108 protein-coding genes and 2 other annotated features (1 of these 110 running past the window's edge) are annotated in these 115343 nt (G+C 39.4%); of the genes, 86 read left to right on the top strand and 22 right to left on the bottom strand.

The window, feature by feature from the left end; translation table 11 throughout:
• From dnaN to ACFSR0_RS11675, 16 genes are all read left to right on the top strand, one after another.
• Positions 1-976 carry the 3' portion of a DNA polymerase III subunit beta gene (gene dnaN / locus ACFSR0_RS11750; RefSeq protein WP_379982958.1) on the top strand. It extends 155 nt beyond the left edge of the window, so the window shows 976 of its 1131 coding nt (coding positions 156-1131); its start codon lies off the left edge, out of view; the stop codon is at positions 974-976.
• A gap of 218 nt (positions 977-1194) precedes the next feature.
• The gene (gene yaaA / locus ACFSR0_RS11745) at positions 1195-1434 is read left to right on the top strand and encodes a S4 domain-containing protein YaaA (protein WP_379982956.1); all 240 of its coding nucleotides are present in this window, start codon (positions 1195-1197) and stop codon (positions 1432-1434) included.
• Positions 1421-2545 (top strand): DNA replication/repair protein RecF, encoded by a 1125-nt coding sequence (gene recF / locus ACFSR0_RS11740; protein WP_379982954.1) that lies wholly within the window; start codon positions 1421-1423, stop codon positions 2543-2545. Before yaaA ends, recF begins: the two co-directional genes overlap by 14 nt.
• Positions 2542-4491 (top strand): DNA topoisomerase (ATP-hydrolyzing) subunit B, encoded by a 1950-nt coding sequence (gene gyrB / locus ACFSR0_RS11735; RefSeq protein WP_379982952.1) that lies wholly within the window; start codon positions 2542-2544, stop codon positions 4489-4491. The genes recF and gyrB overlap by 4 nt, the downstream gene beginning before the upstream one ends.
• Before the next feature lie 23 nt (positions 4492-4514).
• On the top strand, positions 4515-6998 hold the full coding sequence (gene gyrA, locus ACFSR0_RS11730) for a DNA gyrase subunit A (protein ID WP_379982950.1): 2484 nt from the start codon (positions 4515-4517) through the stop codon (positions 6996-6998).
• 208 nt (positions 6999-7206) lie between these two features.
• Complete coding sequence (gene rpsF, locus ACFSR0_RS11725; protein ID WP_379982948.1) at positions 7207-7506, top strand: 30S ribosomal protein S6; 300 nt, start codon at positions 7207-7209, stop codon at positions 7504-7506.
• Between the two features lie 41 nt (positions 7507-7547).
• Entirely contained in the window at positions 7548-8045 is a 498-nt protein-coding gene (ssb, locus tag ACFSR0_RS11720; protein WP_379982946.1) for a single-stranded DNA-binding protein, read from the top strand.
• A 26-nt stretch (positions 8046-8071) separates the two neighbouring features.
• Complete coding sequence (gene rpsR, locus ACFSR0_RS11715; protein ID WP_379982944.1) at positions 8072-8308, top strand: 30S ribosomal protein S18; 237 nt, start codon at positions 8072-8074, stop codon at positions 8306-8308.
• 231 nt (positions 8309-8539) lie between these two features.
• A complete protein-coding gene (locus ACFSR0_RS11710) occupies positions 8540-9997 on the top strand; it encodes a DHH family phosphoesterase (RefSeq protein ID WP_379982942.1) in 1458 nt (485 codons plus the stop codon).
• Positions 9998-10002: 5 nt separating this feature from the next.
• A complete protein-coding gene (gene rplI, locus ACFSR0_RS11705; RefSeq protein ID WP_379982940.1) occupies positions 10003-10458 on the top strand; it encodes a 50S ribosomal protein L9 in 456 nt (151 codons plus the stop codon).
• Positions 10459-10554: 96 nt separating this feature from the next.
• On the top strand, positions 10555-11925 hold the full coding sequence (gene dnaB / locus ACFSR0_RS11700) for a replicative DNA helicase (RefSeq protein WP_379982938.1): 1371 nt from the start codon (positions 10555-10557) through the stop codon (positions 11923-11925).
• 137 nt (positions 11926-12062) lie between these two features.
• Complete coding sequence (locus ACFSR0_RS11695; protein ID WP_379982936.1) at positions 12063-13787, top strand: aryl-sulfate sulfotransferase; 1725 nt, start codon at positions 12063-12065, stop codon at positions 13785-13787.
• A gap of 145 nt (positions 13788-13932) precedes the next feature.
• Positions 13933-15225 carry an adenylosuccinate synthase gene (locus ACFSR0_RS11690; RefSeq protein WP_379982934.1) on the top strand — a complete coding sequence of 431 codons (1293 nt, stop codon included), beginning with the start codon at positions 13933-13935 and terminating at the stop codon, positions 15223-15225.
• A gap of 100 nt (positions 15226-15325) precedes the next feature.
• Positions 15326-15712 (top strand): MmcQ/YjbR family DNA-binding protein, encoded by a 387-nt coding sequence (locus ACFSR0_RS11685; protein WP_379982932.1) that lies wholly within the window; start codon positions 15326-15328, stop codon positions 15710-15712.
• 72 nt (positions 15713-15784) lie between these two features.
• Positions 15785-16324: a GNAT family N-acetyltransferase gene (locus ACFSR0_RS11680; protein WP_379982930.1), complete on the top strand. Its 540-nt coding sequence runs from the start codon at positions 15785-15787 to the stop codon at positions 16322-16324.
• A gap of 281 nt (positions 16325-16605) precedes the next feature.
• The gene (locus tag ACFSR0_RS11675) at positions 16606-16848 is read left to right on the top strand and encodes a GlsB/YeaQ/YmgE family stress response membrane protein (protein WP_379982928.1); all 243 of its coding nucleotides are present in this window, start codon (positions 16606-16608) and stop codon (positions 16846-16848) included.
• A gap of 72 nt (positions 16849-16920) precedes the next feature.
• Here the strand turns inward: ACFSR0_RS11675 and ACFSR0_RS11670 are convergent, their stop codons facing one another.
• The 4 genes from ACFSR0_RS11670 to proB all read right to left on the bottom strand — a co-directional run bounded on the left by ACFSR0_RS11670 (position 16921) and on the right by proB (position 21082).
• Positions 16921-18543 (bottom strand): ABC-F family ATP-binding cassette domain-containing protein, encoded by a 1623-nt coding sequence (locus ACFSR0_RS11670; RefSeq protein WP_379982926.1) that lies wholly within the window; start codon positions 18541-18543, stop codon positions 16921-16923.
• A gap of 97 nt (positions 18544-18640) precedes the next feature.
• Complete coding sequence (locus tag ACFSR0_RS11665) at positions 18641-18877, bottom strand: hypothetical protein (RefSeq protein WP_379982924.1); 237 nt, start codon at positions 18875-18877, stop codon at positions 18641-18643.
• A gap of 154 nt (positions 18878-19031) precedes the next feature.
• Positions 19032-20279, bottom strand: coding sequence for a glutamate-5-semialdehyde dehydrogenase (locus ACFSR0_RS11660; RefSeq protein WP_379982922.1), 1248 nt, complete (start codon positions 20277-20279; stop codon positions 19032-19034).
• The gene (proB, locus tag ACFSR0_RS11655; protein WP_379982920.1) at positions 20276-21082 is read right to left on the bottom strand and encodes a glutamate 5-kinase; all 807 of its coding nucleotides are present in this window, start codon (positions 21080-21082) and stop codon (positions 20276-20278) included. Before proB ends, ACFSR0_RS11660 begins: the two co-directional genes overlap by 4 nt.
• A 236-nt stretch (positions 21083-21318) precedes the next feature.
• Between proB and ACFSR0_RS11650 the strand changes: the two genes are divergently transcribed.
• The 12 genes from ACFSR0_RS11650 (at position 21319) to ACFSR0_RS11595 (ending at position 31703) form a co-directional block, all read left to right on the top strand.
• Positions 21319-21819 carry a dUTP diphosphatase gene (locus tag ACFSR0_RS11650; protein ID WP_379982918.1) on the top strand — a complete coding sequence of 167 codons (501 nt, stop codon included), beginning with the start codon at positions 21319-21321 and terminating at the stop codon, positions 21817-21819.
• A 13-nt stretch (positions 21820-21832) separates the two neighbouring features.
• A complete protein-coding gene (radA, locus tag ACFSR0_RS11645; protein WP_379982916.1) occupies positions 21833-23203 on the top strand; it encodes a DNA repair protein RadA in 1371 nt (456 codons plus the stop codon).
• 26 nt (positions 23204-23229) lie between these two features.
• Positions 23230-24372, top strand: a complete 1143-nt coding sequence (locus ACFSR0_RS11640; protein WP_379982914.1) for a PIN/TRAM domain-containing protein — start codon at positions 23230-23232, stop codon at positions 24370-24372.
• Positions 24373-24511: 139 nt separating this feature from the next.
• A complete protein-coding gene (gene gltX, locus ACFSR0_RS11635) occupies positions 24512-25969 on the top strand; it encodes a glutamate--tRNA ligase (RefSeq protein WP_379982912.1) in 1458 nt (485 codons plus the stop codon).
• Positions 25970-26167 (top strand) — a binding site (T-box leader). It begins immediately after the preceding gene.
• 109 nt (positions 26168-26276) lie between these two features.
• Positions 26277-26819 carry a serine O-acetyltransferase EpsC gene (epsC, locus tag ACFSR0_RS11630; protein ID WP_379982910.1) on the top strand — a complete coding sequence of 181 codons (543 nt, stop codon included), beginning with the start codon at positions 26277-26279 and terminating at the stop codon, positions 26817-26819.
• A complete protein-coding gene (gene cysS, locus ACFSR0_RS11625; RefSeq protein ID WP_379982908.1) occupies positions 26803-28209 on the top strand; it encodes a cysteine--tRNA ligase in 1407 nt (468 codons plus the stop codon). The genes epsC and cysS overlap by 17 nt, the downstream gene beginning before the upstream one ends.
• Entirely contained in the window at positions 28209-28604 is a 396-nt protein-coding gene (locus tag ACFSR0_RS11620) for a Mini-ribonuclease 3 (protein WP_379982906.1), read from the top strand. Before cysS ends, ACFSR0_RS11620 begins: the two co-directional genes overlap by 1 nt.
• The gene (rlmB, locus tag ACFSR0_RS11615; RefSeq protein ID WP_379982904.1) at positions 28597-29481 is read left to right on the top strand and encodes a 23S rRNA (guanosine(2251)-2'-O)-methyltransferase RlmB; all 885 of its coding nucleotides are present in this window, start codon (positions 28597-28599) and stop codon (positions 29479-29481) included. The genes ACFSR0_RS11620 and rlmB overlap by 8 nt, the downstream gene beginning before the upstream one ends.
• Entirely contained in the window at positions 29478-30011 is a 534-nt protein-coding gene (locus ACFSR0_RS11610) for an NYN domain-containing protein (RefSeq protein ID WP_379982902.1), read from the top strand. Before rlmB ends, ACFSR0_RS11610 begins: the two co-directional genes overlap by 4 nt.
• Positions 30012-30081: 70 nt before the next feature.
• Entirely contained in the window at positions 30082-30633 is a 552-nt protein-coding gene (locus ACFSR0_RS11605) for a sigma-70 family RNA polymerase sigma factor (RefSeq protein WP_379982900.1), read from the top strand.
• Between the two features lie 102 nt (positions 30634-30735).
• A complete protein-coding gene (locus ACFSR0_RS11600; protein WP_379982898.1) occupies positions 30736-30981 on the top strand; it encodes a Veg family protein in 246 nt (81 codons plus the stop codon).
• A gap of 140 nt (positions 30982-31121) precedes the next feature.
• Entirely contained in the window at positions 31122-31703 is a 582-nt protein-coding gene (locus ACFSR0_RS11595) for an NADPH-dependent F420 reductase (protein ID WP_379982896.1), read from the top strand.
• Positions 31704-31850: 147 nt separating this feature from the next.
• Here ACFSR0_RS11595 and mscL read toward each other — a convergent pair whose 3' ends face one another.
• The gene (mscL, locus tag ACFSR0_RS11590) at positions 31851-32279 is read right to left on the bottom strand and encodes a large conductance mechanosensitive channel protein MscL (RefSeq protein ID WP_379982894.1); all 429 of its coding nucleotides are present in this window, start codon (positions 32277-32279) and stop codon (positions 31851-31853) included.
• Positions 32280-32425: 146 nt separating this feature from the next.
• On the opposite strand from mscL, the gene yfmF reads away from it, so the two are divergent.
• From yfmF to rny, 7 genes are all read left to right on the top strand, one after another.
• Positions 32426-33700, top strand: coding sequence for an EF-P 5-aminopentanol modification-associated protein YfmF (gene yfmF, locus ACFSR0_RS11585; protein WP_379982892.1), 1275 nt, complete (start codon positions 32426-32428; stop codon positions 33698-33700).
• Positions 33687-35012, top strand: coding sequence for an EF-P 5-aminopentanol modification-associated protein YfmH (gene yfmH, locus ACFSR0_RS11580; RefSeq protein ID WP_379982890.1), 1326 nt, complete (start codon positions 33687-33689; stop codon positions 35010-35012). Before yfmF ends, yfmH begins: the two co-directional genes overlap by 14 nt.
• 113 nt (positions 35013-35125) lie before the next feature.
• On the top strand, positions 35126-36010 hold the full coding sequence (locus ACFSR0_RS11575) for a helix-turn-helix domain-containing protein (protein WP_379982888.1): 885 nt from the start codon (positions 35126-35128) through the stop codon (positions 36008-36010).
• Between the two features lie 20 nt (positions 36011-36030).
• On the top strand, positions 36031-36609 hold the full coding sequence (gene pgsA, locus ACFSR0_RS11570) for a CDP-diacylglycerol--glycerol-3-phosphate 3-phosphatidyltransferase (protein WP_379982886.1): 579 nt from the start codon (positions 36031-36033) through the stop codon (positions 36607-36609).
• A 168-nt stretch (positions 36610-36777) separates the two neighbouring features.
• Positions 36778-38022, top strand: a complete 1245-nt coding sequence (locus tag ACFSR0_RS11565; protein WP_379982884.1) for a competence/damage-inducible protein A — start codon at positions 36778-36780, stop codon at positions 38020-38022.
• Between the two features lie 98 nt (positions 38023-38120).
• Positions 38121-39161, top strand: coding sequence for a recombinase RecA (gene recA, locus ACFSR0_RS11560; protein WP_379982882.1), 1041 nt, complete (start codon positions 38121-38123; stop codon positions 39159-39161).
• A 219-nt stretch (positions 39162-39380) separates the two neighbouring features.
• Positions 39381-40955: a ribonuclease Y gene (gene rny, locus ACFSR0_RS11555; protein ID WP_379982880.1), complete on the top strand. Its 1575-nt coding sequence runs from the start codon at positions 39381-39383 to the stop codon at positions 40953-40955.
• Positions 40956-40983: 28 nt separating this feature from the next.
• Here rny and treR read toward each other — a convergent pair whose 3' ends face one another.
• Entirely contained in the window at positions 40984-41712 is a 729-nt protein-coding gene (treR, locus tag ACFSR0_RS11550; protein ID WP_379982878.1) for a trehalose operon repressor, read from the bottom strand.
• Between the two features lie 225 nt (positions 41713-41937).
• Between treR and ispE the strand changes: the two genes are divergently transcribed.
• The 8 genes from ispE to ACFSR0_RS11510 all read left to right on the top strand — a co-directional run bounded on the left by ispE (position 41938) and on the right by ACFSR0_RS11510 (position 50244).
• Positions 41938-42789 (top strand): 4-(cytidine 5'-diphospho)-2-C-methyl-D-erythritol kinase, encoded by an 852-nt coding sequence (gene ispE, locus ACFSR0_RS11545; RefSeq protein WP_379982876.1) that lies wholly within the window; start codon positions 41938-41940, stop codon positions 42787-42789.
• Positions 42790-43097: 308 nt separating this feature from the next.
• Positions 43098-43778, top strand: coding sequence for a metal ABC transporter ATP-binding protein (locus ACFSR0_RS11540; protein ID WP_379982874.1), 681 nt, complete (start codon positions 43098-43100; stop codon positions 43776-43778).
• The gene (locus ACFSR0_RS11535; RefSeq protein WP_379982872.1) at positions 43751-44602 is read left to right on the top strand and encodes a metal ABC transporter permease; all 852 of its coding nucleotides are present in this window, start codon (positions 43751-43753) and stop codon (positions 44600-44602) included. The genes ACFSR0_RS11540 and ACFSR0_RS11535 overlap by 28 nt, the downstream gene beginning before the upstream one ends.
• Positions 44603-44749: 147 nt before the next feature.
• Positions 44750-45568: a pur operon repressor gene (purR, locus tag ACFSR0_RS11530; protein WP_379982870.1), complete on the top strand. Its 819-nt coding sequence runs from the start codon at positions 44750-44752 to the stop codon at positions 45566-45568.
• Positions 45569-45657: 89 nt separating this feature from the next.
• A complete protein-coding gene (gene glmU / locus ACFSR0_RS11525; protein WP_379982868.1) occupies positions 45658-47031 on the top strand; it encodes a bifunctional UDP-N-acetylglucosamine diphosphorylase/glucosamine-1-phosphate N-acetyltransferase GlmU in 1374 nt (457 codons plus the stop codon).
• Between the two features lie 109 nt (positions 47032-47140).
• A complete protein-coding gene (locus ACFSR0_RS11520) occupies positions 47141-48121 on the top strand; it encodes a ribose-phosphate diphosphokinase (RefSeq protein ID WP_379982866.1) in 981 nt (326 codons plus the stop codon).
• Positions 48122-48380: 259 nt separating this feature from the next.
• Positions 48381-48512: a methanol dehydrogenase gene (locus tag ACFSR0_RS11515; protein WP_379982864.1), complete on the top strand. Its 132-nt coding sequence runs from the start codon at positions 48381-48383 to the stop codon at positions 48510-48512.
• 37 nt (positions 48513-48549) lie between these two features.
• Positions 48550-50244 carry an oleate hydratase gene (locus ACFSR0_RS11510; protein WP_379982862.1) on the top strand — a complete coding sequence of 565 codons (1695 nt, stop codon included), beginning with the start codon at positions 48550-48552 and terminating at the stop codon, positions 50242-50244.
• A gap of 24 nt (positions 50245-50268) precedes the next feature.
• On the opposite strand, the gene ACFSR0_RS11505 is transcribed toward ACFSR0_RS11510, so the two are convergent.
• Positions 50269-50676 carry a hypothetical protein gene (locus ACFSR0_RS11505; RefSeq protein ID WP_379982860.1) on the bottom strand — a complete coding sequence of 136 codons (408 nt, stop codon included), beginning with the start codon at positions 50674-50676 and terminating at the stop codon, positions 50269-50271.
• A 195-nt stretch (positions 50677-50871) separates the two neighbouring features.
• Positions 50872-51119: a binding site (T-box leader), on the top strand.
• 63 nt (positions 51120-51182) lie between these two features.
• Here ACFSR0_RS11505 and ACFSR0_RS11500 point away from each other — a divergent pair.
• The 6 genes from ACFSR0_RS11500 (at position 51183) to ACFSR0_RS11475 (ending at position 56827) form a co-directional block, all read left to right on the top strand.
• Positions 51183-52037 carry a MetQ/NlpA family ABC transporter substrate-binding protein gene (locus ACFSR0_RS11500; protein ID WP_379982858.1) on the top strand — a complete coding sequence of 285 codons (855 nt, stop codon included), beginning with the start codon at positions 51183-51185 and terminating at the stop codon, positions 52035-52037.
• Between the two features lie 2 nt (positions 52038-52039).
• A complete protein-coding gene (locus ACFSR0_RS11495) occupies positions 52040-53071 on the top strand; it encodes a methionine ABC transporter ATP-binding protein (protein WP_379982856.1) in 1032 nt (343 codons plus the stop codon).
• 3 nt (positions 53072-53074) lie between these two features.
• Positions 53075-53734, top strand: a complete 660-nt coding sequence (locus tag ACFSR0_RS11490; protein ID WP_379982854.1) for a methionine ABC transporter permease — start codon at positions 53075-53077, stop codon at positions 53732-53734.
• A gap of 15 nt (positions 53735-53749) precedes the next feature.
• Complete coding sequence (locus tag ACFSR0_RS11485) at positions 53750-55075, top strand: FAD-binding oxidoreductase (protein ID WP_379982852.1); 1326 nt, start codon at positions 53750-53752, stop codon at positions 55073-55075.
• A gap of 143 nt (positions 55076-55218) precedes the next feature.
• Complete coding sequence (locus ACFSR0_RS11480; protein ID WP_379982850.1) at positions 55219-55776, top strand: DNA-3-methyladenine glycosylase I; 558 nt, start codon at positions 55219-55221, stop codon at positions 55774-55776.
• Positions 55777-55810: 34 nt separating this feature from the next.
• Positions 55811-56827 (top strand): serine hydrolase, encoded by a 1017-nt coding sequence (locus ACFSR0_RS11475; protein WP_379982848.1) that lies wholly within the window; start codon positions 55811-55813, stop codon positions 56825-56827.
• A 45-nt stretch (positions 56828-56872) separates the two neighbouring features.
• Here the strand turns inward: ACFSR0_RS11475 and ACFSR0_RS11470 are convergent, their stop codons facing one another.
• Positions 56873-57634, bottom strand: coding sequence for a hypothetical protein (locus ACFSR0_RS11470; protein ID WP_379982846.1), 762 nt, complete (start codon positions 57632-57634; stop codon positions 56873-56875).
• 167 nt (positions 57635-57801) lie between these two features.
• Between ACFSR0_RS11470 and ACFSR0_RS11465 the strand changes: the two genes are divergently transcribed.
• From ACFSR0_RS11465 to gor, 16 genes are all read left to right on the top strand, one after another.
• Positions 57802-58515 (top strand): class A sortase, encoded by a 714-nt coding sequence (locus tag ACFSR0_RS11465; protein WP_379982844.1) that lies wholly within the window; start codon positions 57802-57804, stop codon positions 58513-58515.
• 43 nt (positions 58516-58558) lie between these two features.
• Positions 58559-58777, top strand: coding sequence for a YdbC family protein (locus ACFSR0_RS11460; protein WP_379982842.1), 219 nt, complete (start codon positions 58559-58561; stop codon positions 58775-58777).
• Positions 58778-58790: 13 nt separating this feature from the next.
• The gene (locus ACFSR0_RS11455; protein ID WP_379982840.1) at positions 58791-59672 is read left to right on the top strand and encodes a YicC/YloC family endoribonuclease; all 882 of its coding nucleotides are present in this window, start codon (positions 58791-58793) and stop codon (positions 59670-59672) included.
• 137 nt (positions 59673-59809) lie between these two features.
• Complete coding sequence (gmk, locus tag ACFSR0_RS11450) at positions 59810-60424, top strand: guanylate kinase (protein ID WP_379982838.1); 615 nt, start codon at positions 59810-59812, stop codon at positions 60422-60424.
• Positions 60425-60428: 4 nt separating this feature from the next.
• Positions 60429-60734: a DNA-directed RNA polymerase subunit omega gene (gene rpoZ / locus ACFSR0_RS11445; protein WP_379982836.1), complete on the top strand. Its 306-nt coding sequence runs from the start codon at positions 60429-60431 to the stop codon at positions 60732-60734.
• 150 nt (positions 60735-60884) lie between these two features.
• Positions 60885-63290 carry a primosomal protein N' gene (gene priA / locus ACFSR0_RS11440; protein WP_379982834.1) on the top strand — a complete coding sequence of 802 codons (2406 nt, stop codon included), beginning with the start codon at positions 60885-60887 and terminating at the stop codon, positions 63288-63290.
• Between the two features lie 13 nt (positions 63291-63303).
• On the top strand, positions 63304-63795 hold the full coding sequence (def, locus tag ACFSR0_RS11435; RefSeq protein ID WP_379982832.1) for a peptide deformylase: 492 nt from the start codon (positions 63304-63306) through the stop codon (positions 63793-63795).
• Entirely contained in the window at positions 63788-64732 is a 945-nt protein-coding gene (fmt, locus tag ACFSR0_RS11430) for a methionyl-tRNA formyltransferase (protein ID WP_379982830.1), read from the top strand. The genes def and fmt overlap by 8 nt, the downstream gene beginning before the upstream one ends.
• Positions 64725-66083 (top strand): 16S rRNA (cytosine(967)-C(5))-methyltransferase RsmB, encoded by a 1359-nt coding sequence (rsmB, locus tag ACFSR0_RS11425; RefSeq protein ID WP_379982829.1) that lies wholly within the window; start codon positions 64725-64727, stop codon positions 66081-66083. The genes fmt and rsmB overlap by 8 nt, the downstream gene beginning before the upstream one ends.
• Positions 66084-66096: 13 nt before the next feature.
• Positions 66097-66840, top strand: coding sequence for a Stp1/IreP family PP2C-type Ser/Thr phosphatase (locus ACFSR0_RS11420; protein WP_379982828.1), 744 nt, complete (start codon positions 66097-66099; stop codon positions 66838-66840).
• The gene (gene pknB / locus ACFSR0_RS11415; protein WP_379982827.1) at positions 66833-69004 is read left to right on the top strand and encodes a Stk1 family PASTA domain-containing Ser/Thr kinase; all 2172 of its coding nucleotides are present in this window, start codon (positions 66833-66835) and stop codon (positions 69002-69004) included. Before ACFSR0_RS11420 ends, pknB begins: the two co-directional genes overlap by 8 nt.
• Positions 69005-69234: 230 nt before the next feature.
• Complete coding sequence (locus ACFSR0_RS11410; protein WP_379982825.1) at positions 69235-69702, top strand: CtsR family transcriptional regulator; 468 nt, start codon at positions 69235-69237, stop codon at positions 69700-69702.
• Positions 69703-69707: 5 nt separating this feature from the next.
• On the top strand, positions 69708-72188 hold the full coding sequence (locus tag ACFSR0_RS11405) for an ATP-dependent Clp protease ATP-binding subunit (RefSeq protein ID WP_379982823.1): 2481 nt from the start codon (positions 69708-69710) through the stop codon (positions 72186-72188).
• A gap of 200 nt (positions 72189-72388) precedes the next feature.
• The gene (locus ACFSR0_RS11400; protein WP_379982821.1) at positions 72389-73309 is read left to right on the top strand and encodes a peptidase U32 family protein; all 921 of its coding nucleotides are present in this window, start codon (positions 72389-72391) and stop codon (positions 73307-73309) included.
• Between the two features lie 21 nt (positions 73310-73330).
• Positions 73331-74572: a peptidase U32 family protein gene (locus ACFSR0_RS11395; RefSeq protein WP_379982819.1), complete on the top strand. Its 1242-nt coding sequence runs from the start codon at positions 73331-73333 to the stop codon at positions 74570-74572.
• Positions 74573-74720: 148 nt separating this feature from the next.
• Positions 74721-76070: a glutathione-disulfide reductase gene (gene gor, locus ACFSR0_RS11390; RefSeq protein WP_379983014.1), complete on the top strand. Its 1350-nt coding sequence runs from the start codon at positions 74721-74723 to the stop codon at positions 76068-76070.
• A gap of 127 nt (positions 76071-76197) precedes the next feature.
• Here gor and ACFSR0_RS11385 read toward each other — a convergent pair whose 3' ends face one another.
• The 4 genes from ACFSR0_RS11385 to ACFSR0_RS11370 all read right to left on the bottom strand — a co-directional run bounded on the left by ACFSR0_RS11385 (position 76198) and on the right by ACFSR0_RS11370 (position 80360).
• Entirely contained in the window at positions 76198-77184 is a 987-nt protein-coding gene (locus ACFSR0_RS11385) for a polyprenyl synthetase family protein (protein ID WP_379982817.1), read from the bottom strand.
• 18 nt (positions 77185-77202) lie between these two features.
• Positions 77203-77736, bottom strand: coding sequence for a Gx transporter family protein (locus ACFSR0_RS11380; RefSeq protein ID WP_379982815.1), 534 nt, complete (start codon positions 77734-77736; stop codon positions 77203-77205).
• Positions 77737-77777: 41 nt separating this feature from the next.
• Complete coding sequence (locus ACFSR0_RS11375; RefSeq protein ID WP_379982813.1) at positions 77778-78212, bottom strand: NusG domain II-containing protein; 435 nt, start codon at positions 78210-78212, stop codon at positions 77778-77780.
• A gap of 201 nt (positions 78213-78413) precedes the next feature.
• A complete protein-coding gene (locus ACFSR0_RS11370; RefSeq protein WP_379982811.1) occupies positions 78414-80360 on the bottom strand; it encodes an NAD(P)/FAD-dependent oxidoreductase in 1947 nt (648 codons plus the stop codon).
• A 263-nt stretch (positions 80361-80623) separates the two neighbouring features.
• Between ACFSR0_RS11370 and pplA the strand changes: the two genes are divergently transcribed.
• From pplA to menA, 3 genes are all read left to right on the top strand, one after another.
• Complete coding sequence (pplA, locus tag ACFSR0_RS11365) at positions 80624-81541, top strand: extracellular electron transfer flavoprotein PplA (protein WP_379982809.1); 918 nt, start codon at positions 80624-80626, stop codon at positions 81539-81541.
• 201 nt (positions 81542-81742) lie between these two features.
• Complete coding sequence (locus ACFSR0_RS11360) at positions 81743-82852, top strand: FAD:protein FMN transferase (RefSeq protein ID WP_379982807.1); 1110 nt, start codon at positions 81743-81745, stop codon at positions 82850-82852.
• 23 nt (positions 82853-82875) lie between these two features.
• Positions 82876-83823, top strand: a complete 948-nt coding sequence (gene menA, locus ACFSR0_RS11355; protein WP_379983012.1) for a 1,4-dihydroxy-2-naphthoate polyprenyltransferase — start codon at positions 82876-82878, stop codon at positions 83821-83823.
• Positions 83824-83882: 59 nt separating this feature from the next.
• Here menA and ACFSR0_RS11350 read toward each other — a convergent pair whose 3' ends face one another.
• Entirely contained in the window at positions 83883-84842 is a 960-nt protein-coding gene (locus ACFSR0_RS11350; protein WP_379982805.1) for a biotin--[acetyl-CoA-carboxylase] ligase, read from the bottom strand.
• Between the two features lie 351 nt (positions 84843-85193).
• Between ACFSR0_RS11350 and rpoB the strand changes: the two genes are divergently transcribed.
• Positions 85194-88793 (top strand): DNA-directed RNA polymerase subunit beta, encoded by a 3600-nt coding sequence (gene rpoB, locus ACFSR0_RS11345; RefSeq protein WP_379982803.1) that lies wholly within the window; start codon positions 85194-85196, stop codon positions 88791-88793.
• A 74-nt stretch (positions 88794-88867) separates the two neighbouring features.
• The gene (gene rpoC, locus ACFSR0_RS11340; RefSeq protein ID WP_379982801.1) at positions 88868-92521 is read left to right on the top strand and encodes a DNA-directed RNA polymerase subunit beta'; all 3654 of its coding nucleotides are present in this window, start codon (positions 88868-88870) and stop codon (positions 92519-92521) included.
• A gap of 88 nt (positions 92522-92609) precedes the next feature.
• Here the strand turns inward: rpoC and ACFSR0_RS11335 are convergent, their stop codons facing one another.
• Positions 92610-94103, bottom strand: coding sequence for a PH domain-containing protein (locus ACFSR0_RS11335; RefSeq protein WP_379982799.1), 1494 nt, complete (start codon positions 94101-94103; stop codon positions 92610-92612).
• Positions 94096-94587: a PH domain-containing protein gene (locus ACFSR0_RS11330; protein WP_379982797.1), complete on the bottom strand. Its 492-nt coding sequence runs from the start codon at positions 94585-94587 to the stop codon at positions 94096-94098. Before ACFSR0_RS11330 ends, ACFSR0_RS11335 begins: the two co-directional genes overlap by 8 nt.
• Before the next feature lie 201 nt (positions 94588-94788).
• On the opposite strand from ACFSR0_RS11330, the gene ACFSR0_RS11325 reads away from it, so the two are divergent.
• The 3 genes from ACFSR0_RS11325 to ACFSR0_RS11315 are packed head-to-tail and all read left to right on the top strand — an operon-like array spanning position 94789 to position 97186.
• A complete protein-coding gene (locus tag ACFSR0_RS11325) occupies positions 94789-96312 on the top strand; it encodes an ABC-F family ATP-binding cassette domain-containing protein (protein WP_379982795.1) in 1524 nt (507 codons plus the stop codon).
• Positions 96313-96321: 9 nt separating this feature from the next.
• Positions 96322-96648 carry a hypothetical protein gene (locus tag ACFSR0_RS11320; RefSeq protein ID WP_379982793.1) on the top strand — a complete coding sequence of 109 codons (327 nt, stop codon included), beginning with the start codon at positions 96322-96324 and terminating at the stop codon, positions 96646-96648.
• Positions 96649-96703: 55 nt separating this feature from the next.
• Positions 96704-97186, top strand: a complete 483-nt coding sequence (locus ACFSR0_RS11315) for an S-ribosylhomocysteine lyase (RefSeq protein WP_379982791.1) — start codon at positions 96704-96706, stop codon at positions 97184-97186.
• An 80-nt stretch (positions 97187-97266) separates the two neighbouring features.
• On the opposite strand, the gene ACFSR0_RS11310 is transcribed toward ACFSR0_RS11315, so the two are convergent.
• A complete protein-coding gene (locus ACFSR0_RS11310) occupies positions 97267-97653 on the bottom strand; it encodes a hypothetical protein (protein WP_379982789.1) in 387 nt (128 codons plus the stop codon).
• A 146-nt stretch (positions 97654-97799) separates the two neighbouring features.
• Between ACFSR0_RS11310 and ACFSR0_RS11305 the strand changes: the two genes are divergently transcribed.
• The 7 genes from ACFSR0_RS11305 to ACFSR0_RS11275 all read left to right on the top strand — a co-directional run bounded on the left by ACFSR0_RS11305 (position 97800) and on the right by ACFSR0_RS11275 (position 104485).
• Positions 97800-98210, top strand: coding sequence for a DUF4809 family protein (locus ACFSR0_RS11305; protein ID WP_379982787.1), 411 nt, complete (start codon positions 97800-97802; stop codon positions 98208-98210).
• A 693-nt stretch (positions 98211-98903) separates the two neighbouring features.
• Positions 98904-99584, top strand: coding sequence for a SipW-dependent-type signal peptide-containing protein (locus ACFSR0_RS11300; protein ID WP_379982785.1), 681 nt, complete (start codon positions 98904-98906; stop codon positions 99582-99584).
• A 49-nt stretch (positions 99585-99633) separates the two neighbouring features.
• Positions 99634-101520, top strand: a complete 1887-nt coding sequence (locus ACFSR0_RS11295) for a hypothetical protein (protein ID WP_379982783.1) — start codon at positions 99634-99636, stop codon at positions 101518-101520.
• Positions 101521-101528: 8 nt separating this feature from the next.
• On the top strand, positions 101529-102011 hold the full coding sequence (locus ACFSR0_RS11290) for a signal peptidase I (RefSeq protein WP_379982781.1): 483 nt from the start codon (positions 101529-101531) through the stop codon (positions 102009-102011).
• 41 nt (positions 102012-102052) lie between these two features.
• Positions 102053-102715 (top strand): hypothetical protein, encoded by a 663-nt coding sequence (locus tag ACFSR0_RS11285; protein WP_379982779.1) that lies wholly within the window; start codon positions 102053-102055, stop codon positions 102713-102715.
• Positions 102716-102727: 12 nt separating this feature from the next.
• Positions 102728-103207, top strand: a complete 480-nt coding sequence (locus tag ACFSR0_RS11280) for a signal peptidase I (RefSeq protein WP_379982777.1) — start codon at positions 102728-102730, stop codon at positions 103205-103207.
• 126 nt (positions 103208-103333) lie between these two features.
• Positions 103334-104485 carry an MFS transporter gene (locus ACFSR0_RS11275; protein ID WP_379983010.1) on the top strand — a complete coding sequence of 384 codons (1152 nt, stop codon included), beginning with the start codon at positions 103334-103336 and terminating at the stop codon, positions 104483-104485.
• Between the two features lie 19 nt (positions 104486-104504).
• Here ACFSR0_RS11275 and ACFSR0_RS11270 read toward each other — a convergent pair whose 3' ends face one another.
• The 3 genes from ACFSR0_RS11270 to ACFSR0_RS11260 are packed head-to-tail and all read right to left on the bottom strand — an operon-like array spanning position 104505 to position 106879.
• Positions 104505-104888 (bottom strand): hypothetical protein, encoded by a 384-nt coding sequence (locus ACFSR0_RS11270; RefSeq protein ID WP_379982775.1) that lies wholly within the window; start codon positions 104886-104888, stop codon positions 104505-104507.
• 13 nt (positions 104889-104901) lie between these two features.
• Positions 104902-105822 (bottom strand): phosphodiester glycosidase family protein, encoded by a 921-nt coding sequence (locus tag ACFSR0_RS11265; RefSeq protein WP_379982773.1) that lies wholly within the window; start codon positions 105820-105822, stop codon positions 104902-104904.
• Positions 105803-106879 carry a GtrA family protein gene (locus ACFSR0_RS11260; RefSeq protein WP_379982771.1) on the bottom strand — a complete coding sequence of 359 codons (1077 nt, stop codon included), beginning with the start codon at positions 106877-106879 and terminating at the stop codon, positions 105803-105805. The genes ACFSR0_RS11265 and ACFSR0_RS11260 overlap by 20 nt, the downstream gene beginning before the upstream one ends.
• Positions 106880-107087: 208 nt before the next feature.
• Here ACFSR0_RS11260 and ACFSR0_RS11255 point away from each other — a divergent pair, with 208 nt between their 5' ends.
• The 5 genes from ACFSR0_RS11255 (at position 107088) to ACFSR0_RS11235 (ending at position 112194) form a co-directional block, all read left to right on the top strand.
• Positions 107088-107810, top strand: coding sequence for a polyphosphate polymerase domain-containing protein (locus tag ACFSR0_RS11255; RefSeq protein ID WP_379982769.1), 723 nt, complete (start codon positions 107088-107090; stop codon positions 107808-107810).
• Entirely contained in the window at positions 107800-108477 is a 678-nt protein-coding gene (locus ACFSR0_RS11250) for a DUF4956 domain-containing protein (protein ID WP_379982767.1), read from the top strand. The genes ACFSR0_RS11255 and ACFSR0_RS11250 overlap by 11 nt, the downstream gene beginning before the upstream one ends.
• A gap of 18 nt (positions 108478-108495) precedes the next feature.
• A complete protein-coding gene (locus ACFSR0_RS11245) occupies positions 108496-110349 on the top strand; it encodes a carbohydrate-binding domain-containing protein (protein ID WP_379982765.1) in 1854 nt (617 codons plus the stop codon).
• 251 nt (positions 110350-110600) lie between these two features.
• Positions 110601-111818, top strand: coding sequence for an ammonium transporter (locus tag ACFSR0_RS11240; RefSeq protein ID WP_379982763.1), 1218 nt, complete (start codon positions 110601-110603; stop codon positions 111816-111818).
• A gap of 28 nt (positions 111819-111846) precedes the next feature.
• Complete coding sequence (locus tag ACFSR0_RS11235) at positions 111847-112194, top strand: P-II family nitrogen regulator (RefSeq protein ID WP_379982761.1); 348 nt, start codon at positions 111847-111849, stop codon at positions 112192-112194.
• A 92-nt stretch (positions 112195-112286) separates the two neighbouring features.
• On the opposite strand, the gene ACFSR0_RS11230 is transcribed toward ACFSR0_RS11235, so the two are convergent.
• Positions 112287-113330 (bottom strand): 2-hydroxyacid dehydrogenase, encoded by a 1044-nt coding sequence (locus tag ACFSR0_RS11230; protein ID WP_379982759.1) that lies wholly within the window; start codon positions 113328-113330, stop codon positions 112287-112289.
• Positions 113331-113417: 87 nt separating this feature from the next.
• Between ACFSR0_RS11230 and ACFSR0_RS11225 the strand changes: the two genes are divergently transcribed.
• A complete protein-coding gene (locus ACFSR0_RS11225) occupies positions 113418-113963 on the top strand; it encodes a glycerol-3-phosphate responsive antiterminator (RefSeq protein WP_379982757.1) in 546 nt (181 codons plus the stop codon).
• A gap of 1 nt (position 113964) precedes the next feature.
• Here ACFSR0_RS11225 and ACFSR0_RS11220 read toward each other — a convergent pair whose 3' ends face one another.
• Both ACFSR0_RS11220 and ACFSR0_RS11215 read right to left on the bottom strand, forming a co-directional pair.
• A complete protein-coding gene (locus tag ACFSR0_RS11220) occupies positions 113965-114309 on the bottom strand; it encodes a Lin0368 family putative glycerol transporter subunit (protein WP_379982755.1) in 345 nt (114 codons plus the stop codon).
• Positions 114306-114668, bottom strand: coding sequence for a Lin0368 family putative glycerol transporter subunit (locus tag ACFSR0_RS11215; protein WP_379982753.1), 363 nt, complete (start codon positions 114666-114668; stop codon positions 114306-114308). Before ACFSR0_RS11215 ends, ACFSR0_RS11220 begins: the two co-directional genes overlap by 4 nt.
• Positions 114669-115343: the final 675 nt, after the last annotated feature.

Genomic DNA, 115343 nt, shown 5'->3' with positions numbered 1-115343 from the left:
CATTGAAACGTTTCTAAGTGTTCATGATGAAAAAGCCAATATGCAAATTGAACAAACAGGCGCGATTGTTTTACAAGCACGGTTTTTTAGTGAAATTGTTCGTCGCTTACCAGAAGAAACCTTTACACTTGAAGTCATTGAAAATAATCAAGTCTTGATTACTTCTGGAAAAGCTAGTTTTACTGTTAATGGCTTAGATGCAGATAATTACCCTCATTTACCAGTTGTCGAAACCAATCAACAATTGACCATTCCTGTAGAAATCGTCAATCAATTGATCAATGAAACTGTGTTTGCTGTTTCACAACACGAGAGTCGCCCGATTTTAACTGGGGTTCATATGACTTTAAAGAATAATCAACTTGTGGCCGTTGCTACGGATTCACACCGTTTAAGTCAACGAACCATTCCTTTAGAAAGTCAATCTGATCAAATCAATATTGTTATTCCAGGAAAAAGTTTGACAGAATTGTCTCGTTCTCTAGGAGAGAACGAGGAGCAACTTGAGATGAGTATCATGGAAAATCAAGTTTTATTTGAAACTGAGACGATGAAATTTTATTCTCGATTACTTGAAGGAACTTATCCAGATACCAATCGTTTAATCCCAACTAGTTTTAATACCGAAATTGAGTTTTCTGTTCCTGCCCTTTTAGCGGCAATCGAACGTGCTTCTTTATTGTCACATGAAGGACGAAACAACATTGTCAAACTATCTATATCCGATGAGGATGTGGTGTTATATGGAAATTCACCAGAAGTAGGAAAAGTTGAGGAATCACTAAATTACGAAAAAGTTAGTGGGGATCCTTTAGAAATTTCCTTTAATCCTGATTATATGAAAGCTGCCTTGCGTGCTTTCGGAGATACAACGATTGCAATCAAATTTATTTCCGCTATTCGTCCATTTACGCTGGAACCAACCGAGGGAGAAGCGAATTTTATTCAATTAATCACACCTGTACGCACGAATTGATTTTCAACGAAATGAAACAACACATGAAAATGAAGAAAATGATAACAAATACAAAAACAGGGCTTAAATGAACGTTTAAGCCCTGTTTTTTATTTTTATTAAAATCTATCAAAAATAGTTAACAAGCCGTATAACGAAATTTATAGGTGAAAATTTGTTTTATCCCTATTTTAAGGGTATAATAAAAGCATATGTCTAGCGAAGAATAGAGGGGAAAAATGAAAGAGAAAATCTTTTTGACATCAGAGTACATGACCTTAGGACAAATGCTAAAAGAAGCATCTATTATCAGTAGTGGTGGACAAGCCAAATGGTTTTTAGCAGAAAATAGTGTCTTTGTAGATGGGGAATTGGAAAACCGTCGTGGTCGCAAACTATACGGGAGCATGATGATCGAAATCCCTTCTTATGGGACATATTTTATAGCAAAGCAGGCTCAAAACGATGAGGTTGAATAGTCTAAAATTACGACATTTTCGTAATTATGACGAGTTGGATCTGACATTTTCTAAAGACTTGGTTATTTTTCTGGGAGAGAATGCACAGGGAAAAACCAATTTACTTGAAAGTATATATGTACTTGCGATGACACGAAGTCATCGCACGACAAATGAACAAGAATTAATTGAGTGGAATTATCCTGATGCCTATTTAGGTGGAATCATCGAGAAAAAGCAACAACAAATTCCACTCGAATTAGGATTAACGAAAAAGGGACGAAAAACCAAGGTTAACCATATTGAGCAAAAAAAATTGAGCAGTTATATTGGTCAATTAAATGTTATTTTATTTGCACCAGAAGATTTGTCATTAGTGAAGGGAACGCCACAATTACGTCGCAAATTTCTTGATATGGAAATCGGTCAAATTGATTCTGTATATTTATACAATTTGGTTCAATACCAACAAGTTTTGAAACAACGAAACCATTATTTAAAGCAGTTAGCTGAAAAAAAACAAACGGATCCACTGTATCTAGATATCTTGACGGAACAGTTAGTGACGTTTGGCAGCAAAATATTATGGACACGAATCAATTTTGTGAAACAGCTTGAGTATTGGGCGAATGCCTTGCATCAAACGATTAGTCAAAAGAAAGAAGAACTAACACTGCAATATGAGGTAACCGTACCTTTTCAATCAGTTACAACGATTGAAGAAATTGAGAGTGCGTACAATCAAGCTTTTCAAGCTATTCGCTCCAAAGAATTGTTTCGCCAAATGACCCTTATAGGTCCCCATAGAGATGAATTGATCTTCTTCATTAACGGAAAGAATGTACAAACGTATGGTTCTCAGGGGCAACAACGAACAACTGCACTGAGTATAAAATTAGCAGAAATTGATTTAATGAAAGCTGAAACGGGAGAATACCCTATCTTACTGCTAGACGATGTGATGAGCGAACTTGATGATTCCCGTCAAGTGCATTTACTGGAGGCGATTGAAGGGAAGGTGCAAACCTTTTTAACAACGACCACTCTGGAACATGTACGAGACAAAATGACCGTCCAACCCGCTATTTATCATGTGAATCAAGGAAAATTAGAAGGAGAGAATACGGAATGACTGAAGAGGAAAAAAGTTTAGTCGAACGCGCAAGAGAATACGATGCCAGTCAAATTCAGGTATTAGAAGGATTAGAAGCTGTTCGAAAACGTCCAGGAATGTATATCGGATCAACAAGTTCAGAAGGTCTACATCACTTAGTTTGGGAAATCGTTGATAATTCAATTGACGAAGCATTGGCAGGATTTGCCACAAAAATCGAAGTTGTCGTCGAAAAAGACAACAGTATTACGGTAACTGACGATGGACGTGGTATCCCTGTCGATATTCAAGCCAAGACTGGTCGTCCAGCTGTCGAAACGGTCTTTACTGTCCTCCATGCTGGAGGAAAATTTGGTGGAGGCGGATACAAAGTTTCTGGCGGGCTCCACGGTGTAGGGTCTTCCGTTGTTAATGCTCTTTCAACAACGTTGGATGTCAAAGTTTACAAAGAAGGCAAGGTCTATTTTCAAGAGTATCATCGAGGTGCAGTCGTTGATGATTTAACGATTATCGGAGAAACAGATCGCCATGGTACGGAAGTCCATTTTGTACCAGATCCTGAAATTTTTCGTGAAACGATTGAATTTGAATTTGAAAAATTAGCCACGCGGATTCGGGAACTAGCATTCTTGAATCGTGGCTTGCATATCTCCATTGAAGACAAAAGAAAAGAAACACCTGAAATCCGTCACTATCATTTTGAGGGTGGAATTAAGAGCTATGTTGAACATTTGAATGCCAACAAAACCGTTCTTTTCCCAGAACCAATTTATTTAGAAGGCAATCAACAAGAAATTAGTGTGGAAGTATCTATGCAATACACAGATGGGTATCACACCAATTTGTTAAGCTTTGCCAATAATATTCATACATATGAAGGCGGGACTCACGAATCGGGGTTTAAAACAGCTTTGACGCGTGTCATTAATGACTATGCTCGTAAGCAAAAATTAATGAAAGAGTCGGATGAAAATCTTTCCGGAGAAGATGTTCGCGAAGGATTAACAGCAGTTATTTCCATCAAACACCCTGATCCACAGTTTGAGGGACAAACCAAAACGAAATTAGGAAATTCTGAAGTTCGAACAGTGACAGATCGTTTGTTTTCAGAGCATTTTGCAAAATTTCTGATGGAAAATCCAACAGTGGGTCGACAAATTGTTGAGAAAGGTTTGCTGGCATCAAAAGCGCGGTTGGCTGCAAAGCGCGCGCGTGAAGTTACACGACGCAAAGGTGCGCTAGAGATTAGCAGTCTACCAGGTAAATTAGCAGATTGTTCGAGTCGTGAAGCGGACAAATGCGAATTGTTTATTGTCGAAGGGGATTCAGCCGGTGGATCAGCGAAACAAGGTCGAGATCGGGAATTTCAAGCAATCTTACCTATTCGTGGGAAAATTTTAAATGTTGAAAAAGCAAGCATGGACAAAATCCTGGCTAATGAAGAAATTCGCTCTTTATTTACAGCGATGGGAACAGGATTTGGGGCCGATTTTGATGTCGCGAAAGCACGTTATCATAAATTGGTGATTATGACGGATGCTGATGTGGATGGTGCGCATATTCGTACGTTGTTATTGACGTTGTTTTATCGGTATATGCGTCCAATCGTCGAAGCAGGTTATGTTTATATTGCTCAACCACCATTGTATGGAGTAAAGCAAGGGAAAAATATTACGTATGTTCAACCGGGCAAAAAGGCAGAAGATGAATTAAAGCGAATTGTCGCATCACTGCCAGCTTCGCCAAAACCTAATGTGCAACGGTACAAAGGTCTTGGGGAAATGGACGATCATCAACTTTGGGAAACAACGATGGATCCTGAAAATCGATTGATGCTTCAAGTAAGCGTCGATGATGCAATTGAAGCAGATCAGATTTTTGAAATGTTAATGGGTGATCGTGTAGAGCCGCGTCGAGCATTCATTGAAGAGAATGCACATTACGTGAAAAACCTGGATATTTAACGATCATAAAGGAGGAAGTTTAGTTGAGTGAAGAAGCAAAACAAAATATTCACAGCGTCAATTTGACAAGTGAAATGAAAGAGTCCTTTATTGATTATGCCATGAGTGTTATTGTTGCTAGGGCCCTTCCAGATGTAAGAGATGGCTTAAAACCCGTTCATCGGCGTATCTTATATGGTATGAATGAATTAGGAGTAACACCAGATAAGCCCCATAAAAAATCTGCCCGGATTGTCGGCGATGTCATGGGGAAATATCATCCACATGGAGATAGTGCTATCTATGAATCAATGGTTCGGATGGCGCAACCATTTAGTTACCGTTATATGCTCGTAGACGGTCATGGGAACTTTGGTTCAGTCGATGGTGATGGTGCTGCGGCGATGCGGTATACGGAAGCCAGAATGAGTAAATTAGCGGTTGAAATGTTACGAGACATTAATAAAGATACCGTTGATTTTCAAAGCAACTATGATGATACAGAGCGAGAACCGGCTGTTTTACCAGCTCGTTTCCCCAACCTACTAGTCAATGGAACGACAGGGATAGCTGTTGGGATGGCAACCAATATTCCACCACATAACCTGAATGAAGTCATTGCGGCCATTGATTTAGTCATGGACAATCCAGAAGTCACCACAAGTGAGTTGATGGAGGTATTGCCTGGTCCCGATTTTCCAACTGGTGGCATAGTCATGGGAAAATCTGGTATCCGACGCGCCTATGAAACGGGAAAAGGATCAATCATAGTTCGTGGCCGAGTTGAAATTGATGAGATAGCCAATGGAAAGGAACGGATTCTCATCACAGAATTGCCATACATGGTTAATAAAGCAAAATTAATTGAACGTATTTCTGAATTGCATCGTGACAAACGAATTGAAGGCATCACTGCTTTGCGCGATGAATCGAATCGCCAAGGCATGCGAATTGTGATTGAAGTGCGAAGAGATGTTAGTGCATCCGTCATTTTAAATAATATTTATAAAATGACGGCGTTACAATCTTCTTTTGGCTTTAACATGCTTGCAATTGAAAAAGGTGTTCCCAAAATTTTAAGCTTGAAACGCATTTTGGAAAATTACATCGAGCACCAAAAAGAAGTCATTACTAGACGAACAATTTTCGATAAGAAAAAAGCGGAAGCGCGCGCCCATATCTTAGAAGGATTACGGATTGCCTTAGACCATATTGATGAAATCATTGCGATTATACGTGGATCAAAAAGTGATGATGAGGCCAAGACCACGTTAATTGAACGGTTTGAGTTCTCTGATCGTCAAGCACAAGCAATCTTGGATATGCGTCTTCGTCGTTTAACAGGATTGGAACGCGAAAAAATTGAAAATGAATACCAAGAATTGTTGAAATTTATCTCTGATTTGGAAGACATTCTTGCACGCCCAGAACGTGTCGTGCAAATCATCAAAGAAGAATTACAAGACTTAGGAAATCGGTTTGGTGACAAACGTCGAACAGAACTACTTGTTGGTGAAGTATTGTCTTTAGAAGATGAAGATTTAATTGAAGAAGAAGAAATTGTGATTACTTTGACCAATAATGGCTATATTAAGCGAGTAGCCAATACTGAATTCCGGGCACAACGTCGTGGAGGTCGTGGTGTTCAAGGAATGGGTGTCCATGATGAAGATTTCGTCAAAACATTGGTTTCATGCTCAACGCATGATGTTGTATTGTTCTTTACGAACGCTGGTAAAGTGTACAAGGCGAAGGGCTACGAAATTCCGGAATATGGTCGTACTGCGAAAGGAATTCCAGTTATCAATCTATTAGGAATTGATTCCTCTGAGCGAATCCAAGCAATCATTGCTGTCAAAGACCATGATTCATCAGAACAGTATCTCTTTTTCACTACGAAATTGGGAATCGTCAAACGAACGGCGGTGCAAGCCTTCTCCAATATCCGCAGTAATGGGTTGATTGCTATTGGCTTAAAAGATCAAGATGAGTTGGTCAATGTATTACAAACTACTGGCAATGATCCAATCATTATTGGCACACATGGTGGCTATTCAGTTACTTTCTCGGAAAGCGCAGTTCGAGACATGGGTCGGACCGCTGCAGGTGTCAGAGGCATTCGTTTACGTGAAGAAGACTATGTAGTTGGTACGGCTATCCTGTCTCCAGAAAACGAAGTACTCGTTATTACTGAAAATGGTTATGGAAAACGAACAGCCAGTAAAGAGTACCCAATCAAAGGCCGCGGTGGAAAAGGAATTAAGACCGCGAATATTACCACGAAAAATGGTCCTTTGGCTGGTTTGACAACCGTAACAGGAGATGAAGATATATTAGTAATCACTGATAAAGGGGTTATTATTCGCTTTAATGTGGCCGCTGTTTCGCAAACAGGACGCGCAACACTCGGTGTTCGGTTGATGAAAATGGAAGACGATGCAAAAGTTGTGACAATGGCTAGAGTTGAACCTGAAGAACAAGAAGAGATTGAACAAACAGAATCTACAGAGAATGAAACGAACGATTAAAACAATTAGGGGAATGTTTACACATTGGTAAACATTCCTTCTTTTTTTGCGTAATTATCTATTGAGAAGAGAAGAAGCGGATTGAAAAGAAAAACCTTGCGTTTTCGTTGATAATTATGTATAATTTTTGTTTGTGAGTAGTCAAAAGACAACTCTCTCTGCTCTTAGAGAATTTAAGAGCCAAAGTCCATAGGGAGGTGAAAAATCAATGAACAATACGAACTATGAAATTTTATACATTATTCGTCCTAACATTGATGAAGAAGCAAAATCAGCTTTAATCGAACGTTTCGATTCCATCTTGAAAGATAACGGAGCTGAAGTTATCGAATCAAAAGATTGGGAAAAACGCCGTCTAGCGTACGAAATGAACGGATTCCGTGAAGGTATCTATCACATCGTTAAAGTTTCTTCTCCATCATCAGCGAGTGCTGTTAGCGAATTTGATCGTCTTGCAAAAATCAACGACGATATCATTCGCCACATGATTGTGAAAGAAGAAAAATAATTGTTTCACGTGAAACAAAAACGATGAGGAGATGATGAACCTTGATTAACAACGTTGTATTAGTTGGAAGATTAACAAGAGACCCAGAATTACGTTATACCGCCAATGGTGCGGCTGTGGCAACTTTTTCATTAGCTGTCAATCGTAATTTTACAAACCAAAGTGGCGAGAGAGAAGCAGATTTCATCAACTGTGTTATTTGGCGTAAACCAGCGGAAACGCTAGCCAATTATGCTCGTAAGGGAACACTTCTAGGAGTAACTGGCAGAATTCAAACCAGAAACTATGAGAATCAACAAGGACAAAGAGTGTATGTAACGGAAGTCGTTGCAGAAAACTTCCAATTGTTAGAATCTCGGTCATCTTCAGAACGCCGTGGAACAGATACCGGTTTTAGTGGGAATCAATCGACAAACTTTAACAGTAATCAAAACCAAACATCTCAACAATCAAGCGGAATGCCAAATTTTGATCGCGACACTTCTGATCCATTCGGAAGTTCATCAATTGACATTTCAGACGATGACTTACCATTCTAGAAAATTTTTGATAGGAGGGAAACAGAATGGCACAACAAAGAAGAGGCGGACGTAAACGTCGTAAAGTAGACTATCTAGCAGCTAATCATATTGAATATGTTGACTACAAAGATATTGAATTACTAAAAAGATTCATTTCAGAACGTGGAAAAATTTTACCACGTCGTGTAACAGGTACTGGTGCTAGAAACCAACGTAAATTAACAATTGCTATCAAACGCGCACGTATCATGGGGTTATTACCTTTTGCTACTGAAGAATAATTAGTTTGTAAAAAAAGAATCTCACAATGTGAGGTTTTTTTTTTACAAATCAATCTCACAAGCGTTGCACATCTGTTGTTTATTGTTTCATGTGAAACATGTTCAAAACTAGGAGAGCAATCAAGTTTATGGTAGAATAGATTATGAGTTTCGCGGATATATACAGATAAAAATGGGTTCAATATGTTGATAGATTAGGGTATTGTATGGGTAAATATGAGGAGTAATAATATGACAGCGATAGGAATTATCTCATTAGATAATTACGATGATATCATTGATCGAATGGATGATAAGTATATTTCGTCTTTAAATACATTAGTTACGACAATGATTTCAGATTGGGCAAATGATAACCGTATTTTTTATAAACGGATCAATTCTGAACGATATTTTTTTGTAGCTAAAGAAGCTGATATTGAACGAATGAAGGAAAATCAATTTGTTTTATTAAAACAAGTGAAAGAGGCAGAAATTAATAGCGAATTTGTTTTAACATTAAGCATGGGGATTGCTTATGGTGAAATGGACATTGAAAAAGTTGGTGAAGTCGCACAAAACAATCTTGATTTAGCTCAAGCTCGTGGTGGTGATCAAGTCGTTGTGAAAGATGTAGATCCCAATGCCAAACCACAGTTTTTTGGAGGCAATACGGATGGAACTATCCGTCGAACCCGGACTCGATCTCGTGCCATGAGCCTTGCGCTAAAGAAAATTTTCCTAGAAAATCATAAAATTTTTGTCATGGGGCATCGGTTTCCTGATATGGATGCCATGGGTGCAGCCTTTGGTATTGCTAGTCTAGCTAAATTAGTTAAAAGAGAAGCATATGTTCTATTTAATCGGGATGAAATTAATCCAGATATGACACGCTGCTTAACAGAGTTGGATAAATATACCGAATTGGAAAACATGTTAATCACTGAAAAAGAAGCGCTAGCTAAAATTGACAATCGCAGTGTCCTGGTTATGGTGGATTATCATAAACCGTCATTATCAATCTCTCAGAATGTTTATGACGCATTTGAAAAAATCATTATCATTGATCATCATCGTCGTGGAGATGAATTTCCTAATAAACCATTGTTAACGTATATTGAAACATCCGCCTCTTCGGCATCTGAACTTGTATCTGAGTTCATACAATTTCAAACCAATCACAAAAATCGGTTACCTAAGTTTGTCCCTACGCTTTTATTGGCAGGAATTTATGTTGATACAAAAAGTTTTGCGGTTCGTACGACGGGAAAAACGTTTGATATGGCTAGTTTCTTAAAATCCCAAGGAGCAGATATCGCATTAGTGCAATATCTTTTAAGTTCGGATTTGGATTCTTACTTGTCAATTAGTCGTTTAGTCGCTAGAAGTGCGTATTATCGAAAAGATATTGTGGTCTCTGTAGCAGATGACCGGGAAATTTATGATGGAGTAACAGTTGCAAAAACGGCAGATACCCTACTTTCATTAAATGGCATTCATGCATCATTTGTAATTACTAAGCAGGCTGGTGGCGTAATAGGTATTAGTGCAAGAAGCTCTGGAAAAATTAATGTTCAAACAATTATGGAAGCTTTAGGGGGAGGCGGGCATTTCACCAATGCTGCAACCCAAATTAAAGGAAAAAATCTGGATGAAGTCCAGCAAGAATTGTTTCAAGAATTAGATAAACTAGAAAGTACCAAGGAGTGACAATGATGAAAGTAATTTTTTTAGCTGATGTAAAAGGAAAAGGAAAAAAAGGAGAAATAAAAGAGGTTTCGACAGGATACGCGCAAAACTATCTTTTAAAAAAACACTTGGCAAAAGAGGCAACCAAAGAAGCGATAGCTGAATTAAAAGGAAAACAAAACGCACAAGCAAAATATGAAGAGGAAATTTTTAGCGAAGCGCAAAAGTTGAAAAAGGTTTTAGAAGACGAAACAACTGTTGTAAGATTGCAGGCGAAAGCTGGTCAAGACGGACGTTTATTTGGATCAATTCCTTCAAAACAGATAACAGATGCACTCGAACAACAATATAAAATAAAGATTGATAAAAGAAAAGTTGATTTAAAACAACCGCTTAGAAGTTTAGGATATGCAGATATACCAGTGAAGTTACATCCCGAACTTGTTTCTTCTATTCGTGTCCATATTGACGAAATAAAGTAAAAATGGACTAAATAGTCAGACAGTAAGAAACAACTGTTGAATCACTTTTTCCTCTTTTTAACAAATCAGATTGAAAGAAATATAGGAGCGAAACGCATGAATGAAGTTTGGCAAGATCGCATTCCGCCTCAAGATATTGAAGCAGAACAAGCAGTCTTAGGTGCGATTTTTTTAGATAATGATGCAATCATTGATGCAATGGAAATTCTTGAGCCTAGAGCATTTTATCGCCGTGCCCATCAATTAATTTTTCAGGCAATGGTTCAATTAAATGATCGCAATGAAGCAATTGATGTGATTACTTTAAAAGCGGAACTTGAAAGCAGTCAATCATTAGAAGATATTGGTGGGATATTGTATTTGACAGAATTAAGTCAATCTTCCCCTTCTTCGGCTAGTATTAGTTATTATGCCAAAATTGTTGAGGATAAAGCAATTTTACGCAGTTTGATTCATACCGCAAATCAAATTGTTACAAAGGGATTTGAACAAGGTGATGATGTTCAAACAATCATAGATGATGCGGAAAGAAGTATTTTAGAAGTCACTGAGAAACGCAATAGTTCGGGATTTAAGTCCATTGCGGATGTGTTAAATACGGCTATTGAAAATATTGATCAGCTTGCCCAGCAGGGGGAAGCAATCACCGGTTTACCAACAGGATATCAAGCATTAGATAAGATGACTGCCGGATTGCATAAGGAAGAGCTAATTATTATTGCAGCAAGACCGGCAGTCGGGAAGACCGCTTTTGCGTTGAATATTGCACAAAATATTGGTACAAAAACCGATCAGGCAGTAGCCATCTTTAGCTTGGAAATGGGTGCAGAATCACTTGTGAATCGGATGCTTTGTGCAGAAGGGTCAATCCAGGCCGGTAATTTACGTACAGGGCAACTAACAGATGAGGAATGGCGAGCGCTAATTGTAGCTATGGGTAGTTTATCGCGAGCGAATATCTATATTGATGATACGCCGGGAATTAAAATTTCTGAAATACGGGCACGATGCCGAAAATTAGCCCAAGAAAAAGGAAATTTAGGATTAATAATGATTGATTATTTACAATTGATTGAAGGAACGGGACGTGAAAGTCGGCAACAAGAAGTTTCTGAAATTTCACGTCAATTAAAGAAGCTGGCTAAAGAGTTGAAAGTACCTGTTATTGCCTTGTCTCAGTTATCACGTGGTGTTGAACAAAGACAAGATAAGCGTCCTGTATTAAGTGACATTCGTGAATCTGGATCAATTGAACAAGATGCAGATATTGTCGCTTTTCTTTATCGTGATGACTATTATGAACGCGAGGGAAATCAAGAAGAGGATCATGAAGAAAAGGAAGTAAATAATAAAGTAGAAGTTATTATTGAAAAAAATCGAAGTGGTGCTCGAGGAACGGTCGAATTATTGTTTATAAAGGAATACAATAAATTTTCTTCTCTATCGCTAAGAGAGGATTTTGTATAAACAATTTTTTATCAGGAATAAAAAAACATCTGTCTCAGATGTTTTTTTTTGCGTTATAAGGAGAATGCTATCAAACTAAGATTCATTTAAGTTCCCCTTTCTATAGTTGTAGTAAAGAAAATGAAAGCGGGGATTTGATGAACAAAAAAAAGAGTTTAATTGGTAGCGTATTGCTACTATTTGGAATAAGTAGTTTATTTTTGTTTTATAGCTACAAGGTTGCCGGAGAGTCAGAAGGGGATTCAAGTGATACTCCATTAGCAGATCTCTTGACAAGTACGAATGGGGAAAATATCGAAGTTCTTGACTATACTGACTTAGCTATTACACAAGTCAGTGATATTTATAAAGAAAAAAACCAAAATAAAATTTCAGACAAATTAACAAAACTTGAGTCAGAACATGCATATACCTTAGAAAACCCATTAGTAGTCTCCAATCCGTATTTAACCAATACAACGGGTTTGTACGTCTATTTTACGACGGAAGAAGCAACAAAGATTACTTACACGATACAAACAAAAGGATACGCATCCTTTTCACAAGGCTTGGCAAATGATGACAATGAAGAATATACCAAAACACATGTTTATCAAATCATTGGAAGTATTGCGGGATTAGAAAATAACATATCGATTACAAGTACTTCTGAATCAGGTGAAAAGAAGACAACTACAATTACATATACACCACCTGCGTATTACACAACAGATAATAACGCCTATACGGTAGAGGATGGTACTAGTACGACAGAATTATCGAATGGGTTATATGCAATTATCGGAAATCGAGATGAAGAAAAAGGAAGAGCTACTTATTATGTGGACAATGACGGAATAGTTCGAGCAGAAATCCCTATAGTCGGTTACAATTCTCTCCGTCTTGTTCCTACCGATGATCAGCAAATGTATTACGCCATTTCATCATCAAAAATTGCCAAAATAAATCGTTTGGGCAAAGTGACACAAGTCTTATCATTAGCAAATACCGATTATGTGTTGCACCATGATTTTGTTTTATCAAGTGATGGAAAAACGATTCTCGCATTGGCTACTAGCAAAACTGCCGAGGAAGAAGAAAATATTGTTGAAGATCGAGTAGTGAAAATAAATTTGTTAGATGGCAGTGTATCTGAGGTTGTTAATTTTGAGACGTTGGTACCAAGCCTGTATGAACAAGCAACGGATTTGGAAGAGCACAGTAATAATATTGGCAAATTAGATCCCATTCATTTAAATACCATCCAAGTAGTCGATAATGGTTCAATTATTGTTAGTTCGAGAGAAACTTCGACAATTATGAAGTTATCCCTTGGTCAGTCAAGCGAAGATGCGGCGATTACGTATATGATGGCTGATGATTCTATTTGGGAAGGAATCGGCGAGTATCGTCATCTTTTACTTACTAAAACGAATAACTTTTTGTCACAAGCGGGGCAACATTCTGTGACTTATGAGACAGATGAAACCTTAAAAGATGGTCAGTATTATTTATCGATGTTTAGCAATAATTCGACGGTCATGGATTCTAGAAGTAGTAGCTATGATTGGGAAAACTTTGGTATGGATACAACGGCCAAAGAGCGTTCTTCTATGGGAGAAACTTCATATTATTATCGATATCTGGTAGATGAAACAGAAGGAACATATACATTGATTCAGTCATTCAAGGTTCCTTATTCTGCATATATTAGTAGTGTCGAACAGTATAATGACAATATTATAGTTGATTCCGGCGCACAGGCATCATTTGCTGAATACGATGAGAATGGTACATTGATTCGTCGTTTCTCGAAAAAAAGTGGCACAAAATTTATTTATCGAACCTATAAAATGAGTTTCAACGGTTTCTATTTTGCGTAATTCAAAAAAAAGAGCGACGATAATGTTCGTATTTAAGCCGTTTTTTTAAATTGTAAACTTCTAACATTCGATTTTTGGTTGAAATCTGTTGGGAAAATTGCTACAATGTTTTGGGAATACAACAAATACAGAAAGAGGTATTCATATGTCATCAGTAGTAGTAGTTGGAACGCAGTGGGGCGATGAAGGAAAAGGAAAAATCACCGATTTTCTCAGTGAAAATGCTGAAGTGATTGCTCGTTATCAAGGTGGAGACAATGCGGGACACACGATTCAATTCAACGGTGTAACCTACAAATTGCACTTAATTCCTTCTGGTATTTTTTACAAGGAAAAAATTAGTGTTATTGGGAATGGGGTTGTTGTCAATCCTAAGTCGCTTGTTAAAGAATTGGCTTACTTAGCAGAACATAAAATAAACACTGACAATTTACGTATTTCTGATCGAGCACATGTTATTTTGCCTTATCATATCAAATTAGATCAATTGCAAGAAGAAGCAAAGGGTGTCAATAAGATTGGGACTACTAATAAAGGCATTGGCCCAGCTTATATGGATAAAGCAGCGCGCGTAGGTATTCGCATTGCAGATTTATTGGACAAAGAAATTTTCGAAGAACGATTACGATTAAACTTAGAGGATAAAAATCGTCAATTTGTACGGATGTTTGATTCTGAACCACTAGCATTTGAGGATATTTTTGAAGAATATTACGAATATGGGCAACAAATTAAACAATATGTAACCGATACTTCGGTGATTCTTAATGATGCACTAGATGAAGGAAAACGGGTTTTATTTGAAGGTGCTCAAGGAGTTATGTTGGACATTGATCAAGGGACATACCCATTTGTTACTTCTTCAAATCCAGTGGCTGGTGGCGTTACAATTGGTAGTGGGGTTGGCCCATCCAAAATTAATAAAGTTGTTGGCGTATGTAAAGCATATACTTCACGTGTAGGGGATGGACCATTTCCTACCGAATTGTTTGATGAAACTGGTAGTCAAATTCGTGAAGTTGGTCGTGAGTATGGGACAACCACTGGACGACCACGAAGAATCGGTTGGTTTGATTCTGTTGTTATGCGTCACTCTCGTCGTGTTTCAGGAATTACAAATCTGTCGCTTAATTCGATTGATGTTTTAAGTGGTTTAGAAACAGTGAAAATTTGTACTGCGTATGAACTGGATGGTCAATTGATTTATCACTATCCAGCTAGCTTAAAAGAATTGCAACGATGCAAACCAGTCTATGAAGAACTACCGGGTTGGTCAGAAGATATTACCAGTTGCAAAACATTAGCTGATTTACCAGAAAATGCACGAAACTACGTGCGCCGCGTCTCAGAGTTGGTCGGCGTTCGAATTTCAACTTTCTCAGTTGGCCCGGATCGGACCCAAACAAACATTTTAGAAAGTGTCTGGTCTCAAATTTAAATACGATGAACACCGAAAGAAGTGCTTCTTTCGGTGTTTTTGCAATATGCTTAACTACTTTAGATAGTTAGAGAGTCGAAAGAGAAACGGATGTGAAGAAATGCAAGAATTTATTGAGAAGCGAATCAAAAAAATGACAGCTTATGGCCAATCTTTACCTGGAGCAGAGGTCTATTTCCGAGAGGACTGGGGGACTGTCTATTTTTCGCTTTTAGGAAAACAATTTGGGTTGATGAATCCTGCAGCAGACCCGCAAGCCAAGATTACTTTAAAAAATTTACCGAAAAAAAATGAAGAGTTACGAGAACTTTACTCTGGAGCAATCATTCCTGGGTATTATGCAAATAAAACACACTGGAATTCAGTGTTGCTTTCTTCAAAAGAAGTATCTGATGAACAAATCGAACAACTGATTTTTGAATCTTATCAATTAGTGAGAGCAAAATTAACGAAGAGTGAACGAAAAACACTATTAATGAATGACTAGAGATAACGTGATTTCTTTTGCATTGAGTTAGTAGCTGGATTCTGTGGAATTGATAAAGAGGAGGAAAAATAGATGCGGTTTACGATAGCAATTGATGAAGAATTATCTTTTATTTTTCCAATGCCAGAAATGGCAGAAGAAATTTTTGATGTCCTTAATCAAAATCGTCAACATTTAGGCGAATTTTTGGATTTTATACCGAAAACAAAGACAATTGATGATGAAAAAACATACCTCAAAATGAAGTTACAAGGCATGGTGAATGAAACGGATTGCTTATTTGTCATCGCTAAAAAAGAGACGTTGATTGGGATGATTGACTTGCATTTTATCGATAAAGAGATAAAAAAAGCAGAAATCGGGTATTGGTTAGCGAAGGACTATACCAAACAAGGAATCATGAAAAAAGCTGTTCGCGCGTTATGTACTTACGCGTTTGACACACTAGAATTAAAGAAATTGTCCATTCGAGCGGTGCAAGAAAATCAAGCAAGTAACCAAGTAGCTAGAGCGAGTGGATTTACGTTTGTTGGTACATTAAGACAAGATAGCTTATTGTACGGTGAACCAAGAAATTTATGTTTATATGAGCGATTGAGTACCGATTCATAAGAGATAAAGAAAAAATATCATCAATTTTTTTTGAACAAATTATTTTTTTGATAAAATTAGTCAAACTCTTCTAAATTATTTCTCTCACTAAAGGTTTTTCCTATTTCACTAGGAAAAAAATGAGCATTCTTTCTTGTTAAAAGTAAATAAAAGAGAATCGAATGGAAAAGAATTCTTTTAGATAAGCATGGCTGAAACACACTTATTATTTTTCATGTAAACTATATAGTATCAAACCAATCTGTTTGATAAAAATGATTATCAGAGAGGAAGTTGCTATTATGGGATTTATTTGGTCTTTAATTGTGGGTGCTATTATCGGTGTGGTTGCAGGTGCAATTACAAATAAAGGTGAATCAATGGGATGGATAGCGAATATTGCCGCTGGGTTAATTGGTTCAGCTGTCGGTCAAGCACTTTTTGGAAATTGGGGTTGGAAACTGGCTGGAATGGCTGTTTTTCCTTCAATTTTAGGAGCAGTCATTGTCGTAGCTGTTATTTCCTTCTTTTTAGGAAAAAAATAATTTGTCTAGTGAAAAGGAGACTCGCAATCTTGCGAGTCTCCTTTTTCTATTCCCTGAAATTTGGCTTTCCCCTTAAGCATAAAGTGTGGCTACACGTTTTTGCAGTTCGGGATTTTCCAAAAATTCGTCGTAGGTTGTTTCTGCGCGATCAACCACACCTTTATCAGAAACGGCAATTATTCGATTAGCCAGAGTTTGAATGAATTGGTGATCGTGCGAAGCAAATAGCAATGCGCCTGTAAAGGACATTAAGCCATCATTTAATGCTGTAATGGATTCCAAATCTAAATGATTTGTAGGATCATCTAACACCAATACATTGGCTTTAGAGAGCATCATTTTCGATAGCATGCAGCGGACTTTTTCCCCACCAGAAAGGACATTTACAGGTTTTAATACTTCATCTCCAGAGAATAGCATTCTTCCTAGGAAACTCCTCAAGAAAGTATTGTCGTCTTCTTCTTTGCTTGCGTATTGGCGTAGCCAGTCAAGAATGGTCATAGCACTCGCGAATTCATTGCTGGTATCTTTTGCTAAATAGGCTTGACTAGTGGTCACACCCCAACGAACGGTCCCAGTGTCTGGAGTTAAATCGCCCATGATAACTTTAAACAAAATGGTTGTTGTGATGTCATCTTTTGCAATAAAGGCGACTTTGTCTTCTTTGTTCAATGTAAAAGAAATGTTGTCTAATATTTTTTTTCCATCAATTGTTACGCTAACATTTTCAACTTGTAGTAAATCATTTCCAATTTCGCGTTCTGGCTTAAAGCCAACAAATGGATAACGACGAGAAGAGGGTTGAATATCATCTAGCGTAATTTTATCAAGCATTTTTTTCCGTGACGTTGCTTGCTTTGATTTCGAAGCATTGGCACTGAAACGAGCGATAAATTCTTGTAATTCTTTTATTTGTTCTTCTTTTTTGGCATTCGCATTGGCTTGTAACTTGGTAGCTAACTGGCTTGATTCCAGCCAAAAATCATAATTACCAACGTATAACTTGATTTTTCCAAAATCAAGATCCGCCATGTGGGTACAGACCTTATTTAAAAAATGTCGGTCATGGGATACAACAATCACAGTATTATCAAAATTAATCAAAAATTCTTCTAACCAATTAATTGATTGAATATCCAGTCCATTGGTTGGTTCATCAAGTAAAAGTACATCTGGTTTGCCAAATAAAGCCTGAGCAAGTAAAACTTTCACCTTTTGACCAGCTGTTAATTCTTTCATTTTGACATGATGCAGTGCTTCAGGAATATTTAATCCTTGTAAGAGAACGGCTGCTTCGGGCTCAGCTTCCCAACCATCCAATTCAGCAAATTCACCTTCTAGTTCTGCTGCACGAATGCCATCTTCATCACTGAAATCCTCTTTCATATAAATAGCATCTTTTTCTTTCATCACATCATAAAGACGTTTGTGTCCCATAATCACTGTTTCAATTACAGGATAGTCTTCAAAATCAAAGTGATTTTGACGCAATACGGCCAAACGTTCATCAGGTCCTAAAGAAACATTGCCTGTTGAAGGTTGAATATCACCTGCTAATATTTTCAAGAAGGTTGATTTCCCTGCACCATTTGCACCAATTAATCCATAACAATTTCCGGGCGTAAATTTAATATTTACATCATCAAAAAGTTTGCGATCTGAAAAGTGCAAACTCACATCACTTACTGTAATCAACGCATTTCCTCACTTTATCTATATTTGACCGCAGTCTTATAAGATTATAGCGGTCACAGTCGAAACTTTCAAGAAAATCAGATGATTTATCTAAGGATCAGTGCTTATCCGATGCCAAACTGTTCATCCAATAAGTTTGATTGATATTTTCAAGGTAAATGACAATCTTTGCGGTTTTTCCTTCTGTTTCATCAATATCTCGTGCAACACCACGAACAATATAGTGTTTGCCGCGACCAGTCAACTTTAACATATCCCCAGTTCGTGGAATTTCGTCAATTTCACTATCAACATAATGTTTTGTATATAAATCAATAAAACGTACTTGGTACATTTTTTTCTCCTACCTTTTCATTTTTTGCTATCCCCAACATTTTTAGTGTAAACGTTTTACATCGTTCTGTAAAGTTTCAGAGGGATAGAAAAGTAGGAAATAAAAAAACTGTTCGATTCACTTCGGTGAATCGAACAGCGATGGGAATGGTCCATTAGTGTCGAATTTGACCATTTCCGTATACAATGTACTTGATTGAAGTTAATTCATGCAAGCCCATTGGCCCGCGGGCATGAATCTTTTGGGTAGAGATACCAATTTCAGCACCAAATCCAAAGACGTAACCATCTGTAAACCGTGTAGAAGCATTGACATAAACAGCAGCGGCATCTACTTCTTTTAGAAATTTTTGAGAAGCCCCATAATTATCCGTAATGATAGCTTCAGAGTGTTTGGTATTGTATTTATTAATATGGACAATTGCTTCTTCTAAGGAATCCACCACTTTAATAGCTAAAATATAGTCCAGATATTCGGTGGACCAGTCTGCTTCTGTTGCTGGCAGTGCTGTTTTTAGGTAGTCCATTGCTCGTTCATCTGCATGAATTTCAATTTGATTGGCAATCAAAGCCTCTTCAATTTTCGGTAAAAAGAAGGGCGCAACTTCATGGTGAATTAACAAGGTCTCCATCGCGTTACAAACAGATGGTCGTTGAGCTTTTGCATTGATGATAATGGGGATGGCCATATCTAATTGTGCATGGCGGTCCACGTAAACATGATTATTGCCTGTTCCGGTTTCGATGACAGGAACGGTAGCTGTTTGCTTGACTCTGCGTATAAGACCGGCTCCACCACGAGGAATTAAGACGTCAAGGTAGTCAGTTAGTTGCATAAGTGCTTTAGCAGTTTCATGGGAAGTATCATCCACAAATTGAATGGCATAAGGTGCTAGTTGAGCTTCTAGCAAGGCATCCTGTAAAATTTGTACTAACTGTTGATTTGAATGAAATGCTTCTTTCCCGCCACGTAAAATCACTGCATTGCCTGATTTAAAACAGAGGCTTGCTGCATCCGTGGTCACGTTTGGTCGTGATTCATAAATAATACCAATGACTCCCAGGGGTACTCTTTGTTGGCCAATGAGCAGTCCATCGGTATTTTTCCACATCTTATCGACATTCCCGATTGGGTCAGGTAGCTGAGCCACTTGTCGCATGCCATTAGCCATTTCCTGAATGCGCTCTGGTGTCAAGCGCAGCCGGTCTTTCATGACATCACGAATTTTATTTTCCTCTGCTTGGTTGAGGTCTAGAGTGTTTGCGATTAAGATATCATCTGTTCGTTTTTCTAGGGCGTCAGCCATTTGGTTTAATAATTCATTCTTTTTGGCTGTTTCTAACAGACCTAATTGATAGGCACTGTCTTTGGCTTGTTTGCCCAAAGTTTGTAAATCGATCATTGCGCTTCCTCCTTAAATAATGTTCCCACGGGTTGTCCTGCTAAAATTGCAAAAATAATTTTCGGGTGTTTTCCGTTTGCTAGGACCATAGCATGTTTTGCTGCAAGGATCCGTTGAGCTGCTTTGAGTTTGCTCATCATGCCACCAGTACCATAACGACTGCCTTTTCCAGTTGCTTGTTCCATCAACTCTTTTGTAATTGCTGTAATATGAGGATAAAGGGTAGCATCAGTATTTGTTAACGGGTTGTCAGAATAAAACCCATCAATATCGGAGAGCATGATTAATAAGTCGGCTTGAATTAATTCCGCAACGATAGCGGATAATTGGTCATTGTCACCAAATTTTGTTTGATGATCTAGCTCTTCAACCGCTACAGTATCATTTTCGTTAATAATTGGGATAATATTCATATGAACAAGCTGTTCTAGTGTGTTAATAACATTTTGTCGACTCTTTGGGTACTCGACAATATCTCGCGTCAGTAATAATTGAGCGGTTTGTTGGCTGTAAGTTAAGAAACGTTGATTGTAAATATCCATCAACGCGGCTTGACCGACAGCTGCAACGGCTTGTTGTTCAGGGATAGCGGACGGACGTTTTTGCATATGCAATTTGTTCATACCTACGCCAATTGCACCTGACGATACTAATATGATTTCTTTTCCTTGATTTCGTAAATCACTCAAAACAAAAGCTAGTTCATCAATTCCAGCTAAATTAATGTTTCCATTTGGATACATCAAAGAACTTGTACCAATTTTAATGACGATTCGTTTGGCCTCTTTTAATGTTGCACGCATCGTTACACCTCAAATTTTCATTTTTCTCGTGTTTCTCTCATTTTACCTATAAAACGTGCATTCGTCATGTATATTTTCTTAAAAAAAAATGTAAGTTAAAGGAGAGATGTTTTTTTTTGGTTTTTTCGCCGTATTATGAGGATAGAGTGTACAATAAGATGAGAGTCATGAATAGAAAGTGATTCCTGTTTTTATGATAGAATAAGACAAGTCATTTATTAGGAGGGTCAGATAGATTGGAAAAAAAACGTGGATTTGAAGTACTTTCCACTTATAAAAATAAAGAAATCCATCTGCCAACTCGTGCAACCAAAAAAGCAGCTGGTTATGATTTTGAAGCATCTGAGGAAGTGGTAATTCCAAGTATCATCAAGAATTTTTTGAGTCAAAGAGGCGTGCCAAAGGAATTAAAAGGAATTAAGCCAACACTTGTACCTACTGGCGTTAAGGCGTATATGGGTGCAGATGAGTATTTGCAACTAGCCAACCGTTCTAGTAACCCGTTAAAACGCTTTTTACTGTTAGGGAATGGTATTGGTGTGATTGATGCAGATTATTATAATAATGCTGCGAATGAGGGGCATATCATGTTTCAGTTTTTGAATATTGGTTTGAGTGATGTCGTGATAAAAAAAGGAGAAAGAATTGGTCAAGGGATATTTCTTCCCTTTTTAAAAGCAGATGATGATCATGCCTATGAAGAACGCAAGGGCGGTTTTGGATCATCAGGTAAGTAAAGAGGGATAGTCGATGGCAAAAAAAGCAAAGACTCAATTTGAATGTCAACATTGTGGCTATATTTCACCTAGGTATTTAGGCAAGTGCCCACAATGCCATAGTTGGAATTCAATGGTTGAAGAAAAAGTACAAGATACAACTGATCGCCGTTCGCGAACCACAATCACTGGTCAAAAAATGAAACCGACACGTCTTGCAGATGTTGTCCCTAAAAAAGAACCGCGAGTAAAAACAGAACTGGATGAATTAAACCGAGTGCTGGGTGGAGGGGTTGTTCCAGGTTCGTTAATTCTGCTTGGCGGTGATCCAGGGATTGGCAAATCGACCTTATTGCTGCAAGTTTCTCAACAATTAGCTGCAACGGGTGGTACGGTCCTTTATGTATCAGGAGAAGAGAGCGCTGAACAAATTAAACTGCGCGCAACGCGTTTAGGTGTCGTTAATGACGAATTTTATCTTTATGCGGAGACGGATATGTCGGACATTCGCAAAGCAATCGAGGAATTGACACCGCAATATGTTATTATCGATTCAATTCAGACAATGACCCAACCCGATATTACGAGCGTTGCTGGTAGTGTTAGCCAAGTTCGAGAAACGACTGCTGAGCTTTTAAAGATTGCGAAAACCAATGGCATTGCCATCTTTATCGTTGGGCATGTGACCAAAGAAGGATCAATTGCAGGACCGAGAATGTTGGAACATATGGTGGATACTGTTTTATATTTTGAAGGAGAGCAGCATCAGAGTTTTCGTATTCTACGGGCAGTAAAGAACCGTTTTGGGTCAACGAATGAAATTGGTATTTTTGAAATGGTAGAAGGCGGGTTACGCGAAGTAGCCAATCCGTCACAAGTTTTTTTAGAAGAGCGCCTTGCTGGAGCTACAGGATCGGCTATCGTCGTGGCGATGGAGGGGAGTCGTCCCATCTTGGTTGAAATTCAGGCACTGATTACTCCCACCATGTTTGGTAATGCAAAACGCACAACAACGGGTTTGGATTTTAATCGGGTTTCATTGATTATGGCCGTATTAGAAAAACGAACGGGGTTATTGCTTCAAAATCAAGATGCGTATTTAAAAGCTGCTGGTGGGGTAAAATTAAATGAACCAGCAATTGATTTGGCAATCGCGATTAGCATTGCGTCTAGTTACAAAGAGAAAGGGACCAAGCCAACCGAATGTTTTATCGGAGAAATTGGTTTAACTGGCGAAATTCGGCGTGTGAATGCGATTGAGCAACGAGTCAAAGAAGTCCAAAAATTAGGCTTTACAAAGGTTTATTTGCCCAAAAATAACCTACAAAACTGGGAGCCACCTACCTCAATTGAAATTGTTGGGGTTGCAACGTTATCTGAAGCGTTAAAAAAAGTTTTTTCATAAATGAAAAATGAAATGGAGGGAAGCATGTGAAAAAACGAGTTATAAATGTGTTAATGGCTCTCGCTGGTATTAGCTTAGGCTTATCTATCTTACCGTTGGCTTGGAAGACAATTGGTCAAACACAGAATCATTGGTTAAATAACAATGTTACAAATAGTATCATTGGTGGACTTATTTTTTATTTATTTTCTTTATTAGTGGCTGACTATGTATTACGGGTTATTCGTAGGACGGAAGAAAAACTAAGCGAGTTTAGCTTGCCCTATATTCTATTTGGAGCAGCTGGCATTATTATTGGCTTATTAATTGGGGTTATTGTTTCGATTCCTTTTTTTAATTGGAATGTCCCTTTTGTGAGCAGTGTTGTTCCAGTGGTCTTGATGAGTGCGCTTGGTTATTTGGGTTTTCGTATGGGAACGACTCGGATTGACGAGTGGCGAAAAGTATTTATTACAAAGCCAAAGAAGACCGAAGAACCTGATGGGCAGTTATTGGATCGTAAGAGCACAGAACATTTCCGAAAGTACAAAATTTTAGATACGAGTGTCATTATTGACGGACGCATCTATGATATTGCGAAAACCGGTTTTATCGAAGGAACGTTACTTATTCCAAATTTTGTTCTGTATGAATTACAATACATTGCTGATTCAGGTGATAGTTTAAAGCGTGTACGTGGTCGCAGAGGCTTAGATATTTTAAACGCACTTCAAGAGGAGAATGGAATTGAAGTCGAAATGTATGAAGGAGACTTTGAGGAGATTGCGGAAGTTGATAGCAAATTGTTGAAGCTAGCCAAACAGCTTGATGGAATCGTCGTAACGAATGATTTTAATTTGAATAAAGTTGCTTCTTTCCAAAATGTGCCCGTTTTAAATATTAATGCTTTAGCAAATGCTGTCAAACCCGTCGTCATTCCTGGTGAAACCATGCAGGTTCTAGTCGTCAAGGCTGGGACAGAACGGCAACAAGGAGTGGCATACTTGGATGACGGTACGATGGTTGTGGTCGAAGATGGTCAGCATTTTATGAATGAACGCATTCAAGTCATCGTAACAAGTGCATTACAGACTGCGGCAGGACGGATGATTTTTGCTAAGCCGGATCATGCCACACGCGGTATTAGTAATTCTGAAGAAAAAAACAATCATAAGGGAAACAAAAAATAGAAAACGAAGGAAGGTTGTTCAGTTGACTTTACTATTCACGCCAATGAATGTACAATTCAATTGAACAGCTTTTTCAAAGCAATGGTTTTATTTATTGATTCGAATAAATAAAAAAATGAGTTAAAGGAAGAGGAACGACATGACAAAAGTACGCGTACGTTACGCACCAAGTCCAACCGGTCATTTGCATATTGGCAATGCTCGGACTGCATTATTCAACTATCTATTTGCTCGGCATAATGATGGAGAATTCATCATTCGTATTGAAGATACGGACCAAAAGCGCAACATTGCTGATGGGGAAAAAAGTCAATTAGAAAACTTGGAATGGTTGGGAATGGATTGGGATGAGTCACCGCAAAAGCCAGGGAACTATGGTCCGTACCGTCAATCAGAAAGAAAAGACATTTATCAGCCTTTAATTGATCAGCTCTTAGCAAGTAACTTAGCTTACAAATGTTATTGTACGGAGGAAGAATTAGAAGCTGAACGAGAAGCGCAACGTGCTCGAGGAGAAATGCCTCACTATGGTGGGACATGTGCAAATCTAACACCGGAACAACAAGCGGCTAAAGAAGCAGCCGGTTTTGAACCAGTTATCCGTTTCCGTGTACCAAGAGGGAATGAATACCGGTTTGATGATATGGTAAAAGGTGAAATTGTCTTTGAAGCTGAAAATGTCGGCGGCGATTTTGTTATCCAAAAACGCGATGGTATGCCAACCTACAATTTTGCTGTTGCTGTAGATGACCATATGATGAAAATCACTCATGTTTTGCGTGGAGATGATCATATTGCCAATACACCAAAACAATTGATGATTTATGAAGCTTTTGGTTGGACACCACCAAAATTTGGTCATATGACCTTGATTATCAATACCGAAACGGGCAAAAAACTAAGTAAACGTGATGAATCTATCTTACAATTTATTGAACAATATCGTGATTTAGGCTATCTACCTGAGGCGATGTTTAACTTTATCGCTCTGCTTGGTTGGTCGCCAGTGGGTGAAGAAGAAATTTTCTCTCAAGCAGAACTAATTAAATTATTTGATTACGAACGCTTAAGTAAATCACCAGCGGCATTTGATGCCAAGAAGCTTGAATGGGTAAATAACACGTATATGAAAACCATGGATGTTGAAACATTAACAGACATGTGTATTCCTTATTTGGTGCAAGCGAATGAATTGACGGAACCATTATCGGAAGAGAAAAAACAATGGCTTCAAAAAATTGTTGCTTTGTATCAACCTCAAATGAGCTACGCCGCAGAAATAGTTCCGTTATCCAAAATGTTTTTTGAGGAACATCCAGCATTAGATGAAGCGGCTCAAGAAGTTTTAGCAGGGGAGACAGTGCCGACTGTATTAGCCGCTTTCAAGGCCCAATTAGAACAAATGGACGTTGTTGATGCAGCAACGGTTAAAGCCGCGATTAAGAGTGTTCAGAAAGAAACAGGAGTGAAAGGGAAAAATCTCTTTATGCCAATTCGTGTAGCAGTATCTGGCCAAATGCATGGTCCGGAATTACCAAACACAGTTGAATTGTTAGGAAAAGAAAAAGCATTGGCTCATTTAAATCAAGTATTATAATGAAACACAAAGAACAGACGAAGTACGACTTCTTCTTTTGTAGAGAGATTGCGGTGGCTGAAAGCAATTAAAGAAGATGAGGAAATGCACCTGGGAGTGGTTTTGGCGTAAGTCAAAAACGGCGATAGACCGTTACCTATTTGAGGCAGAGTTACTCTGCAAAAAAAAGTGGAACCACGTGATAAAAGCGTCTTTTGCATAAGAATGTTTATGCAAAAGATGCTTTTTTGTATCACTTTGAATAAGGGAGCATGGTTCCTTAAATGAGTAGAAAGATAGTTTTAGTAAAAAAGAAGAAGGTGAATTGATGAATTGGTTGAAACGTGCAGTACAGTCTGCTAAGGCAAATGATCCAGCTGCGAGAACCACACTAGAAGTTCTCTTAACCTATCCAGGAGTGCATGCCTTATTTTGGCATCGATTTTCTCACTTTTTGTATCGTCATCATCTTTTTTTACTTGCTCGTATTCATTCACAATTTTGGCGCTTTATGACTGGAATTGAAATTCATCCTGGTGCTCAAATCGCTCCGGGAGTATTTATTGATCATGGGATGGGTGTCGTAATTGGTGAAACCGCAGAAATAGAAGAGGGTGTAGTGCTGTTTCATGGCGTAACTCTTGGTGGGACAGGTAAGCATACAGGAAAACGACATCCTACAGTAAAAAAGGATGCGGTGATTTCGTGTCATGTCCAAGTACTGGGGCCTGTTACGATTGGAGAAAGATCAAAAATAGGCGCAGGGTCTGTGGTGATTCATGATATCCCGGCCGATGCAACTGCGGTGGGGGTTGCAGCAAAAGTGGTACGATTGAAAGGAGAGAAAGTAACAAATGATTCAAATATATAATACCTTAACGCGAAAAAAAGAACGTTTCCAACCAATAGAGGAAGGCAAAGTCAAGATGTATGTGTGTGGACCAACCGTCTACAATTATATTCATATTGGTAATGGGCGTAGCACAGTGTCATTTGATACCATTCGTCGTTATTTGGAATATCGAGGGTATGAGGTTACATATGTATCCAATTTCACAGATGTGGATGACAAAATCATTCGTACGGCCAAGGAATTAGGTGAGTCCGCTTCAGAAGTAGCCGATCGATTTATTGCTGCTTTTTATGAAGATACAGAAGCGCTACATGTTCAAAAAGCGAGTTTGAATCCCCGAGTGATGGATCATATTCAAGACATCATCGCCTTTATAGAAGTATTGATAGAAAAAGAATACGCTTATGAAGTAGCAGGAGATGTTTATTATCGGACGCGTAAATTTAAAAATTATGGTCAATTGAGCGATCAATCCATTGATGAGCTGGAGATTGGTGCGAGTCAACGGACAGGTGAGGAGCAGCAAATCAAAGAAGACCCATTGGATTTTGCTTTATGGAAATCAGCCAAAACAGGTGAGGTATCGTGGACTTCTCCATGGGGGGAAGGTCGTCCTGGATGGCATATTGAATGCTCAGTCATGGCAACCAAACATTTAGGGGATACAATCGATATTCATGGGGGTGGCCAAGATTTAGAATTTCCCCATCATGAGAATGAAATTGCGCAAAGCGAGGCCAAAACGGGCAAACCTTTTGCCAATTATTGGATGCATAATGGCTATGTGACAATCGGTGAAGATGATCAGAAAATGAGCAAATCACTGGGAAATTTTGTGACGGTGCATGATCTTGTTCAAGTGGTTGATCCACAGGCACTGCGCTTCTTTCTAGCTACAACTCAATATCGTAGACCTATTCGTTATTCTCAAACAACATTGCAAGAAGCGACGACCAATTTGCAACGATTGAAAAATACCGTTGAGAACGTTATTTTCCGCCAAAAAAAGGCAGTGAGTCAACTAGCGAATGACCAAGAAAAACTTGCTGAATTGGCACAATTGGAAGAGCAATTTATTACCGAAATGGATGATGATTTTAATGCTGCTAATGGCATCACAGTTACGTATGAATTAGCCAAATGGATGAATATCTATTTGGAGCAAGCGAGTGTCTCGACCGTTGTTTTAGCACAAGGATACAGACAATTAACAAAGTGGTTGGCGGTATTTGGTATCGAATTTAGCAATGAATTGGTGGATGAAGCGATTGAACAGTTAATTTTGGAACGAAATCAAGCCAGAAAAGAACACAATTTTGCTCGTAGTGATGAAATTCGGGAACAATTAAAACAACAAGGAATCGTATTAGAAGACACAGCTCAAGGCACACGATGGAGAAGAGAGTAATGAAAGATTATCGTCAGTTAAATGGTTTAGCCCTTGCTTATGTAGGCGATGCGATCTATGAGGTATACGTTCGCGATTATTTGATTCAAAGCGGCTTGACTCGGCCAAACCAATTGCATAAAACAGCAACGCACTATGTTTCCGCTAAAGCTCAAGCGAGCCTCATCCAAAAAATGCAGAACCAACAATTATTATCAGAAGAAGAACAAGAAATTTTCCGTCGTGGAAGAAATAGCAAAAGCTATACAAGTGCGAAAAATGCCGATATTATTACCTATCGCATTTCGACTGGTTTTGAAGCGTTAATTGGTTACCTCCATTTAACCAAACAAACAGAAAGATTAGAGGAATTGGTGCAATGGTGCATTGAAAAGGTGGGTGAAGAAAATGGCTAAGAACAATTGGCAGAGAGATTCAAACGAGCATCGTGGAGGGTCTAATAAAAAAAGAGGGGCCCATAAAAATTATGCGAAGCAACAGAAAGAGTTAGCTGCAAATGCTGGACGAAAAGAAAAGGAAATGACAGCGGAAGAGCTAGCAGAGAATTTTGTTTTTGGTCACCATGCCGTAGTGGAAGCATTGAAAAAAGGGCGTGGCAATAAAGTATTTTTATTGGAAGATGCACACGGAGATCGAATTGATGAAATCAAAGAGCTCAGTCGCGAACAGGCGGTGCCAGTCAAGTGGGTACCGAAACAAAAACTAGATCAGTTGAGCCAACAAGGAGTTCATCAGGGGATAGTTTTAGCAATCACTCCCTATGAGTATTTGAGTCTAGAAGAGTTACTGGAAAAAAGTCCAACGAAACCGTTCTTTGTCTTATTAGATAATTTAGAAGATCCTCATAATTTTGGTTCAATTTTGCGGACAGCAGATGCAAGTGGAGTGGACGGCATCATTATTCCTAAGCATCGGGCGGTCGGCATTACACCAGTCGTGGTGAAAACATCGACTGGTGCGGTAGAACATGTGCCCATTGCACGTGTCACCAATCTTACCAATGCTGTCCAGACACTTAAGGACAGAGGTTTCTGGACATTCGGGACAGATATGACGGGCACAAATTATCGCTCATGGAATGCGCAAGGTGCAATTGCTCTCATTATTGGTAATGAAGGCCGTGGAATGAGCGAAGGCTTAAAGAAATCGGTGGACGAATTGTTAACAATCCCAATGGTCGGACATGTGCAAAGCTTAAATGCAAGTGTAGCTGCCGGCTTACTGATGTATGAAGCATTCATTCAACGAGTCGATCCTGGCAATAGCCTATGAAAAAAAACCTTTTGATTGTAGATGGCTATAATATGATTGGTGCTTGGCCAGAACTGGTTGCCTTAAAAAATCAAGACCGAATGGAAGAAGCACGGGAACAATTATTGCAACGACTATCCAATATGGCAAAATATGAAGGCCTCGAAATAATTGTCGTATTTGACGCACAATTTGTGCCCGGAGTTACTCAAAGTTATAAAAAATACCAGCTTGAAGTGGTGTTTACTGAAGAAGGTGAAACTGCGGATAGTTATATTGAACGAATAGCTGGTGAAATGAATACGCTGTTGACCCAAGTTACTGTGGCAACAAGTGATTTAGCAGAACAATGGGTGATTTTCTCGCAAGGTGCACTCAGAACTTCGGCTCGGGAACTTTATAAGACCGTGCAAAAAGCAGAAAAAGATATTCAACAACACCAAAAAGAGCTTCATTTTACTCATTATCGGCGCAACTCTCCTTGGAATGATCAACAGTTGTCATCTTTAAGTGAAAAACTTGAAGAATTAAGCAAGAAAAAGAAAGATTGACTGTCAAAATGAGAAACAACTAGCGAAAATTATGATAGGCTCTTCTCACTAATTGAGAGGAGTGAAAAAGATGCCGATAACGAATTCGTGTGTTGATGATGAGTTAGAAGTACTGTTTCAAAAGTATCAACCGGTTATATTAAACCTACAATCTCAGTATTATGTTCGGGACATGTTGGAAGATGATTGGATACAAGAAGGAAGAATTATTTTGTACAAATGTTGGTCTTCTTATGATGAAACTTTAGGTAGTACCTTTGGCGCTTTTTTTAAACAATCTTTTCAAAATCATATTTTTAGCAAATTGAGGAAGCAGCGAGCCGTCAAACGTCAGGCAGAAATGAATGCAAGTTCCTATGAGATGATTACGCAAGAATATGGCGCGGAATTTTTTGATGTTGTCTTGGGGTATGCGAAAGATGATCCGGTGAGTCGGTTGATTGTGAAAGAGGCATTGACGGCCTACCCTACGTATTGTGCTCCGATGGAACGTCGTGTCTTAAATTTGTTTTTACAAGGCAAAGAAATGATGGAGATTTCCGATATCATGGAAGTCAGTCAACGTGCCGTTGGAAGTGCATTTAATCGAGCAATGAACAAAATAAGAAAAGAAATTCGTTAAAAAATTATGGATTATGAAAAAAATAATTGAAACCTTTGGAAATTTATGATAAAGTTGAAATTTTCAGCATTATATGATACAATTGAGTTCGAGGTGAATGCGATGCCAACAACGTTAGCGACGATAAAAAAGGACTTGGAATGCAAAATTGGGTGTGAATTGATGCTAGTTGCACAAACTGGCCGTAAACGTCAAACGGAACGAAAGGGAATTTTAGCAGAAACCTATCCATCGGTATTTGTCGTGGATTTGGATCCAGAAGAAAATTCATTCGAACGTGTGTCGTATAGTTACTCTGATATTTTAACGAAAACAGTGGAAATTGAATTTTTAAGCGAAGCAATTTAGATGCCTGATCAAGAGCCAAGATGGTTCTTGATTTTTTTTAGCTAAAAAAACTTACAAAAAGTAAGTCATTTTATTTGGCTTTCTTTACTCCAAGGTATAGGATGAGCTTATGGTAGATAACTACGAAGGAGGATTATACAATGATGAATGTAACAATTTTTGGAAAAGGAAATATGGGACAAGCAATTGGAAAAAATTTTGAAGATGCGGGGAATACTGTTCATTATGTCGGCTCAGCAACACCAAAAAATGAAGTGACGATAGGTGAAATTGTTGTGTTGGCTGTACCCTATCCTGCTGTATCAAGTATTTTAGCTAATTTTGCTGAGGAATTAAAAGGCAAAATAATTGTTGATATAACCAATCCGGTGAATTTTGATACCTTTGATGATTTGGTTGTGCCGGCAGATAGCTCAGCAGCAGCGGAAATTGCGAAACAAGCAACGGATTCAAAACTAGTTAAAGGGTTCAATACAACATTTGCAGCAACATTGGCAACAAAAAAAGTCGCAGGGCAACACCAAACAACTGTCTTACTAGCATCTGATGATCAAGAAGCGAAAAAAATTGTGACCGAAGCATTAGCTGGAAGTGATTTGGCTGTATTGGACGCTGGAAGTCTAAAACGAGCACGTGAGCTAGAAGCAATGGGCTTTTTGCAAATTAGTTTAGCGGCTGCAGAAAAAATCAGTTGGACTGGTGGTTTTGGTGTTTTTCATTAATACGCTCAAGCCTTGCAAACGAAATACCTTAACAAATATGGAGCCAATAATTTTAACCAAAGAAGAATGAAACAAAAAAATGAGAAAGACGTCTTTCTCATTTTTTTGTTTCATTCAAATGTGAGAAAAAAGTAATCATCCAAAAGGCTACTTTTTATCTGTGGATTGTGCTTTTAGTAAGTCACGAATTTCAGCTAAATAATCTTCAGAAGTTGGTGCTGCTTCCACAATGACAGCTGGTTTTTCGTGTATTTTTTTGGCACGGTTCGCAGTACGAACAACTAAAAATAGGACAAAACCGGTAATCAGGAATGTAATAATTGCACTAATAACATCGCCAAATTGGAAAGTAACACCATTTACTTTTACATCCAAAATATTTAATGAATCTTCCAGATTGCCATTTTTTGTTCCTGGAATAAATGAAATCACCAATCCAACAAGTGGTGTAATTAAGCCTTCAACAACTTTTCCAACAATCGCAGTAAAAGCACTACCAATAACAACACCGACAGCTAAGTCAAGCACGTCACCTTTCATGATGAATTCTTTGAATTCTCCAAGCATTTTTTTCATCTTGTTTCACCTCCCCCATCTCTTCCAAATCAGTATAGCGAATATTCTTTCATTTTAAAAATAAAATACTCGGGTTCTCTTCATTTTCCGTATAGTTGGGGTATGTTATAATTTCCGATAGGACAAGTAATGAAGGAGTCGAACAAATGACAAAACAAATTCAACCAGGTGTAACGGTAACGACGATTTCAACAAAAAAATTTAAAACGATTCGTATTTTGGTTCGTTTTACCACCCGTCATTCTGCTAAGACAGCAGCAGCACGGACGCTTTTAACCAGTTTACTCGAAACCAATAGTCTTCATTTTCCAACACAAACGGCTCTTAGCAAAGAATTAGCAGCTTTGTATGGTGCAAGTTTTGGTATTAATGTTGCCAAAAAAGGCAACTTGCATCAAGTAAATGTTTCAATGAATGTAGTGAACGGTAACTACGTAGGGGACGAAAACTTATTTACCCAGGTCCTTTCTTTTTTGAAAGAGATTTTGTTCTCGCCCAATATCACCAATGAACGATTTGATGAACAAACCTTTCAGTTAGAGCAAGAAAATTTGATGGCCTATCTAGGTAGTTTAGAAGAAGACAAACAGACTTGGGCGTCGCTTCAAGTGCAAGAACTCTATTTTGCAGATGATGTCGATCAGAAAATACCTAGTTTCGGAACGATGGCGGGGGTTCGTGAGTGTACAGCTACTTCATTGGTGGCGACGTACCAATCCATGCTTCAAGAGGATCAAGTTGATATTTTTGTGGTTGGAGACATTTCGGCCAATGAAGTGGAACAGGCATTTGAAAGTTGGGATTGGCCGAAAACGGAGCGAGTCCATCCAGAGATTTTTTCGGAGTTTGACGTGACGAATGTCATTCGGGAAAAAACGGTCATCGAACCTGTTGTTCAAGCAAAACTAAATTTGGCCTACCACTTAGATGTATATTATGATGATGTCTTTCGTTTTCCAGCGATGGTGTTTAACGGACTTTTTGGTGGATTTTCGCATTCGAAGCTCTTTTTAAATGTACGGGAAAAAGAAAGTTTAGCCTACTATGCATCTAGCAATTTAGATTTATTTCGCGGAATGGTGACGGTTCAGACAGGGATTGATAGTAAGAATCGCAATCGAGTTTTGAAATTGATTCATGAACAACTTGATGCCTTGAAACGAGGGGAGATAACGCCATTAGAGTTGCAACAAACCAAGGAACGAATCAAGACTCAGTATTATTTGGGGAAAGATTACGCTCAAAATTTAATGGAAAAAGTTTATTATGAAGCTTGGTTACCAAAAGCCAAAAAATCAGAAGAGCAATGGCTGGAAGAGTTAGCAGCAGTCACGAAAGAAGATGTTCAACAACTTGCAAATCGACTTTCCTTGCAAGCAATTTTCTTTTTAGAAGGGGAGGATGAGCATGGAGAAGCTTGAATACAAACAAATTCATGAGGTACTTTATCGAGAAGTATTACCCAACGGCTTAAAAGTTTTTTTATTACCGAAAGCAGGGTATCACAAAACGTACGGACTATTCAGTACAAACTATGGGTCAATTGATAATAAATTTGGCTATGAAGGAGAATCGTTGGATCAGGTTCCAGATGGCATTGCCCATTTTTTGGAGCACAAACTCTTTGAAAAAGAAGAAGGCGATATTTTTCAAACATTTAGTAAGTTTGGCGCATCAGCAAATGCTTTTACCAGTTTTACTCGTACGAGTTATCTATTTTCAACAAGTGACTATGTTTTTGAGAGTCTAGCAACCTTATTAGATTTTGTGCAAGAGCCTTATTTTACGAAAGAGACTGTCGAAAAAGAGAAGGGAATCATTGGCCAAGAAATTCAAATGTATAATGATGATGCTGGTTGGCGACAGTTTTTTGGTATTTTAGGGAATATGTATCCTAATCATCCACTGCATGTCGATATTGCGGGTTCAATCGAGAGTATTGCTGAAATCACGGCAGAGGATTTGTATCATTGTTATCAGACTTTCTATCATCCGAGCAACATGACCTTATTTATTGTAGGTGATTTTGATCCTTTACAAATGATTACCTTTATAAAGGAAAACCAGGCGAAAAAATCTTTCCCTGCTCATCGGAAAATTGTGCGTTATTTTCCAGAACAAACCTATGAAGAAGTACAACCATTTGCTACAATTCAATTGCCAGTTACACGGAAGAAAGCGGTTCTTGGTGTAAAAGGGCTGGAACAGAACTTGCCAGTGGATGCTCGTGAACGCGTGGTATTCCGAACGGCTATTCAGCTGTTGCTTCAGTTATTAGTAGGATCGACCTCTAAAGCGTATTTAGATTTGTACAATCGTGGCATTTTGGATGATACCTTTGGCTTTGAATTTACAATGGATCGAGGGTTTCATTTGGCTGATTTTTCAACAGATACAGATCAACCGACTGCATTTTGTGAAGCCATGACGGCGCTTCTGTTAGGTTTTGAAGAAAATGATGATCTAAACGAAGAGAATCTGGTGTTAGTAAAGAAAAAAATGTTAGGGAAGTACTTTCAATCGCTTAACTCGCTAGAATACATCGCCAATCAATTTACGCAAGAGTTGTATGAAGACGTGACATTATTTGATTTACCAGAAGTGATTCAAGCGATTCAATTAAAAGATATCTTTGCGGCGGGTAAGGTGTTTCTTAAACCAAAGGCATTTAGTCGCTTTTACGTTGAGCCACTAGACAAGAACGGACACGAATCTTCCTCAAAAATCGTTTAAAAAAAGTGTAAACTAGTTCGTTTATCCACCAGACCGGTTCAATTTGTGGTATCTTTAAACAGGAAGCAAACAAAAGAGAAAAGTAAGCAAGTTAGACTGGAGTAGATGAACGAGTGAGCAATGAGATTTTAATTGGCGCACAATTGCGGGAAGCCCGTTTAAATAAAAAAATTACAATTGATGAATTGCAGCAAAAAACCAAAATTCAGAAACGCTATCTAGAAGCATTGGAGGAGGGGACCTTTGATCGTCTTCCAGGAACGTATTATGTCCGATCCTTTATTCGTCAATATGCAACAGTTGTTGGTCTTGATGGGGATTATTTGGTTGCTGTCTTCGATGGAAAAGCTGAATTCGGTCCGGCTCTTCCGCAAAGGCCACAACCAGAGCACATTCAAGGTTCAAGAAAAGCGCAGCATGTAGCTGAGAAGCAAAAGAAGGTCTGGATTGACTATCTACCAGTTATTTTATTGGCTTTGATTGCCATGACGGTGTTGGTTGTCGTATTTTATATGTCATGGAGCAACCGTACGTCTAAACCGATGATTGCACAAAATGATTCTTCGATTTCTGTCAATAATCAAGTTCGTTCTGAATCTGAATCTAGCAAGGAAAACACGAGCCAATCATCTACCACACCTTCTTCTTCCGAAAAGAAGGAAAAAGAAATGAAAATTGAGCGGACACAATCAACGCAAGATCAAGCAACGTTGACCGTTACAGATGCTAAAAATCCAATTGAATTATCTTTTACCGGCAAAAATGGTCGTTGCTGGGTGGGTGTATTAGTAAATAATGCGTATGTTTACCAAAATACTTTTGAAACTGGCGAAACACAAAGCTATACGTTACCAGAAGGAACGACGAATGCGACAATTGTGTTGGGAGCAAGTGCCTATATAGACATTAAGGCAAACAATCAAGCACTTGATTTCAATGATCCGCAGTATTCATTGCTAAAAAAGAATGTGACTTTAGCAATCTCTTACCGTGAATAAGAAACCGAAGGAGAAAAAAAGTGAATTTACCAAATAAATTAACAGTATTACGTATTATTATGATTCCAATTTTTATTTTGTTACTAGCCTTACCCCTAGATTGGGGAGTATTAGGACCAGATTCGTTCCAACTTCCGATTACTCATTTGGTCGCTGCTGTCGTTTTCGCAGTGGCAAGTTTTACTGACTGGTTAGATGGGCATATTGCACGTGCACAAGGCTTGGTTACCAACTTTGGTAAATTTGCTGATCCCCTTGCTGATAAAATGCTAGTGATGACGGCATTTATTTTATTAGTAGAACTAGGGAAAGCACCGGGTTGGGTCGTAGCAATTATTGTTTGTCGCGAATTAGCGGTGACGGGACTGCGTTTGTTACTTGTAGAAGGTGGCGAAGTCATGGCAGCTGCTTGGCCAGGAAAAATAAAAACAGCGACGCAAATGGTCGCGATTATTTTCTTATTTTTGAACAATGTTCCTTTTTATTGGTTAGGTATACCATTTGCTCAAATAATGTTGTATGTTTGTTTAATTTTCACGATTTATTCAGGCGCTGATTATTTTGCAAAAAATACAGCTGTTTTTAAAGATTCTATGTAATTAAGCACGATTTCCGAACTGCAAAAAGACCGTAGTTGTACCTTGTTGCACACTTGTGTAGCAATCAACCTAACTACTTCTTCGTTTTGTGGTTCGGTTCTTTTTTAAAATTTTTTTGTTATAGAATGATTACGGCTGAAATGCGTATTTATAGTTAGGAGTGGAAAAATGAGAGCGGAAATTATTGCAGTAGGAACAGAGTTGCTATTAGGGCAAGTCGTGAATACAAATGCAACATTTTTATCAGAAGAACTAGCAAGTCTAGGATTTGAAGTGTATTACCATACAGTTGTAGGAGACAATTCAGACCGACTAGAGACTGTACTAAAATTAGCAGATACACGAAGCGACTTGGTCGTTTTGTGTGGAGGATTAGGGCCAACCGAAGATGATTTGACCAAACAAGTGGTTGCTAAACATGTAGGAAAAACATTGGTTCGTGATGAAGCAGGGTACCAAAAATTGCAACGCTTCTTTGAAAAACGTGAACAACCTATGACCGAAAATAATTTACTTCAAGCGCTAATTATTGAAGGCGGGACGGGATTGGCCAATCGAACGGGGTTGGCGGTAGGTATTTTCTATCAAGCACCAACTGTTAATTACTTGCTTTTGCCTGGTCCACCAAATGAATTGAAGCCAATGGTATATGAGCAAGCAATTCCATTATTGAAAAAGCAATTTATTCAAGAAGAGCAACTCATCTCCCGAGTTTTACGGTTTTATGGTATTGGTGAATCACGATTAGTCACGGAATTAAAGGATTTAATTGACAAACAAACCAATCCAACAGTAGCACCTTATGCAAAACCTAATGAAGTGACTTTGCGTTTAACTGTTAAATGCACAACAGCATCTGAAGGACAACAACTTTTAGATGAGTTAGAACAGGTCATTATGAACCGTGTGGGTGAGTTTTTCTATGGATACGGTGAGACGAATTCTTTAGCGAATGTGGTGGTTGATTTACTAAAAGACCAACAAAAAACGGTGACGGCTGCTGAAAGTTTAACTGCTGGTTTGTTTCAAGCCACGCTTGGATCAATAGCAGGAGTATCTGCTGTATTTCCAGGGGGATTTGTTACCTATACAGCTGCAACGAAACACGCGTTCTTGGGTATCGATGAAGCATTATTACAATCAAAAGGAACCGTTTCTAGGGAATGTGTGGAAGCGATGGCGCAACATGCTCGTAATCTTGCACAGACCGATTATGCTTTGGCTTTTAGTGGTGTTGCTGGTCCAGATACAATTGAAGGACAAGAAGTGGGCACGGTGTGGATTGCTTTGGCAAGCGAGGAAGGCACACAAACAATCCGACAATTTATTCCTCGTAATCGACAATCGATTCGAGAAAATGCAGTGATGACTGGGTTGGATCTATTAAGAAAACAACTTCTAAAAAAGCAATAAAAGAAAAAAGGCGAATGTTTGTTCGTTTTTTTCTTGCAATTTTTAAATAGAACCGCTATGATAAAAGTAGCTAAGTAGTAGATAAGGAGGATTGTCTAGTGGCAGATGATCGAAAAGCAGCGCTAGATGCTGCATTAAAAAGAATTGAGAAGAATTTTGGTAAAGGGGCTGTCATGAAACTTGGAGAAAAAGTGGATCAAAAGATCTCCACTATTCCTAGTGGATCGTTGGCATTAGATGTTGCCTTGGGTGTAGGTGGGTATCCACGCGGACGGATTGTTGAAGTATATGGGCCTGAAAGTTCAGGGAAAACAACCGTTGCACTCCATGCGATTGCTGAAGTCCAAAAAAATGGTGGAACAGCCGCCTTTATCGATGCAGAACATGCACTAGACCCTCAATATGCTCAAAACCTAGGGGTGAATATTGATGAACTGTTGCTTTCTCAGCCAGATACAGGTGAACAAGGGCTGGAAATCGCGGACGCACTTGTCTCAAGTGGTGCTGTTGATATCGTGGTCATTGACTCAGTTGCTGCATTAGTACCGCGAGCAGAAATTGATGGTGAAATGGGTGACACGCATGTTGGGCTACAAGCACGCTTGATGTCGCAAGCCTTGCGTAAGTTGTCAGGTTCTATCAACAAAACAAAGACAATCGCTATTTTTATTAACCAAATTCGTGAAAAAGTCGGTGTCATGTTTGGTAACCCCGAAACGACTCCAGGAGGAAGAGCGTTAAAATTTTACGCCACGATTCGTTTGGAAGTACGACGAGCAGAACAATTGAAATCGGGTACGGATATTATCGGAAATCGCACGAAAATTAAAGTTGTCAAAAATAAAGTAGCCCCACCATTTCGTATTGCAGAGGTAGATATCATGTATGGTGAAGGAATTTCTCAAGTTGGCGAGTTATTGGATATGGCAGCAGAAATGGATATCATTGATAAAAGTGGTGCTTGGTACTCTTATAAGGGTGATCGCATCGGTCAAGGTCGTGAAAATGTGAAAGCATACATGAAAGAACATCCTGAGATGGTAGCCGAAGTTTCAACACGTGTGCGAGATGCATATGGTATTGGTTCAGGCGAAACGGTAACGGAAGAGGGTCAAGAAGAGCTTCCTTTAGATGAATAAAAAGACAAAAACCATTGACTGTGAGATTGCATAGCCAATGGTTTTTTTATGCAGAACAAACAAAACTTCGTTGACTTTAAGTTGACACTCTCTCATGTAAACATTAGAATGAAATTGTGTGATAGACACATATGCAAGTAGGCATATTGATAAGAATTGAGACGAATGGTTTATCAAAAAAACTACAAAATAAAAAAATGATAGTATGGAGGTGATTCAATGCCCAGTGGAGCACTGTTAATTCTTTCCATCGCTATCAGTTTATTTGTCGGTCTTGGTATAGGGTTATTGGTTATGCGCAGTTCAAATGCACGTAGAGAAAAGGAATTGGAAGAAGCAAAGCAATCCGCTTCTGGAATTCTCTCAACTGCCAAAAAAGAAGCAGAAACCATAAAAAAAGAAGCACTTTTAGAAGCTAAAGAAGAAAGTCAGCAACATCGATCAGAAGTTGAAAGAGAGTTGAAGGAAAGCAAACTTGAATTAAAATCACAAGAAAATCGCTTACTACAAAGAGAACAATTGCTTGATCGAAAAGACGATTCTTTGGAAAAACGAGAGCATTCACTTGAAACGAAAGAACAACGAGTGAGTGAAAGACAATCCAAAATTGATGAGCGAGAAAAAGAAGTTGAACAATTAGTTACACAACAACAAACAGAGTTGGAACGAATTGCGGCGTTATCGAAAGAAGATGCCAAAGCAATCATCATGAAGTCAACTGAAGAAGAATTGAATCATGATTTAGCTGTTATGGTAAAAGATGCGGAACAACGAGCGAAAGAAGAAGCTGACCGTAAAGCGAAGAATATCCTTTCATTAGCTTTACAAAGATGTGCAGCGGATCAAGTTTCGGAGACGACTGTTTCAGTTGTTACTTTGCCAAATGACGAAATGAAAGGGCGAATTATTGGTCGAGAAGGACGCAATATCCGCACCTTAGAAACGTTGACAGGGATTGATTTAATTATTGATGATACACCTGAAGCGGTTGTTTTATCAGGGTTTGATCCAATCCGCCGTGAAATTGCTCGCATGACTTTAGAAAAATTAATTCAAGATGGTCGTATCCATCCGGCGCGAATTGAGGAAATGGTTGAGAAGTCCCGGAAAGAAATGGATGAACGCATTCGCGATTATGGTGAGCAAGCTGCCTTTGAGGTAGGCGCCCATACATTACATCCTGATTTAATAAAAATCATGGGTCGTCTGCATTTCCGTACAAGTTATGGCCAAAATGTATTGGACCATTCCATTGAGGTTGCTAGATTGACTGGAGTCATGGCAGCTGAGCTAGGTGAGGACATTCAATTAGCAAAAAGAGCAGGCTTCTTACACGATATAGGTAAGGCGCTTGATCATGAAATTGAGGGTTCCCATGTAGAAATTGGTGCTGAGTTAGCAGCCAAATATAAAGAAAATGCGGTAGTCATAAATGCAATTGCTTCCCATCATGGCGATGTTGAAGCAACGTCTGTGATATCGGTATTAGTTGCAGCAGCAGATGCATTATCAGCTGCGCGTCCAGGCGCTCGAAGCGAGTCATTAGAAAATTACATCCGGCGATTAGAAAATCTAGAAAATATTTCAAATAGTTTTTCTGGTGTTGCTTCAAGTTTTGCTGTTCAAGCAGGACGTGAAGTTCGAGTAATGGTAAAACCAGAAGAAATTTCTGATTTGGATGCCGTACGATTGGTAAGGGAAATTCGTAAAAAAATCGAAGATGAACTGGATTATCCAGGTCATATTAAAGTGACCGTTATACGAGAAACTCGTGCAACAGATTATGCGAAATAAAAAAAGAAGGACTTTTTAAGTCCTTCTTTTATTTTTTTGGTTGCTCTTTTTTTCGATAAACATAATTAATAAATTTGAAACGGTCTAAGCGATGGATCGATTCAGTGTATTCAAAACAACGATTGTCATCAAGGTATACTAGACTACGAATTGTAATAACATTTTGATCTTCAGGACGTAAACTCATCAACTCCCGACATTCTTTACTAACGGGATCGACAGTGATTTCCCTTCTGGCAAAAGCAATTGATAAATCCAAATCATTTTCAAAGTAATCATAAATTGAATGCTCTGCTTGATCTTCGGGTAAATCAGGAATAATGGTGTGTAATAAATAGTCTTTGTCTAAAATGACCACTTCATTGTTGATTCGTCGTTGGCGAACCAACTTCCAAACATAAGAGTCCAAAGGCCAATTGGTTGCTTCGTGAATTCGTTGGGAAATTGGTTTAAGTGAGATTTCAATGACTGAAGTTTCACTAGGAATATTCTGAGTGTCTTGTAATTCTTTATAACTTGCTAAACCTGAGATAGGAAAATCAACTCGATTAATATCAAGCACAATGGAGCCTTTGCCTTGTTTTTTTTGAATATAACCAGCATTTTGCAACAACTGCAAAGCTTTGCGTACGGTCTCTCTGGAAACGTCATAGATAATGATTAACTGATTTTCACTCGGTAATAATGTATGAGGAGGGTATTCATTTGATAGAATTTTTTGTTCTAAATCTAAAAAAATTTCACGAAATTTGTTCATAGGAACCTCCTTAAGTCAAAAATTTATAGGTTATTTTTTTTCCGGCAACAGTGAAAAAAACTTGTCTAGACAGGTAAGCCTATTATACTGTGACTAATAGAAGATTTCAACTTGGCAAACTGACCAAAAAATGGAGAAGAAACAGCTGTTTTCATGGTGAAGGTGTTCAACTTCAGGTGAAATCTGATATGATAGGGGAAATAGAAGAATTTTTAGGGTGAGGATATGGAAATTTTCGAGAAAGCACCAGCAAAGATTAATCTTGGTCTGGATGTATTATACAAGCGAGAAGACGGCTACCATGAATTAGAAATGGTGATGGCTAGCGTGGACTTGGCCGATCGATTGACGTTTGAGCGTTTGGATGAGAATAAAATTATTATCGAGTCCAATAAAGCTTTTTTGCCTTTAGATAAACGAAACAATGTCTATCAAGCAGCGGAAAAACTGAAGAGACGCTACAATATTAAAGAGGGAGTAAAGATTACTCTCGACAAAGCAATCCCTGTATCTGCTGGATTGGGTGGAGGTAGTTCAGATTGTGCTGCGACACTACGGGGATTAAATCGACTATGGTCGTTAGATTTAGCGATAGAGGAACTAACCCAAATTGGCATAGAAGTGGGTACAGATGTCCCGTTTTGTTTGTATGGTACGACTGCCCATATTTTAGGGAAGGGCGAAATTGTTCATCAATTGCCGACAATGCCTGCCTGCTGGGTGGTGTTGGTGAAGCCCAAGATTAGTGTCTCCACACGAAAAATTTTTCAACAAGTGGAGCTTGATCAATTGCATCATCCGGACATGGAAGCGTTAAAACAGGCGATTGTCATGAATGATTATCAAAAAATGATTCAAGCAATGGGGAATAGCTTGGAAAGTACCACGATTCCCCGCTATCCAATCGTTCAACAGATTAAAGATCGTATGATGAAATATGGAGCGGATATTGCCTTGATGAGTGGAAGTGGGCCAACTGTATTTGCACTCTGTCAAAAGCATTCGCGAGCTCAGCGGATTGTAAATGGATTGAAAGGTTTTTGCGAAGAGGTTTATCTGGTACGAACATTACATTAATAAATAATCTAGTGATTAGTATGATCACTAGATTTTTTTTTATAAAATGTAAGAGTGGTTTCCGATTTATCCGTTTTTTTGAAACGTAAATCGGAAAATAGTCGTTTTTGATTGACGAAAGAAACGCACTTTGATAAAGTATCTAAGGCGATAAATCGTAAAAATTCCGATTTATTTAATTATAGAAATGAAGTCAACCCAGTAGAAAGTCTAATCCAAAGGCAACAAAACGGTGGTGAATCATACCTCACCATAATGGAAAAAAAGTTACAAGTATTAAAGAAAATGAGTCATTAGGAGGGCTGAAATTGCAATACATAGGTGTAAAACATCTTACTTTTTTTTACGATGAAGAACCCGTATTATCTGATATCAATTATGAGGTAAATAGCGGCGAATTTATTATTTTAACTGGAGAAAATGGTGCTGCCAAGACAACGTTGGTTCGTGCAACGTTGGGTCTATTAAAACCTGCTAAAGGCGAAGTAACCATCGCCAAAACCAATATTGAGGGCAGTCCATTAAGTATCGGTTATATTCCGCAACAAATTGCTTCTTACAATGCGGGTTTTCCTAGTACAGTTTTGGAATTGGTGCAGTCTGGTCGTTATCCAAGACAACGTTGGTTTAAGCGCTTGACACCTAGGGACCATGAACATGTGCAGAAAGCTTTGGAGGCTGTTGGCATGTGGGGAATGCGTAACAAGCGAATCGGAGAACTTTCTGGCGGTCAAAAACAACGAATTAGCTTGGCAAGAATGTTTGCGACAGATCCGGACTTGTTCATTTTGGATGAACCGACGACTGGAATGGATGATCAATCACGGATGGATTTTTATAAGTTATTAAGGCATAGTGCACATGAACATCAAAAAGCGATATTGATGATTACACATGATCATGAGGACATTCAAGCATTTGCGGATCGTCATATTCACTTAGTTCGAAAGGAGGGTACACCATGGCGCTGTTTTCACTTGAATTCATGAGAAGGGCTTTTTTAGCTGCTCTATTTATTGCGGGAATTGCTCCGATGTTAGGAGTATTTTTAGTTTTAAGAAGGCAATCATTAATGGCGGATACGCTGTCCCATGTTTCGTTGGCAGGAGTTGCTTTAGGGTTCGTCTTAAATATTAATCCCAATTTGACAACTATGTTTATCGTTGTGCTGGCAGCGATTATATTAGAATATTTGCGGACGGTCTATCGAACGTATTCTGAAATATCCATTGCTATTTTAATGGCAGGTGGACTGGCATTAGCATTGGTTCTAATGAATTTGAATGGTGGTAATTCTGCGATTAGTGTTCAATCGTATTTATTTGGATCAATAGTGACCATTACGACGGAGCAACTCTACTTTCTAGGTGGATTATTTGTCGTGATTTTACTGTTGTTTTTCTTTTTTAGAAGACCCATGTACGTGCTCACATTTGATGAAGACACCGCGGAAGTGGATGGATTGCCTGTTCGTTGGATGTCGATGTGTTTCAATATACTGACCGGTATAGCAATTGCTGTTATGATTCCCATTGCGGGAGCCTTACTCATTTCAGCCATTATGGTTTTGCCGGCTGCAATTAGTATGCGCTTAGGGAAAAGCTTCACGGCAGTCATTGGTATTAGTGTGATTGTTGGCTTGATCGGTATGACTAGTGGGTTATTAGGTTCATTTTATTTAAGCACACCACCAGGAGCAATGATTACGTTGGTGTTTATTGCTATCTTTTTAGTCGTACAGCTTACCCGAACATTCGCCATTCAGTGGCAAAGAAGAAAACGGCAACAAAAAACGTTAAAAGATGTTGAATAATAAAGACAGCGAGAGGCGAAAGTTTCTCGCTATTTTTTTAGGATACTCTCATAAATGACGAACGATTTTTTGATAGAATAAGAATAAAACTCGAAAAAACCGTAAAAAAGCTTTATAATAAATAAAACATTTAAAGGAGTGAATTGTGTGAAAACTCGTCGAAGTGAGCGATTGATTGATATGACGCACTATTTATTAGAACATCCTCATGAACTAATTTCTTTGACCTTCTTTGCCAAACGTTATGCGTCTGCTAAATCATCGATTAGTGAAGATTTAGCAATTGTGAAAAAAACATTTCATCAACGTGGGACAGGGATTTTAGATACCTTACCTGGTGCAGCGGGAGGAGTTATCTTTGTACCAACAATTAGTGAGGAAGAAGCCAAGGCTTATATTCAAGCTCTAGCTGAGCGCCTATCTGAACAAGATCGATTACTACCTGGTGGGTACGTATACTTGTCTGATTTACTAGGAGAACCTGAACTATTGAAACAAGTCGGTCGCATTATTGCCGCAAAATATCTTGGAAAAGAGATTGATGCTGTAATGACGGTCGCGACGAAAGGAGTTCCCATAGCTCAGGCGGTTTCCTATTATCTGAATGTTCCTTTTGTGATTGTCCGACGAGATTCAAAAATTACGGAAGGTTCAACGGTAAGCGTGAACTATGTTTCAGGATCTTCTGAACGAATTGAAAAGATGGAATTATCAAAACGTAGTCTAAAACGAGGTTCACGAGTTTTAGTAGTGGACGACTTTATGAAAGGCGGCGGGACTATTAACGGGATGGAAGGCCTCATTGAAGAATTTGAAGCGGAATTGGTTGGAGTGACTGTTTTTGCTGAAGCCAAATTCAAAGGAAAACGAGCAGTGAAGAACTATACATCCTTATTATTTGTTGAAGATGTGAATACCCAGACAAAAACAATTTCGGTTGTTCCAGGCAACTACTTTGAAGAATAAAAAGCTGAATGCTTGAAATCAAGTATTCAAGCAAAAAATGGATACAGAATACGAAGCGAAAAAAGATGATTGGAATAGGAGTGAAAAGGTTGGAAACACGATTTGCCATTATTTTGGCTGCTGGAAAAGGCACACGCATGAAGTCAGCTTTATATAAAGTATTGCATCCTGTTTGTGGGAAACCAATGGTGGAACACATCATGAACCGTGTGCAAGAAATTCAGCCAAGTGAAATTGTTACAATTGTGGGTCATGGTGCCGAACGAGTGAAAGAACAATTGGGGAGCCGCACGAACTATGCGCTACAAGCAGAGCAACTAGGAACGGGTCATGCTGTTTTGCAAGCTGCATCCTTTTTAAAGGGAAAAAAAGGAACTACCTTGGTTATTAGTGGGGATACACCATTGTTGACAAGTGAAACCTTGCGCGCGTTGTTTGATTATCACGAAAATCAACAGGCGGCGGCAACCATCTTAACTGCCCATGCAACAGACCCGACTGGTTACGGGCGAATCATTCGCGACCAAACGGGAAGTGTCGCAAAAATCGTGGAACAAAAAGATGCCTCACCAAGTGAAGAGCAAGTCGGTGAAATCAATACAGGAACCTATTGTTTTGATAATGAGTTACTGTTTGATGCTTTGGAGAATATTGATACCAACAATGCACAAGGAGAATACTATCTAACCGATATTGTAGAAATATTAAAAAATGAAGGAAAAACCGTTGCTGCTTTCCAAACGAATGATTTTAATGAGTCATTAGGCGTCAATGATCGGGTGGCGTTAGCTGAAGCCAATCGAATCATGCGTGAACGAATCAATCTAGCGCACATGAAAAATGGTGTAACGTTGGTCGATCCTCAAGCAACTTATATTGACGCAGATGTTCTTATTGGTGCCGAAACAGTGATTGAACCTGGTGTTTACTTAAAAGGAAAGACGGTTATTGGCGAACGTTGCCAACTTTTGGGTCAAACGCAGATTATAGATAGCATTATTGGGGAGCAAGTAACGATTACTTCTTCCATTATTGAGGAAAGTCGAGTGCACGATCAAGTGGATATCGGCCCCTTCGCGCACTTGCGTCCTCAAGCTGAAATCAAGGAACAAGCGCATATTGGCAATTTTGTTGAGATAAAGAAAGCGACAATCGGCGAACGAACGAAGGTTGGTCATTTGACCTATGTTGGGGACGCCACTTTAGGCAAAGAGATCAATGTTGGTTGTGGGGTAGTCTTTGTGAATTATGATGGCAAACAGAAACATCATACAACCGTCGCTGATCATGCCTTTATTGGCTCAGCATCTAACTTGATTGGCCCTGTTCATTTAGGAAAAAATGCTGTGATCGCAGCTGGATCGACAATCACAGCCGATATCCCAGAGGAAGCGATGGGAATTGCTAGGGCTCGTCAAGTAAACAAGGACAACTTTGCATCAAAATTGCCTTTTAACCAATAAGATTCATGAAAGCACTTGATTTATGCACAAAAAATGTCTACTATTTGTTAGTAGGATATTCCTAGAAAATGTGTCGTTCTAGTGGAAGAGATAGAAAGTGGAGGTTCTCATGTCAAATCATTATTTTGATCCAAGGTTAAAGATTTTTGCCCTGAATTCCAATCGGCCGTTAGCTGAAAAAATTGCCGCAGCTGTTGGTGTTGAATTAGGAAAATGTTCTGTGAAACAGTTCAGCGATGGCGAAATCCAAGTGAATATTGAAGAAAGTATTCGCGGTGCCCATGTTTACATTATTCAATCAACAAGCAGTCCGGTCAATGATAACCTGATGGAACTATTGATTATGATTGATGCTTTGAAACGCGCAAGTGCCAAAACGATTAATGTGGTCATGCCTTATTATGGTTACGCACGTCAAGACCGTAAAGCCCGTTCACGGGAACCAATTACAGCTAAGTTAGTTGCTAATATGATTCAAAAAGCTGGGGCAACTCGGATGGTGACATTGGATCTTCATGCCGCACAAATTCAAGGCTTTTTCGATATTCCAGTGGATCATTTGATGGGTGCACCATTAATTGCCAATTACTTTTTAGAACATCACATCCAAGGAGACGATGTAGTTGTTGTTTCGCCTGACCATGGTGGTGTGACACGTGCACGTAAATTAGCCGAATTTTTAAAAGCACCAATTGCGATTATTGACAAACGTCGACCAAAAGCAAATGTTGCGGAAGTGATGAATATCATTGGACACGTAGATGGCAAAGTTTGTGTCATCATTGATGATATTATTGATACGGCGGGTACAATCACACTGGCTGCGAATGCGTTAAAAGAAGCAGGAGCCAAAACTGTTTATGCTTCATGTACGCATCCAGTTTTATCAGGACCAGCCTTACAACGTATTTCGGATTCTGCGATTGAACGACTTGTTGTTACGGATTCAATCAACTTACCAGAAGACCGTAAAATTGCCAAAATTGATGAAGTCAGTGTTGGTGAATTGGTGGCCGAAGCGATTAAGAGAATTCATGAGAACAAACCAGTGAGTCCACTGTTTGAATCAAAAACACCTTTAAAAGGATAAGCTTAATTCACAGTCAAACCAACGATATAGAAAGAAAGTACTAAGAAACTGAGAGTAACTGCAAAGTGTTGCTCTTGATTTCTTAGTGTTTTTTTTACCTTTTCTTAGTACTTTTTTTACCCTTTCTCCCCTTTTTTTAGACACTTTATATAAAGTGTCTAAAAAAAGGGGAGGTAGTAAGAAAAATAATTGAAGAAAAATGAGGGAATGGTTACTATGGTGGTAGCAAAGATGTCTAGAAAAAAAGGAGTGGAAACAGATGAAGAAACAAGCAGCATGTCTCACAGTTGGGCTAGGAGTCGTCCTTTTTGGTGCGTTGTATTTGGCTAAAAAAACCGGCTTATTAGAAGATGATTCCCATCTGTATGATGCATTTGATTCAACGTTGTAAAAAAAGTTGAGTACTATTTCCTAAAGGAGGAAAAAAGATGCAAAAGAAGAAAGCGATTATGATTGGTGCAGGTTTGGCGAATATGGCTGCCGCAGTTTATTTGATTCAAGAAGGTCACTGGCAAGGAAAAGATATCACTTTTTATTCGTTAGATGATCATGGCTCAAATGATGGTGCACCTACGGAAAGCGTGACGGATGAATACTGGAACAAAAATCATCCTATGGAAAACCAAAAGGGCTACATTGCTCGGGGCGGAAGAATGTTAAACTTCCGTACCTACGTAGATTTAATGGATTTACTTGACCGCATTCCTTCCACAACAGAACCCGGAATGACTGCTGCAGAAGATACACGTGATTTTGATAGCAAACACCGTACCTTTGATAAAGCACGTTTAATGGAAGGTGGCAGAGGAATCATTGATGGTGGTCACTTAGGTTTGAACAATAAGAGCCGCATCCTTTTGACCAAATTAATATTAATGCCCGATTCTGAAGAAGAAAAATTGGATAATGTCACCATTGCCGAATATTTTTCTGATAATCCTGCCTTTTTTGAATCCAATTTTTGGTTTATGTGGGAAACAACCTTCGCCTTTCGGACAAAAAGCTCCGCTCAAGAATTACGCAGATACATGCATCAAATGATTTATGAGTTTACTCAAATTGAACATTTGGTTGGTGTCAATCGTACACGCTATAACCAATATGAAAGCATTATGTTGCCACTTATCGAGTATTTAAAACAACAAGGCTGTAACATCGTGTTGAACCGTCGTGTCACTGATTGGGCATTTAAAGATACTGCGATGCAAGATGAAATTACTGTCACTGGTTTACACATGATTCATACGGATACCAATGAAGAGGAATTTGTTCCTGTTGATCAAGACACTGCGGTTATTTTCACGAACGGTTCCATTACTGACTCTGCTACTTTGGGTGATTTTGACACACCAGCTGCAGAAAATATGGATTATGGTGCGGCATCAGGGCTTTGGAAAAAAGCGACAGAACGCTTTTATAATTTGGGTAACCCAGATAAATTCTTTGATGATCGTGATGCGAGTGAGTGGGTAAGTTTTACACTAACGACGAAAAATCATCTTTTACTAAATGAAATTTCACGTATTACAACTCAAGCACCCGGCAATGCGTTAAATTCATTTGTTTCGACTGTACCAATTACACCACTAAATCAAAAAGATGTTACCATGTCCATTGTTGTGCACCATCAACCACATTTTACAACCCAAAAACCGAATGAAGCTGTGATATGGGGGTATTTCTTATATCCACGTCGTAGAGGCGAATTCGTTGACAAGACGTATATCGAAATGACTGGACGTGAAATGTTGGAAGAATTGCTTGGTCAATTGGCAAAAGTTGATCCTGGTCCGGTTAATATTCGTGAAAAAACGGCCGAAATCATGGACAGCGTGATTAACAATATTCCTGTATATATGCCATATGCTTCCGCGTTGTTTAACAATCGAGCAAAAGCAGATCGACCATTAGTCATCCCCGAACATTCGACCAATTTGGCGTTTACAGGCGAATTTGTGGAACAACCCTATCAAATGGTCTTCACAGAACAAAGTGCTGTGCGATCAGGAGAAATAGCAGCGTTCCACTTTGCAGGAATTCCAATGAGCAAATTAGTGGAAAATCCACGTTACGATAAAGACTTAAAGACATTGGCTCGGGCAACGAAAAAAATGTTTCAATAACAAAAAGGACCAATCTACTATTCGTTAGGATAGTAGATTGGCCTTTTTGTTAGTGTCTTTTTGAAAAAAATAAAGTGCAACGATTGTTAAGAGGGTGGCGATGCAACCAATACCAATGCCCATAATTGCTAGTGATGGTGTTTGGTGAAAAGAAAAATAAATGCCAATGCCAGTCAAATAGCTAAATGTCCCTAATTGCATAAATAAGTAAGTACGATAGATTTTTGTGTAAGTTGGTTTTTGGCGAACGCGTAACCAGCGGGATGCGGCATAAAAGGCTAACGTCCAAGCTAATAATAAGAAAAAAATGGGCAAAAAGAGTTTTACCCAAGCGTGTTGTTGAGAATAGTGAATCAAAAGTATTGTAGATGATAAACATAAAAAGCAAGCAAAGAAAAGATAAACAATTCCTTCTAGTTTTTCAAAACGCATGTATAAGACTCCCTTAAAAAATTTACTAGTTGAAGTGTAGCATAGGTCAAGCTAAATGACCATCTTTTCACAAAATATGGGTTGGGGAAAGTATGTGTTCGCTTGAAAACAATGATTCCATAATTATCTGAAGATTTTTTCTTTTTTTCTTGACAAATAATTGAAATGTCGCTATATTAACAGACAATCAATAAAAAAAATGCAGTGAAAAGAAGAGTACAATTTGATTCTGTTTTAAGAGAGTCTTTGTTTGGTGAAAGAGGACAACAGAAAGAATTGGAAGATGGTCTTGAAGCATTTGAATGTGAGCCCAAGTAGATGCAAGCATTCAACGGCAGTTGCTCGTTAGCGCAACACAGTATGTTGGTACTGGTAGAGGTTAAATTTGCAAGAGTTTAACGAACAAAGGTGGTCACACGAAGCATGATGCTCTCGTCCTTTTCTTCAGATGAATGAAGAAAAGGACGAGGGCTTTTTTTATTGAAAAAAAGAGAGGGGTTTTTGGAATGAAACGGTTTAAAAAATTGGGAGCAATTGCCTTGGGGCTTGTTGCAACGGTTAGTTTGGCAGCTTGTGGAGGAAATAAGCAAGCAGATAGTTCAAGTAAAAATGATTCAGGAGACAAAGTGGTCACCAAAGTTGTGGGTGTGGCGCCTGGACCTTATGGGGATATGGCAACGAAAGTAATTAGTCCGTTATTAGAGAAAAAAGGTTTCAAGCTAACAACCAAATTATTTAATGATTATGTTCAACCCAATAAGGCTTTAGCTAGTGGCACAATTGATGCTGATTTGTTCCAACATACAGCTTATTTAGAAAAATTTGCTTCTGACAATCACTTAAAATTGTCGGTGGTTGAAAAAGTACCAACTTTAGGGATGGGAATTTATTCAAAAAAACTGAAGAGTTTAGATGAATTACAAGATGGTGCAACTGTCGCAATTGCCAATGATGCATCAAACTTAGCGCGAACGTTACAATTGTTGGCAGCGAATGGTTTGATTACATTGAAAGGCGACATTGATGAAACAAAAGCGACCGTCGATGATATTGCAACCAATCCTAAAAACTTAACGTTTAAGACACTGGATGCAGCGCAATTGGTTCGCTCAATGGATAATGTAGCGATTGCGTTAGTTCCGGGAAACTTCTCATGGGCGGCAAAATTAAATCCGGCAGATGCATTAGCTTTGGAAAAACTAAAAGAGAATTATAAGAATGTTTTCGTTGTGCAAACGGCTGAAAAAAATTCAGATTTTGCAAAAGCTGTTAAGGAAGTATTAGAGAGTCAAGAATTTAAAGATGCGATTGCAAAATCAGATTTTAAGGATTTTGATAAACCAGCATTTTGGAGTGAATAAAGATGAGAAATCAAGCAAAAATTGAACTACAAAAGGTATCTGTCACGTTTAAAAAACAAAACCAAGCGATTGCAGCCGTTCAAGAAGTTCAGTTAACCATTGAAGCGGGCGAAATATATGGCATTGTTGGCTTGAGTGGAGCAGGCAAAAGTACACTTATTCGAACGTTGAATTTATTGCAACGTCCGACAGAAGGGCGTGTACTGATTGATGGGGAAGATATCACTGATCTAAAAGGGGCGGCTATTCGAGAGGTTCGCAAGAAAGTGGGAATGATTTTCCAACATTTCAATTTGATTAGTAATCGGACGATTGCCCAGAACCTTATGTTTGCATTAAAAGCGGCCAACTATCCAAAAGAGCAACGCGAAGCACGTGTGAAGGAAGTCTTGCAACTGGTTGATTTGGAAGAGAAGTACCATGATTACCCAAATAACTTATCAGGTGGTCAAAAACAACGGGTGGGTATTGCTAGAGCAATCATTAATAATCCTGAAATCTTGCTTTGTGACGAAGCTACAAGTGCGCTAGATGTTGAAACAACAGAGGAAATCTTAAAATTATTGGCTAAAATAAATCGCGAATTAGGAATTACGATTGTTTTTATCACGCATGAACTAGAAGTGGCGCGGCGCTTGTTTGATCGGATGGCAGTCATGGAAAATGGACGAATAGTGGAAGAAGGGACAACCTATGAGTTGTTTGCGAATCCCAAAGAGTCCGTTACAAAACGGTTGGTTGGGCGCTATTTTGATTTAGCAATTCCTGCTGAATTGACAGCTTCTCTTTCGAAAGGGACGCTTGTGGAACTAAGGTACCAAGGAACTAACACTTTAGACCCACTGATCTCAACCATTTCCAAAAAGTATCCAGTATCGATTGGGATTATTCATGGCAAAATTGAATACATTAAGGAACAAGCAATTGGCATTTTACTGGTCTATATGACAGGTGAGCCGGGGGCCGTTCAAGAAGCCATTCACTCTATGCAAGAAAAAGTTGCCTCATTGCGCATCGTGAAGGAGGAATCATAGATAATGGAATCAACAACTGAAATTTTGCAGCAATACTTACCACAAGCACTCTGGGATACAGTGAAAATGGTTGGTATTTCAACGATTATCGGAGTCATATTGGGTGGACTTGTTGGACTAATTCTTTTTTTGGCAAACAATTCTTTATTTTATAAGCACGAATGGTTACATAAAACGGTGGGTTTTTTAGTCAACGCCCTGCGTTCATTGCCATTCTTGATATTGTTGGTGACGTTAATACCCCTGTTAACGTTCCTTTTAGGAGATCCTTATACACCCGCGGGGGGAGCAGTGGCACTCTCGATTGCTGCCATTCCTTTTTTTGCTCGGGTGGCTGAAAGTTCTTTTGCTGAAATTGATCATGGGGTTTTGGAAGCAAGCGTGGCGCAAGGAGCATCCACATGGTTAATCATTACCAATGTGATTATTCCTGAAAGCTTGCCTTCGTTAGTTCGTGGTGTAGTGTTAACCATCGTTAGTTTACTTGGTTATTCCGCGATGGTTGGAACGATTGGTGCTGGAGGAATTGGTGATTTGGCCATCCAGTATGGGTACAATCGCTATGAGACCATGGTGCTGGTTGTTATCATTGTCATCTTAATTGTCATTGTTCAAATTATTCAATGGTTAGGCGATTGGGTTGCCCGCTATTTTACGAAATAAGGAGATGGATTTGGTATGGAGGTTACACAGACTGTACCTGAAAAATATACTACACACCGGGTTACAGGTGAGAAAGGAAAAGCGGATAGAATTGCTTTTCCAGAAACAGAGACAGAAATTGCTGAGTATTTGTTACAAGCGGCAGAGGCCCAACAACCTATTATTACAGTGGGAGCTTCTACGGGTTTAACTGGCGCAACGTTTCCTCAAAATGGGGAGTGGCTCCTCTCACTTGCAAACTATCGTAAAATTTTAGCATTGGATGAAGAAACTCTGACGTTGCAAGTGCAAGCAGGTGTAACATTGGCGGAAATTCAAGCATACCTAGCCTCTACCGCTTACTTCTATGCGCCTGATCCTGGGTCTAAGCAAGCCACAATTGGTGGGACTGCTGCTACGAATGCAGGTGGCATGCGTGCTGTTAAGTATGGAGTTACGCGTGAAAATATTCGGAGTATGGTCGTTTTTTTGGCAGATGGCCGGAAATTAACCGTTGGGAGTTTAAACAATAAAGATAGTTCTGGTTATGATTTGAAAGATTTATTTATTGGTTCGGAAGGAACGCTTGGTGTGATTACCGAGCTAGGCTTGAAACTTCGACCAAAGCCAGCTGTGACTGTCAGTGTGTTAATTGGTTTTGAACATTTGGATGATTTGGCCCCCGTTGTCTATCAAATTTTAGGGTCGTCCTTGCAACCCGCTGCGTTGGAATTTTTTGATCGAGAAGCCATACAATATGCTGAAAAATTTCTCAAAGAAGCGTTTTTGGCTATTAAAGGTGAGTGTTTTTTATTGATAACCCTTGATGGACCGGATGAAGAAAGTCTGACACAGCAATTGGAACAAATGAGCGAAGCAAGTGAATCGTGGAAGAAGCAGTCGTTCCGTTCGTTAACGAATGAGGAAAGCCTACGTATTTGGCGCTTGAGAGGAGCGATTGGCGCGGGAATTGAAGATGTGACACAACAGGAACCACTGGATATCGTTGTCCCAATTAACAAAATAACAGCAACGATTAAGCGTTTAAGGGTGGTGTGTCTACAATCCAATTTGCGAGCTGTCTTTTTCGGTCATGCCGGCGATGGCAATATCCACATTTGCTTATTGAGAGAAGGACTCGTTCAAGCCGAGTGGGAGAAACGATTGGACGTGGTTTTGCATCAAATTTATCAAGAAGTTGCGAAACGAGGAGGGCTTCCTTCCGCTGAACATGGGATTGGATTATTGAAGAAGCCATATTTTCGTGAGGCGATTGATCCAGTGAAATTACAAGTGATGCAACAGATCAAGCAGACATTGGATCCGCAAAATCGTTTGAATCCAGGCAAAATTTTTGATTAATCGCAAAAAAATACAACTTTTCGAAGGACTAGTTTCATTAGTCCTTCTTTTTTATGGTTTATTTAAGGAAAAAAGCATTTCATTAAACTTATAAGGGATTGTTTGGTATCCTTTCAATGATAAAAAAAAGAAGGAGCATGAAAATGGAATGCTGTGAATGGGCAAAAGTCTCAGAGACAATGCAAAGTTACCACAATCTTGAATGGGGACGACCAGTACACGAAGATCAAAAATTGTTTGAGGCTTTGTCGCTTGAAATTTTTCAAGCTGGCTTGAGTTGGGCAATTGTCCTCAAAAAACGGGCAGCGTTGACGAGTGGCTTTTTTGATTGGTCTATTCAAAAAGTTGCTGACATGCAACCTACAGATGTGGAAGAACTCATGCAAAATCCAGCGGTGATTCGCTATCGTAAAAAAATTGAGGCTATTATTCATAATGCCCAATGTTTGTTAGTCATTCAAGCGGAGTATGGAACGTTTGATCAATACATTTGGTCTTTTGTGGACCAACAGCCCATTGTACATGCTATTGTCACGCCTGCAGATGTTCCAAGTGAAACGGCACTATCACAAGAGATTAGTCGTAATCTAAAAGCACGCGGGTTTCAATTTGTAGGTTCTAAGACGGTCTATGCTTTTATGCAAGCAATTGGATTAGTGAACGATCATGAGGATAACTGTCACTTGAAACAACGAACCTAACAACAATTTATCAAAGAAAAGGAGGGATTCAGTGTTGAGTAGGATAGGAAGCATAGTACGAACTGCTCTTTTTACAAACGGGGATACAAACCTTTGGCTGATTCCCATCATACTAGTTATAGTGGTTGGCAGCTTTATTTTTTGGAAAAAGAAAACGAACAAAAAACGGATACGCTGGCTCTGGTTGTTTGTGCTTGTTCTTGTGTCTATCGGGATTGTAGTGAAAGATACGACCGTCTTTTCGACAACACTATCCGGGTTAATCACCAATAAAGAAACCGTGTCAAATAAGACCAATGCGACCAATGACAAGAAGAACGTTCATACGAACCATTCAGAAATAAAGCGCGAATTACGAACTGCTTGGCAATCAGTCGACCAAAAAGATAGCGGTGAATTTGCCATTGCTATTTTGCAAAATGATGGTCAAGTAGTTTCCTACACAACTACGCAATCGACTTTTGCTACTGCTAGCATTGTGAAAGTAAGCATTGCTGCAGAACTCTTACATAACAATGCAATGGCTCAAGTTACACTCTCTAGCACACAAGCTGATCTTCTAACAGCCATGATTGAAGAAAGTGATAATGATGCGGCAACGACCCTCTTGACTAATGATTTGGGTGGATACAGTAGTCTTTCCGCAATTTATCAAGCGTTAGCAATGACAAATACAACTGTAGATACTGATGCTTGGGGGTATACTCAGACAACTGCCGAGGATCAATTAAAGTTACTATCCGCAATATTTGAGCCATCTGATTATTTAACAACCAATAGCCAGACTTATTTGCAAACATTAATGAATACTGTCACAGACAGTCAAGTCTGGGGGATTAGTCAAGGTGCAGCGAATGTGTATTTGAAAAATGGTTGGTTACAAGATGAAGATGGTTGGATTGTGAATAGTATTGGAAAATTTGATTTAGATAAAGCGGGGAAGGAATCCTATCTTATTGCTGTGCTAACGAAAAACAATCCCACATTTGCCGATGGACAAGCGTTGATTGAAAAATTAACTGCCAAAACCAATGCGGTTCTATCGAAATAAAAAAACGAGCATGCTTCACTATTATTAGTAGAGGATACTCGTTTTTTAAATGAATAATAAATTCTTTTCTTCTAATTCTAATGACCATGTGCGGCTAGTCAATTGGTAACATAGATTGCCGATAACCATCTCACTTGAAACGTTATTCGAAGAGGCAAGTTCTTCTTCTGCAAAATAAAGAGGGATACGTATTCGTGTGTTATCTTGCAAAATTTGCTGAAAACAAAAAATCATGCCCTCTTTCATAGGTTCTCTCAAGTCTTTTAGTATTTCTACTGGTAAATTCTCAATGGGAGCCGGTCGTTTGAAGAAGGAACGCTTTTCATTTATCTTTTCTAGCGCTAGGCGTTTAATGCGTCCTGAGAGAATGTGATAAAATTCATCCAAATAACGATAGTAGACACGAGACACATCATGCGGTAGATCGAAATAGACAAAATTATTTTGTAATTTATAAAAAAAAGGGGAATGAAGATGGTTACGCATATGTCCAAAATAGAGCAACTCTGAAATCTCCAAAGGTGAAAGTTCCTTAAGCATGGAGACATCGGTGAAATCAATCCATTTATTCTCTTCATTCATGCGACCCTTTGTGACCAATTGGGCGTAACGATCAACGGCATTCGAACCCCGAATGATTTTCAAGCCAGTATGAGTTTCATAGTCACCATATTCTGTTGCAGGATTAAGCAACAACAAATTTTTAGGAGGATGAACGACACCCAAATGAAAATCTTTGGCTTGAATCCCGCGCGTTACCACGACATTACTTGTTGTATCAATGTGGACATACACCGATTGATTCATGCGTCTCCTCCCTTTCATCGCAAACGATCCTTAGTATATTTTACAACAAAATATGAATTTTTTCCGTTAAAATTAGATTACAACCATTCCAAAATTTCAGCAATCTTTGTAATCTTACTTTTTTTTCATAAGCATGGTATCATAAAGAAACGAAAGGATGACAATGAATGAAACGACCTGGACGTTTTCGGCATTGGTTGGTCAATATATTGTTACTACTAGTATTTGTTGTTGGCCTCGCTTTGATTTTCAATAATCAAATTCGTTCGTGGGCAATGGCACAACGAACCGCACAATATGAATTATCGAAAATTTCAAGAAAAACCATAGAACAGAATGAAAAAAAAGCAGCGTCATTTGATTTTGATGCTGTTGAACCAATTAGTACACAAGCGGTGCTAGAAGCACAATTAACAAACAAAACGCTACCTGTTATTGGAGGAATAGCGATTCCTAGTGTTTCAATTAATTTACCCATTTTTAAGGGAGTCTCCAATGAAGCACTTTTATATGGTGCTGGGACATTCAGCCCTACTCAAAAAATGGGCATTGGGAACTATGCTTTGGCGAGTCATCGCACCGATCGACAAGATTTGCTTTTTACCCCCTTGGATAAGGTAGAGACAGGTGCCGTGGTTTATTTAACGGATTTGCAATCAATTTATACCTACCAAGTTTATAGAAAAGATCGCATTCAGCCAACGCAAGTGGAAGTATTGGATGAAATACCAACTAAGAAAATAGTAACCTTAATCACTTGTGGAGAAATGAGCGGCGAAACGCGGATTGTTGTCCAGGGTGAACTGACAGCTGTTACTCCTGTAAAAGAAGCAAACAAAGAAATGCTACAAGCGTTTGAGATGACCCAAAAAACATTTTGATTTGCTTGCGTATCTAATAGTAAAGAAGTGAGGAGTGAGCAAAATGGCAAATGAGTTTCATTACGAAATCGTTGAAGAGATTGGCGTGTTATCAACCAATGCGCAAGGCTGGCAAAAAGAATTGAATTTGGTTAGTTGGAATGGCCGACCACCTAAATTTGATTTACGGGATTGGGCGCCAAATCATGAAAAAATGGGCAAGGGCCTGACACTAACGAATGAAGAATTAGCGGAATTAAAAAAAATACTAACCAGTATGTAATGGAGTTTTGATCATGAGAAGTATGACAGGTTTTGGGAAAGCTCAAGCACAAACGAATCAGGTGACCATCGATATTGAAATAAAAACAGTAAATCAACGGTTTCTGGATATCCAATTTCGGATGCCGCGTATTCTCAATGAAGCAGAACACAGGCTGAGAAACGCAACGAAAAACCATCTGGCAAGAGGTCGAGTGGATGTGTTTATCACGGTTACGGAGCGAGCACAGCATGCCAAGGAAGTGATGATTGACTGGGAAACCATCACTGCTATCGTGGAAGAAGCCGAGCAGGAAAGTGAACGGCGCTTTGGTGTGCCCATTGCAAAGCAAGCACTGGTTCAATCATTAATCATGCAAGACCAATTCTTCGTGCTGCATGAACAGCCGATAGAAGAAGACCAATTTTTGCCAGTTGTTTTAGCCACTTTTGACGAAGCTTTGCTGGCAGTTGCGGCTAGTCGTCAGCAAGAGGGATTGCTTTTGAAAAAAATCATGCAAGAGCAAAAAGCTGCATTAGCAAGCACTCTCGAACAGTTGCGTGGTTTTTATCAAACGTATGAGCAAGAATATCAAGAACGCTTGACCAAAAAAATCATTGAGCGCTTAGACCAAGAAGCAGATGAAGCGAGATTGTTAACAGAAATTGCCTTACTCATTGAACGAGGCGATATTCATGAAGAGCTCGATCGTCTGACCGTACATTTGTTAAAGTTGGATCAATTGTTAGCAAAAACAGAGCCTGTTGGACGAGAGTTGGATTTTCTCATTCAAGAAATGAATCGTGAAGTAAATACAATTGGATCAAAATCAGCTGTGATTGAAATCAAAAATGAAGTCGTTCAACTAAAAACCATCCTTGAAAAGATGCGCGAACAAGTTCAGAATGTAGAATAGAAGCTTACCTATTAATCTGATTGTTTAGGACAGTTTGTGTTATTTTTATTTGCTATTTCCAAGTTAGTCTTGAAACTTGCGAGAAAAAAGTGCAAAATAGACGTTAAGTAGATTTTTTTGGATGAGAGGACGTCGTTATGACTGAACGAGGATTATTAATTGTTTTGTCTGGACCATCAGGAGTGGGAAAAGGTACGGTTAGAAAAGCCATTTTTGATAGTGCAGACAATGATTTTCACTATTCGATTTCGATGACAACTCGCAAGATGCGTGTGGGCGAAACAGAAGGCATTGATTATTATTTTCGAACACGGGAAGAATTTGAAGCATTGATTGCGGCTGGTGAAATGCTAGAGTATGCCGAATATGTTGGAAACTACTATGGCACGCCATTGTCTTATGTCCAACAAACATTGGATCAAGGGAAGGATGTTTTTCTTGAAATTGAAGTGCAAGGTGCACGTCAAGTGAAAGAAAAAGTGCCCGATGGGGTGTTTATTTTTCTCACGCCACCAGATTTAAGTGAGTTGCGCTCAAGGATTGTTGGTCGTGGAACAGATGCGATTGACGTGATTGACGAGCGAATGCGAGTAGCGCGCGAAGAAATTGAAATGATGGCACTGTATGATTATGCGGTAGTGAATGATGAAGTCCCTAAAGCAGTCAAGCGTGTGAAAGAAATTATTGAAGCGGAACATTTCCGTGTGGAGCGAGTAATTGGAAAGTATCGAAAAATGTTAGAGGAGTTGTAGTACAATGATGTTAAAACCTTCAATTGATTCACTTTTAAACCAAGTGAACTCAAAATATTCATTAGTCATCCTAGCTAGTAAACGGGCCCATGAGTTAGATGCTGGTGCACAGCCAACTTTGGAAAAGTTTGATTCTGTAAAAAGTGTTGGGAAAGCATTAGAAGAAATTGATGCAGAAACGGTCGTGATTGATCCCCATCCAGAAGTCAAGCGCGCACGTTTGAAGTTAGAAGCTGAAGAGAAAAAAGCACAAATGGAACAAGAGCAAAAAGATTTAGAGAAACGAATCAAGCAAGAACAAAAACTATAATATTGGGGGCAGAGTGCAGGAATGATACTCTGTCCATTCTTTTTTTTGAGAAGAACACTAGCTGAACAAGCCATTATTGGAATGGTACAGACAAATCAATGATTTTTTAGTAAAATGAAGCTGCGAGTAAACGCGAAGGAGGATAAGAAAATGACTATTGCACAAGTTATTGTCGATGTACCAACGATGCAAACCGATCAACCATTTTCTTATCTGATTCCAGAGGAGATGCTGTCAGTAATCAAGCCGGGAATGCGGGTAGAGGTTCCTTTTGGTAAAGGAAATCGCCATATTCAAGGATTTGTGATTGCTGTCACTGATGAACAAGAGCAATTCCCTCAGCAGGAATTGAAGTACTTGATTCACCCTCTTGATTTAGCTCCTGTTTTAAATCAGGAATTATTGGCGTTGGCGGATTATATGAAGGAAGAAACCTATTCTTTTAAAATTACTTGTTTACAAACTATGTTACCAAGCGTTTTAAAGGCAAAGTATGCCAAGCAAATACAACTATTACTTCCGGAGTCCTTGCCAAAAGAGTGGCAGTCTTTTTTCGGTAGCGATACGGTGGTTCCCTACGAAGAAGCAGTCAACGTTATGGGCGTAGCTTTGATTCAACAATTGCGGATGGCAGGAACGATTGATATCCGCTATTTGGTTAAAAAGCAAAACCGAGTGCAGACAGTAAAAATGATCTATTCCTGTGTTACGAGTGAAAATTATCCGATGTTTGCACAAATGATTCGTAAGGGAGCAAAGCGGAAAGTTCAATTGCTTGAACGATTAACACAATTTCCTAAGAGAACCCTTCAAGAATATTTGGATGAAGGATTATCGCGAACAGTCATCAATCAAGCAGCAATGGATGGCTGGTTGCGGCTGGAGGCAGAAGAAGTTTATCGAGATCCCTATGCGGCACAGACATTTGCAAAAACAACACCCTTACAGTTAAATGACGAACAAGCTGCTGCAGTACAAGCACTTGCTGACGCGAATCAGAGCCAAACGTTCTTACTTGAAGGAATAACTGGGAGTGGAAAAACCGAAGTCTATTTGCAAGCCATTGCCAATGTTCTTGAACATGGCAAAACGGCAATGATGCTCGTGCCAGAAATCGCATTGACCCCTCAAATGGTAGAACGATTTAAGGGACGATTTGGGGAAGCTGTTGCTGTTTTGCATAGTGGTCTATCCCAAGGAGAAAAATATGATGAATGGCGCAAAATTGAGCGAAACGAAGCACAGGTTGTAGTAGGTGCCCGCTCAGCCGTATTTGCTCCTTTAGAAAATATCGGATTAATTGTGGTTGATGAAGAACATGAGTCCAGTTATAAGCAAGAAGAAACCCCCCGCTATCATGCAAGAGATTTGGCAATCTGGCGAAGCAACTATCACCAGTGTCCTGTCGTTTTAGGAAGTGCGACACCGTCTCTTGAATCGAGGGCTCGCGCCCAAAAAGGGGTGTATCAATTTTTACATTTAACCAAGCGTGGAAATCCAGATGCACTCTTACCTAGTGTCGAAATTATTGATATGAAACAAGAAATTGTTCGCAAAGAGACAACGACTTTTTCACGGATTCTTCAAGAAAAGATTCAAGATCGCTTGAATAAAGAAGAGCAGGTAGTATTGATGCTCAATCGTAGAGGATATTCTTCCTTCGTAATGTGCCGGGATTGTGGCTTTGTTCTTCCTTGTCCGAATTGCGACATTTCTTTGACGCTACATATGGATACTAAAACCATGCGTTGTCACTATTGTGGTCATGAGGAACGGATTCCTCATCACTGTCCTAGTTGTGGTAGCGAAAAGATTCGCTATTACGGCACAGGAACCCAAAAAGTTGAAGAAGAGCTGACTCAGTTATTTCCTGAGGCGAATGTCTTGCGGATGGATGTGGATACCACTCGTAAAAAAGGTGCCCACGAACGAATTTTGCGGGCCTTTTCGGAAAAAAAAGCCTCAATTCTATTAGGAACCCAAATGATTGCCAAGGGACTTGATTTTCCAGATATTACGTTAGTTGGTGTATTAAATGCGGACACTTCTTTGAATTTACCTGATTTTCGAGCAAGTGAGCGAACCTTCCAATTACTCACGCAGGTAAGTGGGCGAGCAGGAAGAGCACAGAAGCACGGGGAAGTGATTATCCAGACATTTAACCCTGAGCATCATGCGATTGTGTTAGCCAAACAACAGAATTATGAAGCATTCTATCAAGAGGAAATGCAGATTCGCCACCAAAGTGATTACCCACCGTATTATTTCACTGTAAAAATAATAGCCAGTCATGAACAAGAAGAGCCAGCTGCACGCAAAATGTTTCAAGTTTACCGAGAAATTGAACACGTGTTGAGCTCGCAGGCCAAAATCTTGGGACCAACACCGCATGCTATTATGCGCATAAAAAATCGGTATTATTATCAAATTATTATCAAATACAAGCGAGAGCCTCAATTGGCGAACTATTTGACAGAGTTACTCGAACGTAGCCAAATGGACCAAAGAAACGGTCTGTTTCTTTCGATTGATAAAGAACCACTCTCGTTCATTTAAAAAGGAGTATACCATGCTTTATCCAATTATTATTCAACCAAATGAACAATTAAGAAGAACCAATCAGGTGGTTCAGGAACTGACAGATGAGCTTGTTGAGTTATTAGATGATATGTATGAAACGATGCTTGCACATGATGGTGTGGGAATTGCGGCACCCCAGATTGGCAAAAACTTACAGATAGCTGTGGTAGAAGTTGATGAAAATGATCGCTTTGATCTGATTAATCCGCAAATCATCGAAAGCAAAGGAAAAACTATTTTTGTTGAAGGGTGCTTAAGCATTCCCCATGTATTTGGCACGGTGGAGCGGGCAGAGGAAATCACTGTTCGCTATTTTGATCGTGAAGGGGATGAAATGGAAGTAACAGCCTATGGATATTTGGCGCGAGCCATCCAACATGAAATAGATCACTTAAATGGCATACTTTTTACAGATAAAGTAATCGAATGGATACCTGAAGAAGCGTTAGCAAACTATTACGAGGAGCATGAAAATGACTAAATTAGTATTTATGGGCACACCACAATTTTCGGTGCCGATTCTCGAAGGACTCATTGACAGTGGGTATGATGTACTTGCTGTGGTGACACAACCCGACCGTCCTGTGGGCCGAAAAAAAGTCGTTCAACCGACACCAGTCAAAGAGGCGGCCGTGAGATTGGGGCTGCCAATTTTCCAACCTGAAAAACTTTCTGGATCAGAGGAACTAACAAAAATCATCGACCTAAAACCGGATTTACTAGTGACAGCAGCGTATGGTCAGTTTTTACCGGAAAGTTTGTTGAAAGTTCCGACGAAGGGTGCCATTAATGTCCATGCCTCCTTATTACCGAAATATCGGGGAGGAGCGCCTGTTCACTATGCAATCATTGATGGAGAGCAAGAAACAGGTGTGACGATTATGGAAATGATTAAAAAGATGGACGCTGGTGGCATCTATGCCCAAGAAAGCTTACCAATTACTTCTACGGATGACGTTGGGACAATGTTTGACAAATTAAGTCTGCTTGGAAGAGAATTGTTGTTACGTACCTTGCCAACGTTATTATCTGGTGCCCTGAAGCCTGTTCCACAGGATGAGGAAGCAGTGACCTTTTCACCCAATATTACACGTGAACAAGAAGCGATTGATTGGCAAAAAACGGCTCATCAGATTGATTGTCAAGTGAGGGGGATGCGCCCTTGGCCAGTTGCTTTTACGACGTATAAAGGAACACGATGGAAAATGCTTGCAGTTCAGCCACAAGTTATGAGAACCCAAGCTTTGCCTGGAACCATTATTGAGAAAACAAAAACGATTTTGGCCATTGCTTGTGGGGAAGGAACCGTTCTACAGATCTTACGTTTGAAGCCGGCAGGTAAGGGCGAACAAACCATTGAAAATTTTCTGAATGGTAATGGTCAACAATTACAGGTAGGTGAACGACTCGGTGAGTAAAAAAGCCAATGGACTGACAAAAACCGTGCGCTTTGTCGCATTTACATTACTGGAGCGTATTGATAAAGGGGGAGCCTATTCGAATTTGGCAATTAAAGAGGCCATTGAAACCACCCACTTGAACGAGAAGGATGCGCGTCTATTGACAGAGCTTGTCTATGGAGCCGTGGGCAATCAATTGCGTTTGGACTACTATTTGGCGCCATTTTTAAAAAAAACCAAAAAAGTTGATAGATGGGTCCAGTGTTTGTTGCGAATGTCCGTCTACCAATTCACATTTTTAGATAAAGTGCCAAACCATGCAATTGTAAATGAAGCGGTTGAAATTGCCAAATACCGTGGAAATATAGGTATTGGTCAGTTTGTTAATGGTGTATTAAGGCAAATCCAACGAGTGGGTGTACCCGATGTGCAGGCAATCGATGATCATTTGGAACGAGTCGCCATTTCCTATAGCTTACCAATCTGGTTGGTCCAAGCTTTGGTCCAACAAATTGGGATGGAAGCGACGGAAAAGCTGGGCGAGTCGCTCATGAAACCTAGCCATGTTAGCGCTCGAGTCGATACCCGATGGTGCACCATCCAACAAGCTATTGCGGAATTGGCAAATGAAGGGATAGTTGCCAAGCCAAGCTTGCTTTCATCTGTGGGAATCGTTGCTGAAAAAGGTTTTTTAGCGGGGAGTACGCTCTTTCAACAGGGACGAATGACCATTCAAGATGAAAGCTCTATGCTTGTCGCACCTATTTTGGATGTACAGCCAGGTGACAAAGTCTTAGATGCTTGTGCTGCTCCAGGAGGAAAGACGACGCATATCGCTACGTATCTGGATGCCAAAAAAGGTGGCGAGGTACTTGCATTAGATATTCATTCTCATAAAGTAGCTTTAATTCAGGAAAATGCTGAACGGCTACAGGTTGAAGATGTTGTGAGGGCCAGACAATTAGATGCACGGGACGTTGCCAAGGTTGTCCCGAACGAAACCTTTGATCGTATCTTAGTTGACGCACCTTGTTCAGGGATTGGCTTAATCCGCCGTAAACCGGATATTAAATATCAAAAAACGCCTCAGGATTTTCAAAATTTACCGAAGATTCAGTTAAGTATCCTCGAAAGCGTTGCACCAAGTTTGAAATCAGGTGGACGATTGGTCTATAGTACGTGTACAATCATGGAAGAAGAGAACGAACAAGTGGTGAATGCTTTTTTAGCAAACCACCCAGAATTTGAATTAGTGACGCCTAATGTAAATGAGCATGTGCGTCCAGCGTTAGCCAATCAAATGTTGACAATCTACCCACAAATGTACCATACAGATGGCTTTTTTATTAGTTGTTTGCAGAAGAAGTAATGAGGTGACGAGAATGGAAGTCTGTTTTTTAAGTGATGTTGGAAAGAAGCGCCATACCAATCAAGATTATGCACAAGTGTATTACAATTCCCAAGGCTATCTCTTAGCATTATTGGCAGATGGCATGGGCGGGCACCAAGCTGGAGACGTTGCGAGTATGCAAGCGGTCGAGGACATTGGGAAAAAATGGCAAGAATCTGAGGTGTCTGATAGTGAAGCTGCAACCAAATGGCTCATCCAAACGATTCAAGATGAAAATCAGGTAATCAGAGAAATGGGACAATCAAAGGCCGAATTAAATGGCATGGGAACAACGATTGTTGCGGTAGTGAGCATTGGTGATCAATTTACGATTGCTTACGTAGGAGATAGCCGCATTTATTTGTTGCGCCAAGAAGAACTCATTCAATTGACGGAAGATCATTCATTGGTTAACGCTTTGGTGAAATCAGGGGAAATTACGCCTGAAATGGCCGTTAACCATCCAAGAAAGAATGTTCTAACTCGCTCCATTGGCATGCCTAATGGCTTAGAAGTGGATGTTGCCAATCATTTTTATCGACCTGGCGATTATTTATTGTTGTGTTCAGATGGATTAACGAATATGGTGACAGACGGAGAGATGGCACAAATCATTGAAGAAAGCCCATCAATGCCGACCGCCTTGCAATCACTGATTGATTGTGCGAACGAGCACGGAGGATTCGATAATATTACGGCCCTCTTGCTGCATTATGGAGGTGACGAACTTGCTTGATATTGGGAAAAAAATAAATGAGCGGTACCTGATCATCGGGAATATTGGCAGTGGCGGGATGGCAAATGTTTTTTTAGCCCGTGATTTGATTCTAGATCGTGAAGTAGCAGTGAAAGTGTTGCGGTACGATTTTCAAAATGATCAATCCGCTATTCGTCGTTTTCAGCGGGAAGCTTTAGCTGCTACAGAATTGGTGCATCCTAATATTGTATCTGTTTATGATGTTGGGGAAGAAGATGGTCAACAGTACTTGGTGATGGAATATGTCAAAGGAATGGACTTGAAACGGTACATTCAAACACATTATCCAATTCCTTACGATAAAGTTGTCGACATCATGGACCAAATCTTATCAGCGATGTCATTGGCGCATCAACATCGCATCATTCATCGTGACTTAAAGCCACAAAATATCTTGATGAATGAAGAGGGTGTCGTAAAAATTACTGATTTTGGGATTGCCATTGCTCTATCCGAAACATCGATTACCCAAACAAATTCGATGTTAGGTTCTGTGCACTATCTTTCACCTGAACAAGCACGAGGAAGCATGGCAACCAATCAATCAGATATCTATGCAATGGGCATCATTTTGTACGAAATGCTGACCGGCCGCGTGCCATTTGATGGAGAATCAGCTGTAACCATCGCTTTGAAGCATTTTCAAGATGCGTTACCAGATATTCATTTATATAATCAACAAGTTCCACAAGCTCTAGAGAACGTCGTGTTAAAGGCAACTGCGAAAGATCCTATTGATCGCTACAAAACAACAGAGGAAATGCAAGGAGATTTGTATACTTCATTGGATGCAGCTCGTGCCAATGAGCCAAAATGGCAGCCAATACCGCCAATTGATGAGACGAGAGTCATTGAACCCGTCAGTGGAGAGTCCGCGAGTGAGCCACACGGAAAACCAGCAGAGATACCAGAAACGGAAGCCTCCTTACCCGAGGAAGCAAAGAAAAAAAAGAACCATCGACGTTGGTGGATTTTACCAATCATTGTACTGGCTATTTTTATGCTAGCTGGTACCTATTGGGTATATGCGGGTGGTCGACATGAAGTGACAGTGCCGGACGTTAGCAATCTTAGTCAGACGGAAGCTGTTGAAAAGTTAACAACTGCTGGCTTAAAAGTGAACGATACACCGAAAAAAGTGGCAAGTGACAAAATTGAAAAAGGCAATATTGTCCGTACAGATCCACAAGCAGGGACGGAAGTGAAGAAAAATAGACAGGTGACATTGTACATATCAACCGGAAAAGATAAAGTTGCCATGCAAGATTATACCGATCAGTCCATCGACGATGCAAAACGGTCGCTAACAGATCTTGGTTTTAAAGAAGAAAATATTACCGTTACTGAAAAATATGACGATGAGGTTGCGAGTGGCAAAATTATTTCTCAAACGCCGAAAGCAGATGAGAAAGTAGTGCCCAGTGAGGCAAAAGTGAAATTTGTTGTCAGTGAAGGGAAAAAACCTGTTTCCGTACCAAGTGTTGTAGGGATGAGCCAATCAGATGCAGTCAATATGCTAGTAACGGCAGGTTTTTCTACTCCGACGATTGTTCAAGAATTTAGTGACCAAGCGAAAGATGTTGTTATTTCTCAAAATCCAGGTGGCGGGACACAAGCCGTTCCAGGAGATACAACGATTACACTTGTTGTTAGTAAGGGCAAAGAACAAGTAACCGTCCCTGATTTAAAAGGCAAAACGCAAGCAGAGGCAGCCAAAGCGCTAAGTGATGCCGGATTAAAAATGACCACCAGTGAAGAATACAGTGATACTATTAAAGAAGGTTCGGTTATCAGTAATGATCAGGCGGGTAGCACGGTCGACAAAGGAACCTCCATTGCAGTAGTCTTGTCTAAAGGAAAAGAACCGGAGGAACCTGAGGACAAAACCTTTACCATCAATTTTAGTGCCACTTATGATGCAAATGGTCCGGCAGAGCAAAAGGTAGTGGTTTCAATTAATGGTGCCGAAGCCCCTCATGGTCAAGTTAATGAAGTAGTGTTGACAAAAGATAATCCAACTTATAACCAAGCAGTTTCTATCACGGTTAGTGGCAATAACAAAGCAACCATTACAGTGACTAGAAATGGTTCGCAAGTTGTCAATCAACAAGCCAGTCAAGCTGGCCAAATCACAATCCCATAAACCCAAATCATTCTCGTTTAACGGATAGCTTCGTTAGATGAGAATGATTTTGTTTTATCCAAATTTAAAAAAGATTAATTGAAGCATAGTGAACATTTGTTTCTTCTGAAAAATCGTTGTATAGTGAAAAGCAAAGCAGCCCCTTACCTAAGTTGCGAGCCTTCTTCTTTTCATTGTGAAAAAAATTGGGTATAATTAAGGTCAGTATTAGTCAAGGGAGGAACGGATTTATGGCACAACAAAATACCTCTGATTTAATCGAAGCTTACATTAAGCAGATTTTAGAAGAGAGTGAAATCATTGAAATCCGGCGTGCCGAGATGGCTGATTTGTTTCATTGCGTTCCCTCACAAATTAATTATGTCATTAATACGCGCTTTACAGTTACTCGTGGCTATAGTGTCGAGAGTAAGCGAGGTGGCGGCGGGTACATTCGAATTGAAAAAGTTCGTATGAGTAATTGCCATCAGTTTTTAGAACATATCAAAAGATTGTTTGACGGCGAATTGACAGAAAAAGATGCAGTCGCTATTATCCAAAAGTTGTATGAAGAAGGCATTGTGACAAAACGGGAAGGCCATTTGTTATTAACGGCAATTGCCAAAAATGTGTTAAGTGTTTCCAAAGAGGAAGATCAAATTCGTGCGTCTCTCATGCGTGCCCTACTGGAACGTCTGAGTTATGAAGATAGGAAGTGACTAGTATGGATGAATTATTCACCCCAAGAGCAAAGGCCGTCTTAGCCATTGCTCAAGAAGAAGCAAAATATTTTAAACACCAATCGGTCGGTTCTGAGCACCTATTGTTGGCACTCATAATCGAACAAGAAGGCATAGCCGGTAAAGTATTACGCGAAATGAATGTTCAGGAAAATGATGTTCGCGAAGAAATTGAACATTTAACCGGATATGGTATGGTTAAAGTTTATCCAGAAGGGAGTTTTCTACCCTATTCGCCAAGAGCCAGACAAATTTTTGCCTATGCAGGGGATGAAGCCAAACGATTTGGTTCACCTCAAATCGGAACGGAGCATTTGCTGTTAGGATTGTTGCGTGATGAAGAAATTTTGGCTTCGCGTATCGTCTTAAATTTAGGATTTAGTCTCGCAAAAGTACGACAATTACTGAAAAAAACCATGGGCGTAACAGAAAACAAATCCGCAGGGAATCGTCGTCGGCAAACGCGTTCTTCTAATCAAACAGAGGGGACCCCGACATTAGACGCACTTGCACGCGATTTGACCAAACTTGCCAGAGAAAATCGTTTGGATCCCGTTGTTGGACGGACCAAAGAAGTGAAACGGCTGATTCAAATTCTTAGCCGTCGTACGAAGAACAACCCAGTATTAGTTGGCGAACCAGGTGTAGGAAAAACGGCGATTGCAGAAGGGTTAGCCCAAAAAATTGTCAACGGGGAAGTGCCAGATGATATGCAACAAAAGCGCCTGATGATGTTGGATATGGGGGCTTTAGTGGCAGGTACGAAATACCGTGGAGAATTTGAAGACCGGATGAAAAAAATTATTGATGAAATTTATCAAGACGGTCAAATCATTTTATTTATTGATGAACTACACACGCTAATTGGGGCAGGTGGTGCGGAAGGCGCAATTGATGCTTCCAATATCTTGAAGCCAGCTTTGGCACGTGGGGAGTTACAAACAATTGGTGCAACGACTTTGGATGAATACCAAAAATATATCGAAAAAGACTCTGCTTTAGAAAGACGGTTTGCTCGGGTACAAATTGATGAACCTACCGCCGAAGAAGCAGAAGAAATCTTAAAAGGATTACGACCACGTTATGAAGAGCACCATGGTGTAGAAATCACGGATGAAGCACTACATGCGGCTGTTCAGTTATCCATTCGCTATATTAATTCTCGTCAATTGCCAGATAAAGCCATTGATTTGATGGACGAAAGTGCGGCAAAGGTGCGTTTAGATAAAGCAGATGAAGCGACCCGTTCGACCGTGCTACAAAATCAATTGGTGCATTTAATGGAGCAAAAGGAGTTGGCGATTCGCGAACAGGCCTTTGACGAAGCAGCAAGCATTCGTCAAAAGGAAAAGGCTGTGAGTCAAGAATTAGCTGCCCTTACACTAAAAGAAGCTAGTGAAGTAGCAAGTTATCAAGATGAGGTCACTGCCGAAGATGTAGCGGGTGTCGTTTCGCAATGGACCGGAATACCATTAAATCAATTGGAGAAAAAAGAAAGCGATCGGCTGTTACAACTCGAAACGATTTTGCATCAGAGGGTTGTGGGGCAAGATGAAGCTGTAAAAGCAGTTGCACGGGCTATTCGACGGGCGCGTAGTGGGTTGAAAGATCCCAATCGACCAATTGGTTCCTTTATGTTCTTAGGCCCAACTGGTGTAGGAAAAACAGAATTAGCAAAAGCTTTAGCCGAAGCAATGTTTGGTAGTGAAGATGCGCTCATCCGAGTAGACATGTCTGAATACATGGAGAAATACAGTACTTCTCGCTTGATTGGCTCCCCTCCCGGTTATGTAGGTTACGATGAAGGAGGACAGCTAACAGAGAAAGTTCGTTCAAAACCATATTCCGTTATCTTGTTAGATGAAGTCGAAAAAGCTCATCCGGATGTATTCAATATTTTACTACAAGTCCTAGACGATGGACGTCTGACTGATTCAAAAGGGCGCAATGTTGATTTCAAAAATACGATTCTGATTATGACCTCCAATATTGGCGCAACACAAATTCGTGAAGAAAAAAATGTCGGCTTTAATGTTGTTGATGTCAGCAAAGATTATCAAGCCATGCAAAAACGTATCATGCAGGAATTGAAAAAAGCTTATCGACCAGAATTCTTAAATCGTATTGACGAAACGGTCGTTTTCCGCGCATTAAACAAAGACGAAATTCATGAAATTGTCAAAATTATGAGTCAATCCATTGTGCGTCGATTACAAGAACAAGAAATCCAATTAAAAATTACACCGGCTGCCTTGGATGTGATTGGCAAAGTCGGTTTCGATCCAGAATATGGTGCCCGACCAATTCGCCGTGCGTTGCAAAAAGAAGTAGAAGATCGTCTGAGTGAAGCCTTACTTGCTGGTCAAGTTCATCTAGGAGATCGTGTCACGATTGGTGCGAAGAAGGGGACGATTACCTTATCTGTTCGCGAATCAAAAGATAAGAAGGTATTACAAGAAGCCTAGCGTATTATGCTACTGCTTAACCAAGTTCACTGCTACTGAGCAACTGCCAAAACCATTTGGTCGATTTGCTCAGTAGCAAGTGAACTTTTTTGTGTTATCAGTATGGATATTTTGATGTATTCTTCGTGAAAAAAACAAAAGAATCTTCATTTCACAATAACTTTGTGATAACATGAATAAGTTGAGAAGGAGGAAAGACGATGATTGAATTGATTGCAACAGTTGAATCACTTTCGCAAGCAGAAGCGTTACTTTCTTATGTAGATACTCTCTATTTTGGAGAAGAGCAGTTTGGGTTGCGTTTGCCGCATTCTTTTTCCAGAGAGCAACAGGCCAATTTGGTTGCTTTGGCACATCAAAAAGGAAAGAAAGTCACAGTAGCGGTAAATGGCATCATGCATCCAGAAAAAATGGCCTTGATTCCGGCGTATTTAAAATTTTTACGCCAAATCGAAGTAGACCAGATTGCAATTGGTGATCCGGGTATCATTTATGTAATGAACCATCAGCCAGAATTAGCCATACCCTTTATTTATGATGGAGAGACATTGGTGACAAGCGCGCGACAAATTAATTTCTGGCAAAAAAAAGGAGCAATTGGTGCGGTTCTAGCACGTGAAGTTCCTTTTGAAGAGATGCAAATTCTTGCGAGAGAAGTCACAATACCCGTCGAAGTGTTGGTATATGGAGCGACTTGTATCCATCAATCCAAACGGCCATTACTACAAAATTATTATCATTTTACTAAACAAGAGGGACAGATTAGCAAAGAAAGAGGGTTATTTTTGGCAGAGCCGAAAAAACCAGAAACCCACTATTCAATTTTTGAGGACAGTCACGGTACACATATTTTTGCCGATAATGATCTCTGTTTGACTAAAGAGTTAGCAGAGCTTGCAGCCAATGGGTTTGATACTTGGAAATTAGATGGTATTTTTACCCCAGGGGTGACGCTAGTGGAAGTCGCTAAACAATACGATCAGGCACGTCAAGCGGTGGAAAAAGGTACTTGGAATGACGAGCAAGCAGGGAAGCTGTTTGAGAAGATCGCAACACTTCATCCGAAAGAGCGACAACTTGATACAGGCTTCTATCATCTTGATCCAGCAAAAATAAAATAAATCAAGGAGGGTTCTTTTACCATGCAAGTAAAAAAACCACTAAAACGGCCAGAAATTTTGGCACCAGCGGGGACCTTGGAAAAGCTGAAAACAGCCATTCATTATGGGGCGGATGCCGTCTATATTGGAGGGAATGCTTACGGTTTACGTAGTCGGGCTGGCAACTTTTCCTATGAAGAAATGGCAGAGGGGGTTGCTTATGCTAAGGCACATCAAGCGAAGGTGTATGTCGCAGCAAATATGGTGACACATGAAGGCAATCAGGAAGGTGCGGGCGAGTTCTTTCGACAATTACGAGATGTGGGAATTTCAGCGGTGATTGTCTCCGACCCAGCATTGATTGAGATATGTATCACGGAAGCACCTGGTTTGGCAGTGCATTTATCAACCCAAGCATCCGCTACCAATGTTGAAACATTGGAATTTTGGCGAGAAGAAGGACTGGAGCGGGTGGTATTGGCCCGTGAAGTTTCAATGGCTGAAGTGGCCGCAATTCGAGCCAAAACCGATATTGAAATTGAGGCCTTTATTCATGGTGCAATGTGCATCTCCTATTCAGGGCGCTGTACATTGTCCAACCATATGTCGATGCGTGATGCGAACCGCGGGGGTTGTTCACAATCTTGTCGTTGGAAATATGATTTGTATGATCTACCATTTGGTTCCGAGCGACGTAGCTTAACGAATCAAGGTGCAGTAACAGAGGAATTTTCGATGAGCGCAGTCGATATGTCAATGATTGAGCATATTCCAGATTTGATTCAAAATGGTGTAGACAGTTTCAAAATTGAAGGGCGGATGAAGTCGATTCATTATGTCTCGACCGTGGCGAATGTCTATAAAGCGGCTGTTGACAGCTATATGGCCGATCCTGAGAATTATGTCTGCAAGCAGGAATGGATTGATGAATTATGGAAAGTGGCTCAACGAGAATTGGCAACGGGGTTTTATTATCAAATACCCACAGAAAACGAGCAGCTTTTCGGAGAACGACGCAAGATTCCTGAGTACAAATTTATTGGTGAAGTGATGGCCTATGATGAACAAACAAAAATTGCTACAATTCGTCAACGCAATCATTTTTCTATTGGCGATGAAGTTGAGTTTTATGGGCCTCATTTTCATCACTTTGAACAAACCGTTGAGGAAATGAAAAATGAAGAAGGGGAAGCAATTGATCGGGCACCTAATCCCATGATGCTTTTGACTATGCCCGTTCTGCAACCCGTTCAAGTGGGTGACATGATTCGCAAAAAGAAATAACAAAGGGAAAATGATGCGACGAGTTGGCTTCTGCGAACTTGAAGCATCATTTTCATTTTTCCACAGGTTGAGTAGCTTGACCCAATCTCAGTGAAATGGTAGCGTAGGAAGGAAAGATGTTAGTCGAAGGAGTGGGACTATGAGCCAAATTGAGACATATGATTATATTGTAATAGGTGGTGGTAGCGGAGGCATTGCCTCTGCCAACCGTGCTGGCATGCATGGAGCAAAGGTGTTACTAGTCGAAGGCAATGAACTGGGTGGTACCTGTGTGAACGTGGGTTGTGTTCCGAAAAAAGTAATGTGGCAGGCAAGTGATTTAGTAGAAAGTTTGCGACGTGATGCAGCAGGCTATGGCATTTATGCACCTGTGGATAAAATTGATTTTTCAAAACTTGTGGATAACCGTGAGAACTACATTACCTTCCTTCATGGCGCATATCAAAAAGGTTTGGACGGAAACCACGTCACTGTTTGCAAAGGTTATGCACATTTTGTGGATAACTCGACTATTTCTGTGGATAACCATCTCTATCAAGCCAAACATATTTTAATTGCTACAGGTGGCAGACCAAAGCAATTGACCATTCCAGGAGGCGAGTATGCCATTGATTCAAATGGGTTCTTTGAATTGAAAGCATTACCCCCAAAAATGCTGATTATTGGAGGCGGATATATTGCGGCGGAATTAAGTGGCGTGGTTCATGGTCTAGGTGGCCAAGTCACTTGGGCTTATCGAAGAGAGTATCCATTAAGAACTTTTGATCAAATGCTCTCAGCCAATTTAGTTGAGATGTATCAAGAAATGGGCATCCAAATGTGGAAAGATGCGGTAGTCAGTAAAATCGAAAAAGTGGGCGATGGCTATCAAACGTTCTTTGAGGATGGACGAATCATTTCTAGTGATTGCGTGCTCTTTGCAGGAGGGAGAAAGCCCAATACCGAAAAATTAGGTTTAGAAAAGACGGCTGTTTCTCTAGATGAAAAAGGGTTTGTTCAAGTGGATAAATATCAAACAACAACCAGTGAGGGAATTTACGCAGTGGGCGATGTGACAGGAGCGGTGGAACTTACCCCGGTTGCGATTGCGGCGGGCCGACGTTTATCAGAACGCCTATTCAATCAACAAAAAGAGTTGTATCTTGATTACAACCTGATTCCAACTGTCGTATTTACCCATCCACCGATTGCGACAATTGGTCTAACTGAGCAAACAGCTAGAGAAATGTATGAAGAAAGCGAACTAACCATTTATCATAGTCGCTTTACGCCCATGTATTTTGCCTTAAATGATGAGTATCGTCAAAAATGTGAAATCAAATTAATCTGTTTAGGCAAGGAAGAAAAAATTATTGGGTTGCATGCCATTGGTCGAGGAGTGGATGAAATGTTACAAGGGTTTGCCGTGGCGATTAAAATGGGAGCAACAAAAGCTGATTTCGATAATACAGTTGCGATTCATCCGACCGGTGCGGAAGAATTTGTCACCATGCGTTGAGTGAGAGAAGAACCTTCTAAACGACAGCAATTAAGCGAAGTGTGGAGACGAAGAAGATAGGTTCATAAAAAAAACAACCCTAGCTGAAAGTCTTCTTCACGTTTTGACTTTCAACTAAGGTTGTTTTTTATGATTGACGGAACAGAATGGTTTTTGTTAGCGTCGCCAATTGCTCCCGTTCATTCCCAGGTGTGGTGGGTAATTTTTGGATAAGGGTCAAAGCTTCATCTGTGTATTTTTGGGCATAATGGTGGGCACGCGTGACCCCACCTAATTCATGGACGAGGTCAAAAATAAACTTTTGATCTTTGTCAGAGAGTTGCGCACGCTTTTCAAGTAAAGGTCGTAATTGCGTTGCATCGGTTTCCAACGCCAAAATCAAAGGCAAAGAATAGACGCCTTGTTTCACATCCTCTAGAACAGGCTTTCCCAGATTGGTTTGATCTTGGGTGTAGTCCAGGATATCATCCATAATTTGAAAGGCCATGCCAATCGCTAAGCCAATTTTGCCTGCCTGCTCTGCAAATTTTCGACTCGTACCACTCTCGTAGGCACCAATTGCGCAACTCAATGCAAACAGCTCGGCGGTCTTTCCAGAAATCGCCTCGAGATAGGCGTCTACAGAAAGATCAATCTTGTAACGATTATTCATTTGGCCCAGTTCACCATTTAAAATGGATTCCATGCTACGCGAATGAATTTGTAGACTTTTCATTGAAGATGCATAATTGGACATCAGCTTAAAACAAGAAACAAATAAATAATCTCCTGCATAGACTGCTACACTGTTGCCGAATTGTGAACGGACACTCGGCAATCCACGACGAAGATCTGCTTCATCAACAATATCGTCATGGATCAACGTTGCCGTATGTAGCATTTCGATGGCCGCAGCAATTGCTGTGGCTTTTTTTCGATCCCTTTCAGGCCCAAAACCGGAGAACAGCAATTGATAAGCTGGGCGTAGCATCTTTCCCCCGGCATGAATCATTTGTAAAACAGCTTGTTCAACCGGTTTGTTTTTTAAGCGGACCGCATTTTCCATTAAAGATAACGTTTCGCCTAATTCATTTTGTAAAGTTGGATAAGCATTCCACATTGGGTGAAGTTCCATAGTCGATTCCTCTCTCGATTAGTCTGTGAACCATATTTGTTTTGTTTGTCGTTCGTATTCACGACGGAATTTTTTTAACGTTTCGACACGCTGCAAAAGGTAATTTGCAGCAATCCCAATTGCAAGTCCGGAAAGAATACCTAAAAAAGATAAGACGGGAAGGTACAACATCACCGTCCACGACTGTGCGATAAATGAGGCAGTCACTAGTTGACCAACATTATGCATGAAGCCCCCTGTTGCACTGATTCCAATAATGCTGACACGTTTTGGTCCCAACTGTTTGACTAGCAACATACCAAAATAACTAAGCAGGGCACCGCTCATACTATATAAGAAAGTGGAGATGGTTCCACCTAACAAGGTGGTCAATAATAACCTGAGCCAGATTAACAAGAAACTATCCTTTTTGGGCATGGTAAATAAAGCAATAATTGTAATTAAATTGGCTAAACCTAGTTTGGCTCCAGGAGCAAAACCAAAGGGATAGGGAATCATATTTTCAATTAAACCTATGATGACACCTTGGGCAACTAGTAAAGAGATGAACATAATCTTTCTTAAGTGAGTTGAGGTCATAAGAAGGGCGAAAATCAATAAATTAATTCGCCATCGTCACCTCCCGCAGAAGTTTGAATTTCAATAACTAATTTGTGAGGTAAACAGACAATGCTTTCGCCTTTTTTAGAAATCCATCCTCTTTGAACACAAATTAAATCGCCACAATTTGCATCACTAATCCGTATTTTGTTACCAGATACTTCGATGATGTTATAGTCCCCATCGTCAGCTTCGTATTTATATGTATAGGTTTTTCCTTTTTGTGCTAGTGAAAAAGTACGAATTTCTTTTCCATCTACTCGCAGGACAGCGGTGGTTGCTTTTTTTTGATCCTTTATAGGTGTAGCAGCAGTTTGCTGATAGCTAAAAATAACGAGCGGAAGAAAAGAAAACAAGATTAAGAGTAAGATGATGACACCGTCCCATGGCTTCATGCGGCTATTACGAAAAAATTGTTTGAATTGCATGAACGGTCTCCTTTATTTTTGATAGTAGTGTACCATATTTGATGGATAGATGATATTGTCATTTGTCCCCTGTCACAATAAATTATCCGAACTGATGAACGATTTTTTTCGCTTTTCAATCAATCACAGCGATGTGAGATAAAAAAGGAAGGCAATCAAGCACAGTTCGGATAAGTTCGTTTTTTTTAAATTAAATCAACTTTATTTTTGTCCGTAAATCGACTTCGGTGTACCATACCACCATTTACCAAGCGTGCGTTGCAACCAAGGAATAACCCAACGATCTAACCCAACTGCTCGACCGGAACCATTCATCAATGCAAAAGCAACAGGGATAAACCAAATATTTACCCAGTAGAACATGCCAGACATACAGAAAGTTAAAACTAAAACAATCGTAGAAGCACTAAATAACCAAGTAAATAAGCCAGCCATAATTGCTAGGGCAATACCAATTTCAACAAAAACCATCATTTTTTGGAAGAACATGGCCACATCCATATTCGGCATAATGAATTTCATGATATTTGAAAACCAGTCTGGTGATTTTTCAATCACGGTCATTGGTTGTTCACCATATGCGTAACTAAAGCCAAAATGTGCTGCTTGCGTAGCGGCATTGGTGGCTGAATCGGTTGCTGCACCACTTGCTGCAGTAGTAGCTTCAGCAGCTTGCGAAGCACCGCTTGCTACATCCGCAGCGGCTTTTTGATAATCCCAAGTCCATGGGAAAACACTTGAGCCTGTGAACCAAGAACCTTCACCAAACCAAGTATGAGGTTGTAGCCATTTGCCATCACCAACAATTTTCTTAAAGGCTTCAATAAACCAAGCCAAACCATAGAAGATACGAAGAGGAACACTCCACAGAACATTTCCATAACGAGAAGAATGCCCACGCGCAACATTGCGATCGTCTTTAATGTGGAAGAATTCATGCATCAAATATTGGAACATATAATAGCCAGAGCGAATATCAAAGAAATATTTTAAGTTGACTACGTGCTTCATAATAATTGCTAAGAAACCACTTAAATGAATTTTATCAAATAAATTAGCGACACCCCATTTTGAACCAACAGAGACCATAAAGCCTTGATAGTTTCCTTTAAAGGCATGTTTTTCGCCACCTTTAATTGCGGCAACAATGTTTGTAGCTGCAGTGTGGCCCGTTTGTTCCGCAGCTTGAACAATTTGTGGCGTTGGTTTATTTGCTGTTTCTTCGTAGTAAACCAAATCACCAATAACATAAATATTTTGAGCTTCGTAACCTTTTGCTTGCATATACTCATTTGCTACTAAACGGTTCCCACGTGCTTTTTCTAAGCCAAAATCCGCAGCATCCGAAGTCGCTTTGACACCCGCTGTCCAGATTAAGGTATGTGTTGGAATCGTTGAACCATCTTTTAATTTGATATGGTCTGCTTCAACGGCCACGATGGGTGCGTTGAGAACAAGCTCTACATTTTTCTTATGTAAATACCGTTCTGCTTTCGCTGCATCATTGCGATCCAACATGTTTAAAATGGTAGGCATTGCTTCAACCACTTTTAGCGTAAATTCACTTGGATCCAATTTGTAGTCTTTTGCTAAACGATCTTTCCAATCGATTAATTCACCGACCATTTCAATTCCTGTGAAACCAGATCCACACACAACAAAGGTCAGCATGGCCCGTCGCACGGCTGCATCAGGTTCAATCGCGGCTTTGGCAACTGTTTGTTCGATATGTTCACGAATGCGCAAGGCATCTTGGAATGACCATAGCGTAAATCCATTTTCTTTTACCCCAGGCGTACCAAAATCATTTGGTTCGCCCCCCATACCTAAAATGAGGTGATCAAATGGGTAGTTGCCACGTAAAGTTTTGACCGATTTTTGTTCTTTGTCAATGCCCGTCACCGTATCGGTAATTAATGTGACATTTTTTTGATGAGCAAACAAACGTTGCAAATCATATTGAATTGCCGTTGGTTCTACTCTTCCACCAGCTACTTCATGTAACTCTGTCATCATTGTATGGTAAGAATGACGATCAATCAGTGTAATTGCTACATCTGAATCTTTTTTGAACTTCTTCGCCATAAATTTGGTAGCAGCTACACCTGCATAGCCGGCCCCAACTACGACAATGTTCGTCTTAGCCATGAAAATCTCTCCTTATAATAAAATAGTCGATAGATTACGATATAATCCATTATAGTATAAAGTTTTTTTTAAGATTTGTCTAATGAGTTTTCCCGATATTTCACAAATTAAAGAGTAAAATGAAATTTCACTTAAAAAAGATAAAAAGCTTCACATTATAGAAAATCACTTGTGGAAACGATTGACAATACTATGTAAACGGATTACAATGTTAATATAATCACAAATAGATTTGTGAGAAAAGAAAAAAGGTGGGGGAACAAATGAAAAAGAAGAAAATTGTTACAGGAATCACAATGTTGGTACTTTCGGGACTTGTCTTAGCAGGTTGCTCTTCTGACAACGAAAAATCAACAACATCATCAAGTTCAACAACAACTAGCTCAACAAGCAAAACAACGGAATCAAGTGCAAGTGCAGGAATGACTCTGAAAGATGGTACATATAAATTGAAAGAATTAAACGATAACAATGGTTATCATGCTAATTTTTCAATTGTAGTCAAAGATGGAAAAATCAGTGAATCAAACTTCGATTACCTGAATGCAGATGGTAAATCAAAGAAAGATGATGCTGATTATAACAAAAATATGAAAGCAAAATCAGGTATTTCACCAAAAGAATACATTGAAAAATTCAATGAAGAATTAGTGTCTACACAAAATCCAAGCAATATTGAAGTAGTGACTGGGGCAACGCATAGCTTCCATTCGTTCCAAAATTATGCGCAACAACTTATTCAAGCAGCTCAAAGTGGTGATACAAAAGAAATTGAGATTGACAACGGAGCAACATTAAAAGATGGTACGTATACATTAAAAGAATTAAATGATAACAATGGTTACCATGCTGTTTTCTCAATTGTAGTTAAAGATGGAAAGATTACTGAATCGAATTTTGATTACCTAAATGCAGATGGAAAATCGAAAAAAGACGATGCGGATTACAATAAAAACATGAAGGCAAAATCAGGTATTTCACCAAAAGAATACATTGAAAAATTCAATGAAGAACTAGTATCTGAAATGGCTAAAAAAGATGGTACTCCAGGAAACATTGATGTCGTAACGGGTGCAACACACAGCTTCCATTCATTCGTTTTGTATGCTGATCAATTAATCAATGCAGCAGAAAAAGGCGATACAAAAACAATTGAAGTTGATAACTACGTTGAAAAATAAAATCAAACAACTTTATTAACATGGCGAAAAAACTTGACGTAAAAACAACGTCAGGTTTTTTCTTTTGAACAACTGATTTCAGAGCGAATACGAAGAGAAGATGGAAAAGAAAAACACCACCATTCATCAAAAGAGCATTGCTTATCGTAAGGGAAATACGCTATGATAGATGAGAAATCACCATGAGGTTAGGAGAACAAAATGAAAAAAAAACATAGCATCTTTTTATTTATGATAGCCATTACAATCGTGTTATCCGGCTGTGGTTCATCCGCAGCACAATCAAAAACTACGAGCACTTCCTCAAATGCAGCAACCACCATTCGTAAAGAACCGTATGCACAAGAAAAATTTTTATTAGGAACGTATACTAGAATTCGAATTTATGATGAAGGCAAAGAAGCTGCTTTAAAGCCAGCCTTTGCACGAATTGAAAAATTGGGCGATGAAATTACCATCAATCAAGGCGGTTCCGAAATAGACAAAATTAATGAAGAGGCGGGAATCAAACCAGTTAAAGTTACTGATGACATGTATTACCTACTAAAAGAAGCCTATATGTACAGCGAAAAATCCAATGGTGGTTTTAACATGGCAATCGGTGCGATTACACAATTGTGGCGAATTGGTTTCGATGATGCAAGGAAGCCGGCACAATCAGAGATTGATGAAGCATTGAAACACATTGATTACAAAAAAGTCCAGTTTAATGATCAAGAGAAGACCGTGTATTTAGAAGAAAAAGGCATGATTATTGACTTAGGTGCGATTGCGAAAGGGTATATTACCGATGAAGTTGTAAAAGTTTTGAAAAAAAATAAGGTTACAACAGCAATCGTCGATTTAGGGGGCAATGTTTTTGTGATGGGGCATAGTCCAAGAGGTGCAGATGAACCTTGGACGATTGGCATTCAAGATCCAAATAGTGCGCGAGGCAATGTTTTGGGTACAATCAAAGAAGCCAATAAAACGATTGTGACATCGGGTATTTATGAGCGGTATCTGGAAGTTGATGGAAAAAAATACCACCATATTTTTGATTCGAAGACAGGGTATCCTTACGAAAATGATCTTGCCAGTGTGTCGGTGGTGACCGATAAATCCATTGATGGGGATGGTCTGACGACCGTTGCTTTTGATAAGGGTGTTAAGGCGGGACTGGAATACATTGAGAATGAGACTCCTAAAGGAACGGATGCTATTTTTGTGACCAGGGAAGGTGTCGTCTATGTCACAAATGGAATAAAAGATAACTTTGAACTTGGTGGAGACTCAGGTTTTACAATGGGTAATCGCGATGATTTGAAATGATAGGAGAGCATGAGATGCAACCGATGACCGTACGTACTTTTTTAGAAGTTGTTGAAATTCGAACCAAAATTGCGAGCGTATATCCTTTTTTAATAGGATCTTTATTTTCGCTTAGTTATTTTCATCAGTTTCAATTTGGGTATACTATTCTTTTTTTTGTAGCCATGTTTCTCTTTGATATGACAACGACTGCCATTAATAATTATATGGACTTTGAGAAAGCTAAATCCAATGATTATAAATACCAAGAGAATGTCATTGGACGTGAACATTTAGATCCAGTTGTGATTCGAAACTTGATTTTTGGCATGCTGGCGATTACTGCAGGGATTGGACTCATTCTTAGCTGGTTGACGGGATGGCTGCTATTGGTTCTTGGCGGAGTGGTTTGTTTTATCGGTGTGTTTTATACGTTTGGGCCCATTCCTTTGTCACGAATGCCACTTGGAGAATTATTCAGTGGTGTAACAATGGGCTTGGGAATTTTTGTCATTACAGTTTATGTCAATACGGTCCAAGCGCCTATTTTTTTCTTGGATTTTCAATGGAAAACAGGTGTGTTTGCACTAACGGGCCATTTTTGGCAAATCATAGCCATTATTTTGGCTGCGGCACCGTTAGTGTTTACCATTGCAGATATTATGTTAGCGAATAATTTGCGTGATTTAGAAACGGATATTAAGAATCACCGTTACACGTTGGTATATTATATTGGACGGGATCAAGGCATCCTCCTTTTCCGTTTACTAATGTTGGCCTGTTATTTGATGATTTTACTAGGTTTGCCGTTTGGTGTTTTTGGTTGGCCACAATTATTGGTCTTCCTTACCTTTCCAAAAATCCGCAAAAATCTTAGAGCACATCGTCAAAGTCTGCCTCATCCTAAAAGTTTTGGGTATGCTATCAAAAATATGATTTTGTTTAACAGTGTGTATGCGGCAACATTTGTTGTTCAACTTATTCTAAGGTAAAAAAACTGCTTGTATTGGCCGCGTTAGGTGGCTGATACAAGCAGTTTTTTTAGGTGGAATTATTCGATTTTTGTCAAACTAATTTCTCCGGATGATAGTTTTTTTTCACCTTGATCTGTCTGAACAATGAGCTCACCGGTATTGGTTATTTTTTGAGCAATGCCTGTAAATGATTGTTTTTGGATGGTAAAGGAAACTTGTTTACCTAGAACAAACGATTTTTTTCGATACGTATCCATATACGATTGATCTGGCAAGGAATCCAGGAGAGAAAAGAAATTTTTCCAAATCAATTGAATGAGCTGATTACGGAGCACGGGGGCTTGCTCCCCTTTAAATAGAGAGGTTGCACGCGTTTGAATTGCCACCGGGAATTCTTTTGGATCAATTGAGACATTTAGTCCCATACCGATAATGACATGTTTCACCCTACCAGCTTCAATATCACTTGTTGCTTCAGAAAGAATGCCACAAACTTTTTTTCCGTCCAAATAAATATCGTTGACCCATTTAATCTCAGAGGTTTTATTGGTAACTTCATCAATCGCTTTGGCCACAGCAACGGCAGCTAGCAAGGTGTACTGGGGAAGCTGGGCAAATGTTTGAGTGGGTTCAAGCAAAAGGCTCATATAGATTTGACCCTTAGGTGAGAAGTAGGGGCGGCCAAACCTTCCATGGCCTGCAGTTTGCGATTCGGCAAGAAACAAGGCTGGTGTCGTTTGCCCGGCATTAGCCGCTTGTCGTGCATCCATCATGGTTGACAGGGTTTCCTCTTTGATGACGATATTTTCTTTAGCAATGTCTTGTGAAGCCAACTCATCAGCTGCAAGGATGTCACTGGGCACATACCGATAGCCACTTGCAAGATGTTCAAAGGTATAACCACTTTTTTCTAACTCACGAATGGCCTTCCAAATAGCTGTTCGAGAAACGTGGAGTTGCTCAGCTAGAGCAGCTCCAGAAAAAACGGTATCTGGGGCTTGTTTTAATAAGGATAGAATGGTTTCTTTTGTTGACAAAAAAAAGCTCCTTTCTCACAATATCTTTACTTGTAGTATAGCTTTTGGTAGGGAGCCTGTCTATTTGAGAGAGCACTAGAAAATTCCTTGACACAGTATGAAAATACCTTTATAATAAGGAGATGCAAAAACTATCGTAAGTGCAAAGAGCAGAAACGAAATATTGTCCGTTTCGGCTTAAGGATAAGAAACAAAAGTAGAAAGCTTCCTTTTTGAAGAGTCTCTATTTTTGGTTTTTTTTTGTCCTAAACCCGCAAAAAATGTTCATTGTCACTAAAATTTAATTTTTGTAACAATACTGTAAAAATTGTGGTAGCAATTTTTGGAAGAAAATTTAGAGGGGTGAAGAGCTTGGCTGGACACGTAGTAAAATACGGAAAGCACCGCGAACGAAGAAGTTTCGCACGGATCAGTGAAGTATTGGAATTACCGAATTTAATTGAAATTCAAACGGACTCTTATCAATGGTTTTTAGATGAAGGACTAAGAGAAATGTTTGAAGACATTTTGCCAATTGATGATTTTAATGGAAACTTGTCGCTAGAATTTGTGGATTATGAATTAAAAACACCTAAATACACGGTGGAAGAAGCTCGTGCACACGATGCAAACTATTCTGCGCCATTGCATGTAACCTTACGTCTGACGAACCGCGAAACAGGAGAAATCAAATCCCAAGAAGTCTTCTTTGGTGATTTTCCTTTAATGACTGAGCAAGGAACCTTTATTATCAATGGGGCAGAACGGGTTATCGTTTCCCAATTGGTTCGGTCACCAGGTGTGTATTTCCATGGGAAAGTGGACAAAAATGGTAAAGAAGGCTTTGGATCAACGGTTATTCCTAACCGTGGTGCATGGCTAGAAATGGAAACAGATGCCAAAGATATTTCGTATGTTCGAATTGACCGGACACGTAAAATTCCGTTAACGGTATTGGTTCGTGCACTAGGTTTTGGTTCAGATGACACGATTTTCGAAATTTTTGGCGAAAGTGAATCATTACGGAACACGATTGAAAAAGATTTGCACAAAAATGCAAGTGATTCTCGTACTGAAGAAGGGCTAAAAGATGTCTATGAACGACTTCGCCCAGGTGAACCGAAAACAGCGGATAGCTCAAGAAACTTGCTGAATGCACGTTTCTTCGACCCACGTCGCTATGACTTAGCAGCTGTTGGACGTTACAAAGTAAACAAAAAATTAGATTTACGGACACGTTTATTAAACTTAACGTTAGCCGAAACGTTGGTTGACCCAGAGACAGGTGAAATCATCGTTGAAAAAGGAACCGTTATTACCCATCAAATTATGGATGATACCTTAGGGGAATATCTGACCAACGGATTGAACTCTGTCACGTATTATCCATCTGAAGACGGTGTTGTGACCGACCCAATGACTGTTCAAGTCATCAAAGTTTACTCACCACTTGATCCAGAACGTGAAATTAACATCATCGGTAACGGATATTTTGGACCAGAAGTACGTACGGTTCGACCAGCGGATATTATTGCTGCGATGAGTTATTTCTTTAACTTAATGGAAAAAATTGGCAAAGTGGATGATATCGACCATTTAGGTAATCGTCGTATTCGTTCAGTGGGTGAGTTGTTACAAAATCAATTCCGTATTGGATTAGCACGGATGGAACGGGTTGTCCGTGAACGGATGTCTATTCAAGATACGGAAACCTTGACACCACAACAATTAATCAATATTCGTCCAGTGGTAGCAAGCATCAAAGAATTTTTTGGTTCTTCTCAATTATCACAGTTCATGGATCAAACCAATCCATTAGGTGAGTTGACGCACAAACGTCGTCTTTCAGCCTTAGGACCTGGTGGATTAACACGTGATCGTGCTGGTTATGAAGTACGTGACGTGCATTATTCTCACTATGGTCGGATGTGTCCAATTGAAACACCTGAAGGACCAAATATTGGGTTAATTAACAGTTTAGCTTCGTATGCAAAAGTTAACAAATATGGCTTTATTGAAACACCGTATCGTCGTGTAGATCGCGAAACGGGTCGGGTAACAGATACTATCGACTACCTGACAGCTGATATTGAAGACCATTATGTTGTAGCCCAAGCAAACAGTCCACTAAATGAAGATGGAACCTTTAAAAATTCTGTCGTTATGGCTCGTGCGACAAGTGAAAACTTAGAAATCTCCATTGACAAAGTGGATTATATGGATGTGTCACCAAAACAAGTAGTTGCGGTCGCTACCGCTTGTATTCCATTCTTGGAAAATGATGACTCCAACCGGGCCTTAATGGGTGCCAACATGCAACGTCAAGCGGTGCCACTGATCAATCCAAAATCTCCTTGGGTAGGAACAGGGATGGAATACAAATCTGCCCATGACTCAGGAGCAGCACTGCTATGTAAAGCAGACGGTGTTGTGGAATATGTTGATGCCAAGGAAATTCGGGTTCGTCGTGACAATGGAACGTTAGACACTTACGCAATTACAAAATTCCGTCGTTCAAACTCAGGTACAAGTTATAACCAACGTCCACTCGTTTTATTAGGTGAAAAAGTGGAAAAAGGCGATACCTTAGCAGATGGACCTTCGATGGAAAATGGAGAAATGGCTTTAGGACAAAATGTTCTAGTCGCCTTCATGACTTGGGAAGGATACAACTATGAAGATGCGGTTATCATGAGTCGACGTCTTGTAAAAGATGATGTCTATACGTCTGTTCATATTGAAGAATATGAATCAGAAGCCCGTGATACAAAATTAGGACCTGAAGAAATTACGCGTGAAATTCCAAACGTCGGTGAAGATGCCTTGAAGAACTTGGACGAAATGGGTATCATTCGCATTGGAGCAGAAGTGAAAGATGGCGATCTTCTTGTCGGAAAAGTAACGCCTAAGGGGGTAACAGAACTATCCGCTGAAGAACGACTATTACATGCTATTTTCGGGGAAAAAGCACGGGAAGTTCGTGATACATCCTTGCGTGTTCCTCATGGCGGTGGCGGAATCGTTCATGATGTGAAAATCTTTACACGTGAAGCTGGAGATGAATTGTCTCCAGGTGTAAACATGCTTGTTCGCGTATATATTGTACAAAAACGGAAAATACATGAAGGCGATAAAATGGCTGGTCGTCACGGAAATAAAGGGGTTGTTTCGCGCATTATGCCGGAAGAAGACATGCCTTTCCTACCAGACGGCACACCAGTTGACATCATGTTGAATCCTTTAGGGGTACCATCGCGGATGAATATTGGACAAGTACTAGAATTGCATTTGGGCATGGCTGCTCGTCAATTGGGTATTCATGTAGCAACACCTGTCTTTGATGGAGCATCCGATGAAGATGTATGGGAAACCGTTCGTGAAGCAGGAATGGCCAAAGATGCCAAAACAATCCTTTACGATGGTCGTACAGGTGAGCCTTTCGATGGACGGATCTCAGTCGGTGTCATGTATATGATTAAATTGGCCCACATGGTTGATGACAAATTGCATGCGCGGTCAATTGGACCATACTCGTTGGTTACGCAACAACCACTCGGAGGAAAAGCTCAATTTGGTGGACAACGGTTTGGAGAAATGGAAGTATGGGCACTGGAAGCATATGGTGCTGCGTATACTTTACAAGAAATCTTAACCTACAAATCAGATGACGTTGTTGGTCGTGTGAAAACATATGAAGCCATCGTCAAAGGTGAACCAATTCCAAAACCAGGTGTACCGGAATCCTTCCGTGTATTGGTGAAAGAATTGCAATCACTTGGCTTGGACATGCGTGTCTTGGATATCGATGATCAAGAAATTGAATTACGCGATATGGATGACGAAGACGATGACTTAATTACGGTCGATGCACTAACTAAGTTTGCAGAACAACAAAGTGCACGTGATGCACAACACCAAAAACCTACTGTAACGCCGAAAGACGAAGAAGCAGTCGAAAATCCTTTAGATTAATGAAGTGATCGTCACCTGTTTTGGTGACGAACCACTTTTGCTATAGCCATGAAATGAAATGGAGGGAACCCCTTTTGATCGATGTAAATAAATTCGAAAGTATGCAAATAGGTTTGGCTTCTCCAGAAAAAATTAGAAGCTGGTCTTATGGGGAAGTTAAAAAACCTGAGACCATTAACTATCGTACTTTAAAACCCGAACGTGAAGGGTTATTTGACGAGCGTATCTTCGGCCCAACCAAAGACTGGGAATGTGCTTGTGGAAAATACAAACGTATCCGTTACAAAGGAATTGTTTGTGACCGCTGTGGTGTTGAAGTCACCCGTTCAAAAGTTCGTCGTGAACGAATGGGTCATATTGAACTAGCCGCACCTGTATCACATATTTGGTACTTTAAAGGTATTCCTTCTCGAATGGGGCTTGTCTTAGACATGAGTCCTCGGGCATTGGAAGAAATCATTTATTTTGCTTCCTATGTTGTCATTGATGCTGGGAATACTAGCTTAGAAGCAAAACAACTACTAACAGAACGCGAATATCGCGAAAAACGTGCCCAATATGGTCAAGAATTCAATGCAGCAATGGGTGCCGAAGCCATTCGACAATTATTAGATAATGTTGATTTAGATGGTGAAGTAATAGAATTAAAAGAAGAATTAAAAACAGCTTCTGGTCAAAAACGGACACGTGCCATTCGTCGTCTCGATATTTTAGAAGCTTTCCGTTCTTCAGGGAATAAACCAAGTTGGATGGTAATGGACGTCATTCCTGTCATTCCGCCAGATTTGCGCCCAATGGTTCAATTAGAAGGTGGTCGTTTTGCCACATCTGATTTGAATGATTTGTACCGACGCGTAATCAATCGGAACAACCGTTTGAAACGATTGTTAGATTTGAATGCACCAAATATTATTGTCCAAAATGAAAAACGTATGTTACAAGAAGCTGTGGATGCATTGATTGATAATGGTCGTCGTGGCCGTCCAGTAACAGGCCCAGGGAATCGTCCTTTGAAATCATTGTCCCATATGCTAAAAGGGAAACAAGGACGTTTCCGTCAAAACTTATTAGGAAAACGGGTAGACTACTCTGGCCGTTCCGTTATCGTTGTTGGACCATTCTTGAAAATGTACCAATGTGGTCTACCAAAGGAAATGGCAATTGAGTTGTTTAAACCATTTGTGATGCACGAACTTGTAAAACGCGAATTAGCTTCAAACATCAAAAATGCAAAACGCAAAATTGAACGCCAAGAAGATGACGTGTGGGATGTATTAGAAGATGTGATTAAAGAACACCCTGTCCTATTAAACCGGGCACCTACGCTTCACCGTCTAGGAATTCAAGCTTTTGAACCCGTACTAGTCGAAGGTCGTGCGATTCGTTTGCACCCATTAGTATGTGAAGCCTATAATGCGGATTTCGATGGGGACCAAATGGCTGTTCACGTACCATTGAATGAGGAAGCCCAAGCTGAAGCACGTATGTTGATGCTTGCTGCTCAAAATATTTTGAATCCAAAAGATGGCAAACCAGTCGTAACGCCTTCCCAAGATATGGTCTTAGGAAACTACTACCTAACAATGGAAGAAGAAGGTCGCGAAGGGGAAGGAATGCTTTTCCGTGATATGGATGAAGCGGTCACTGCATGGCGAAATGGCTATGTCCATTTACACTCAAGAATTGCCGTGAATCCTAATGCTCTTGGAGAAAAACCATTTACCGAAGAACAAAAAGGCCGCTTAATGGTGACGACAGTCGGTAAAGTTATCTTTAACTCTATTATGCCACCAGAGTTTCCTTACTTAAATGAACCAACAGACTTTAACTTAACAGTACAAACACCTGATAAATATTTTGTTGATCATGGTCAAGATATTCCTGCATTTATTGCAGAGCAGGAATTAGTGCAACCATTTAAGAAGAAAAACTTAGGAAACATCATTGCGGAAGTCTTCAAACGATTTAAAGTAACAGAAACTTCTAATATGCTTGACCGCATGAAAGACTTAGGTTATAAACACTCAACAACTGCTGGGATTACGGTTGGGATTGCAGATATCATGGTACTCCATGAAAAACATGACATCATTGAAGCATCACACAAGCAAGTGGAAGTAATTACCAAACAGTTCCGTCGTGGGTTGATTACTGATGACGAACGTTATGAACGAGTGATTGGTGTGTGGAATGACGCAAAAGATCAAATCCAACAAAAACTAATGGAATCATTGGATGCGAAAAATCCAATTTTCATGATGTCTGATTCAGGAGCTCGGGGAAATATTTCCAACTTTACACAGCTTGCTGGGATGCGTGGATTGATGGCTGCGCCGAATGGTCGAATCATGGAATTGCCAATCATTTCTAACTTCCGTGAAGGATTAACTGTCTTGGAAATGTTTATCTCCACACACGGTGCTCGAAAAGGAATGACCGACACCGCCTTGAAGACAGCCGATTCAGGTTATTTAACTCGTCGGTTAGTAGACGTTGCACAAGATGTTATCATTCGTGAAGACGACTGTGGGACTGATCGGGGCTTGAATATCCGAGCAATTCGTGAAGGCAATGAATTAATTGAATCTCTAGAAGAACGATTAATTGGGCGTTATACGCATAAATCAGTCAAAGACCCAGCGACAGGTGCAGTAATTATCGGTAAAAATCAACTAATTACTGAAGATATTGCCAAACAAATCATTGATGCGGATATCGAAGAAGTATCGATTCGTTCGGTCTTCACATGTAATACAAAACATGGTGTATGTAAACATTGTTATGGCCGTAACCTTGCTACAGGGAACGAAGTGGAAGTCGGCGAAGCAGTAGGAACAATCGCTGCCCAATCCATCGGTGAACCTGGTACTCAGTTAACCATGCGTACCTTCCATACCGGCGGGGTAGCCGGAGATGACATCACTCAAGGGTTACCACGGGTTCAAGAAATTTTTGAAGCACGTAATCCGAAAGGGCAAGCTGTCATTACCGAAGTAACTGGAGAAGTAATTGATATTTCTGAAGATGCGGCGACACGTACCAAAGAAGTTACTATCAAAGGGAAAACAGATACTCGTACGTATACCGTACCATTTACAGCACGAATGAAGGTTGCTGAAGGGGATGTCATTCACCGTGGCGCACCTTTAACAGAAGGATCAATTGAGCCGAAACATTTGTTGCAAGTACGTGATGTTTTATCCGTTGAAAATTATTTATTACGTGAAGTGCAACGTGTTTACCGGATGCAAGGGGTAGAAATTGGCGACAAACATATCGAAGTAATGGTTCGTCAAATGTTACGCAAAGTACGTGTGATGGATCCAGGAGATACAGATATTTTACCAGGAACATTATTAGATATTGCCGATTTCAAAGATCGTAACTACAAGACATTGGTTGCCGGTGGCGTACCAGCAACGGCTCGCCCAGTATTACTTGGAATTACGAAAGCTTCACTAGAAACAAACAGCTTCTTGTCAGCTGCTTCCTTCCAAGAAACAACACGTGTCTTGACGGATGCTGCCATCAGAGGCAAAAAAGATCCATTGTTAGGATTAAAAGAAAATGTTATCATCGGAAAAATCATTCCTGCAGGTACAGGAATGGCGCGCTACCGCAACATGGAACCGAAAGAAGTAACTGTTGCAAGCGAAAATGTTTATAGCATTTCAGATATCGAAGCACAAATGGCTGTTGAAGATGCATTAAACAACCATGAATTCTAAGCGACAATCAAAAGCCAATCTTCATTAGAAGATTGGCTTTTTTTGGTTCTATAATAATTGATGTTGGTACTCGAAATGAGTGGCGGCCTCAACTTTTCTGTATAGGGCTAACAATCGTAACATCGTGCCGAGTCGTTGATTGCGTGTAAAAAGACTGCAAGCGTTCAATATCATGTAAGGATAAGAAACGTAATGTCAGAGTTTCTGGCGAGGAACCAGCTAGCGTTGTCACTGTGACGTGCCCTCTCTTTTTAGGAAATAACCAACGACTCGACTCTACTGAAAAAGTTTGGAGACGACGATGTTCAATAAAAGATAGTTCTTTTGTTAAGAAATGGGCAGTTTGGATAATGCATTGCTTTTCATGGCTAGCAAAGGCCTGCAAATTACGTTGGTAGATTCCCGTGATGAGAAAGAAAATGAGTAAGCAAGTAGGAATGAAAGCAAACCAGTGAAAAAACAAACCAATCAGCAAGATAGTTGGAGTCAAAATGACGAGTGGCCAGCGCCAAAAATACCAAAGTAATGGCCGCTGTTTTGCCGTAACATATTGCAAAGTAGGTTCAGTCATCTGATATTCTGGCAGCAACTCGGATAAGGTTCGATAGACAAGTTTTTGAGAGATAATGGGCAGTAAATAAAGTTTGCCTGAGAGTGTATCCTCTTTGTCTTGTTCACCTGCTAAAATAATCTGAACAGTAGCCAAACCTAGAATTTGCCGTAAAAATTGTTGGTTAAGTTTGATTTGTTGAATTTTTGAAATAGGAACAATGGTTGTTCGACGTTCGAATAAGCCACTTTCAATATGTAACTCTTGTGCGCTACGGGTCACGCGGAACCGATAGAAGAGAACGAACTGCTTGATTAATGAGGCAAGCATCAAGCACACTAGGAGAAGAATACTGGCAACTGAAAATAAAATCCAACTCGAGCGAAGAAGCAATTCTCCTTCGTTGGTTGCGCGCGCCATCCAATTTTCAGGAATAATTTGATTCACGAAGGAAAGAGCTGCTAAAAAAAGTGGAATTAATCCCAGGTCAGTAAAAGAAAATAGAAAAATATCTCGATTGGTTACCTCATAAACCAGAGAGGAGAGCTGTTCAGTTGCTGGTTCGGGTTTACTTGTTAAAGAATTAGGCACCTCTTCTTTGCCAGTAGTTCGACAGTGCTCCAATTCAAGAAGTAGTGATTCAGGAACCGCAAGCAAATTTGCTTCTGCTTCTGACGGCCCCCCGCTGGCCGTGTCAACTGTCAGCTGAACCAAATGAAAGGGTTTCAGAAAAAACCATTGTCGCTGATGAATTGATTGGATGCGTTCATAAGGAATCAGACGTCTTTTTTTAACAAATAGTCCTTGGGTAATTTCCAAATGATCTCCTGTTAGTTGATAGCGGTAAAACCAATAACTCAAGAAAGCACTCCCGCCGTTCAAAAGGAAAAGTGCAAATAAAATCCATAGAGAACGCCAATCCCCAGTTGTCAGACGCGGGAAAAGGGGCAAGAGAATAAGCCACCATTTTTTGATCCGTGAAAAGAAGAGAATCGGTAAGGCCAGTGGGTGAAAATGTTTTGCTTCAGACATCTTCTCTTGCCACCTTTACCAGTTCAATCAATTGTCCCCTGAGTGTTTGAGCTTGTGCAATGTCTAGCCCAGATAGAGTATGAGCTGTGGCAGCAGTATGAATAACTAATTCCATCAATTGTGCCTGACGTAAAAAAGGTCCTTGATTCGTCTCAATATGCTGGATGCGATTTAGCGGAACATACGTGGTTGAACGGAAAAAGTAGCCCTTTTGCAAAGCAACATCCTCTTCGGTAATTTCATAACGATGAAAGGCATAGCGATAAGGAATAAGAAAATAAGCAATGCTACCGAAAATGAGTGTCAGACCGATAAGACAGCCCAAAAGCACCCAAGTCAATAGTTGAAAATCGAAAATCCGTATCAGGACATAGCATACGATTAATTCAATAATGAAACATATCCCAATCGTTGTAAAAAGGCTTTTACGCCATACCGTTTGAATTCTAGTCGGCATTTGGTGAGTCAGTAAAGGGTAATTCAAAGGAAAACCTCGCTTTTTTTATTTTATCGTCTCATTGACTCTGCCCATCGTCAAGAGCCATTTTCAGGAAACTAGACTTTTTTTTCACTCCATGATAGACTGAATATGCTGATAGATGAGTTTAGTAGATAATTTGAAACAATCGCTGTAGACGTTTGTCTGCAGCGATTTTGTTGGTTCGACAATATGAGAGGAGTCTATATGTTAAGTTTGACAAATATTACCCAACAATTTGGGGATAAATTACTTTATGAATCATTGAATTTACAAGTTAATAAGGGAGAGAAGGTTGGCTTGATTGGTCAAAATGGTGCTGGCAAATCAACGTTAATCAAAATTATTACCGGCGAGCTATTACCAGATGAAGGAAAGGTCAGTATGCCCAAAAACTGCCAGCTTGGATACTTGGACCAGTATGTTGAGGTGGATGAGCAGCTGACCATCTTTGCTTTTCTTAAAACGGCTTTTCAAAAAGAAATAACAATGGAACAAACCATTACTCAATATTACACCGATTATGCTGAGACATTGGATGAGCGTCTACTTGAAAAAGCAGGCCAGTTACAAACGCAATTGGATCAAGGAACTTATTATCAAATGGAGACGTTGATTCAAGAGATGGCGAGTGGTTTGGGTTTACAGGTATTGGGGTTAGATTGCCCGCTTAGTCAGTTAAGTGGTGGACAACGTTCCAAAGTTATTTTGGCAAAACTTCTTTTAGAAAAGCCCGATATGCTAGTATTAGATGAACCGACCAACCATTTGGATGATAGTCACGTTGAATGGCTGACTAATTTTCTGCAAACATTTACCGGAACCTTCCTAGTAATTTCCCATGATCGAGTCTTTTTAGATGCGATTACCACGCATATTGCTGATATTGAATTTGGTCAATTGACCAAATATACGGGCAATTTAACCAAAGCTTTAAAGCAGAAAGAAGCCAATCGCGAGACATATTTGCGTCAATATGAATCCCAAAAGAAACAAATTGCGAAAACGGAAGCGTACATTCGTAAATATAAAGCTGGTTCGCGTTCAACGATGGCTAAAAGTCGGGAAAAACAATTGGCTAAAGTTGAGCGATTAACGCCCCCATCAGATGCACCGAAGCCCAATTTTCGTTTTCCGTATCAACCCATCGTGAGTACGTTGGCATTGACGACCGATCATTTGGTGATTGGTTACGACCGGCCTTTGTTGGATCCAATTCAATTAACTATTCGTTATGGGGAAACGATTGCCATTCGGGGATTTAATGGGATTGGTAAATCAACGCTATTAAAAACATTGATTGGAGAAATTCCCGCTTTGGATGGAGGATTTGAATTTCCCGCGAACACCAAAATCAATTATTTTTCCCAAGAATTAGAATGGGAAACGCCACTAGAAACACCACTGCAATATTTGGGACGAATTTTTCCAAAAGCGTCAGTGAAGGAATTGCGCCGTCATTTATCGCAAGCAGGATTAGTAAATCAATTGGCACAAGAATCCCTTCAATTATTAAGTGGGGGCGAACAAACGAAAGTGAAGTTAGCAGAAATGACGATGCGAGAAGGCAATTTGCTGATTCTAGATGAACCAACCAATCATATCGACCATGAAACCAAAGAGAGTTTGCGTGTTAGTTTGGCAAACTATCCCGGAACGGTCATTGTCGTATCGCATGAGCAAGAATTTTATGAAGACTTTGTCGAACGCATCATTGATATAGGAAGGTAAGGGAAAAAAATGGATGAACAATTTGCTGCTTTGCATCTGACGGTAGTGGAATTACCCGTTGAATGGGTCGATGAAGCCCCCGTTTTTCGTGGCTTTTTTCGTGAAATACCGACGATGACAGGCGAAGGAAGAACCAAACAACAAATGTATCGACAATTGTTGGAAAACTATCAACTTTTTTTTGAAAAACAGCAAGCGCAAGCCTTGGAAGAAACACCGACAGCAATGACCTCTGCACTATTATCAGTTGAGGACTTGTTAAAATATTATGATGGTGAGAGTTTTGACGGCTTTTCCTATGATTTTTCAGCAAAAGAGTCAGGTGACCATGATTGACAAATAAAAGATAAGTGAACTACACTTGCAATAGTAAAAAGAGGAGGAGATACAGATGGCTGAAGTGGAAAGTTTTACACTGGATCATACAAAAGTAAAGGCCCCTTATGTTCGCTTAATTGCGGAAGAAACCGGACCAAAGGGAGATACAATCGCTAACTTTGATTTGCGTCTATTGCAACCCAATGAAAAGGAAATGCCTACAGCAGGTATGCATACGTTGGAACATTTATTTGCAGATTTAATGCGGGATCGTTTAGATGGGATTATCGATATTTCCCCATTTGGCTGTCGAACAGGATTTCATTTAATCACTTGGGGCTCACATAGTGCGACTGAAGTGGCTGAAGTTTTGACGGATGTGTTAACGGTCATTGCTAATGAAACTCAATGGGAAGATGTGCAAGGCGTTTCAATTGAAAGCTGTGGTAATTATCGGGATCATTCCTTGTTTACTGCGAAAGAGTACGCCAAACTGGTGTTGGAGCAAGGCATTAGTGATGATCCATTTGAACGCCATGTCGTAAAAAATGGGTAATTAAATGAAAAACGATTCAAGCTCAACTAGTCACTCTGACATTTAAGTGACAAGTGTGGTCAAGCTTGAATCGTTTTTTTTTACATTATAGCAGAAATAGTAATCAATATAATACCGAGTAAAATGAAGATAAGGCCAATAAGCACCATTATTTTCTTCCAGATAATATTAGAAGCTTGGTGAAGTTGTTGCCGCTTTTTTAAACTTAAGTGTGGGTCATTCATTTTTTCTGTGTCTTTTGACGAAGGAATTGCCCAGGCGATGAGCAGGAACAACAGACCATTTAGAAAACTACCAAATCCAAAAATTAATTCATAATTAATTGTAAATAAAGATAGAAGACTTTTGCCAATGTTCATAATAGAAGCAACTTCCATCTGGGTATCCGCTTGAACAATTACAGGCGAAAGCAAAAAAAGAATAGGCAAAGAAAAAAGCGCAGAGATTATTTTTTTTAATTTAGGCAAGAAACTCGCTCCTTTTGTATATAAGTTACAAGATACAAGTCATTTTATCATACTTTTTTACGATATAACACTCTTTCATTGGAACTAGTTATTTCTTCGTAAACATGTTATCTTTATCACATAAAGAATGAATGGAGGGAAAAACGATGAATGCTGTGGTGATTGAAAGTACGCATGATTTCGTAGATGGGGGATGTAATGCTTGTCCAACGGTCAAATGTACAACCTATTCATTGAAATACAAAGGGATGGAGCGATCATTGGATCAATTAGATGTCGTATCCCTCGTCAAAGAATTAGCCATGTTTGAAGGATTTCGTCAAAAATTAGTGATGGATTTTGATGAAGAATATGTTCAATTTTGTAAGGGAGAACAACTGATTACTGTCGTTGAAGCAGACAATCAAATCATTTATAAAACAAGGGACAATACGTACACTCTTTCAAATCCTGAAAAGACGGAGGATCATGAGCGGGTATTTGCAGCAGTTAATCAAATTTTGACTGAACTTTATCAGGTCGAACCACTCAGCTTTATTGAAAAACAAAATGAATGAGGTAGTGAGAATAGGGATGGTTTCACCAAATGTTTTTAGATAAAAAAACATTTGGTGAAACCATTTTTTGATGAAAAAAAATAAATGTTTGAAGGAATTATGCTCTTGTAAACTGGTTTACGAAGAAAGAAGTTGTTTAATTATTGAGAGATTGATTAGAACAGTTTTAATTAAACGCTTATAAAAAGGTGCGTTAGAACATTCGTCAAAAATCAAATTGATTGATGTATAGCTAGTTTTAGTTGAATTAATTTAAAAATTGATTTCAATTGCGCTTATCATAACTATAACAGAAAGGTGCTGTCTGTTATAATTATGAGTGATTCTAACTAAGAAAAATTCTGCTATCTTTTTGTGATTGAAAGAACAAATTTATTTTTCTCAGTAAAAATATTCAGAGTAATTTATATTAAATAACAAGTAAAATATCGAAAATGTATATTTCTATTTCATTTTGAAACATGGGTTTATTTATTTATAAACAATGGTAGATAAAATAAATGAATAAAAAAAAATTCAGAATGAAAGATTGTTTGTAATTGAGAAAAGTAAAAATAATGCAAACAAAAAAAATAACAGAAATATTCTAGTTGTTTTTTTAAACAAAATTGTTGCATTTCAGTTTTGTTCCTGTTATTATATGCAACGTTGGATGAAACAAAAAAATTAAATAGGAAAAGGAAGTTTAAGAAAATGTTTAACAAATCAGAGCAAAAATCACAAAAAGATACCAACCGAAAAAATCGTAAGTACTCAATTTTATTGCTAGCACTATTATTTATCGGCGTAGCTACTTATGGCACTTATGCATACTTCACAGATAGCAAAAGTGTAGATGGTCAATTGGCATTAACAAAAGGGCAAGTGAGTTTAGGTGAAGAACATTCAGACTGGACTTATAAAGGAAATACAGGTAGTGGCGATGACTATGCATCATTGAAAACTGACAATAAACCATTATCCTTAAAAAATGACAATATATCGGCACAAACAGGTTCTTCCTTTTCAGATGTTCTTCCTGGGGACACTTTTAAAACAACAATAACTGTTTCTTATACAGGATCTGTTGATGCAACTGGAACGATTGCTTTGAATACAAACGGTATTAGTAAAGCTATCGATTATGTAGTACTTTTTAACAATGGTGGAGAAAATGAACAACTTAGCTCTGCAACTGAAACAATTAATTTTTCCGCAAATGACGAAAGTACGAAGAAACTGACATTTACGCTAATTGTACATGTTCCTTATAATAGTCTTGCAGAAAACTTTGCTGCAGAAGGTCGTAATAATGGTTCAACAAATACATTCTTAGATAGCTTGACTGATGCTATTACGGTAAATGTTCAACAAAAACTTGCATCAAATAACTAATAGATTTCAGGAAAAAGAGAAGCGTTAATTAAGAAAGGACGTGTTCACGATGAAAGGCAAACTTTACTGGTTCGTCGCACTCATTGGTGGGTGCGCCCTTTTTTTGATGTCGCCAATTCATGCAACGTATGCCTACCTTACAGATACAAAGACGATTCCAATGAATTTGTCACTAGAGATGGCTGAAAGCAATGCAAGTACGGTATCGGGCATAAATATTACTGGGAACTTAGAACTGTCATTTGAAAAATATACAACACCCGTCACCAAGACTAATACACCAATGATTGAGCTAAAAACAGGTGATTTGGGTTATTTTGGAGATGTTCCACTCAACGTAAAAATTAGTAGTGACAAGGACGGTAAGCTACCTATTAGAGATCTGGAAAAATATTTTACACTATCTTTACCAGAAACCGTGCATTTTTATGGAGAAACTAAAAAACAAACGCAAATGCAAGTGACAAAAAACGCCGATTTTCCAGACAGCTATTACAAAGAGGGCGAGTTCAAGTTTTATGTTACAATCACCGCGAATATTGGAGAGACGAAAACATCTTCAAAAACATTTGCGATAACCGATCATAATGGCAAAACCGCAAATGAAACTAATGAGGATAGTTGGCCCAAAAATGCCACATTTATTAATGATAAATATTATGTTGCACAGAATATTTACTATACAGTTATTAATAATGGAGATTATAAACAATTAAATGAAGGCGTAATTTACATTAAATTGAAAAATACTTTGAATTCTGCAGAAATCGATAAAGTAAGTAAGAGTTTCTTGATTGAAAACCATGTCGCGCAAGCGAATGTTGAAGTATTCCCAGGTGATGGAATTAAGGTTACGATAAAACAACCTGAAACTACATTTAAGGTTGATAGTAGTGCAAATTTGGCTTTCTTTTTAAAAATGGGTTGGATTAGTGGGAATCTATCGAACATTGAGTTTGGAAACATCGTTTATCCATTTTTGTTAAATACAGATTTTACTCTTCACAATTCTGGTGTGAAATTGAATACAACCATCTATACTAGAAGTACTGGAGTGAACTTGAAGTATGCTACGCAGCAACATAATGGTAGTTCGAAAAGCGAAGCGACTTTGTCAAATTTGTCCAATTATGCCACATGGCAAGTGAGTGATACGAACAATTTTGCAATTACGGCTCAATCTGATACAAGCGTAACTATTAAACAGAATTCGTCAAGCGGCGGTAAAACGGCCGAATTGCAATTAGTTAGTAAGGCTGATAACCAGACAGTGTTGTTTAGTCGAAGGCTTGTTTCGGTGAACGAAGTTGATCAATTAGCTGAAGTATATAATCACTTAACGAGCAATAGTATTAGTTCATCAAGAGATTTCGAAACCAATTCGTCTCAAGTGGCTTTTGAATTGCGATATGACCAGACTAATATTGCTTTGAATGATGGAGAATATAGTGTACCTGTGTACATTAAATTTACTAAAAGTGGTTTGCTTGCAGAGAGTCTTACCACGTTCTCGATAGTTAGTCAGAATGATGACTTTACGATTGATTCGTCACAAACCGTCTTTTCAAGTGATGGCAACTATATGAAAGTGATTATTAAAACAACTAAGATAGCTAGTACTTTCCGATTTAAATTGTATTTTTCTGTTGATCCCAATGGAAATACAAGTATAACTGATTACAGCGCCATCTCAATTTCTATTCCTGCTGTATCTGCACGGTCGTTTGTAAAAGCTAAGGACGTGACACCTTCTTCGGCTGAAAAGAATACAAGTACTACTTCTGATTCGAGTGGTACAATTGTGCCGTCTTCCGGTACTGAAACGAATGGTAGTACTGCAATGTCCGATACAACAGGTTCATCGACCAATACAACCACGGATGATTCAACAGAGAGTCAGACTACGCCATCTGAAGAATCAGTCGCTGGTCAATAGGAGGATTTATGAAAAAAACAATTTCCACAGTATTGAATGTTATTGCAACGATTTTTGTGGCAATCGTTTTGTTATTTGCTTTTTTGAATTACTCTTCAGCGGCAGATGGCAAAGGGTTGTTTGGGTACAAAGGATATACCGTCTTGAGTGACAGTATGCGAGGAACATTTGACTCAGGGGACTATATTATTGACCAATTGACACCTTATGATGAGTTGAAGGTTGGTGATGTGATTTCATATTTACATGATGATCAAACCATAGTCACTCACCGAATTACATCAATTACAGATAAAGGGATCACGGTTAAAGGTGACACCAATCCGAATGTTGATGATGTGCTGATTACCAAGGATAACTATATTGGACAATATCGTTATCGTATTCCAAAATTGGGATACGTCTCTTCACAATTAAGTAACCCAATTATTTTACTATCTATCTGTTTTGCTATTGCAATCTTATTACTGGTGTTATATTTTAAGAAGTAGGAAGTATACTTCAATTGTAGATGGCAGGTAGGTTTGGTTGAATGAAAAAAAGTAGTTATTTTTTTAAATTAATCATTATTATCGTATTACCTTGTATAGTATTTTGGGGAACATATCATTTAAAAGAGTATCTCAACCAAGCAAACATAAAAAATAAGAATTATTTAGCGACGACGATTAGAAATAATGATACAAAAGTGGATATAGTAAAGACGAATTTTGTTAACGAGGCCTTGAGTCGGCAGGAGTTTGTTGCTTATTGCAAACGTTTTTCGGAAAATCAACGAGCATCATTGAAATTTGTATTGACGGATGTTACAAATTTCGAAGATGAGGCGACAACCAGACGTGAGGGGAAACTCATCAGTGTCCAAATGCAAGTCATTAATGGAGTGTCAAAACTATTTGTGGAACGCAATTACGTCGTGCAAGCCCAGAGAACCTCGAATAATCAGTTTGAGTGTCTCTCAAAAGGAGAAGTAGACTTAAAAAAAAATATCCTTCGCTATCAGGTGCGATTGGTGGATGAATCGTTGAAGCCGGCCGCATTTATCAACTATTTAGAACCGTTGTCGGAAGAAGTACAAGCTCATTATCCCGATAGAAAATTTATTAGCCGGATTTCGGTACTGGCGGCGGATAAAAAATATATTTATTATTCAGATAAACCAAATAACCTGATTAGAGTAGAAGAAATAGGGTAGAGGAAGGTTACCATGCGTATAGTTCGTACATTTAAGCGGTGTATTGAGACAATTATCGTAATGTTTTTTATGATGATTGCCGTTGTAAATTTTTTTTCAGCCCCTTCTAGTCAAGGGGTTTTTGGTTATAAAGGATATACAGTAATTAGTGCAAGTATGGAACCGACCCTTAAGATAGGAGATTATATCCTAACTGCTGTTGAACCATTCTCGCAAGTAAAAAATGGCGAAATCATCAGTTTCCTTGATTCCGGCATGATTGTGACGCATCGCGTTGTATCAATCGCGGATGATGTAGCAACCACTCGGGGAGACAATAATAAGATAGACGATTTGAAGGTAGTGACAGCTGAAAATTATGTTGGATCATTTGTATTGCGGATTCCTTATTTGGGCTATTTATTTATTTGGTTACAAAATCCCCTAATTTTTGCGATTGTGATGGGAATTATAGCATTGAGATTAATTATTTTAGTTGTGTTAAAAAAGTAACGGAAAAAAGCACATTGCCAATGTGCTTTTTTTGACTAGTATGATAGCTATTGAGTACAATGGTGGGAGGTGTGCTAACACCTTTTAGTAAGTGATTGAATCAGGAGGGATTAATTGAAGAAAAAGATGTTACTGTTGGCTTATGCTAACTTGTTTTTGGTATTTTTGGGTGTGGGATTGGTGATTCCAGTCTTGCCACTGTTAAAGGAAGAAATGCATTTAAGTGGGACCACGATGGGGTTGATGGTCTCCATTTTTGCATTTGCACAGCTGATTGTTTCGCCATTTGCTGGGCATGCTTCTGATAAATGGGGAAGAAAACGAATGATTGTTTTGGGATTAGGTTTGTTTTCTATCTCGGAATTTTTATTTGGTTGGGCGCAGTCGGTTTCATGGTTTTATGTTTCGCGTTTGATTGGTGGAGCTTCAGCCGCTTGTATTATGCCGTCTGTTACAGCCTATGTCGCGGATTTAACCACATTGAAAGAACGATCAAAAGCGATGGGATACGTGTCAGCTGCGATTAGTGGTGGATTTATAATTGGTCCGGGAATTGGTGGATTATTGGCCGTTTTTGGAACACGGACACCTTTTTTTGCAGCGGGTGTGGTGGCATTTATTGGGTTTTGCTTTACTTCATTATTTTTGAAAGAAGTTCCCAAATCAGAACAAGTAGGGCGAGCAATTGAGGCGAACTCAAGTGAAAAGCAGTCGATTTTTTCGGTGCTGTTTCATCCGTTGTTCTTTGGTTTTTTCATCGTTATTTTAATTTCGTCTTTTGGTTTACAAGCTTTTGAATCAATCTATAGCATTATGGCGAGTTGGAATTTTGGATTTACAACGGCAGATATTTCCTTGATCATCATGTTTAGTGGGGGTTTTGCCTTGATTGCGCAATTATTTTTCTTTCATCGTATCGTCGAAAAAATAGGAGAAATTCGTTTGATTCAATGGACGTTCTTTATTAGTGCGTTATTCATCATTGTTATTTCTATGACGAATCAACACTGGTTAGTTGTGCTGGCAACGTTTATTGTTTTCTTAGCCTTTGATCTATTCCGCCCAGCGGTTACTTCCTATTTATCGCACCATGCGGGAGAAAATCAAGGGGTAGTCAATGGATTGAATTCAACATTTACGAGTATCGGCAATATCCTAGGCCCAATAGTTGCTGGCGCGTTGTTTGATATGAATCCCGTTTCGCCTTATTATGTCGCGGGGATTATTTTATTTATTACAGGATTACTTTCGTTGAAATTACAGAAAAGAAATTACTAAATGAAGGAATCGCCTCACGTTAAGTAGTGTGCGATTCCTTTTTTTGTTTCGAAAAACGATGAAGGTAAGCGAGACAACTAAATAGCAATAAGCCGTTGCCAACATAGAGATAGAGGTCTAGATAAGGGGAGTCGCTACCAGCGATTGCCAAAATTCCTGTTAACAGCGCCCATGAAGTAAAAACAGCCAAGGAGCTATTAGCTAAGTTACGAACGACACGGGTGGTATTTGAAGGAGTGATACGAGTAAGAAATGTTAATAGACAGCCACCAATCATGGGAATCATCCACGCGTAACTTAGGCTGGGAGAAGACACGCCATGACTGAAATGGTGATAAGCTAGTTGGAAGAGGTAAAGTACCACACTGCTAGTAAGATAGAGTAAAAATTGTTTTTTTATCATTTACGTACTCCTTTTATTTAAAGTATAGAATATCGCTAACTTCGCGTTCGCTACTATTTTGACTGCCGCCAACGGTTTGATTGACAACTTTTCCGTTGAAATAGAGCGTGGATGAGCCTCCGCCGTCAAGATTGTAAGCAATGGTAGCACCGGCAGTTTGCATTTCTTGTGCTAGTTCATAAAGTGAGAGACCTTCACTTGACTCTGTGCGTCCCTCGGAAACAATAATGACATAATGATTTTCACCGATTTGGCCAATCGCAGTTCGAGGGTTGCTGGTCATTGACTGTGTCACTTCGGAGGATTGATTGACAACGACTTCCCCCTTTTCAACTAAGGCAGGTCCGAAAGACAAGATTTGTTCTGCGGTGGTCAAATTTTTGGCGGAAGTGGTTTGTTCATTGATGATGGAAAAATCCCCATTCTTATCAATGACTAGTGCATCTGTATCTCCATTGGCAGTATCACGATAAAGGATCCCGTTTCTCATGACAAACCCAGTGCTACGGAATCCATAAAAATCACCGTTAATTGCAAGAATGGCTTGATTTTCTTCCGCTATTGCAGAAGTGGTTTCTTTGATGTTACGCCCATAACTATTTTCAGCTAGGGCAGTGAGCAGATGCGAACTGTCGTTTGTTTGAATATCAACGACATAAACAGTCGTATCCTCCACGCGTTTTGTGGTGAGCGTAATAGATAAATCATCACTTTGATAAGAAGTATCAGTAATCGTGGCTTTGCTAGTTGACTCCTTTGTCGCATCTGTAGTTGAAGCAGTTGCGGTATTGCTAGTAGTAGTTTTTGTAGCGGCAATTGCCAGTTGCTTTTCTGGTATAACAAAGGCTTTGAGTAACACATAAGTATTACTCATTAACAATAAAACGGTAAAAAGAATCGCCCAACGGTAGGGCTTATGGAAGAAGTGGCGCATGAGAAGCCTCCTTTTTCTTTTGATTAAAGATAAAACGTTGCTGAATGTGATAACTAAAGAAGAACAAAAGGCAATCAACCAGTAGTTTTGTCAATAAAACGGAAGGCAGAACCAAGGATACAAGGGCGACACCAGCCCAGCTTAGCACCATTTGGAAACAAAACAGGCTAGTGTATTTCCACAAAGAGTTCTTCGTTTGTTGTTTGTCTTGGAATACATATCGTTTATTCAAACTATAGTTTACAATACCTGAAATCACGCGGGCGATGACCGTGATGAGTAATAAGTTGCTTGGGGAAGCACTGAAAAAAATGAGTAACACCATAAAACAACCGACATCAACAAACGAAGAAGCAAGCGATGATAGAAAAAAAGTCAACAATGACCGATAAACTCGGATAGAATCGTGGATTGGTCGAAAATGAGTTTGTTCGTTGTTGTCTTCGTAAATGGTTTGAATCGGGACGGTTACTAGTTCGAGTTGTAAGGAACGCAACGCGACCAGAATATTCATTTCATAGTCAAAACGATCACCCTTGATTGCTAGGAGAGCGGGAATGGATTGCGCTGAGAATGCACGCAATCCTGTTTGTGTATCTTCTAATTTGATGCCACTTGCTAAAAGAAAAAAATAAGACGTAATTCGATTGCCGTAGTAGCTTTTCTTTGGGGTTGATGTTTTCGTAAAATGTCGGACACCCAAAAGAAGCTGATTAGCAGGTAAATTTTCTAAGAGAGTGAGAATATGGCAGATATCTTCGACAGAATGTTGTCCATCACCATCGGCGGTTATGATTGTGGCCGTTTGAGGAAAGTTTTTCCAAATATATTGCATACCGTATCGAAGAGCATAACCTTTGCCATGATTCGTTGAATAATGCAAAAGATGAATGGTGGGACTCATTTTGGTAATCGCTAAAAAACGTTCGTCAAAGCGAGGATTGCTTCCGTCATTCACAATAATAATTGGAACATCGATGCGATGCGTGAGCGTTTGAAAAAAAGCGAGTGTTTTATCAGTGGGTTCATATACGGGAATGAGTAAAAGACTTGTCATGGAAATCACCTCGGTTTTTTTATAATTGTAGTGTACGAACCAGTCCTTAAATCGAACTTAAATAGAAAGGAAGAATGTTATTTTTTTAATTGGAACTATAGATGAAATTGATGAAACATGATAAATAATTGAATATATCTGGTTTAAGTTCTATTTAAGATTGTTATTTTATGATGGGGATAATCTCGTTTGAAAAAGGAGGATCCCGATGAAGTTAAAACATATTTTTGAACGCAAAGAAACCAAATATATCATAAACAAAGCAACGTTTGACGATTTTTTTCATGAGCTGATGACCTATATGAATGTGGATGAATACGGATTACATACTATTTTTTCTCTCTATTTTGATACGGACAACTACACATTTATCCAACACTCACTAACAAAGCCAGTTTATAAGGAAAAATTTCGTGTACGTAGCTATGGTGCACCAACGGAGGAATCTTTGCTTTTTTTAGAAATTAAGAAGAAAGTAAGCGGAATTGTGTACAAAAGGAGAGTGCCGATTCCTTATCAAGACTACAAGCGCTGGCAAGAAACTGGAGATTTGCCAATGATTTTGGAAACAACGCAAATTGGTAAGGAGGTTCGTTGGTTGTTTACCCAACATACGGATTTACGTCCGCGCGTACTCATCGCCTATGATCGGTTGTCCTTATTTGAAAAAGAAGAAACTGCCTTTCGAGTAACCTTTGATCAGCATATTCGCTTTCGTCAAACGGATTTACATTTTTCGGGAGAAACCCAAGATGAATTGGTTGCCCCAGAGATTGATGTGTTGATGGAAGTCAAGGCCTTAGGTGCATACCCACTATGGTTTGCCTCGCTACTAGCTGCTTACGATATTCGGAAAGCGAGTTTTTCAAAATATGCGCAAACTTATGAGCGTTACTTATTTGTGAAGGGTGGAAAAGAACATGTTCGATAGTTTACTTACGGATACGACGTCTTCTATGGACATCAAAGGAGTATTCCTATGTATGGCAGTTTCGATGTTGCTGGGGATTTTGGTTGCTTCAATTCATATGGTTCGTAATGTGTATTCCAAAAATTTTGTGGTGACATTGGCAGTCTTACCCATCTTGGTTCAATCAGTCATTATGTTAGTCAATGGCAATCTTGGGACGGGGGTAGCTATACTGGGCGCGTTTAGTCTTATCCGTTTTCGCTCTGTCCCTGGGGGCGCGCGTGATATTAGTAGTGTTTTTTGGTCAATGGGTATTGGATTAGCGACGGGGATGGGGTATGCCTTGTATAGTATTATTTTTTCCTTGGTTGTTGCCGTGTTCTTGTACGGCTTGTACACACTACCATTTGGTAATCGTCAATCCATTGCAGAGCGAGAGTTAAAGATTACCATACCAGAAGATCTTGACTATCCAGGGTTGTTTGATGATATTTTTGTGCAATATACGTATACCAACCAATTACAATCTGTTCGAACGACAACAATGGGAAGTTTATATGAACTCAGATACACCTTGCTATTAAAAAATGTACAAGATGAAAAAGAAATTATTGATGCTATACGAGTAAGAAATGGAAATTTACCAGTTGTTTTAGGAAAATTAGCGACGAATCGCGATGAATTATAAAAAGAAAGAAGGAATACGATGAAGAGAATGATTTATTCTTTGTTACTTTCGACAATGTTATTAGGGGCATGCAGCCAAACGCAATCAACTACGCAGTCGACAACGAGTTCTTTAACGACAGGGACGGCTAGTTCTACTTCAATTTCGACAACGAATGCAACAACGAAAACCGAGGAATATTTTGGCAACTACGAAGCCGAAGATTTGGATTCTTCCTACAACGAAGCGGAAGCTACCACCATCTCCTTAGCCAATAACTCAACGGTGGATGGCGAGGGTGTGAGTGTTGATGGGCAAAAGGTCACGATTCAAGCGGCGGGTACCTATGTCATTAGTGGTGAATTAACCCGTGGGCAATTAATCGTCAATGTCGGCAAAGAAGAGAAGGTCCATCTCATTTTTAAAAATGTGACGATCACTTCTGAAGATGGTCCAGCTGTTTGGATTAAACAGACTGAAAAAGCCATTATTACTTTGGCGGAAGGGACCACCAATACAGTGAAGGATAGCGCAACCTACACACTGGAAAATGGTGAAACGGAGCCGGATGCGGCCATTTATAGTAAGGAAGACTTAGTATTTAATGGAACAGGAACGTTGAAGGTGACCGGTAATAACAACAATGGTATTCGGGGGAAAGATGATGTCAGTTTTATCTCGGGCACCTATGTAGTTAGTGCCAAGAATAACGGCATTAAGGGAAAAGACTCTGTGGCCATTCGCGATGGAAACTTTACCATTCAAACAACAGAAGGAGATGGTATTCAGGCAAATAATTCGGAAGATACTAAAAAAGGATATATCGCCATTGATGGTGGGACTTTCGCTATTACAAGTGCACGGGATGGGGTGCAAGCAGAAACCAACCTAACTGTCCAAAATGCACAAATCACCATCCAAACAGCAGGCGGATTTGAGGATTCATCTGTAAGTGACGAGGAAAGTTATAAAGGATTGAAAGCAGGAGGCGACATCAAGTTGGTAAGTGGAACCCTTACTATCAATAGTGCGGATGATAGTGTCCACGCCAATGGAAATGTCACGCTTTCAGGAGCAACCTTAACCACGCAATCCGGGGATGATGGCGTTCACGCGGATGATACACTAACAATTTCAAGTGGAAAAATAGCCATCAACGATTCATATGAAGGATTAGAAGGAAGTGTGGTGGCAATCAGTGGTGGAACGACTGCTATTACTGCTAGTGATGACGGAATCAATGCAGCAGGTGGCAGTGATTCAACAAGTGAAGGTCAATTTGGTCAGGATTCTTTTGGTGGTGGAGGTGGTGAGCAGTCGGATGACAGCAAGGAAATCACTATTACCGGTGGCATAGTAACCATTGATGCAGAAGGAGATGGTTTGGACAGCAATGGCAACATTAAGATGTCAGGTGGAACAGTTACAGTATACGGGCCAACGAGAGGAGGAAATGGTGCACTGGATTATAATGGTGCCTTTACATTGACAGGTGGTACACTGGTCGCGGCTGGGACAACAGACATGGCCTTAAATGTCAGTGACGACTCTACGGTAACTTCGGTGGGTATTTACTTTGATAATACCCAAAGTGCGAATACCTTAATTAGTCTGAAAGATAGCAATGGGAACACGATGATTGCTGTACGTCCGACGAAAGAATTTCAACACCTTGTTGTTGCCACTTCGAAGTTAACTACCGATACGAGTTATGTACTAGTGAAAGGTGGAACGCTTAATGACGATGCAACCAATGGACTTTCGGTAGACGGCATTGTTTCAGGAGGAACTCAGTTAGGAACGTTGGACATAGATACGACAGTGACGAATGTCTCGCAAGATGGTTCAGCTACTTCTGCCAGATCCTTTGGTGGTGGGCGCAATCGAAATTAAGGCGTTTGCTCTTGTTGAAATGTGTAAAGAAATGTGCCATTTGATTTAAAATGTGATGAATAAACACAAATATAATTAAGTTTTGAATAAAAAAAACGAATATAATTAGTTATATTCGTTTTTTTTTGTTTTTTGACATGTTTTCTGTAATTTGAATGAAAAAATAACTAGTTTTCTCTCATAAATGATGTTAGTATATCTAACATGAAAGATAAAAAGCAATCATTGAAAAGTTGAAGGGAGTCAAGTCTATGGAAACAGGAAATATCGCATTTATTCTCATTTGTAGCGCAATGGTCTTTATTATGACCCCAGCACTCGCATTTTTTTACGGGGGGTTGGAACGAAGAAAAAATATTCTCAATACAATGATGATGTCAATTGGAACGATGGGGTTAGCATCTATCATCTGGGTTGCAGTCGGATATTCACTTTCATTTAGTGGGAATGGATCCTTTGTAGGAAACCTGCATCACATTTTTTTTCAAGGTGTATCTATGACGGAAGGTAATGGTATTCCTGATGGTTTATTCGCTATTTTTCAAATGATGTTTTCTCTGATTACAGCTGCCATTATTACTGGATCAGTTGTTGGTAGAATGCGATTTTCAGCTATTTTCTTATTTCTAGCTATTTGGTTAGTCGTTGTGTATGCTCCGATGGCTCATATGGTATGGGGTGGTGGCTTTATTGCTGGCCTAGGTGCAATTGACTTTGCTGGAGGTACGGTTGTTCATATTAGTTCAGGTCTTTCTGGTTTGATTTTATGTTTAGTGTTAGGTCAACGACGTGAGTTTAAACAAGCGGAGTATCGTCCGCACAATATTCCTTTCGTAGTTTTAGGAACTGGCTTTTTATGGTTCGGTTGGTTTGCGTTCAATGCCGGTTCTGCATTGGCAGCCGATGGAATTGCCATCCAAGCATTTTTAACAACGAATACAGCCGCCGCTGCAGCGATGCTCTCTTGGATGGCGGTAGAACGTTTTGCAACTGGTAAACCAACACTTGTTGGTGCATGTACCGGTGGAGTTGTAGGATTGGTGGCAATTACGCCAGGTGCTGGCTTTGTCTCTATTTGGTCTTCAATCGTGATTGGTCTACTAGTTAGTCCGTTTTGTTACTATAGTATTTCGATTATTAAACAAAAATTAGGCTTCGATGATTCGTTGGATGCATTTGGTTGTCACGGTATGGGGGGGATCTTTGGCTCAATCGTAACTGGGATTTTTGCAGATCCTGCAGTAAATGGTAGTAAAGGGTTGCTTTATGGTGGTGTTGATTTGTTTGTTGCTCAATTAGAAGCGACGGTTATTACGATTGTCTATGTAGCGGTTGCTAGCTTCATCATTATTTCAATTGTGAAACTTATTATGCCAATTCGCGTATCGGCAAAAGATGAAGCCCTTGGATTGGATCGAAGTGAACATGATGAAAGTGCCTACCCAACCTTTATGGGACTAGATTCTTAATACGAAAAAATGAACGAGGAGGAGCGCTATGAAGAAAATCGAAGCCATTATTCGGCAGGAGACGTTAGATGATTTGAAGGAAGCGATGCAAAAAACGTTTGATGATAATCCTATCGGGATGACTGTTACTCAAGTGTTAGGATTTGGGCATCAAAAGGGATTAAAAGATTATGTCCGTGGACAAGAAGTCATTACCTCATTTGTACCTAAGATTAAAGTTGGATTTGTTTTGCAAGATAAATGCGTAGAACAAATGATTGATTTAATTGTAAAAACGTGTCAAACAGGTAATGTTGGCGATGGCAAAATCTTTGTTTATCCAGTAGAAGAAGCGGTCCGCATTCGTACAGGGGAACGTGGAGAGTCCGCAATTTAAAAATAGAGTGAAAAACGTTCCGTTTCTAGGGGTGAATTAGAAACGGAACGTTTTTTGTCAACCCAAGTTAATGGGGAGATTTTTATTTCTTGTTAAAGTGGGTACACATTTGGCATTGGTTGATTTTGCAAGTATGCTTTTAAATTATCAAAGCCGATTTCCACTGAATTTCGCATGGTATCGGCAGAAGTTCCAGCAATATGAGAGGTTAAGGTAACATTATCCAACGTTAAAAATGGACTATCAGCTGGAAGTGGCTCATCATCGAAGACGTCGATTGCTGCGCCTCCGATTGATTTATTTTGAAGGCTAGCAATCAAATCAGCAGTGTTAATCAAGCCAGAGCGTGCCGTGTTAATTAAGTAAGCAGTGTCTTTCATTCGTTTAAGTTCTTCGGCACTGATGTAATGCGTGGTTTCCTTTGTCAAACGAAGATGAAGGCTAATATAATCGGACTGAGCCAGCAAGTCCGTTTTTGTAACTAATGTTGCACCAGCTTTGCTAACGTCTTCAGCCTTAGCAAAAGGATCTGTGACCAATATTTTGCAACCAAATCCGCGAAGCCGTTCAACAACCCGTTGACCAATGTAACCAAATCCACAAATACCAACAGTTCGTGTGCGTAAGTCGTGAATGTAGGCTTGGTTGGTATAATTTTTCCTCCAATTCCCTTCACGTATAGCATGGTAACTACGAGCGATGTTTTTATTCTCAGCAATCATCATTCCGACAGTAAAGTCAGCAACTGCATGAGCGCTACGCCATGGAGCATTAATCAAAGGAATTCGCTTTTCTTTTAGCAGTGCTAGGTCTGCATTTTCTACCCCACCTCGTAAAACGGCCACCAATTTTAGATTTTTAGCTTTCTCCAAGACATCTTTGTTGATGGAGGCAACGTGAACGACAATAATATCTTTGTCCTCACACGCATTAAGTAAGGCGTCGCAATTGGGTGCTTTGTCAATTCCTTCTTGCTCAATTAAAAGCATACGATTCGTAATGGGTCCCATGGCGTTCATATCTTTATCCTCAACCATAGTGACTTCCGCACCCATTTTTTCTAATTCATAAAATTTTTGCATTAAGGCAGGCGTTACCCCACCATCTGCAACAAGTAAAATTTTTGTCTTTTCCATTCGTAACCATCCTTTGCTAGTTGATTCTTGATTTTGAAAAAAAACTCGTTATAATTAGAAAACGATATCAAAGGAGGAAAATAGTCGATGATCACAAACATCTCAATGATTTCTATTACGAATATCAAATCTTTAAAAAAAGCATTAACGATACGTTCCGTAAATGTCATCCTTTTGGCAAACTGTCATATAGGTAATTTGGATATGTTAGTGAATGAATGCCATAAAAGTGAGAAAAAAGTTGCTGTAAATTTAGAGTTAATAGGTGGTTTCACTGCTGATCAGATAGGAATTAAGTTGTTGAAAGACAAATTCAATATTGATTATGTCATCAGCAATTCTCCAAGTAGATTGAGTTGGGCCCAAAAAGCTGGCCTAGCAACCATTCAACTATTAACCTTAATTGATTCGCGCTCAATTGATAGTGCGAAAAAAATCATCGTTTCCTCCCCTGCATCGCTCTTTGAAGTTCGACCGGCAGCTTATGCCATGCAATTTATCAAAGAATTTAAAGAAATTCGGCAGGATGCTGAATTTCTAATTGGTGGCTTTGTTTGTAGTAATGAATTGTTGAAAGATGCACTTAAAGCTGGCTTTATTGGTGCAACCTCAAGTGATCTAACCATCTGGTGAATTACTGAAAGAGAAGGAATAGAATACAGCCACTGAAGATTCCTGCTAAGACCGCAGAGGTAATAGTAGGAAGACTTCTTTTTAGGCTTTGTCTATGCATAAGTGTGGCAACAAGCACACCAATTGCAACTGCATTTGCTTGGTCAATCCAGACACCTCCACTTTGATGAATAAAGGGAACGGCAGCACCGTGATTTAAGCTCCAAGAGAGCATCACAATGAGTATGATGGCGGCAAGTCCACCAAATGCTTTCCATTCATCCATCATTTTTCCCCACATTAAACGAACAAGCAGTGGGAAAATGAAAGCGCCAACGGTTGTTGTAATAGCTTGAGCGATTGTCATTTTTTTGCCTCCTTTTGATCAAATTTTTCGATAAAGTAAGCGGTAAAGCCGGCTAAAGTCCCACCTAATAAAACGAAAAATAATGTTGGTAAAGACAAAACGAGTTCATGTGTTCCTTTGAGTAACGTGTCGCGAACGATTCCAGCAATTCCTATCGCCATCGCCATGTCAACAAAAGCTGCACTCTCATGATTATGGATGAGATCCCAATAATGATTTAAAAACCATAAAGATGTGATAATAATCGTCCCGCCGATGAAAGCGTAGAAAATCCCACCTTCACCAAATGTAGACCATACAGAACTCATGACAAACAGACCAGCAAAAGCAAAGCCAATAAAACTTTTTACATTTTTCATGTTAATCCTCCCAAAACATTTCGTCATATTTATCGGCATTGATTAAAAAAACTGAATGTTTGGGTAATGGTGCAAGGATCCAGAACTGAACAAAAGTAGATTCAACAAAAAAATCAGCTAAGTACCCCAAAAAGCAAGCTTAATGGAGTACCTAGCTGATTCTATTCTCTATCAACTAAAAAATATTTTGTTTTATTGAATCTGAGGTCATTGTAGCAATAAGCAAATGAAAACGCAAGCAAAAAAAATAAAATCGAATAACCTAATCAATAATTTGGCGTGATTGCATAGAAAAAAAGAGAGATCTGAAGGGTGTTTGTGAAGTAAAGAAAAATTCACAAAAATAATTGAAATAAGGTAGAAATAACTATTTTGTAAAAGAAAAGAGAATGCGGGAAAAAGAAAATCGGAACAATTCAAATCAAAAAGGAAAAAAAGTTTGCGAATAATGAACAATCATTTTTTTTTAGAACAGAAGGACGGTGAAAATCGGGAAAAAGAAGAATATAGGAAAAGTCGTTTGATAAAGAAGGGTTAAAAAAAGGAAACAGGTTCTTGTTGTGAGAAAAAATTTTTGCTTAATTGCAATATCAAATGCATAAAAAAATCAAAAAACCTTTATAGACAGCGAATTACTCAATAATCCAGTGTTACCAACGATTTAACCCTTGTCTG

It is taken from the genome of Enterococcus camelliae (assembly GCF_042685105.1).
Taxonomy (GTDB): domain Bacteria; phylum Bacillota; class Bacilli; order Lactobacillales; family Enterococcaceae; genus Enterococcus_G; species Enterococcus_G camelliae.
This window is presented reverse-complemented; position numbering and strand designations above follow the sequence as displayed.

What these genes read in the sequence shown, in the direction of transcription:
- ACFSR0_RS11385 (WP_379982817.1), bottom strand. Translation starts at nt 77,184, where the DNA reads ATGGAACTTCACCCAATGTGGAATGCTTATCCAACTTTACAAAATGAA.
- ACFSR0_RS11675 (WP_379982928.1), top strand. Translation starts at nt 16,606, where the DNA reads ATGGGATTTATTTGGTCTTTAATTGTGGGTGCTATTATCGGTGTGGTT.
- ACFSR0_RS11300 (WP_379982785.1), top strand. Translation starts at nt 98,904, where the DNA reads ATGTTTAACAAATCAGAGCAAAAATCACAAAAAGATACCAACCGAAAA.
- gltX (WP_379982912.1), top strand. Translation starts at nt 24,512, where the DNA reads ATGACAAAAGTACGCGTACGTTACGCACCAAGTCCAACCGGTCATTTG.
- ACFSR0_RS11270 (WP_379982775.1), bottom strand. Translation starts at nt 104,888, where the DNA reads ATGATAAAAAAACAATTTTTACTCTATCTTACTAGCAGTGTGGTACTT.
- rlmB (WP_379982904.1), top strand. Translation starts at nt 28,597, where the DNA reads ATGGCTAAGAACAATTGGCAGAGAGATTCAAACGAGCATCGTGGAGGG.
- ACFSR0_RS11245 (WP_379982765.1), top strand. Translation starts at nt 108,496, where the DNA reads ATGAAGAGAATGATTTATTCTTTGTTACTTTCGACAATGTTATTAGGG.
- ACFSR0_RS11485 (WP_379982852.1), top strand. Translation starts at nt 53,750, where the DNA reads ATGGAGGTTACACAGACTGTACCTGAAAAATATACTACACACCGGGTT.
- ACFSR0_RS11375 (WP_379982813.1), bottom strand. Translation starts at nt 78,212, where the DNA reads ATGCAATTCAAACAATTTTTTCGTAATAGCCGCATGAAGCCATGGGAC.
- rpsF (WP_379982948.1), top strand. Translation starts at nt 7,207, where the DNA reads ATGAACAATACGAACTATGAAATTTTATACATTATTCGTCCTAACATT.
- ACFSR0_RS11260 (WP_379982771.1), bottom strand. Translation starts at nt 106,879, where the DNA reads ATGACAAGTCTTTTACTCATTCCCGTATATGAACCCACTGATAAAACA.
- ACFSR0_RS11380 (WP_379982815.1), bottom strand. Translation starts at nt 77,736, where the DNA reads ATGTTCATCTCTTTACTAGTTGCCCAAGGTGTCATCATAGGTTTAATT.
- ACFSR0_RS11455 (WP_379982840.1), top strand. Translation starts at nt 58,791, where the DNA reads ATGAGAAGTATGACAGGTTTTGGGAAAGCTCAAGCACAAACGAATCAG.
- ACFSR0_RS11420 (WP_379982828.1), top strand. Translation starts at nt 66,097, where the DNA reads ATGGAAGTCTGTTTTTTAAGTGATGTTGGAAAGAAGCGCCATACCAAT.
- rpoZ (WP_379982836.1), top strand. Translation starts at nt 60,429, where the DNA reads ATGATGTTAAAACCTTCAATTGATTCACTTTTAAACCAAGTGAACTCA.
- rny (WP_379982880.1), top strand. Translation starts at nt 39,381, where the DNA reads ATGCCCAGTGGAGCACTGTTAATTCTTTCCATCGCTATCAGTTTATTT.
- ACFSR0_RS11295 (WP_379982783.1), top strand. Translation starts at nt 99,634, where the DNA reads ATGAAAGGCAAACTTTACTGGTTCGTCGCACTCATTGGTGGGTGCGCC.
- cysS (WP_379982908.1), top strand. Translation starts at nt 26,803, where the DNA reads ATGATTCAAATATATAATACCTTAACGCGAAAAAAAGAACGTTTCCAA.
- ACFSR0_RS11335 (WP_379982799.1), bottom strand. Translation starts at nt 94,103, where the DNA reads ATGTCTGAAGCAAAACATTTTCACCCACTGGCCTTACCGATTCTCTTC.
- ACFSR0_RS11465 (WP_379982844.1), top strand. Translation starts at nt 57,802, where the DNA reads ATGAAACGACCTGGACGTTTTCGGCATTGGTTGGTCAATATATTGTTA.
- gyrB (WP_379982952.1), top strand. Translation starts at nt 2,542, where the DNA reads ATGACTGAAGAGGAAAAAAGTTTAGTCGAACGCGCAAGAGAATACGAT.
- menA (WP_379983012.1), top strand. Translation starts at nt 82,876, where the DNA reads ATGACCGTACGTACTTTTTTAGAAGTTGTTGAAATTCGAACCAAAATT.
- ACFSR0_RS11325 (WP_379982795.1), top strand. Translation starts at nt 94,789, where the DNA reads ATGTTAAGTTTGACAAATATTACCCAACAATTTGGGGATAAATTACTT.
- ACFSR0_RS11400 (WP_379982821.1), top strand. Translation starts at nt 72,389, where the DNA reads ATGATTGAATTGATTGCAACAGTTGAATCACTTTCGCAAGCAGAAGCG.
- recF (WP_379982954.1), top strand. Translation starts at nt 1,421, where the DNA reads ATGAGGTTGAATAGTCTAAAATTACGACATTTTCGTAATTATGACGAG.
- ACFSR0_RS11470 (WP_379982846.1), bottom strand. Translation starts at nt 57,634, where the DNA reads ATGAATCAATCGGTGTATGTCCACATTGATACAACAAGTAATGTCGTG.
- proB (WP_379982920.1), bottom strand. Translation starts at nt 21,082, where the DNA reads ATGCGTGCAACATTAAAAGAGGCCAAACGAATCGTCATTAAAATTGGT.
- gmk (WP_379982838.1), top strand. Translation starts at nt 59,810, where the DNA reads ATGACTGAACGAGGATTATTAATTGTTTTGTCTGGACCATCAGGAGTG.
- epsC (WP_379982910.1), top strand. Translation starts at nt 26,277, where the DNA reads ATGAATTGGTTGAAACGTGCAGTACAGTCTGCTAAGGCAAATGATCCA.
- treR (WP_379982878.1), bottom strand. Translation starts at nt 41,712, where the DNA reads ATGAACAAATTTCGTGAAATTTTTTTAGATTTAGAACAAAAAATTCTA.
- rpsR (WP_379982944.1), top strand. Translation starts at nt 8,072, where the DNA reads ATGGCACAACAAAGAAGAGGCGGACGTAAACGTCGTAAAGTAGACTAT.
- def (WP_379982832.1), top strand. Translation starts at nt 63,304, where the DNA reads ATGCTTTATCCAATTATTATTCAACCAAATGAACAATTAAGAAGAACC.
- ACFSR0_RS11510 (WP_379982862.1), top strand. Translation starts at nt 48,550, where the DNA reads ATGCAAAAGAAGAAAGCGATTATGATTGGTGCAGGTTTGGCGAATATG.
- ACFSR0_RS11265 (WP_379982773.1), bottom strand. Translation starts at nt 105,822, where the DNA reads ATGCGCCACTTCTTCCATAAGCCCTACCGTTGGGCGATTCTTTTTACC.
- ACFSR0_RS11250 (WP_379982767.1), top strand. Translation starts at nt 107,800, where the DNA reads ATGTTCGATAGTTTACTTACGGATACGACGTCTTCTATGGACATCAAA.
- ACFSR0_RS11565 (WP_379982884.1), top strand. Translation starts at nt 36,778, where the DNA reads ATGAGAGCGGAAATTATTGCAGTAGGAACAGAGTTGCTATTAGGGCAA.
- radA (WP_379982916.1), top strand. Translation starts at nt 21,833, where the DNA reads ATGGCAAAAAAAGCAAAGACTCAATTTGAATGTCAACATTGTGGCTAT.
- ACFSR0_RS11710 (WP_379982942.1), top strand. Translation starts at nt 8,540, where the DNA reads ATGACAGCGATAGGAATTATCTCATTAGATAATTACGATGATATCATT.
- ACFSR0_RS11500 (WP_379982858.1), top strand. Translation starts at nt 51,183, where the DNA reads ATGAAACGGTTTAAAAAATTGGGAGCAATTGCCTTGGGGCTTGTTGCA.
- yfmH (WP_379982890.1), top strand. Translation starts at nt 33,687, where the DNA reads ATGGAGAAGCTTGAATACAAACAAATTCATGAGGTACTTTATCGAGAA.
- dnaB (WP_379982938.1), top strand. Translation starts at nt 10,555, where the DNA reads ATGAATGAAGTTTGGCAAGATCGCATTCCGCCTCAAGATATTGAAGCA.
- yaaA (WP_379982956.1), top strand. Translation starts at nt 1,195, where the DNA reads ATGAAAGAGAAAATCTTTTTGACATCAGAGTACATGACCTTAGGACAA.
- ACFSR0_RS11220 (WP_379982755.1), bottom strand. Translation starts at nt 114,309, where the DNA reads ATGACAATCGCTCAAGCTATTACAACAACCGTTGGCGCTTTCATTTTC.
- ACFSR0_RS11665 (WP_379982924.1), bottom strand. Translation starts at nt 18,877, where the DNA reads ATGTACCAAGTACGTTTTATTGATTTATATACAAAACATTATGTTGAT.
- ACFSR0_RS11505 (WP_379982860.1), bottom strand. Translation starts at nt 50,676, where the DNA reads ATGCGTTTTGAAAAACTAGAAGGAATTGTTTATCTTTTCTTTGCTTGC.
- pplA (WP_379982809.1), top strand. Translation starts at nt 80,624, where the DNA reads ATGAAAAAGAAGAAAATTGTTACAGGAATCACAATGTTGGTACTTTCG.
- ACFSR0_RS11490 (WP_379982854.1), top strand. Translation starts at nt 53,075, where the DNA reads ATGGAATCAACAACTGAAATTTTGCAGCAATACTTACCACAAGCACTC.
- ACFSR0_RS11685 (WP_379982932.1), top strand. Translation starts at nt 15,326, where the DNA reads ATGCAAGAATTTATTGAGAAGCGAATCAAAAAAATGACAGCTTATGGC.
- ACFSR0_RS11290 (WP_379982781.1), top strand. Translation starts at nt 101,529, where the DNA reads ATGAAAAAAACAATTTCCACAGTATTGAATGTTATTGCAACGATTTTT.
- ACFSR0_RS11600 (WP_379982898.1), top strand. Translation starts at nt 30,736, where the DNA reads ATGCCAACAACGTTAGCGACGATAAAAAAGGACTTGGAATGCAAAATT.
- ACFSR0_RS11460 (WP_379982842.1), top strand. Translation starts at nt 58,559, where the DNA reads ATGGCAAATGAGTTTCATTACGAAATCGTTGAAGAGATTGGCGTGTTA.
- ACFSR0_RS11255 (WP_379982769.1), top strand. Translation starts at nt 107,088, where the DNA reads ATGAAGTTAAAACATATTTTTGAACGCAAAGAAACCAAATATATCATA.
- ACFSR0_RS11610 (WP_379982902.1), top strand. Translation starts at nt 29,478, where the DNA reads ATGAAAAAAAACCTTTTGATTGTAGATGGCTATAATATGATTGGTGCT.
- ACFSR0_RS11230 (WP_379982759.1), bottom strand. Translation starts at nt 113,330, where the DNA reads ATGGAAAAGACAAAAATTTTACTTGTTGCAGATGGTGGGGTAACGCCT.
- ACFSR0_RS11595 (WP_379982896.1), top strand. Translation starts at nt 31,122, where the DNA reads ATGATGAATGTAACAATTTTTGGAAAAGGAAATATGGGACAAGCAATT.
- ACFSR0_RS11280 (WP_379982777.1), top strand. Translation starts at nt 102,728, where the DNA reads ATGCGTATAGTTCGTACATTTAAGCGGTGTATTGAGACAATTATCGTA.
- ACFSR0_RS11480 (WP_379982850.1), top strand. Translation starts at nt 55,219, where the DNA reads ATGGAATGCTGTGAATGGGCAAAAGTCTCAGAGACAATGCAAAGTTAC.
- ACFSR0_RS11370 (WP_379982811.1), bottom strand. Translation starts at nt 80,360, where the DNA reads ATGGCTAAGACGAACATTGTCGTAGTTGGGGCCGGCTATGCAGGTGTA.
- rplI (WP_379982940.1), top strand. Translation starts at nt 10,003, where the DNA reads ATGAAAGTAATTTTTTTAGCTGATGTAAAAGGAAAAGGAAAAAAAGGA.
- ACFSR0_RS11240 (WP_379982763.1), top strand. Translation starts at nt 110,601, where the DNA reads ATGGAAACAGGAAATATCGCATTTATTCTCATTTGTAGCGCAATGGTC.
- ACFSR0_RS11405 (WP_379982823.1), top strand. Translation starts at nt 69,708, where the DNA reads ATGGATGAATTATTCACCCCAAGAGCAAAGGCCGTCTTAGCCATTGCT.
- ACFSR0_RS11235 (WP_379982761.1), top strand. Translation starts at nt 111,847, where the DNA reads ATGAAGAAAATCGAAGCCATTATTCGGCAGGAGACGTTAGATGATTTG.
- ACFSR0_RS11620 (WP_379982906.1), top strand. Translation starts at nt 28,209, where the DNA reads ATGAAAGATTATCGTCAGTTAAATGGTTTAGCCCTTGCTTATGTAGGC.
- ACFSR0_RS11695 (WP_379982936.1), top strand. Translation starts at nt 12,063, where the DNA reads ATGAACAAAAAAAAGAGTTTAATTGGTAGCGTATTGCTACTATTTGGA.
- ACFSR0_RS11315 (WP_379982791.1), top strand. Translation starts at nt 96,704, where the DNA reads ATGGCTGAAGTGGAAAGTTTTACACTGGATCATACAAAAGTAAAGGCC.
- ispE (WP_379982876.1), top strand. Translation starts at nt 41,938, where the DNA reads ATGGAAATTTTCGAGAAAGCACCAGCAAAGATTAATCTTGGTCTGGAT.
- ACFSR0_RS11285 (WP_379982779.1), top strand. Translation starts at nt 102,053, where the DNA reads ATGAAAAAAAGTAGTTATTTTTTTAAATTAATCATTATTATCGTATTA.
- ACFSR0_RS11410 (WP_379982825.1), top strand. Translation starts at nt 69,235, where the DNA reads ATGGCACAACAAAATACCTCTGATTTAATCGAAGCTTACATTAAGCAG.
- ACFSR0_RS11275 (WP_379983010.1), top strand. Translation starts at nt 103,334, where the DNA reads ATGTTACTGTTGGCTTATGCTAACTTGTTTTTGGTATTTTTGGGTGTG.
- mscL (WP_379982894.1), bottom strand. Translation starts at nt 32,279, where the DNA reads ATGAAAAAAATGCTTGGAGAATTCAAAGAATTCATCATGAAAGGTGAC.
- fmt (WP_379982830.1), top strand. Translation starts at nt 63,788, where the DNA reads ATGACTAAATTAGTATTTATGGGCACACCACAATTTTCGGTGCCGATT.
- ACFSR0_RS11690 (WP_379982934.1), top strand. Translation starts at nt 13,933, where the DNA reads ATGTCATCAGTAGTAGTAGTTGGAACGCAGTGGGGCGATGAAGGAAAA.
- ACFSR0_RS11225 (WP_379982757.1), top strand. Translation starts at nt 113,418, where the DNA reads ATGATCACAAACATCTCAATGATTTCTATTACGAATATCAAATCTTTA.
- ACFSR0_RS11395 (WP_379982819.1), top strand. Translation starts at nt 73,331, where the DNA reads ATGCAAGTAAAAAAACCACTAAAACGGCCAGAAATTTTGGCACCAGCG.
- ACFSR0_RS11215 (WP_379982753.1), bottom strand. Translation starts at nt 114,668, where the DNA reads ATGAAAAATGTAAAAAGTTTTATTGGCTTTGCTTTTGCTGGTCTGTTT.
- ACFSR0_RS11680 (WP_379982930.1), top strand. Translation starts at nt 15,785, where the DNA reads ATGCGGTTTACGATAGCAATTGATGAAGAATTATCTTTTATTTTTCCA.
- priA (WP_379982834.1), top strand. Translation starts at nt 60,885, where the DNA reads ATGACTATTGCACAAGTTATTGTCGATGTACCAACGATGCAAACCGAT.
- ACFSR0_RS11535 (WP_379982872.1), top strand. Translation starts at nt 43,751, where the DNA reads ATGGCGCTGTTTTCACTTGAATTCATGAGAAGGGCTTTTTTAGCTGCT.
- ACFSR0_RS11305 (WP_379982787.1), top strand. Translation starts at nt 97,800, where the DNA reads ATGAATGCTGTGGTGATTGAAAGTACGCATGATTTCGTAGATGGGGGA.
- ACFSR0_RS11660 (WP_379982922.1), bottom strand. Translation starts at nt 20,279, where the DNA reads ATGATCGATTTACAAACTTTGGGCAAACAAGCCAAAGACAGTGCCTAT.
- ACFSR0_RS11515 (WP_379982864.1), top strand. Translation starts at nt 48,381, where the DNA reads ATGAAGAAACAAGCAGCATGTCTCACAGTTGGGCTAGGAGTCGTCCTT.
- ACFSR0_RS11360 (WP_379982807.1), top strand. Translation starts at nt 81,743, where the DNA reads ATGAAAAAAAAACATAGCATCTTTTTATTTATGATAGCCATTACAATC.
- ACFSR0_RS11605 (WP_379982900.1), top strand. Translation starts at nt 30,082, where the DNA reads ATGCCGATAACGAATTCGTGTGTTGATGATGAGTTAGAAGTACTGTTT.
- ACFSR0_RS11520 (WP_379982866.1), top strand. Translation starts at nt 47,141, where the DNA reads ATGTCAAATCATTATTTTGATCCAAGGTTAAAGATTTTTGCCCTGAAT.
- ACFSR0_RS11495 (WP_379982856.1), top strand. Translation starts at nt 52,040, where the DNA reads ATGAGAAATCAAGCAAAAATTGAACTACAAAAGGTATCTGTCACGTTT.
- yfmF (WP_379982892.1), top strand. Translation starts at nt 32,426, where the DNA reads ATGACAAAACAAATTCAACCAGGTGTAACGGTAACGACGATTTCAACA.
- ACFSR0_RS11320 (WP_379982793.1), top strand. Translation starts at nt 96,322, where the DNA reads ATGGATGAACAATTTGCTGCTTTGCATCTGACGGTAGTGGAATTACCC.